Source organism: Nocardia sp. NPDC004718, assembly GCF_053601535.1.
Genome location: NZ_JBSGCA010000018.1, coordinates 1 through 115343, shown reverse-complemented (window position 1 = coordinate 115343; position 115343 = coordinate 1). Strand labels below are relative to the sequence as shown.

The 115343-nt window shown below is 68.6% G+C and carries 90 protein-coding genes and 1 pseudogene (1 of these 91 running past the window's edge); 52 read left to right on the top strand and 39 right to left on the bottom strand.

Translation table 11 applies throughout. The annotated features are described in order from the left end of the window. The 5 genes in view from ACWEH3_RS16290 to ACWEH3_RS16270 are tightly spaced (at most 58 nt apart) and all read left to right on the top strand, a layout consistent with a single transcriptional unit that may run on beyond the window. Positions 1–10607, top strand: partial view of an SDR family NAD(P)-dependent oxidoreductase gene (locus ACWEH3_RS16290; RefSeq protein ID WP_452358339.1) — the end only. The gene continues 11068 nt to the left of window position 1, outside the view; 10607 of the gene's 21675 nt are visible here — the last part of the coding sequence; the start codon falls outside the window, past its left edge; it ends in the stop codon at positions 10605–10607. Further along, positions 10604–22534, top strand: coding sequence for a thioester reductase domain-containing protein (locus tag ACWEH3_RS16285; RefSeq protein WP_450017365.1), 11931 nt, complete (start codon positions 10604–10606; stop codon positions 22532–22534). The genes ACWEH3_RS16290 and ACWEH3_RS16285 overlap by 4 nt, the downstream gene beginning before the upstream one ends. Then, positions 22531–24363 carry a thioesterase domain-containing protein gene (locus ACWEH3_RS16280; RefSeq protein ID WP_450017367.1) on the top strand — a complete coding sequence of 611 codons (1833 nt, stop codon included), beginning with the start codon at positions 22531–22533 and terminating at the stop codon, positions 24361–24363. Before ACWEH3_RS16285 ends, ACWEH3_RS16280 begins: the two co-directional genes overlap by 4 nt. Positions 24364–24378: 15 nt before the next feature. Then, on the top strand, positions 24379–24792 hold the full coding sequence (locus ACWEH3_RS16275; protein WP_450017369.1) for a cupin domain-containing protein: 414 nt from the start codon (positions 24379–24381) through the stop codon (positions 24790–24792). A gap of 58 nt (positions 24793–24850) precedes the next feature. Then, positions 24851–25576 carry a hypothetical protein gene (locus ACWEH3_RS16270; RefSeq protein WP_450017371.1) on the top strand — a complete coding sequence of 242 codons (726 nt, stop codon included), beginning with the start codon at positions 24851–24853 and terminating at the stop codon, positions 25574–25576. On the opposite strand, the gene ACWEH3_RS16265 is transcribed toward ACWEH3_RS16270, so the two are convergent. Next, a complete protein-coding gene (locus ACWEH3_RS16265) occupies positions 25554–26282 on the bottom strand; it encodes a polyprenol monophosphomannose synthase (protein WP_397077952.1) in 729 nt (242 codons plus the stop codon). The two genes, ACWEH3_RS16270 and ACWEH3_RS16265, sit on opposite strands and share 23 nt — an antisense overlap. A gap of 116 nt (positions 26283–26398) precedes the next feature. Between ACWEH3_RS16265 and gmd the strand changes: the two genes are divergently transcribed. Genes gmd through ACWEH3_RS16225 form a run of 8 tightly spaced genes read left to right on the top strand, consistent with a single transcriptional unit; the run spans position 26399 to position 36248 of the window. Further along, positions 26399–27421 carry a GDP-mannose 4,6-dehydratase gene (gmd, locus tag ACWEH3_RS16260; RefSeq protein WP_450017374.1) on the top strand — a complete coding sequence of 341 codons (1023 nt, stop codon included), beginning with the start codon at positions 26399–26401 and terminating at the stop codon, positions 27419–27421. Then, positions 27418–28671, top strand: a complete 1254-nt coding sequence (locus ACWEH3_RS16255; RefSeq protein WP_450017376.1) for a class I SAM-dependent methyltransferase — start codon at positions 27418–27420, stop codon at positions 28669–28671. Before gmd ends, ACWEH3_RS16255 begins: the two co-directional genes overlap by 4 nt. A 1-nt stretch (position 28672) precedes the next feature. Continuing rightward, positions 28673–29620 carry a GDP-mannose 4,6-dehydratase gene (locus ACWEH3_RS16250; protein ID WP_450017378.1) on the top strand — a complete coding sequence of 316 codons (948 nt, stop codon included), beginning with the start codon at positions 28673–28675 and terminating at the stop codon, positions 29618–29620. Between the two features lies 1 nt (position 29621). Continuing rightward, a complete protein-coding gene (locus ACWEH3_RS16245) occupies positions 29622–30806 on the top strand; it encodes a class I SAM-dependent methyltransferase (protein ID WP_450017380.1) in 1185 nt (394 codons plus the stop codon). 4 nt (positions 30807–30810) lie between these two features. After that, positions 30811–31989 (top strand): nucleotide disphospho-sugar-binding domain-containing protein, encoded by a 1179-nt coding sequence (locus tag ACWEH3_RS16240; RefSeq protein WP_450017382.1) that lies wholly within the window; start codon positions 30811–30813, stop codon positions 31987–31989. Positions 31990–32044: 55 nt separating this feature from the next. Next, complete coding sequence (locus tag ACWEH3_RS16235) at positions 32045–33613, top strand: glycosyltransferase family 87 protein (protein WP_450017384.1); 1569 nt, start codon at positions 32045–32047, stop codon at positions 33611–33613. Further along, positions 33610–34887, top strand: a complete 1278-nt coding sequence (locus tag ACWEH3_RS16230) for a flavin-containing monooxygenase (protein WP_450017386.1) — start codon at positions 33610–33612, stop codon at positions 34885–34887. The genes ACWEH3_RS16235 and ACWEH3_RS16230 overlap by 4 nt, the downstream gene beginning before the upstream one ends. A gap of 11 nt (positions 34888–34898) precedes the next feature. Then, positions 34899–36248, top strand: coding sequence for a cytochrome P450 (locus ACWEH3_RS16225; RefSeq protein ID WP_450017388.1), 1350 nt, complete (start codon positions 34899–34901; stop codon positions 36246–36248). Positions 36249–36338: 90 nt separating this feature from the next. On the opposite strand, the gene ACWEH3_RS16220 is transcribed toward ACWEH3_RS16225, so the two are convergent. Continuing rightward, a complete protein-coding gene (locus tag ACWEH3_RS16220; protein WP_450017390.1) occupies positions 36339–37262 on the bottom strand; it encodes an NADP-dependent oxidoreductase in 924 nt (307 codons plus the stop codon). A 67-nt stretch (positions 37263–37329) separates the two neighbouring features. Then, positions 37330–38064, bottom strand: a complete 735-nt coding sequence (locus ACWEH3_RS16215; protein ID WP_450017392.1) for an SDR family NAD(P)-dependent oxidoreductase — start codon at positions 38062–38064, stop codon at positions 37330–37332. A gap of 48 nt (positions 38065–38112) precedes the next feature. On the opposite strand from ACWEH3_RS16215, the gene ACWEH3_RS16210 reads away from it, so the two are divergent. Further along, the gene (locus tag ACWEH3_RS16210) at positions 38113–39009 is read left to right on the top strand and encodes a LysR family transcriptional regulator (RefSeq protein ID WP_450017394.1); all 897 of its coding nucleotides are present in this window, start codon (positions 38113–38115) and stop codon (positions 39007–39009) included. 249 nt (positions 39010–39258) lie between these two features. Here ACWEH3_RS16210 and ACWEH3_RS16205 read toward each other — a convergent pair whose 3' ends face one another. Then, positions 39259–40380: an epoxide hydrolase family protein gene (locus ACWEH3_RS16205; protein ID WP_450017396.1), complete on the bottom strand. Its 1122-nt coding sequence runs from the start codon at positions 40378–40380 to the stop codon at positions 39259–39261. A 104-nt stretch (positions 40381–40484) separates the two neighbouring features. Here ACWEH3_RS16205 and ACWEH3_RS16200 point away from each other — a divergent pair, with 104 nt between their 5' ends. Then, positions 40485–41486: a helix-turn-helix transcriptional regulator gene (locus ACWEH3_RS16200; protein WP_450017398.1), complete on the top strand. Its 1002-nt coding sequence runs from the start codon at positions 40485–40487 to the stop codon at positions 41484–41486. A 13-nt stretch (positions 41487–41499) separates the two neighbouring features. On the opposite strand, the gene ACWEH3_RS16195 is transcribed toward ACWEH3_RS16200, so the two are convergent. After that, positions 41500–42270, bottom strand: coding sequence for an AraC family transcriptional regulator (locus ACWEH3_RS16195; protein ID WP_450017400.1), 771 nt, complete (start codon positions 42268–42270; stop codon positions 41500–41502). A gap of 54 nt (positions 42271–42324) precedes the next feature. Here ACWEH3_RS16195 and ACWEH3_RS16190 point away from each other — a divergent pair, with 54 nt between their 5' ends. Further along, positions 42325–43368, top strand: a complete 1044-nt coding sequence (locus ACWEH3_RS16190; RefSeq protein ID WP_450017402.1) for a zinc-binding dehydrogenase — start codon at positions 42325–42327, stop codon at positions 43366–43368. Between the two features lie 13 nt (positions 43369–43381). Here ACWEH3_RS16190 and ACWEH3_RS16185 read toward each other — a convergent pair whose 3' ends face one another. The 3 genes from ACWEH3_RS16185 to ACWEH3_RS16175 form a co-directional block, all read right to left on the bottom strand. Next, positions 43382–44836, bottom strand: coding sequence for a serine/threonine-protein kinase (locus tag ACWEH3_RS16185; protein WP_450017404.1), 1455 nt, complete (start codon positions 44834–44836; stop codon positions 43382–43384). A gap of 319 nt (positions 44837–45155) precedes the next feature. Next, positions 45156–46382: an MFS transporter gene (locus tag ACWEH3_RS16180; RefSeq protein ID WP_450017406.1), complete on the bottom strand. Its 1227-nt coding sequence runs from the start codon at positions 46380–46382 to the stop codon at positions 45156–45158. Positions 46383–46387: 5 nt separating this feature from the next. After that, entirely contained in the window at positions 46388–47188 is an 801-nt protein-coding gene (locus ACWEH3_RS16175; RefSeq protein WP_450017408.1) for an alpha/beta fold hydrolase, read from the bottom strand. Between the two features lie 67 nt (positions 47189–47255). Between ACWEH3_RS16175 and ACWEH3_RS16170 the strand changes: the two genes are divergently transcribed. Next, positions 47256–47618 (top strand): MerR family transcriptional regulator, encoded by a 363-nt coding sequence (locus ACWEH3_RS16170; RefSeq protein ID WP_450017410.1) that lies wholly within the window; start codon positions 47256–47258, stop codon positions 47616–47618. Between the two features lie 52 nt (positions 47619–47670). Here the strand turns inward: ACWEH3_RS16170 and ACWEH3_RS16165 are convergent, their stop codons facing one another. Then, positions 47671–48054, bottom strand: coding sequence for a VOC family protein (locus ACWEH3_RS16165; RefSeq protein WP_450017412.1), 384 nt, complete (start codon positions 48052–48054; stop codon positions 47671–47673). A gap of 95 nt (positions 48055–48149) precedes the next feature. Then, positions 48150–50522 (bottom strand): beta-ketoacyl synthase N-terminal-like domain-containing protein, encoded by a 2373-nt coding sequence (locus tag ACWEH3_RS16160; RefSeq protein ID WP_450017414.1) that lies wholly within the window; start codon positions 50520–50522, stop codon positions 48150–48152. A gap of 107 nt (positions 50523–50629) precedes the next feature. Between ACWEH3_RS16160 and ACWEH3_RS16155 the strand changes: the two genes are divergently transcribed. The 5 genes from ACWEH3_RS16155 (at position 50630) to ACWEH3_RS16135 (ending at position 54246) form a co-directional block, all read left to right on the top strand. After that, positions 50630–51133 carry a GtrA family protein gene (locus ACWEH3_RS16155; RefSeq protein WP_450017416.1) on the top strand — a complete coding sequence of 168 codons (504 nt, stop codon included), beginning with the start codon at positions 50630–50632 and terminating at the stop codon, positions 51131–51133. Positions 51134–51254: 121 nt separating this feature from the next. After that, positions 51255–52616 carry a M20/M25/M40 family metallo-hydrolase gene (locus tag ACWEH3_RS16150; RefSeq protein ID WP_450017418.1) on the top strand — a complete coding sequence of 454 codons (1362 nt, stop codon included), beginning with the start codon at positions 51255–51257 and terminating at the stop codon, positions 52614–52616. A gap of 22 nt (positions 52617–52638) precedes the next feature. Further along, positions 52639–53172 carry a YbhB/YbcL family Raf kinase inhibitor-like protein gene (locus tag ACWEH3_RS16145; protein WP_450017420.1) on the top strand — a complete coding sequence of 178 codons (534 nt, stop codon included), beginning with the start codon at positions 52639–52641 and terminating at the stop codon, positions 53170–53172. Positions 53173–53188: 16 nt separating this feature from the next. Beyond that, the gene (locus ACWEH3_RS16140) at positions 53189–53725 is read left to right on the top strand and encodes a hypothetical protein (RefSeq protein WP_450017422.1); all 537 of its coding nucleotides are present in this window, start codon (positions 53189–53191) and stop codon (positions 53723–53725) included. Positions 53726–53826: 101 nt separating this feature from the next. After that, complete coding sequence (locus ACWEH3_RS16135) at positions 53827–54246, top strand: hypothetical protein (RefSeq protein ID WP_450017526.1); 420 nt, start codon at positions 53827–53829, stop codon at positions 54244–54246. 48 nt (positions 54247–54294) lie between these two features. On the opposite strand, the gene ACWEH3_RS16130 is transcribed toward ACWEH3_RS16135, so the two are convergent. Next, positions 54295–55632 (bottom strand): hypothetical protein, encoded by a 1338-nt coding sequence (locus ACWEH3_RS16130; protein ID WP_450017424.1) that lies wholly within the window; start codon positions 55630–55632, stop codon positions 54295–54297. Between the two features lie 352 nt (positions 55633–55984). On the opposite strand from ACWEH3_RS16130, the gene ACWEH3_RS16125 reads away from it, so the two are divergent. Both ACWEH3_RS16125 and ACWEH3_RS16120 read left to right on the top strand, forming a co-directional pair. After that, positions 55985–56359 (top strand): DNA-directed RNA polymerase subunit beta, encoded by a 375-nt coding sequence (locus tag ACWEH3_RS16125; protein WP_450017426.1) that lies wholly within the window; start codon positions 55985–55987, stop codon positions 56357–56359. 96 nt (positions 56360–56455) lie between these two features. Further along, a complete protein-coding gene (locus ACWEH3_RS16120) occupies positions 56456–56683 on the top strand; it encodes a hypothetical protein (RefSeq protein WP_355077987.1) in 228 nt (75 codons plus the stop codon). A 251-nt stretch (positions 56684–56934) separates the two neighbouring features. Here ACWEH3_RS16120 and ACWEH3_RS16115 read toward each other — a convergent pair whose 3' ends face one another. Together ACWEH3_RS16115 and ACWEH3_RS16110 are read right to left on the bottom strand one after the other, a co-directional pair. Then, entirely contained in the window at positions 56935–58107 is a 1173-nt protein-coding gene (locus tag ACWEH3_RS16115; protein WP_450017428.1) for an FAD-dependent oxidoreductase, read from the bottom strand. A 107-nt stretch (positions 58108–58214) separates the two neighbouring features. After that, positions 58215–59477, bottom strand: coding sequence for an MFS transporter (locus ACWEH3_RS16110; RefSeq protein WP_450017430.1), 1263 nt, complete (start codon positions 59475–59477; stop codon positions 58215–58217). An 84-nt stretch (positions 59478–59561) separates the two neighbouring features. Here ACWEH3_RS16110 and ACWEH3_RS16105 point away from each other — a divergent pair, with 84 nt between their 5' ends. Both ACWEH3_RS16105 and ACWEH3_RS16100 read left to right on the top strand, forming a co-directional pair. Continuing rightward, complete coding sequence (locus ACWEH3_RS16105) at positions 59562–60014, top strand: winged helix-turn-helix transcriptional regulator (RefSeq protein ID WP_450017432.1); 453 nt, start codon at positions 59562–59564, stop codon at positions 60012–60014. Between the two features lie 72 nt (positions 60015–60086). Continuing rightward, positions 60087–60617, top strand: coding sequence for a class IV adenylate cyclase (locus ACWEH3_RS16100; RefSeq protein WP_450017434.1), 531 nt, complete (start codon positions 60087–60089; stop codon positions 60615–60617). Between the two features lie 126 nt (positions 60618–60743). On the opposite strand, the gene ACWEH3_RS16095 is transcribed toward ACWEH3_RS16100, so the two are convergent. From ACWEH3_RS16095 to ACWEH3_RS16085, 3 genes are all read right to left on the bottom strand, one after another. Further along, the gene (locus ACWEH3_RS16095) at positions 60744–62576 is read right to left on the bottom strand and encodes an AMP-dependent synthetase/ligase (protein ID WP_450017436.1); all 1833 of its coding nucleotides are present in this window, start codon (positions 62574–62576) and stop codon (positions 60744–60746) included. A gap of 189 nt (positions 62577–62765) precedes the next feature. Further along, positions 62766–63506, bottom strand: a complete 741-nt coding sequence (gene ribA, locus ACWEH3_RS16090; RefSeq protein WP_450017438.1) for a GTP cyclohydrolase II RibA — start codon at positions 63504–63506, stop codon at positions 62766–62768. Further along, positions 63503–64984: a PfkB family carbohydrate kinase gene (locus ACWEH3_RS16085; RefSeq protein WP_450017440.1), complete on the bottom strand. Its 1482-nt coding sequence runs from the start codon at positions 64982–64984 to the stop codon at positions 63503–63505. The genes ribA and ACWEH3_RS16085 overlap by 4 nt, the downstream gene beginning before the upstream one ends. A 745-nt stretch (positions 64985–65729) precedes the next feature. Here ACWEH3_RS16085 and ACWEH3_RS16080 point away from each other — a divergent pair. Then, positions 65730–66119 carry a hypothetical protein gene (locus tag ACWEH3_RS16080; RefSeq protein ID WP_379252475.1) on the top strand — a complete coding sequence of 130 codons (390 nt, stop codon included), beginning with the start codon at positions 65730–65732 and terminating at the stop codon, positions 66117–66119. 10 nt (positions 66120–66129) lie between these two features. Here ACWEH3_RS16080 and ACWEH3_RS16075 read toward each other — a convergent pair whose 3' ends face one another. Genes ACWEH3_RS16075 through ACWEH3_RS16065 form a run of 3 tightly spaced genes read right to left on the bottom strand, consistent with a single transcriptional unit; the run spans position 66130 to position 68523 of the window. Continuing rightward, positions 66130–67206, bottom strand: coding sequence for a quinone-dependent dihydroorotate dehydrogenase (locus tag ACWEH3_RS16075; protein WP_356966113.1), 1077 nt, complete (start codon positions 67204–67206; stop codon positions 66130–66132). A 4-nt stretch (positions 67207–67210) separates the two neighbouring features. Beyond that, positions 67211–67510, bottom strand: a complete 300-nt coding sequence (locus tag ACWEH3_RS16070) for a DUF5703 family protein (protein WP_450017443.1) — start codon at positions 67508–67510, stop codon at positions 67211–67213. Beyond that, complete coding sequence (locus ACWEH3_RS16065; RefSeq protein ID WP_450017445.1) at positions 67510–68523, bottom strand: YncE family protein; 1014 nt, start codon at positions 68521–68523, stop codon at positions 67510–67512. The genes ACWEH3_RS16070 and ACWEH3_RS16065 overlap by 1 nt, the downstream gene beginning before the upstream one ends. 153 nt (positions 68524–68676) lie before the next feature. On the opposite strand from ACWEH3_RS16065, the gene ACWEH3_RS16060 reads away from it, so the two are divergent. Genes ACWEH3_RS16060 through ACWEH3_RS16045 form a run of 4 tightly spaced genes read left to right on the top strand, consistent with a single transcriptional unit; the run spans position 68677 to position 72007 of the window. After that, positions 68677–69033 carry a hypothetical protein gene (locus tag ACWEH3_RS16060; RefSeq protein WP_450017447.1) on the top strand — a complete coding sequence of 119 codons (357 nt, stop codon included), beginning with the start codon at positions 68677–68679 and terminating at the stop codon, positions 69031–69033. A gap of 6 nt (positions 69034–69039) precedes the next feature. Then, the gene (locus ACWEH3_RS16055; RefSeq protein ID WP_450017449.1) at positions 69040–69573 is read left to right on the top strand and encodes a hypothetical protein; all 534 of its coding nucleotides are present in this window, start codon (positions 69040–69042) and stop codon (positions 69571–69573) included. An 11-nt stretch (positions 69574–69584) separates the two neighbouring features. After that, on the top strand, positions 69585–71678 hold the full coding sequence (locus ACWEH3_RS16050) for an MMPL family transporter (protein WP_450017528.1): 2094 nt from the start codon (positions 69585–69587) through the stop codon (positions 71676–71678). Between the two features lie 29 nt (positions 71679–71707). Then, positions 71708–72007 carry a recombinase family protein gene (locus ACWEH3_RS16045; RefSeq protein ID WP_450017451.1) on the top strand — a complete coding sequence of 100 codons (300 nt, stop codon included), beginning with the start codon at positions 71708–71710 and terminating at the stop codon, positions 72005–72007. 101 nt (positions 72008–72108) lie between these two features. Here ACWEH3_RS16045 and ACWEH3_RS16040 read toward each other — a convergent pair whose 3' ends face one another. The 4 genes from ACWEH3_RS16040 to ACWEH3_RS16025 all read right to left on the bottom strand — a co-directional run bounded on the left by ACWEH3_RS16040 (position 72109) and on the right by ACWEH3_RS16025 (position 76145). After that, a complete protein-coding gene (locus tag ACWEH3_RS16040) occupies positions 72109–72939 on the bottom strand; it encodes a heme ABC transporter ATP-binding protein (protein WP_450017453.1) in 831 nt (276 codons plus the stop codon). 82 nt (positions 72940–73021) lie between these two features. Further along, a complete protein-coding gene (locus ACWEH3_RS16035) occupies positions 73022–74116 on the bottom strand; it encodes a FecCD family ABC transporter permease (protein ID WP_450017455.1) in 1095 nt (364 codons plus the stop codon). Further along, on the bottom strand, positions 74113–75102 hold the full coding sequence (locus tag ACWEH3_RS16030) for a heme/hemin ABC transporter substrate-binding protein (protein ID WP_450017530.1): 990 nt from the start codon (positions 75100–75102) through the stop codon (positions 74113–74115). The genes ACWEH3_RS16035 and ACWEH3_RS16030 overlap by 4 nt, the downstream gene beginning before the upstream one ends. A gap of 83 nt (positions 75103–75185) precedes the next feature. Beyond that, the gene (locus ACWEH3_RS16025) at positions 75186–76145 is read right to left on the bottom strand and encodes an aldo/keto reductase (RefSeq protein ID WP_450017457.1); all 960 of its coding nucleotides are present in this window, start codon (positions 76143–76145) and stop codon (positions 75186–75188) included. A 279-nt stretch (positions 76146–76424) separates the two neighbouring features. Between ACWEH3_RS16025 and ACWEH3_RS16020 the strand changes: the two genes are divergently transcribed. The 7 genes from ACWEH3_RS16020 to ACWEH3_RS15990 all read left to right on the top strand — a co-directional run bounded on the left by ACWEH3_RS16020 (position 76425) and on the right by ACWEH3_RS15990 (position 82599). Further along, positions 76425–77354 carry an undecaprenyl-diphosphate phosphatase gene (locus ACWEH3_RS16020; protein WP_355078058.1) on the top strand — a complete coding sequence of 310 codons (930 nt, stop codon included), beginning with the start codon at positions 76425–76427 and terminating at the stop codon, positions 77352–77354. A 16-nt stretch (positions 77355–77370) separates the two neighbouring features. Continuing rightward, positions 77371–78129: a histidine phosphatase family protein gene (locus ACWEH3_RS16015; protein WP_450017459.1), complete on the top strand. Its 759-nt coding sequence runs from the start codon at positions 77371–77373 to the stop codon at positions 78127–78129. A gap of 71 nt (positions 78130–78200) precedes the next feature. Next, positions 78201–78785: a DUF3090 domain-containing protein gene (locus ACWEH3_RS16010; RefSeq protein ID WP_450017461.1), complete on the top strand. Its 585-nt coding sequence runs from the start codon at positions 78201–78203 to the stop codon at positions 78783–78785. A gap of 4 nt (positions 78786–78789) precedes the next feature. Further along, positions 78790–79599: an SCO1664 family protein gene (locus ACWEH3_RS16005; protein ID WP_450017463.1), complete on the top strand. Its 810-nt coding sequence runs from the start codon at positions 78790–78792 to the stop codon at positions 79597–79599. 78 nt (positions 79600–79677) lie between these two features. Further along, a complete protein-coding gene (locus ACWEH3_RS16000; RefSeq protein WP_450017465.1) occupies positions 79678–80100 on the top strand; it encodes a hypothetical protein in 423 nt (140 codons plus the stop codon). Between the two features lie 137 nt (positions 80101–80237). Beyond that, entirely contained in the window at positions 80238–81476 is a 1239-nt protein-coding gene (gene mshC, locus ACWEH3_RS15995) for a cysteine--1-D-myo-inosityl 2-amino-2-deoxy-alpha-D-glucopyranoside ligase (protein ID WP_450017467.1), read from the top strand. Positions 81477–81519: 43 nt separating this feature from the next. After that, a complete protein-coding gene (locus ACWEH3_RS15990) occupies positions 81520–82599 on the top strand; it encodes an MBL fold metallo-hydrolase (RefSeq protein ID WP_450017469.1) in 1080 nt (359 codons plus the stop codon). Positions 82600–82669: 70 nt separating this feature from the next. Here ACWEH3_RS15990 and ACWEH3_RS15985 read toward each other — a convergent pair. The 4 genes and pseudogenes from ACWEH3_RS15985 to ACWEH3_RS15970 all read right to left on the bottom strand — a co-directional run. Further along, positions 82670–82850: pseudogene (locus ACWEH3_RS15985) on the bottom strand (AMP-binding protein); the annotation flags it as partial. A gap of 217 nt (positions 82851–83067) precedes the next feature. After that, complete coding sequence (locus ACWEH3_RS15980; protein WP_450017471.1) at positions 83068–83403, bottom strand: hypothetical protein; 336 nt, start codon at positions 83401–83403, stop codon at positions 83068–83070. A 91-nt stretch (positions 83404–83494) separates the two neighbouring features. Further along, positions 83495–84145, bottom strand: a complete 651-nt coding sequence (locus ACWEH3_RS15975) for an enoyl-CoA hydratase-related protein (protein WP_450017473.1) — start codon at positions 84143–84145, stop codon at positions 83495–83497. Between the two features lie 34 nt (positions 84146–84179). Next, entirely contained in the window at positions 84180–84782 is a 603-nt protein-coding gene (locus ACWEH3_RS15970) for a TetR family transcriptional regulator (RefSeq protein WP_450017475.1), read from the bottom strand. 211 nt (positions 84783–84993) lie between these two features. Here ACWEH3_RS15970 and ACWEH3_RS15965 point away from each other — a divergent pair, with 211 nt between their 5' ends. Then, positions 84994–85542: a TetR/AcrR family transcriptional regulator gene (locus tag ACWEH3_RS15965; RefSeq protein WP_450017477.1), complete on the top strand. Its 549-nt coding sequence runs from the start codon at positions 84994–84996 to the stop codon at positions 85540–85542. Between the two features lie 10 nt (positions 85543–85552). Here the strand turns inward: ACWEH3_RS15965 and ACWEH3_RS15960 are convergent, their stop codons facing one another. Next, positions 85553–87409, bottom strand: coding sequence for a Na+/H+ antiporter (locus tag ACWEH3_RS15960; protein ID WP_450017479.1), 1857 nt, complete (start codon positions 87407–87409; stop codon positions 85553–85555). Positions 87410–87537: 128 nt separating this feature from the next. On the opposite strand from ACWEH3_RS15960, the gene ACWEH3_RS15955 reads away from it, so the two are divergent. Together ACWEH3_RS15955 and ACWEH3_RS15950 are read left to right on the top strand one after the other, a co-directional pair. Next, entirely contained in the window at positions 87538–88440 is a 903-nt protein-coding gene (locus ACWEH3_RS15955; RefSeq protein WP_450017481.1) for an alpha/beta fold hydrolase, read from the top strand. A 156-nt stretch (positions 88441–88596) separates the two neighbouring features. Next, positions 88597–89568, top strand: a complete 972-nt coding sequence (locus ACWEH3_RS15950) for an enoyl-CoA hydratase/isomerase family protein (protein WP_450017483.1) — start codon at positions 88597–88599, stop codon at positions 89566–89568. 77 nt (positions 89569–89645) lie between these two features. Here the strand turns inward: ACWEH3_RS15950 and ACWEH3_RS15945 are convergent, their stop codons facing one another. The 4 genes from ACWEH3_RS15945 to yczE all read right to left on the bottom strand — a co-directional run bounded on the left by ACWEH3_RS15945 (position 89646) and on the right by yczE (position 94400). Continuing rightward, the gene (locus tag ACWEH3_RS15945) at positions 89646–90230 is read right to left on the bottom strand and encodes an SMI1/KNR4 family protein (RefSeq protein WP_450017485.1); all 585 of its coding nucleotides are present in this window, start codon (positions 90228–90230) and stop codon (positions 89646–89648) included. Between the two features lie 290 nt (positions 90231–90520). Beyond that, the gene (locus ACWEH3_RS15940; RefSeq protein WP_450017486.1) at positions 90521–92734 is read right to left on the bottom strand and encodes a molybdopterin oxidoreductase family protein; all 2214 of its coding nucleotides are present in this window, start codon (positions 92732–92734) and stop codon (positions 90521–90523) included. Positions 92735–92800: 66 nt separating this feature from the next. Beyond that, positions 92801–93370 (bottom strand): GNAT family N-acetyltransferase, encoded by a 570-nt coding sequence (locus tag ACWEH3_RS15935; protein WP_450017488.1) that lies wholly within the window; start codon positions 93368–93370, stop codon positions 92801–92803. 385 nt (positions 93371–93755) lie between these two features. Beyond that, a complete protein-coding gene (yczE, locus tag ACWEH3_RS15930) occupies positions 93756–94400 on the bottom strand; it encodes a membrane protein YczE (protein ID WP_450017490.1) in 645 nt (214 codons plus the stop codon). A gap of 244 nt (positions 94401–94644) precedes the next feature. On the opposite strand from yczE, the gene ACWEH3_RS15925 reads away from it, so the two are divergent. Both ACWEH3_RS15925 and ACWEH3_RS15920 read left to right on the top strand, forming a co-directional pair. Further along, a complete protein-coding gene (locus ACWEH3_RS15925; protein WP_450017491.1) occupies positions 94645–95610 on the top strand; it encodes a DUF4231 domain-containing protein in 966 nt (321 codons plus the stop codon). Between the two features lie 150 nt (positions 95611–95760). Continuing rightward, positions 95761–100041, top strand: coding sequence for an nSTAND1 domain-containing NTPase (locus ACWEH3_RS15920; protein ID WP_450017492.1), 4281 nt, complete (start codon positions 95761–95763; stop codon positions 100039–100041). 452 nt (positions 100042–100493) lie between these two features. On the opposite strand, the gene ACWEH3_RS15915 is transcribed toward ACWEH3_RS15920, so the two are convergent. Then, positions 100494–100736, bottom strand: a complete 243-nt coding sequence (locus ACWEH3_RS15915; protein ID WP_450017494.1) for a hypothetical protein — start codon at positions 100734–100736, stop codon at positions 100494–100496. A gap of 195 nt (positions 100737–100931) precedes the next feature. Continuing rightward, the gene (locus ACWEH3_RS15910; protein WP_450017496.1) at positions 100932–101966 is read right to left on the bottom strand and encodes a hypothetical protein; all 1035 of its coding nucleotides are present in this window, start codon (positions 101964–101966) and stop codon (positions 100932–100934) included. A gap of 130 nt (positions 101967–102096) precedes the next feature. Here ACWEH3_RS15910 and ACWEH3_RS15905 point away from each other — a divergent pair, with 130 nt between their 5' ends. The 4 genes from ACWEH3_RS15905 (at position 102097) to ACWEH3_RS15890 (ending at position 106530) form a co-directional block, all read left to right on the top strand. Further along, positions 102097–102801: an AAA family ATPase gene (locus ACWEH3_RS15905; RefSeq protein WP_450017498.1), complete on the top strand. Its 705-nt coding sequence runs from the start codon at positions 102097–102099 to the stop codon at positions 102799–102801. Positions 102802–103210: 409 nt separating this feature from the next. Next, positions 103211–103927, top strand: a complete 717-nt coding sequence (locus tag ACWEH3_RS15900; RefSeq protein WP_450017500.1) for a metal-dependent hydrolase — start codon at positions 103211–103213, stop codon at positions 103925–103927. Positions 103928–104247: 320 nt separating this feature from the next. Then, positions 104248–105246, top strand: coding sequence for an SMP-30/gluconolactonase/LRE family protein (locus tag ACWEH3_RS15895; RefSeq protein WP_450017502.1), 999 nt, complete (start codon positions 104248–104250; stop codon positions 105244–105246). Between the two features lie 36 nt (positions 105247–105282). Beyond that, on the top strand, positions 105283–106530 hold the full coding sequence (locus ACWEH3_RS15890) for an esterase/lipase family protein (protein WP_450017504.1): 1248 nt from the start codon (positions 105283–105285) through the stop codon (positions 106528–106530). 42 nt (positions 106531–106572) lie between these two features. On the opposite strand, the gene ACWEH3_RS15885 is transcribed toward ACWEH3_RS15890, so the two are convergent. Next, entirely contained in the window at positions 106573–107670 is a 1098-nt protein-coding gene (locus tag ACWEH3_RS15885) for a hypothetical protein (RefSeq protein WP_450017506.1), read from the bottom strand. Positions 107671–108009: 339 nt separating this feature from the next. Between ACWEH3_RS15885 and ACWEH3_RS15880 the strand changes: the two genes are divergently transcribed. The 3 genes from ACWEH3_RS15880 (at position 108010) to ACWEH3_RS15870 (ending at position 111598) form a co-directional block, all read left to right on the top strand. Further along, a complete protein-coding gene (locus tag ACWEH3_RS15880) occupies positions 108010–109329 on the top strand; it encodes a family 1 glycosylhydrolase (RefSeq protein ID WP_450017508.1) in 1320 nt (439 codons plus the stop codon). A gap of 95 nt (positions 109330–109424) precedes the next feature. After that, positions 109425–110246, top strand: coding sequence for a proteasome subunit beta (gene prcB / locus ACWEH3_RS15875; protein WP_450017510.1), 822 nt, complete (start codon positions 109425–109427; stop codon positions 110244–110246). A 551-nt stretch (positions 110247–110797) separates the two neighbouring features. Continuing rightward, complete coding sequence (locus ACWEH3_RS15870) at positions 110798–111598, top strand: hypothetical protein (RefSeq protein ID WP_450017512.1); 801 nt, start codon at positions 110798–110800, stop codon at positions 111596–111598. Here the strand turns inward: ACWEH3_RS15870 and ACWEH3_RS15865 are convergent. Next, positions 111588–111989: a VOC family protein gene (locus tag ACWEH3_RS15865; protein ID WP_450017514.1), complete on the bottom strand. Its 402-nt coding sequence runs from the start codon at positions 111987–111989 to the stop codon at positions 111588–111590. The genes ACWEH3_RS15870 and ACWEH3_RS15865 overlap by 11 nt on opposite strands. 63 nt (positions 111990–112052) lie before the next feature. On the opposite strand from ACWEH3_RS15865, the gene ACWEH3_RS15860 reads away from it, so the two are divergent. After that, positions 112053–112382: a winged helix-turn-helix transcriptional regulator gene (locus ACWEH3_RS15860; RefSeq protein WP_450017516.1), complete on the top strand. Its 330-nt coding sequence runs from the start codon at positions 112053–112055 to the stop codon at positions 112380–112382. Positions 112383–112404: 22 nt separating this feature from the next. On the opposite strand, the gene ACWEH3_RS15855 is transcribed toward ACWEH3_RS15860, so the two are convergent. Then, positions 112405–113703, bottom strand: a complete 1299-nt coding sequence (locus ACWEH3_RS15855) for an NtaA/DmoA family FMN-dependent monooxygenase (protein ID WP_450017518.1) — start codon at positions 113701–113703, stop codon at positions 112405–112407. A gap of 131 nt (positions 113704–113834) precedes the next feature. Continuing rightward, positions 113835–114014 (bottom strand): hypothetical protein, encoded by a 180-nt coding sequence (locus ACWEH3_RS15850; protein ID WP_450017520.1) that lies wholly within the window; start codon positions 114012–114014, stop codon positions 113835–113837. 238 nt (positions 114015–114252) lie between these two features. Between ACWEH3_RS15850 and ACWEH3_RS15845 the strand changes: the two genes are divergently transcribed. After that, on the top strand, positions 114253–114504 hold the full coding sequence (locus ACWEH3_RS15845; protein WP_450017522.1) for a hypothetical protein: 252 nt from the start codon (positions 114253–114255) through the stop codon (positions 114502–114504). 12 nt (positions 114505–114516) lie between these two features. Here the strand turns inward: ACWEH3_RS15845 and ACWEH3_RS15840 are convergent, their stop codons facing one another. Beyond that, positions 114517–115155 carry a TetR family transcriptional regulator gene (locus ACWEH3_RS15840; RefSeq protein WP_450017524.1) on the bottom strand — a complete coding sequence of 213 codons (639 nt, stop codon included), beginning with the start codon at positions 115153–115155 and terminating at the stop codon, positions 114517–114519. Positions 115156–115343: the final 188 nt, after the last annotated feature.

Genomic DNA, 115343 nt, shown 5'->3' with positions numbered 1-115343 from the left:
TGGCCTACGTTCTCGGGCTGCAAGGCCCGGCGATGACGCTGGACACGGCATGCTCCTCGTCGCTGGTGGCGCTGCAAGCAGCCGAAGACGGGCTGCGAGCGGGCCGTTGCGATCTGGCACTGGTGGGCGGGGTGAACCTCCAGCTGGCTCCGGAGACCACCATCGGTTTCTGCCGTCTGGCCTCGCTGTCGCCCGAAGGGCGCTCGCGAGCGTTCGACGCCGACGCCAACGGCTACGTCCGCGCCGACGGCTGCGGCGTGCTGGTGCTGACCCGGCTGTCGCAGGCCCGGCGCAACGGCGATCGGGTGCTGGCGATCGTGCGCGGCGTCGCGGTGAATCACGATGGACGGTCCAACGGTCTCACCGCACCCAACGGCCCGGCCCAGCAGCGCGTCATCACCGACGCGCTGGAACGGGCGGGCCTGCGGCCGGACACGGTGGACTACGTCGAGACACACGGCACCGGCACCCCGCTCGGTGACCCGATCGAGGCCACCGCGCTGGCCGAGGTGTACGGATCGGGCCGCACGCAGCCTCTGCTCATCGGGTCGGTGAAAACCAATATCGGGCACACCGAGGCGGCGGCAGGTGTCGCGGGCGTCATCAAAGCCGTGCTCATGTTGCAGCACCACCGGATCCCGCCCAGCTTGCACTTCCACACTCCGAACCCGCTGATCGACTGGGCCGGGCTGCCGTTGGAAGTGGTGCGCGAGGCGCGGGACTGGCCGCGCACCCGGCACGAACCGGCGATCGGGGTCAGCTCTTTCGGGATGAGCGGCACCAATGCGCACGTCATCCTGGCGCAGGGTGATCCGGTACCCGCACCGCGACCGGAGTCGCCGACCGCGCAGGTGCTCGTCCTGTCCGCACGCGACGAGACCGCCCTCGCCGACAGCGCCCGGCGTTGGGCAGACCGAATCGACTCGGCGCAGGCGACACTCGGCGATCTGGCCTACACCGCCGCGACCGCGCGGACACACTTCGAAGAACGGCTCGCGGTGGTCGCCGGCACCAGCGCCGCCGCGGCGCGAGACCTGCGTGCGCCGATTCCGATCCGTGGTCGGGTGGAGCGAACCGCGCGCACGAAGGTGGCACTGCTGTTCACCGGGCAGGGATCGCAGTACCCGGGCATGGCACGCGAATTGTTCGACTCCGAACCGGTCTTCCGTGACGCGCTGCGGCACTGTGACGCGGTGCTGGGTCCGATCGCGGACGGTATCGGGCTGATCGAGGCCGTCTACGGCGAGCACGGTCCGGAGCTGTTGCGTCGCACGGTGTTCACCCAACCGGTGTTGTTCGCGGTCGAGTGGGCGCTGTGGGAGCTGTGGCGGGCGTGGGGGATCGCCCCGGCGGCGGTGCTCGGGCACAGCGTCGGGGAATACGTCGCGGCCTGCGCCGCCGGCGCGATGAGCGTGGAGGATGCCCTGCGGCTCGTCGCCGTGCGCGGTCGCCTGATGCAGCGCCTGCCGGACGGAGGCGCGATGGTGGCCGTCGACGCCCCCGCCGAGCAGATCTCGCCGCTTGTCGCACGGTATGCGCCCGCGGTGTCGATCGCGGGATACAACGGACCGGCTCAGGTGGTGGTCGCCGGACCGCGAGCCGCACTCGATCCGCTGCGCGAGCAGTTGTCGGCCGACGGTATACGCTCCGCCGATCTCACCGTCTCGCACGCCTTCCACTCCGCGGCGATGGACCCGATTCTCGACGACCTCGCCGCGGCGGCGTCCCGGGCGAGGATGTCCGATCCCGCGATTCCGCTGATCTCCAACCTCACCGGTGCGGTGCTGCGCCCGGGCGAACTCGACCCGCGGTACTGGGCGCGGCATGCGCGTCAGCCGGTGCGGTTCGCACAGGGCTTGCGGGCGCTGGCCGAGCTGGGGATCGACGAGTTCCTCGAAATCGGGCCGCATCCGACCTTGTCCGCGCTCGGCGGGCGCGTGCTGGGTGACTCGGCGCGGTTCGTCGCGTCGCTGCGTCGCGGCCGTGGCGATCGCGAGACGATGATGACGGCGCTGGGACGCCTGTATGTCGGGGGCGTGACGGTGGACTGGGAGCAGGTGCACCATCCGCACGATCGTCGGCGCGTGCTCGCCCCGACGTATCCTTTCCAGCGGCAACGCTATTGGGTCGAGTCCCGGTCCCGCGCCGCTGTGGCGGCACCGAGCAGCGCCGGCGACGGGTACCCGCCGATCCCCGTGCAGTCCGGCAGCACCCTGCCGGAGTCCGGTACCGCATCGGCGCCCGCCGTGGGCTATTCGTCGCGTCCGGTCGGCGCGGGGCACTCGTTGGTTTCGAGGCATCCACATGCCGAGCTATCGGATCGCGGCGTCACGATCCAGCCGGCTCGCGGCGACCAGACGGTCCCCGGACCGGGCGTCGCTGCCGAGCTGAACCCTCTGACGCACCTCCGGGCCGTGCCTGCGCCGGTCGACGTGAGTGCCGTCCCTGATGCGGGTCTTCGGGCGCGACGAGAGATGGCTGCGGTCCGGCAGGCAGAGCATTCGATATCGAGCAGCACCGCAACGTATTTCGATCTGACGCTCGGGCCGGATTCTCCGCCATATCTGGCCGACCATGTCGTGGATCGGACGGTCGTCGTGCCCGGCGCCTGGTTCGTCGCCACCATCGCCGACATCGCGCGCGGACTCGTCGCCGGTGACGTCGTCGCGATCGATGACCTGGTGATCACCAGGGGACTCGCGCTGACCGGCCCGCAACCGGTACGAATCGGCTTCGACCCGACCGCCGACGGATTCGCGGTGCACGTGCAGACGGAAAGCTCGGGCACACACGCCCGCGCCCATGTCCGCACCGGACCGCACCGGATCCCGGCCGCTGCCTCTCTCGGGGAGATTCTCGGCGCCTGCCCGGAACACCTTGCCGCAGCGGAGTTCTACCGACGACTGACCCGCGCGGGCCTGCCTTACGGACCGGCGTTCCGCCGTGTCGTCGGCCTGCGCCTTGGTCGGCGCGAAGCCTTGGCCACCTTGTCGGATTTCGATACCGATACCAGCCCTGGGGTGGTGCACCCGGTTCTGCTGGACGCGGCGTTCCAAGCCACCTATGCGGCGATGTCGCCGCGTGCCGACGAGCAGACGTGGGTGCCGTTCGCGGTGGACCAAGTACTCGTCTCCGCCGCGGCGGGCACCGTTCGATTCGGCCATGTGCGCGTCCTCGAGCAGACGCCGCAGTTGTGTGTCGCCGATGTTCGACTGCTCGATGAGGAGGGCTCTCCGGTGCTGGTCGCGAACGGATTGCGCGTGATGCCCACGCCGAACTCGGCCGGGCAGTCGTCCGCCCCGGCGTCCCACGATCGGTCGGTCGCGGACACCTACCGTATCGACTGGCGGGAGACCGGCCCGGCGGCGCCGGCCTCCGCGGCCGGGCGCTGGCTCGTCATCGGTGCGCCCGGAGGCTTCGCCGACGATGTCGCGGACGACTTGCGGGCGCGTGGCGGGGAGTGTGTAGTCGCCAGGCCCGGTGACGGGTTCAGGTTCCGCGGGGAAGACGAGTTCGAGATCGACCTCGGCGTGCCCGCGGCCGTGCGGGCGTTGCTCGGGGCGGTGGACGACGGTCGCGCACCGCTGCGCGGGATCGTCTCCGCGGTCGCGCTGTCGGACGAGGACGCGCCCGCACCGGTGGCCGCGGAACGTCTGGTGGTGGGTGCGCTGCATCTCGTGCAGGCCGCGGCGCTGGCCGGAGAACCGGCGGTGTGGCTGCTCACCCGTCACGGTCAGCGAGTGGAGCCTTCCGATCGGGTGGCGCCGCAGCAGTCGGCGCTGTGGGGATTCGCCCGCAGCGCGCAGCTCGAATACCACGAAATGGGCTGCCACGTAGTCGATCTCGATAATGAAGCGAACGTTCGTCGCGTGGTCGACGCGTTCGTGACGCCAGCGCCGCCGCGGCAGCTTGCGTTGCGCCGAGGGCGTCGCCGGGTGCCGCGGCTCGTGCCGTTGACAGTGCCCAGCGCGCCGACGGTCGCCTCCGACGCGGGCGGGACGGTGCTGATCACCGGTGGTCTCGGTGGGGTCGGTGTGCGGCTGGCTCGCTGGTTCGTCGACCGCGGTTGGCCGGACGTGGTGCTCGCCGGAAGGTCCGCGCCCGATGCTCGAGCGGAGTCCGTCATCGCCGAATTGCGGGCGCGTGGCGCCCGGATCGAGGTGCGGTCGCTCGACGTCGCCGACCGCACGGCCGTGGCGGCCACACTGACTTGGATCGACCGTGAGCTGCCGCCGCTGGCGGGCGTTGTGCATCTGGCCGGAGTGCTCGATGACGGCGTGATCGCCGAGCAGACGGCCGCACGGGTCGGGCGGGTGCTCGCGCCGAAGACGTTCGGGGCATGGCACCTGCACGAGCTGACCGAGAGCCGGTCCTTGCGTTTCTTCTTGCTGTTCTCCTCGGCCGCGGCGGTGGTCGGTCTGCCCGGTCAGGCCGGCTACGCCGCCGCCAACGCCTTCCTCGACGGCTTGGCGGAGTCGCGTGGCGCGGCGGGCTCGCCCGCGCTGTCGATCGCGTGGGGCCCGTGGGCGGACACGGGAATGGTCGAGCGGCTCAGCAGTAGCGCGGTGCAACGGCTGGCCCGCCGTGGTTACGGCCTGCTGCGGCCCGACCGGGCTTTCGACACGCTCGCCGAACTGCTCGGTTCCACGGCTCCGGCGGTCACCACTATGCCGTTGACGATGTCGGGTGTGACCGCGGCCGACGTGCCGGACGTGCTGCTGGACTTCGTCGCTCCAATCGAAAACGCTTCTACGACAACCGATTCGGTCGCCGACCTGTCCGGGAGGATGGAGGCGCTGGTGCGGCGCTGTCTCGGATTGGCGCCCGGCGATGATCTCGATCGACCGCTGCACGAACTCGGGCTGGACTCGGTCGCCGCCCTCGAGATTCGTGACGAACTGTCGCGCTCCAGCGGTCACCGCCTGCCCGCCACCCTGGCTTTCGAGTATCCCACCCCGCGCGCGGTGGTCGGCCTGCTGGTGCGGCTGGGCTCCGCGGAAGCGCCGTCCGTGCCGCCGTCGATCGATAGCAATGGCGATTCCTCCGATCGGACGGCGGCACGGACGCCCGCTCCCGGGCTGAACCCGGAAATGGCCGTGGACGTCACCGTGCCCATGTCGAACGGCGTCGCGACCGTGCCGCCGCGGGCAACGGATACTGCTCCGCGCAATCACCGGACCGGCACAAACGACGGGGCGGCGGCTGCCGACCGCTCGGCCGCGCGCGACCGGCGGCCCGTGACCGCGCGCGCATCGGCAGACCCGTTCGCGCCGACCGCGCCCAGCGTCGGTGAGGTGGAGGCCCGACATGCGTCGGCCGAGTCGTTCGCATCGCGCGAGACGCCGACCGCGGCCGCCATCTCGAACACCGATCGTCACATCGGCGCGGAGGGTGACATCGCGATCGTGGGGGTGAGCGGACGGTACCCGGGCGCGGACGGGCTCGACGAGTATTGGCGTGTACTGGTCGAGGGGCGCGACTGCGTCACCGAGATCCCTTCGGAGCGATGGGACCACAGCCGCTATTTCGTTCCCGACCGCCACAACCCCTTCACCTCTTACACCAAGTGGGGCGGGTTCCTCGACGACGTCGACTGCTTCGATCCGCTGTTCTTCGCCATCTCCCCGCGCGAGGCGGAGATCCTGGACCCGCAAGAGCGGCTGTTCCTGCAAACCGCCTGGGCCGCGTTGGAAGACGCCGGACACTCCCGGGCCGACCTCGCTCGCGGCGGCCTGCGCCCGGAGCAGGCCGGTGTGTTCGTCGGTGTCATGTGGGGCACCTATCAGTTGTTCGGGGCCGAGGAGTCCCGGCTCGGGCGCGGCACGCTGCCCGGGTCGACGTTCTGGAGCATCCCGAATCGTGTCTCGCACGCCCTGGACTTCCAAGGGCCGAGCATGGCGGTGGACACGGCGTGCTCGTCCTCGCTCACCGCACTGCACCTGGCCTGCCAGAGCATCCGGACCGGCGAATGCAGGCTGGCGCTGGTCGGCGGCGTCAATCTGTCACTGCACCCGTACAAATTCGTCGCGCTCAGCCAGGGGCAGTTCGCCTCCACCGACGGCCGCTGCCGTTCCTTCGGCGCAGGCGGCGACGGGTATGTGGCCAGTGAGGGTGTGGGGGCGCTGGTGCTGCGGCCGCTGGCCGACGCCGAAGCCGACGGCGACACCATCTACGGCGTCATCAAGGGCACCGCGATCAACCACGGCGGCCGGGTCAACGGGTTCACGGTGCCCAATCCCGACGTGCAGGCGGCGGTGATCCGCTCGGCGCTGCGCAGCGGTGGCGTGGACCCGGCGTCGGTCTCCTACGTCGAAGCGCACGGCACCGGCACCGCGCTGGGCGACCCGATCGAAATCGCCGGTCTGGCAAAGGTGTTCGGCACGTCCGGCGTGACCGAGCTGCCGATCGGCTCGGTGAAGTCCAATGTCGGCCACCTCGAGGCCGCGGCCGGTGTCGCGGCGCTGACGAAGGTGCTCCTACAGTTGCGCCACCGGACCATCGTGCCGTCACTGCACGCCACGCCGCCCAACCCGAACATCGACTTCGCGGCCACACCGTTCCGAATTCCGTCCCGGCCGCTGCCATGGCCCGGCGGAGATCCGGCGCGGCCGCGCCGGGCGACGGTGAGTTCGTTCGGAGCAGGCGGGGCCAACGCGAACGTGGTGATCGAGGAGTACGTGGATCGCAGGCCGCAGACGCGGTTCAGCGGCGGTCAGGTCGTCCCGGTCTCCGCGCGTGACGACGAGCGGCTCACGGAGTACGTCACCGCGCTGGACGGTTTCCTCGCCGGGCAGCAGCCGAACCTCGCCGATCTGGCCTTCACCATGCAGGTGGGTCGGCAGGCGGGCAGCGCGCGCGCCGCGTTCGTCGCGCGCGACATCGGCCAGTTGCGCGCCGCGGTCCGCGCCTGGGTCGACGACGTGCCCGGCGCCAGGTCCTGCCGGGACGCGGCGGAGGATTCCCGGATCGCGCGTTGGCTCGGCGGTGAGGACATCGATTGGGCCACCGTCCGTGATCCGGGACCGCGACGCCGTATTCCCGCGCCCACGTACCCGTTCGCCCGTGAGCGGTACTGGATTCCGGACGTCGCGCCCAGCGTGGAACCGGGTGCCGGGCACAGTGACCGGTCCGCATTGACGCCGGACAACACCTCGCTGCCACAGCCCACGTCGACTTCGGGACCTGTCCCGGTCGCGCAACCTGCGCTGAATGGGCAGGCCCCGCTTCAACCGGGATCACCGCAACCCGTATCAGCACAATGGCTCGCACTCGAGCCGCTGCCGGAGTCCGCGTCGGCCACACCCGCGCCGACCCGCCGGGCAGCAGCGCAACGGTTGCTGATTCCGGTCTGGCGAGAAGCTGCGCTGCCCGGCGGTGACCTGCGTTCCCGCCGCGCCCTGCTCGTATACGACGCGCGAACCCCGCACCACCTGCTGGAGGCGCTGACCGCCGCCACCGGTGATCCGGGCCGCCTGGTGCGGCTCTCCGGACTACCGGGCGACCTGCACCGCGACGACTTCGGCGCGGGCGCTGCGCTCGGCCGGGCGCTCGCAGCACGATACCCGGACACCGACTGCGTCCTCGACGTGTGCGACCTCGTACCCGCGGCGACCGGACGACCCACCGGCGACCTCGGCCGAATGGGGTTCTATCAAGGCGTGCTCGAGGCGCGCTCCGGTTCGCTCGCGCTGCTGCACATCGCCGCCGGACACCCCGGCGCGGACGGCCCGGAGTCGGCGCCGCTGGGCGGCCTGGTCGCCGCGCTCGCCGAGGAGATCCGCGACGTGCGCACACGGAGCGTCCATATCGGTGACGAGCGCGACGCGGTGTGCGCCGATCCCGCGCGATTGCTGGCGATACTGGGCGCGGAGAGCGCGGCCACCGAGGACAGCGCGTCGCGGGTGCGGTATCGCGGTGGAATACGCGAAGCCGTCGAACTCACCGACGCGACGGCACGCGACGGTCTGAGGGTGGATCCCGCCCGCACCTATGTGGTGACCGGCGGCACGCGCGGACTGGGTGCGGCGTTCGCGGCGGCGTTGGTCGAACGCGGAGCGCGCCGCTTGGCCGTCCTCGGCCGGGAACCCCTACCGCCGCAGACGGAATGGGACCGGGTCGCCGCGGGAACCGGTCCCGAGGCGGAGAAGGTTCGGCGGCTGGTGCAGTTGGTTGACCGCGGCGTCGCCGTGCGCACCTACTTCGGCAGCCTCACGGACGAGCCGGGGTTGTCCGGCTTCTTCGATCGGGTGCGCAACGAGCTGGGCCCGATCGGCGGCGTGCTGCACTGCGCGGGAAGCGTATCCGCGGAGAGCCCGGCGTTCGTGCGCAAGACCGGGGACGCCGTCGCGACCGTGCTCGCGCCCAAACTGGCGGGCACCGCGGTCCTCGCCGACGTCCTGGCCGCCGACCGTCCCGACTTCTTCGTCTTGTTCTCCTCGGTGTCGGCCGTGCTGCCCGGCTTGTCGGTGGGGCTGTCGGACTACGCGATGGCCAACGCGCACCTCGACCGCTTCGCCGAGGCCCAGCACGCACTGGGACGACACTGGTTCCGGTCGATCAATTGGCCGTCGTTCCGTGACACCGGGTTCGGCGAGGTGACCAGCGCGGCCTACCGCGCCACCGGCCTGCCCACCCTCAGCGCCGCGGAAGGATTCGAACTACTCGACGCGGCACTGGGTCTACCCGCCCCGGTGGTCTTGCCCTACCACGGTGCGGAACTTCATCTTTCGACACAGACGAATCGACCTACAGCAGAGGCGGCGCCCGCGCCGACCGCGCGGCGCACGGCGGCGAACGGCTCCGCGGCGGCGTACCAGGAATTGCTGCGCATCTTCTCCGACGAACTGAAACTGGCCCCCGCCCGCTTCGAGGGCGACAAACGGTTCGAGGAATACGGCGCGGACTCGGTGCTGATCGCCTCGGCGGTGCGCCGGATCGAGCAGGTCGTCGACGCGCCCTTCGACCCGGCGCTGGTACTGGAGTTCCCGACCCTGGACGACTTGGCGGGTCTGTTGACCGAGCAGTTCCCGGAACGTTTCGCGCCCGAAGCGCCGCCGGATCCACCGGCCGATCCGCAGCGGCCACCGGCTGATCATCCACGCACACCCGACAGCGGGCCACCCCGCCGCAGTGCGGCCACCTGGGCGGCCGACGCCCGCCGTGGCCGGGCAGCCGAGCCCATCGCCGTGGTCGGCATCGGTTGCCGCCTTCCGGGCGGCGACACTCCGGACGCGTTCTGGCGCCTGCTCGCCACGGGCGCCTCCGGCATCCGGGAGGTAGACCCGGCTCGCTGGGATCCCGCCCGGTTCTACCGCCCGGGCGGCGGGCCCGGTCTGACCAACAGCAAATGGGGCGGGTTCGTCGACGGCATCGATCTGTTCGATCCGCAGTATTTCGGCGTCACCGACGAACTCGCCTGGCAGATGGACCCGTTGCAGCGGCTGCTGCTCGAGACGTCGGTGCTGGCCACTACCGACGCCGGATACCGGCGCGAAGAGTTGGCGGGCAAGCGAGTCGGCGTCTACGCCGGCAGCAGGGCGGCGAATTACTTCAACCGCATCCCGGTCGCCGACCGGCACACCATCATCGGCATCGGGCAGAACTTCATCGCCGCGCGTATCTCGGACTTCTTCGACTGGCACGCGGGCAATGTCGTGCTCGACAGCGCGTGCTCGTCGTCGTTGCTGTCGGTGCATCTGGCCTGCCAGGCGTTGCGGGCGGGCGAGGTCGACGCGGCGCTGGCCGGTGGGGTGGAAGTGCTGCTCGACGAGATGCTGTTCGTCACGTTGTCGGCGGCGGGTGTGCTCTCGCCGAACGGGCGGTGCGCCACGTTCTCCGAGGATGCCGACGGTTTCGTGCCGGGCGAGGGCGCGGCGCTGCTGATGCTCAAGCGGCTGGACGACGCGCTCGCCGACGGCGATCGCGTCTACGCGGTGCTGCGCGGCTCGGCGATCGGCAACGACGGGCACACGATGGGCATCACCACACCCAATATGCGGGCGCAGATCGAGGTGGTCACCGCGGCGCTCGAAGTGGCGGGGATGTCCCCGGACGCGCTGTCGTATCTGGAGGCGCACGGCACCGGCACCATGATCGGCGACCCCATCGAACTGAAGGGGTTGGCGACCGTGCTGGGCGACCGGTCGCGCGGCCCGGAGCCGTGCGCGGTCGGCAGCGTGAAAACCAATATCGGGCACCTGCTGTCCGCGGCGGGCATCGCCGGGGCGGTCAAGACGATCCTGGCCGTGCACCATGCGGCGCTGCCGCCGTCGCTGCACTGCGACAACCTCAATCCGCGATTCCAGTTCGCCGGATCGCCGCTGCAGGTCAACCGAGAACTGCGCCCGTGGCGGCCGGCCGACGGCAGGCCCCGCGCGGCGGGCGTCAGCTCGTTCGGCTTCGGCGGCACCAATGCCCACCTCATCGTCGAGCAGGCCCCCGATGGGCACCGTCCGACACGCCACCCCCTGGATCCACCCGCCTTCCGCAAGAGGAGCTTCATGCTGCCGAAAACGGTTCCCAGCACATCGACGGAGCCCGCGCCGCGGATCGTGGTGCCGATCAGCGCGCCCGCACCGTCGTTCCTCCAGGTGGAGCCGCTGCGATGAGCGGGATCGAATTGGACAGCTTCGCCACCACCCTGCGCGCCGAGGACCCGGTGGTGCGCGACCATCGCGTGCACGGTGTGCGGATCCTGCCGGGCGTGGTGTATCTCGACATGATCCTGCGCGCGGCGCTGGCGGCCGGGTACCGGCCCGGCGAGCTGACGATCCGGGAGGCGTTGTTCCAGCGTCCGGTCGCCCTCGCCGACGGCGGCGCGGTGCGCATCGCGTTCCGCGTCGATCGTCCGACCGGCCGGATCGCCATCGACGTGCAGAGCCTGGACGCGAACGGCGTGCCGGTCGGAGCGATCGAGCCCGTCGCGGAATGCGTTGTGGCGCGGTCCGATTCCTCCGGCCAGCCGCCGGCGATCGATGCGGCCGAGTTCCGGGCGGCGTCGCGTGCGCGTGGCATGGCGGAGCTGTACGCCCAGACCGGCGGCCGCGGTATCGATCATCGCGAATTCATGCGTGCCACCGGACATTTCGCCCGCCGCGAGGATGTCGTCACCGCGGCGCTTGGTCTCGGTCCCGAGGCCGCGGCGCATCTGCCCGGCTTCCTGCTGCATCCCACGTTCCTCGACGCCTCCACGATCGTGCCGTTCATCGATCCGCAGCGGCTCGGCGTGGACGACGAGAGCGCGTTCATCCCCATCTTCTTCGGCGACGTCCGAGCCTGGCGCACGACTCCCGAGGAGGTGTTCGTGCGAGCGGCGGTCCGCGGCGGCGGGCACGGCGGGGACCTGCTCGAAGCCGATGTGGCGCTCTACGACCGGGACGGAGCGCCGGTGGCGCGGTATCGACTGACGTCCAAGCGTGTGCGCGGCAGCGCGGATATCCAGCGGTTGCTGACGCGGCCGGAGGCGGTATCGCCGGGGCAAGCCACGCCGCGCCCGACGACTGTGCCGGTGGCCTCGGGTGATCCGCGTGCGGTGATCACCGCCGATCTGGCCGCTCTCGTGGCCGGTGAACTCGGCGCCGACGCCGCGGGGATCGCCACCGATGTCGGTTTCTACGAACTCGGTTTGGATTCCGGTCGTCTGCTGCGGCTGACCGCCGAGTTGGAGGCGAGGGTCGGCGAGCCGCTGTATCCGACGTTGCTGTTCGAGTACCAGACCATCGACGCGCTCGCCGGACATCTCGCCGACATCGTCGGCGCGAACTACCGCCCCGCCACCTCGGCCCCGGACACCGTGCCCGTTGAATCCACCGTGGTCGCCGAGGTGGCGGCCCCGCCGACAGTGGACCAGGACGCGTCGCCGGAATCCGTAGTGGCAGACGACCTCGTCGTTTTCGGGTTCGACTGGGAACCAGACACCACCGCGCATACGCGTCGGGAACCCACCAGCCTGCTCGTCTTCGATACCGCCGAGCACCCTTACCCGCACGGCGCGGCCGTGACTGTCGTCCGGGTCCGTCCCGGTGGCGAGTTCGTCTCCGGTACAGACGCTTTCGTCGTCGACCCGGCGGACGCACGGCACATGGAGCTGCTGGCCGACCAGCTGACGGCCCGGCGGCTGCGCTTCGACGCAGCGGTGTATTTGTGGCCCGAAACGACGACAGACAGTGACCCGCAGGCGCTGATCGAACGGGTGTACCTGCCGCTGCGCGATCTGCTGCGCGCGGTCGCGGGAGTGTCCGAACCGCCGGTGCGGCTGGTGCTGGCTCTCACACCGGCGACAGCCGCGGGTGAATCGAGTTGCGCCCTCCTGGGTGGTGCGGCGCGCACACTGCGGCTCGAGCAGCCGCGACCGGTGCTGCGGGCCATCCAACGCGACCCCGCCCGGCCGATCGACGACATCGTGGCCACCGAGCTGGGCGTCGACGAACGCGACCCCGCCACCGAGATCCGCTACCACGGCGCAGAACGCCAGATCCGCCGGACCCGCCCGCTCACCGATGCCACGCCGAGTTCCGGCGAGGCGGTGCTGCGCCCAGGATCGGTGGTCGTCGTCACCGGGGGATTCGGCGGGATCGCCCGGCACCTGGCCCGCCGCCTCGCCGCCGAGTACAGCGCACGGCTGGTGCTGGTATCGCGCCGTCCGCTCGACGCGTCGGCCGCGGGACTGCTGGCCGAGCTCGGCGAACTCGGCGCGGAAGCCGTACACGTGCGCGCCGACGTGTCGGTCGCGGCCGACGCCGAACGCGTCGCCGCGATCGCCCACGCCACCTTCGGGCCGGTCGACGTGCTCTATCACGGTGCGGGCCAGTTGCGCGACGGACTGCTGTCCGGCAGCAGCCGCGACGACGCGAGAACCGTTCTCGCACCGAAGGTCTACGGCGTCGAGCACTTGACGCGGGCGCTGCCGGAGACCCACCTGACCGTGTTGTTCTCCTCGGTCTCCGCGGTGCTGGGCAACCCCGGGCAAGCCGACTACGCGGCGGCCAACCGCTATCTCGACATCTTCGCCGAACAGCGCGTCCGAGCCGGAAGCAGGACGATCAGCATCGGCTGGCCGCTGTGGGCCGAGGGCGGCATGCGTCCGCCCGCCGAGCAGATCGCCGCGCTGCGGCGCGCCGGTGTGGGACTGCTGCCCACCGCGACCGGACTGGACCTGCTGTTGTCCTGCGCGACGCTCCACCGCGCACATCTGGCCGCGGTATGGGGCCGGAGCGACATCCTGCGAGCACGACTACAACCGGCAACCGCACCGTCCGACGCGCCACCCGCGCCGGTAGATGCGCAGCACACGACCGTGGCGGTCGACGAGCATCGCAAGTCCGTCGAGGAGCCCATCGCGATCGTCGGAATCAGCGGCCGCTACCCCGACGCGGAGGACATCGAGGAGTTCTGGCGCAATCTGCGCGACGGACACGACGCGGTCGGCCCGGTCCCCGCCGAACGCTGGTGGCTCACCGCCGTCCGAGGCACGCCCGGCGCGCCACCGATGACCGGCGGATTCCTGCGTGACGTGGGTGGTTTCGACCCCCAATTCTTCCGCATCCCGCCGGTTCAGGCGCCGCTGCTGGACCCGCAGGAGCGGTTGTTCCTGCAGCAGGCGTACGCGGCGCTCGAGCACGCCGGCTACCACCACACCGACCCGGCCGTGCGAGACCGCCGGGTGGGTGTGTTCGTAGGCGCCACCTGGAGCGACTACCGGCTGCTCGGGGTGGCGGCCAGCCGCGACGGCGATCCGGTCGCGGTGGCCTCGATCCCGTCGTCCATCGCCAACCGCACCTCCTACACCCTCGGTCTGCGCGGACCGAGCCTCACCGTGGACACCGCGTGTTCGGCGTCGCTGACCGCACTGCATCTGGCGCGGCGCAGCCTGCTCGACGGCGAATGCGACGCGGCGCTCGTCGGCGGGGTGAACCTGCTGCTGCACGAGGACAAATTCCTGCTGCTGCACAGCCTGGGCATGATGTCCGAGAGCGGCCGGTGCAGGCCCTTCGCCGCGAGCGCCGACGGCTATGTGCCCGGCGAAGGCGTCGGGGCGCTGTATCTGAAGCCGCTGTCGGCCGCCCGCGCCGACGGCGACACCATCCACGGCTTGATCCTCGGCAGCGCGGTGAATCACGGCGGGCAGACCTCCGGATACAGCGTGCCGCATCCCGGAGCACAAGCCGACGTGATCGGCGAGGCCCTGCGCGCCGCCGGGGTCGACCCCGCCACGATCGACTACCTCGAGGCGCACGGAACCGGGACACCGCTCGGCGATCCGATCGAAATAGCCGGGCTGGCCGCCGCTTTCGGCGAGACCGGCGGCGGCCGCTCCCGCGCACTCGGGTCGACGAAGTCGAACATCGGCCACCTGGAAGCGGCTGCGGGCGTCGCGGGTCTCACCCGGGTGCTGTTGCAGCTGCGCCACGGCCGGATCGCGCCGACATTGCATGCCGCACAGGTCAATCCGGCCATCGCGTTCAACTCGGTGCCGTTCCACTTACCGCGTGAACTGGAGGATTGGCCGCGCCGCACCGTCGACGGCGTCGCGGTGGCGCGGCGCGCGGGTATCAGCGCCTTCGGGGCGGGCGGCGCCAACGCTCACGTGGTGCTCGCGGAGTTCATCGATGACCGAGTGCGTCCGGCCGCCACCGGTGAACCCGAGATCTTCGTGCTGTCCGCGCGCACTCCGGAGCGGCTGCGCCGCTACGCCGAGATCATGGCACGGCACTTCCGCACCCTCGACCCCGCGGATTTCCTCGACGCGGTGCGCACCTTGCAAGTGGGCAGGCCCGCACTGGCCCACCGGCTCGCGGTGGTCGCGTCCTCGCCGCTCGAGGTGGCCGACGCGCTGGACCGGTTCGGCACCGACCAGCTCGGCCCCGTGGTCACCGGCACCGTGGACGCACACACCCGGCCACCGCTGTACGCGCCCGCGGCCGGCGCGGAGGAGCTGGCCAGGCAGTGGGTCGCGGGCGCCGATGTCGACTGGCGTGGACGCGGCGGCCCGCGGCAGCGAATCCCGCTGCCCGGCTACCCTTTCGAGCGCACCGACTACTGGATCATGGCACCTCCGCGTGCGGGATTCGACGCCGCGGTAGAGCGGTTCGACGCATCCGTCCGGCCCGCGGGCACGGTGGAGCCCGGTAAAGCCGAACTCGGCCGCTACGCGGCGATGCTGCTGCTGGCCACCTTCGCCGGAATGGGCCTCACGCCGGGGGAGTGGACCACGCGGTCGCTGGACGCGCGCCTGGGTGTGCGGCCCGAATTCGACCGGCTACGCACCAGCTGCCTGGACATTCTGCGGCGACACGGGCTGGTGCGATGGCACGAGGGCCTGATCGAAGTCGCCGGCCCGCCACCGGGCACCAGCGGGATGCGCGCGGACTTGCTCGCCCGCTTCCCGGAGACCGAACCGTACGTGGCCTTGCTCGATGCCTGCCTGGCCGCCTATCCGCGCGTACTGCGCGGCGAGCTGTCCGCGACCGAGGTGCTGTTCCCCGGCGGGGATCTCGAACTGGTCGGCACGATCTATCGCGGCAACGCCGCCTACGACTTCACCAACGGCTTGCTCGCCGGATTGGTGTCGGCGGTCGCGCAGCGGGATGGCGATACCCGGCCGGTGCGGATCGTGGAAGTCGGTGCAGGCACCGGCGGTTCCACGCACGCGGTGCTCGACGCGCTCACCGAACGCGGAATCGCGTTCGACTATCAGTACACCGACGTGTCGCCCAGTTTCCTCGCGCACGGGCGACGCACCTTCGGTACGCGCTCACACGTGCGGTTCGGGGTGCTGGACATCGAGGCGGATCCGGTCGCGCAAGGGTTCCCCGCGCACCAGGCCGATCTGGTGATCTGTGCCAACGTCCTGCACGCGACGCGATCGATCGACGCGACATTGCGCAACGTCCGGCGGCTGCTCGCGCCGGGCGGTGTGCTCGCCTGCACCGAAGCGACCACCGACCTGGAGGTCCTCGCTCTCACCTTCGGGCTGTTGGAAGGCTGGCACGCCTACCGCGATCCCGAGGTGCGTCTCCCGCACTCACCGTTGCTGTCCGAACCGCAATGGCGCGACGCCATGACCACGGCGGGTTTCTCCGGCGTTCGCGCGTGGGGTCCCGGGCTTTCCGCGGACCCGGAGCCGAGTTTCCGGCTGCTGGCCGCGGTGAGCGCCGACCTCGTGAAACCATCGGCCGAGCTCGTGCCCCTCGCGCAACCCGGCCTCGCGAAGATCGAGGAACCGCCGAAGCGCGCGGACACCGAACCGGCGACCGTGGTCGGCACCGCCGCCGCCTTGGAAGCCGAGCTCATCGCCCTCGTGGCCGCCGGACTCGGCGTGGCGCCCGGCGACGTGCGCGCGGAACTACCGCTGTCGGAGTACGGCGTCGATTCCATTCTCGCGGTCAAGATCATCGATCGGGTCAACGCCCGCTACGACTTGGCGCTGCGACCCACGGTGGTATTCGACCATCCTTCGGTGCGTCTGCTCAGCAGGCACATGGCCGAACAGGGCGCCACCGCGGACGGCGGCGCGGCTGTCGTCACCGGCGTAGCTGCTTCAGCAACTTCAACCGCCACGGCGCCCGCGCGGCCCGGCGAAAGGTCGGCATCGATGGACATCGCCATCATCGGCATGTCCGGGCAATTCCCGGGCGCGGCGAACCTCGACGAGTTCTGGCGCAATCTCGCCACCGGGCGAGACACGGTGACCGAGATTCCCGCCGCCCGCTGGCCGATCGCCGAGCACTTCCGTCCGGGACCGGCGACGCCGGGCAAGACCTACTCCAAGTGGGGCGGTTTCCTCGACGGCGTCGAGCAGTTCGATCCGGCGTTCTTCGACATGGTGCCCGCCGAAGCCGATTACATGGACCCGCAGCAGCGGTTGTTCCTGGAACACAGCCGACTGGCCATCGAGGACGCCGCCATCGATCCGAAGTCGTTGCGGCGCAGCCGATGCGGAGTGTTCGCGGGCTCACCGGGGTCGGACTACGCCACGCTGCTGCGCAACCGCGGAACGGTCGGCTCCCATCACGTGTTCACCGGTAACAGCCCGGCCATCCTGCCTGCCCGCGTGGCCTATCACCTGGATCTCACCGGCCCGTGTCTCGGGCTGGACACCGCCTGTTCCTCGGCGCTGGTCGCGTTGCACCAGGCCTGCCGCAGTCTCGCCGCGGGCGAGTCGGAGCTGGCGCTGGCCGGGGGTGTCGCGGTGTTCGTGACACCCGAATACCACCTGCTCGCCTCATCGATGGGCATGCTCTCACCACGCGGCCGATGCGCGAGTTTCGATGCCGACGCCGATGGTTTCGTGATCGCGGAGGGTGTCGGTGTGGTGGTGCTCAAGCCGTTGGCCGCCGCCGAACGCGATGGCGACCCGATCCACGGGGTGATCCGCGGGATCGGCATCAACCACGACGGCCGCACCAACGGCATCACCGCACCCAGCGTTCGCTCGCAGACCGAACTGGAACTGGCGGTGTATCGCGACGGCGGGATCGATCCGTCCACCATCGGTTACGTCGAAACGCACGGCACCGGAACGCGGTTGGGCGACCCGATCGAACTCGAGGCGCTCACCGCGGCCTTCCGCCGCTACACCGACGCGGTCGGCGCGATCCCGGTGGGATCGGTGAAATCGAACATCGGGCACGCCTCGCACGCCGCGGGCATGGCGAGCCTGTTCAAGGTGCTGCTGGCCATGCGCGCCGGACAGGTGCCGCCGTCGCTGCACGTCGCCTCGGTGAATCCGCTGCTCGGATTGGAGCAGTCGCCGTTCTTCGTCAACACCGAACTGCGCGCCTGGGACGGCGCGCCACGCCGAGCCGCGATCAGTTCCTTCGGTTTCAGCGGCACCAACGCGCACCTGGTGGTCGACGGCGCACCGGTCGTAGCGACCGCACGGCGTGCGGGGCCAGGGGAACCGCAGGTGGTGGTGCTCTCCGCGCGCAGCGCTACGAGCCTGTCGCGGATGGCGCGGACGCTGCGCGGGCATCTCACGGCGCATCCGGACCTGTCGCTCGCCGACGTCGCGCGCACGCTCGCGGTCGGGCGCAGCGAATTCGAGCATCGGCTCGCGGTGGTCGGGGATTCGGTGGATACGGTCGTGGGCCGGCTTGCCGCCTTCGCCGACGGCGACCGGCCTGCCGGGGTCTACACCGGAACGACCGATACCCCCGCCGCGGACCGCGACACTGCCACTGTGCTGGACGACCCGGAGGCGGTGGCACAGCAATGGGTCGAGGGCGGGCACGTCTCACATGCGGGCTGGGCCGACCCGGCCGCGCGCCGTATCCATCTGCCCGGCTACGAGTTCGACCGGGAACGGTGCTGGGCACCGGACATGAGCGCCCCGTCGTCCGAGCACACGGCGCGCCCGTCGCAAAGCTCCGTCGTCGGCGAAGCCCAGGATCTCGCCGCGACGCAGCGCACCGCAGCCCCATCGACCGGCGCGGCGCCACGCGAGCTCAGCACCGCCGCACCGGTGGCATCCGGCACGTCCACGGTCGAGCCAGCACTCGATAGCTCTGCGACATTCTCGCAACCTGTCGAAGACTCACCGGTGCACGCGACCCGGACAGCCGCCGCGCCTCAGGACAACAGCGCGCTCCAGCACGCTGCCGACGCTCGGGCTCGTGGACTCGCGGCGCCTGATCATGCCCTGCCCACACCGCCGGACCCCGCGCAGCGACGGCAGTCCGCCGAGACCTACCTCAAAGGCCTGCTCGCCGAGTACTGCCGACTCGATCCGCAGCGGATCCGCACCCGAATCCCGCTGCAGGACTACGGCATCGACTCGGTGCTGATCAGCAAGATGAACGACCGGCTGGAAACCGATTTCGGACCGATGCCGAGCACGCTGATGTTCGAATACCAGACCGTCCGCGACCTCGCGGGCTACCTCGCCGACGAGCACGGGCCGCGGCTGGCCGCCGTCACCGAGGACACGACGACCGCAACCGCGTCATCCGGCGGCGCACCCGCGTCGGTGGGCTCGGTCGCCTCCGAGCCCACCGCTCCCGCCGAGCATTCCGCCGACGACGCGGACGCCGAGGACATCGCCGTCATCGGCATGGCGGGCAAGTTCCCGATGGCGGGGGACATCGAGGAGTTCTGGGCCAACCTGGTCGCCGGTCGCGACTGCATCGTCGAGGTGCCGCCGCAACGCTGGGATCATCGCGAATACCTGTCCGACGATCCCGACGAACCGGGCACGACTTACGCGCGTTGGGGCGGATTCATCGATGACGTCGACAAGTTCGACGCTCGCTTCTTCGGCATCACCCCCAAAGACGCCGAGGAGATGGACCCGCAGCAACGGCTGTTCCTCGAAACCTCCTGGGCGGCTTTGGAAGACGCGGGCTACTCGCCCGATCGGGTACGCCGCAGCGCCGCCGCACGCGGCCTGCCGGATGCCGGCGTCTTCGCCGGGGTCGGCTACGCCGAGTACCAGGCGTTCGTCGGCGTGCCGATCTCGGGGTATTTCGCGGTGGCGAATCGGGTGTCCTACCACTTCGGCTTCACCGGACCGTCTCTCGCGGTCGACACGGCGTGCTCGGCGTCGCTGACCGCGTTGCATCTGGCCTGCGAGAGCCTGCGCCGCGGCGAAGCGGCCTACGCGCTGGCCGGTGGGGTGAACGTGTCGATCCATCCCGGCAAGTACTTGCTGCTCGGCTACGGCCGCTGGGCATCCACCGACGGCCGCTGCCGGACGTTCGGCGCGGGCGGCGACGGCTACGTGCCGGGCGAGGGTGTCGTCACGTTGGTCCTCAAACCGCTGCGGCACGCACGCGCCGACGGTGACCGCGTTTACGGCGTGATCCGGGGCAGCACCATCAACCACGGCGGGCGCACCAACGGGTTCACCGTCCCCAACCCCGTCGCCCAGGCCGACCTCATCGGCCGAGCCCTGACCGCGGCACGCGTCGACGCGGCCGACATCGGCTACGTGGAAGCCCACGGCACCGGTACCGCGCTGGGCGACCCGATCGAGATCGCGGCCCTCACCAAGGCCTATCGGCGCTCGACAGCGGAGCAGGGCTACTGCGGCATCGGCTCGGCGAAATCCAGTGTCGGACACCTGGAAGCGGCGGCGGGCGCGGCGGGCGTGGTCAAGGCCCTGCTGCAACTGCGCCACGACACCGTCGCGCCGAACCTGCACAGCGATCCGCCGAACCCGGGAATCGACTTCGCGGCGACACCGTTCCACGTCGTCGACCGGCCCACGCCTTGGCCGCGCCCCGGCGACGGCACACCACGCGTCACCGCCGTCAGCTCGTTCGGCGCGGGAGGCTCCAACGCCCACATGATCCTCACCGACGCCGAGCCCGTCGCGGCAACGCCGGAAGATGGGCGGCCGAGGATCGTGGTGTTGTCCGCCCGCGACGCCGACCGGCTGGCGGAGCTGGCCGCCCGCACCGCCGATCGGCTGCGCGATCACCCGCTCGCGCTGCCCGATGTGGCGTGGACGCTGGCCGTGGGCCGGACACCGTTCGAACATCGCCTCGCGGTGGTCGCCACCTCGACGGCCGAACTCGTCGAACTGCTCGACAGCACGGCCGATTCCAGCGCACCCGCACCGGCGGAGGGTCTACTGGTCTTCCGCGGCGTGGGCCGCACCCACCGCGACCTCGACGAGCTGCCCGGCGAATCGGATGCCGACCGCGCCGAAGTGCGCGCCCTGCTGCGGTCGGGCAACCTGCCGCGAGTCGCCGAACTGTGGGCCGGCGGATGGACCGTGGACTGGGAACAGGGCTACGAGCAGCCCTTCGGCCGGATCGTGAGTCTGCCCGGTTATCCGTTCGCCCGGCGCAGGTACTGGATCGTGCCCGAGGACTACCGCAGACGCACACCGCACGTGGTCGCGAAGACGGTGGTCACGCAGGAGATCGAGCCACCGCAGTCGGAGCAGCGCAACGGGCACTCACCGAACGGCACAGCGCTTCACGACGTTGCGGCACCGCCGGAACCGGTCGAGACGCCCACCGCGGAAGTCGCCGCCCCGGCCGTCACCGAGCCCTCCGGTGACGAATTCGACAGCGAGTTGTGCGACCGGCTCGCCGAGCACATCCGGGAGATCTTCGCCGATCTGACCAAGACCGACCCTGCCGATCTCGACCTCGACGCGGAATTCGCCGACTTCGGATTCGACTCGGTGGCCACCGTCCGGATGCTCAACCGGCTGATGAAGCACTACGACGTCAAGATCCCGGCGGAATCGACCGAGCTGCATCCGACGATCGCGTCGCTGTCGCACTATTTGGTGGCCGAAGGCATCATCTCCGGCACGGCACGCGACGATGCCCCACGCCCGACCGTGGCCGCCGCGGCCACAGCGGCCCAGCAGGACATCCCCGTGGTGACGACGGAGGTCCCGATCCCGGTGCGGTCGGTCTTCATCACCGGCGTGACCGGCGTGCTGGGCGGCAAGCTGCTGCACGATCTGCTCACCCGCACCGACGTGCGAGTGACCTGCCTGGTGCGCGGCAAGACCGTGGCCGCGGCCGAGCAGCGGATCAAGCACTTCCTGAGCACCTACGACCCGGAGGCGACCCTCGACGAGGCGTTCGCCGAACGCGTCACCGCGGTGCTCGGCGACGTCTCCAGCGACCGGCTCGGCCTGGACGAGGTCAGCTGGCGGCGGCTGGCCGACGACGTGGACTTGACCATCCACGCCGCAGGCCGCACCACCTTGGTCACCTTCTACGACGCCCTGGCCCCGATCAACGTCGAAGGAACCCGTCGCGCGGTGGAATTCGCGTTGCGCTCGCGCGGCAAGTACCTGGTGTACGTGTCGAGCTTCAGCGCGCTGGGCGATCGGCTCAACTTCAACAACCCGCCGTTCACCGAGCGGGACCTCGAACTGGGCCAGGGCTACGACCATCTGCCCTACCAGCAGACCAAATACGAGTCCGAGAAGCTGATCCGGGCGGCGAGCGAACGCGGACTGCTGTGGGACATCGTTCGTCCCGGCAACATCATGGGCGACAGCCGGACCGGCCGGTACCCGTTCTCCGAGGTCAGCGTCAAAGGCGCGTACTACGACATCCTCAAGACGATGATCGAGACCGGCGAGACGATGCTGACGCCCGTGCACTGGGACATCAGTCCAGTCGACTACGTCAGCGCCGCGATCGTGCACATCGCCACACGCCGCGCCACCTACCGGGAGACCTACCACCTGACCAATCCGGACATCCGCCGCTACTACGACGTGGTCCGCTACGTCCAGCGCGCCGGGTACGAGGTGGCGTTGGTGCCGCTGGAGGAATTCCACCGCAGAGCCACCGACCGGCAGATCTACCGGCTGGGCACCGACGAGGTGTACGACAGCCAGACCCTGGAGATGTTCAAGTACGGCATCGAGCTGTTCGGCACCATCCACTACGAGGAGAGTTCCTACGCCGACTGCGCCTACACCCGCCGGGTGCTCGGCGCGGCGGGCATCGACTGCCCGCCGACCGAGGATCTGGTGCGGGTGTACCTGGCGCACTGCGCCGAGGTGGGCTACATCCCCGCACCCCGCGGGGCCGAGCCGACCGCGGAGGTGCTGCGGTGAGCTGCACGATCGTCTTCCCGGGGCAAGGTGCGCAACGTACCGGGATGGGAGCGGACTTCTGCGCCGAATTCCCGCTCGCGCGAGACACTTTCGCCGAAGCGAGCGCCGCGGTGGGCGAGGACCTGCTGCGGATCTGCGTCGAGCGGGATCCGCGACTGCATCGCACGGAGTACACCCAGCCGTGCGTGCTGACGATGGAGATCGCCGCCTACCGGGTACTGGCGAGCGAATCCGGCTGGCAGCCGGTCGCTTTCGGCGGGCACAGTCTCGGCGAGTACGCCGCGCTGGTCGCGGCGGGTGTCTTCGAACTCGCCGACGGGGTACGGCTGGTGCGCACGCGGGGCGCGTTGATGCAGCGCGCGGTGCCGGAGGGCGCGGGCGCGATGGCCGCGCTGATCCTGCCGGGCATCGCCGACTCGGGGGTGGCCGATCTGGTGGCCGAGGCGGGCGTCGAGGTGGCCAACGACAATTCCACCGATCAGCTGGTCATCAGCGGTGAACGCGACGCTGTCGCGGCCGCGCGTGGCGTGCTCGGCGAGCGCTTCCCGCAGCTGCGGTTCGTCCCGTTACGGGTCAGCGCGCCGTTCCACTCCCGCTGGATGCGCGGCATCGAGGACGAGTTCGCCGGGCATCTGGCCGAATGCGCACCGCGCATGCGGGCCGAGCGCGCGGTCGCGGTGACCTCGAACTACACCGGGGAGTTCCATCGGCCCGAAACCCTCGCCGAGCATCTGGTCCGCCAGATCTCCGCCCCGGTGCGCTGGACGGCGAACATGCGAGCGTTGCTGCGCTCGGGCACACCCCGCTACGAGGTGGGCCCGTCGGCACCGCTGTCGAAGTTCTTCGCGACGCTGGATGCCCCGGTGACCCGGATCGCGACAGTAGCTGATGTACGTGCGCTGCCCTTATCGAAAGCCGCTCCGGTTGAGGCGGTCTCGGCGGTTTCCTCGGCCGCCGCACTGACAGCGGCTCCGCCGGTCGCACCGGGAACGGCTGTGCCGGTCGCACCGCAACCCGCTACTACTGTTCCGGCCGCGATGGCATCTCCGAGGGCTGTTGCGGCGCAACCAATTCGCGAGGCGCAAGCGCTGACCATCCATCGCAAGAGCGCCGCGACGCCGAGCCTGCGGTTGTTCTGCTGGCCCTTCGCCGGCGGCAAGGCGGCGGCCTACACGCCGTGGCGGCGCCAGCTGCCCGACTGGGTCGAGCTGTGCGTTCTGGAACTGCCCGCCCGCCAACGGCATCTGGCGCAGACGCCGATCCGCCGATTCACCGATCTGGTCGAGAACGCGCTGACCGCGGTGCTGCCGCTGACCGACCTTCCGTTCGCGTTCTTCGGCCACAGCCTCGGCGCATTGGCCGCCTACGAGGTCGCCCGCCGCCTGCCCGAAGGGATCGCCCCACGCGCGTTGTTCCTCGGTGGCGCGGTGGCCCCGCATCTTCCCAGGCCGGGTCGATTGTCGGAGCTACCGGACCACAAGTTCGTCGCCGCGGTCGGCCATTACGGCGGCATCCCGCCGGAAGTGCGCGAGACCCCGGAGGTGATGGCGCTGTTCCTGCCCGCGTTGCGCAGCGACTTCGAGATCTTCGACGACTACCGATTCACACCCGCCGCCGCGCCGTCGTGCCCGGCCCACCTGTTCGGCGGTCGCGACGACCGCCAGGTCGCGGCCACCCAGCTGGAGGCCTGGCGCGACGTCCTGCCGGGACTGCGCTCCACCGAGCTGCTGCCCGGCGGCCACTTCTTTCTCGTCGAGCAGCGGTCAGCGCTGCTCGACTCGCTCGCGGACAAGCTCGCCGCTGTCCGCCCCGACGCGGTATCCGCCTGATGAAGGGATGCAGTAATGAAGGTCGAAGTCCTCACCCCGTCGTGCAACCTCGACACCGTCCGCGACGGGCGCGGTGGCATTTTCACCTGGGTCCCGCCGGAACCCCTGCTCGAGTTCAACCTGATCTACATGCACCCCGGCAAGGTGCGCGGCCTGCACTACCACCCGCATTTCGTCGAGTACCTGCTGTTCGTCGAGGGCAACGGCGTGCTGGTGACCAAGGACGACCACGAGGATCCGGACTGCCCGGAGGAGTTCATCCATGTGGGCAAGGGCATCTGCACGCGCACGCCGATCGGGGTGATGCACACCGTGTACTCGATCACCCCGCTGACCTTCGTCGCCATGCTGACCAAGCCGTGGGACGAGTGCGATCCGCCGATCGTGCAGGTGGCGCCGCTGCCGCACACCTTGGAAGGCAAGTCGTGAGCGGCCGAATACCGGTGCGGCCGACCAGCGCGACCGCCCGTGCCGGACAGGACCTCGCATGAGCGGGATGCGGGTGGCGGTGCTCGGCGCCGCGGGATACGTGGGCGCCGCACTGGTCGAGGCGCTCGGCAGGACGCGGCGATGGGAGGTCGTGCCCGTGGTGCGCGACGACCACGAATCCCACTGCACGGCAGGTCGTTACGACGTGCTGATCAACGCCGCCTGCCCCTCGAAGCGGTTCTGGGCCGAGCAGCATCCCGGCGACGATCGCCGGGAGACGGTGGACAAGACGCGCCTGCTGCGCGAGCAGTGGCGCTGGGACCGGTTCGTGCAGATCAGCAGCATCTCCGCACGGACCCAGCTGGACACGGTCTACGGCCGCCATCGCGCGGAAGCCGAGCGAATGTGTTCCGGCCGCGACACTTTCGTCGTCCGGCTCGGCCCGATGTACGGCGGCGACTACCGCAAGGGTGTGCTGGCGGACATGGCCGCCGACCGTCCGGTGTTCGCCAGCGGCCGCTCCCGGCAGAGTTTCGCCCCGGTGGACTGGTGCGCCGACTGGATCGCCGCCCACCTGGAGGACACCGGCCTGCGCGAGGTCGGCGCACGCACCACCGTGACGCTGGCGGAGGTCCGCGACGCGGTGGGCTCGTCCTCGCAGTTCGCCAAAGATTTTGTCGACGACCAGTTCCCGACCACCGCCACCGGCCCGGACTGGCCGGAGGCGGCGGCGGTGATCGACTGGCTGGCCGGGCGGAGGGTCAGCGATGCGCCGGCGAGGTGACGCGATGCCTGCCGGGGCGCAGGTACTTCTCCGCGCACAGCACCAGCAGGAAACGCACGCTGGTCGCGACGTCGCGGGTGCGCATCTTGGACGCGCCCGCGGTGCGGTTGAGGACGTGGATCGGCACCTGTTCGATCCGGAAACCATTGGCGGCGAGGATGTAGAGACTTTCGAAGAAGAAGGAGTAGCCGGTCGAACGAACGCGATCGAAAGCCGCCACCGGAACCGTGTCCAACCGGTAGTATCGGAACGCGCCGGTGGCATCGTAGGGCATCCGCAGCAGTGTCACGGTGAGAAAATGCCCGACCCGGGTGAGGACCTTGCGGAAGGGAGTCCAGTCGGCGAGGCTGTCCTCTTTCAGATATCGCGATCCGACCACGATGTCGAAACCGTCGGAAGCGGCGCGCAATGCCGGAAGATACGACGGCGGATGCGCGAAATCGGAATCCATCGTGATGATGTGCGCATATCCCTGCGCGTATGCCCAGCGGATACCGGCCTGGTGTGCGGAGCCGACGCCTTGCCGTCCCGCCCTGTGCAGCACATGGATACGGGGCGCGTGCTGTCGGGCCAGCTCATCGAGCAGATCTCCGGTACCGTCCGGAGAATTGTCGTCGACGAACAGGACGTCGAAATCGGAGCCCTGTTCCAGGATCTGAGCGAGCAACGGGCCCACGTTGCGACGCTCGTTGTACGTCGGAATCATTACCAGAGTTTTTTCGGAGGCCGCGCTCATGCAATCGAATTCTAATACCGGCGGCGACCGAAAGATAGGTATTGCCCGCCATTTGACGACCGGTTAGTCTCGGGGCTGGAGGTTTGATGAGAAAGGCACTGATAACCGGCATCACCGGCCAGGACGGGTCTTATCTGACAGAATTCCTGTTGCAGCAAGGATATGAGGTGCACGGGATTGTCAGGCGTGCGTCGAATTTCAATACCGACCGCATAGACCACCTGTATTCCGATACCCATTCCCAACGCCGGCTGTTCCTGCACTACGGGGATCTGATGGATTCCAGCAGTCTCAACCGGATCCTGGAGGACGTACGACCGGCGGAGATCTACAATCTGGGCGCGCAGTCGCACGTGCACATCTCGTTCCAGATCCCGGAGTTCACCGCGGAGACCAACGCCATCGGCACGCTGCGCATCCTGGACGCCATCCGCAAGACCGGCATCGCGACCCGGTTCTACCAGGCTTCGTCCTCGGAGCTCTACGGCGGCCTGCACGACGTGGCGCTCAGCGAGCGCACACCGTTCCATCCGCGCTCGCCGTACGCGGTGGCGAAGCTGTACGCGTACTGGATCACGGTCAACCACCGCGAGGCCTACGGGATGTACACGGTCAACGGCACCCTGTTCAACCACGAATCACCCAGGCGTGGCGAGGTTTTCGTCACTCGCAAGGTGACAAGGGGCGCGGTGCGCATCGCGCAGGGCAAACAGGAGAAGTTGTTCATCGGCAACCTGGACGCCCGCCGGGACTGGGGATACGCCAAGGAGTACGTCGAGGCGATGTGGCTCATGCTGCAACAGCCCGAACCCGACGACTACGTGATCGCCACCGGCGAGACGCACAGCGTGCGCGAGCTGTGCGAGACCGCGTTCTCCGCCACCGGTGTCGAATTGATATGGGAAGGAACCGGATTGACCGAGAAGGGGATCGACCGACGGACCTCGCGAGTGCTCGTCGAGGTCGATCCGACCTACTTCCGCCCCGCCGAGGTGCATCATCTCACCGGTGACCCGAGCAAGGCGCGCGAGAAGCTCGGGTGGCAGCCCCGGACGAGTTTCACCGAGCTCGTCGAGTTGATGGTCGCCCACGATATGGAGAACGCGTGACGCAAGCAGTGGCGGTGCAGGGCTGCCGGGTGTGCGGGAACACCCGGCTCGAAACGGTCGTCGACCTCGGCACGATGGCGTTGACGGGAGTGTTCCCGGCCACCGAACCGACCGAGGTGCCGCGCTACCCCTTGGAGTTGGTGCGCTGCGTGTCCGACGGCGGCGAGGAGTGCGGGCTGGTGCAGTTGCGCCACACCGCGGACTTCGGCGAAATGTATTCGCCCGGCTACGGTTACCGCTCCGGGCTGAATCGATCGATGATCGAGCACCTCGCCCACCGGGTGGACAGGATCCGGCAGCGGGTGCCACTGTCACCGGACGACGTGGTGATCGACATCGGCAGCAACGACGCGACGCTGCTGCGCGCCTATCCGGAAGGGTCGGCGACGATTCTGGGCATCGACCCGCTGGGGGAGAAGTTCCGCCGGTTCTATCCGCCGCACGTGCGGTTGGTGACCGGTTACTTCGACCACGAGCTGGCCGAATCGGTGCTCGAGGGGCGGCGAGCCAAGGTGATCACCTCGATCGCCATGTTCTACGACGTCCCGCGCCCGCTGGAGTTCATGCGCGCGGTGTACGACAGCCTCGCCGACGACGGCATCTGGGTGCTCGAACAGAGCTATCTGCCCGCGATGCTGGCCACCACCTCCTACGACACCATCTGTCACGAGCACCTCGAGTACTACACCCTCGACCAGATCGAGTGGATGGCGCGGCGGTGCGGATTCGTGGTGCTCGAGGTGGAACGCAATACCGTCAACGGCGGCAGCTTCGCACTCACACTCGGCAAGCAAGGGGTCGCCTCGCCTGCCGACGCCGCCGCGCTGGATCGGATGCGCCACGAGGAGTCCGCGCTCGGGTTGCACACCTCGCAGCCGTACGCGGAATTCGCCAAACGGGTCGACCAGCACCGCGAACAGGTCCGGGAGTTCTTCGACCGCTCCCGCAAGGCCGGTCTGCGCACGCTCGGGTACGGAGCCTCCACGAAAGGCAACGTGCTGCTGCAGCACTGCGGGATCGGGCCGGAGGATCTGGCGTGCATCGCGGAGGTCAACGACGACAAGTTCGGCAAGTTCACCCCCGGCAGCGCGATCCCGATCGTGTCCGAGGAGCAGGCGCGTGCCATGGCGCCCGACCAGTTCTTCGTGCTGCCTTGGCATTTCCGCACCATGATGCTGGAGCGGGAGAGCGCTTTCCGCGCGGCGGGCGGGCGGTTGGTGTTCCCGCTGCCGGAACTGGACGTGGTGTGAGATGACCATCGTCGTCACGGGCGCGGCCGGGCAGGACGGCACGCTGCTGTCGGACCTGCTCGCCGGGCGCGGCGAGCGCGTGCTGCGCATCGGCCGCGACGGCCCGGTCGACATCACCGACGCCGCCGCGGTCGAGGAATTCGTCGCCGCCGAACGCCCCCAGCAGGTCTACCTGCTGGCGGCGGTGCAGCATTCCTCGCAGGACGACCACGGCGACCCGCGCGAGCTGGCCCGCGCATCCCATCGGGTGAACACGCTGCCGGTGCAGCATTTCGCGGAGGCGATCGATCGCCACCGCACCGGCACCCGCCTGTTCTACGCGGCCTCGTCGCACGTCTTCGGCTCCGAGGGCGACGCGGTGTGCGACGAGAACAGCGGGCTGCGGCCGGACTCCATCTACGGGGTGACCAAAGCGGCCGGCCTGCTGGCCTGCCGCGCCTACCGTGCCCGCGGCGTCTTCGCGGCAGCCGGCATCCTGTTCAACCACGAATCTCCCCTGCGCGCAGAGAAATTCGTCACCCGCAAGATCGTGCGCGCCGTCGCCAGGATCCAGCGCGGTGAGACCGGCGCGGTGGAGGTGGGCAGGCTGGACGCGGGCGCCGACTGGGGATACGCCCCGGACTACGTCGAGGCGATGACGCGGATCCTGGCGCTCGACGAGCCGGACGAGTTCGTCGTCGCCACCGGCGAACACCACACGGTCGCGCAGTTCTGCGCGGCGGCGTTCGGCATGGCCGGACTGGACTGGCACGACCATGTCCGCGAACGCTCCTCGGTGCTCACCCGCGGCGGGCGACCGCGAGTGGGCGAGGCGAGGAAGTTGCGCGCGCGGACCGGGTGGCGCCCTTCGGTGGATTTCCACGGCATGGTGCGGGCCATGCTCGTCGCCGAGGGCGTGCGCCTTGCTGAGCAATCGAGGCCGGTACGCACCGGCGGAACGGATGGATGACGTGACCCTGAACGACGAGAACGTTCTCGCCGCCCACTTGATCTCCGTCGCCGACGGCGTTCCCGAGGAGACCGCCGCCCGGATCGGCGAGATCGGCACCGAGACCGTCGCCGACGCGGTGCTGAAGGAGATCGCCTGGCGCGCGGGCTACGGCGCCCGCCCGGGACAACCGGTGACCGCGGTGTTCGAACTGACCCACGAGGGCAAACAGCTGGACTACCTGGTCACCTTCGGCGCCGAGGACCCCGCGATCGCGCCGGGCACCCTGGAGGATCCGTGGCTGGTGGTGCGCCAGGATCTGGTGGAATTGCTGCGCGCGGTCTACGGGCCGCCCGACGCCGCCCTTGGCACCCGCGCCATCACGATCAAGGACGAGCCGGGACCGGGCAGTTTCGCGCCCGACGACCCGTGGCGACTGGCCCGCGACGCCGCCGCCGTAGCCGCCGACCGCATCGTCACCGCCTGCCGTCCCCACCACTACGACCTCAACGGGCTGTCGCTGCACTTCGGTTCGGACAAGTGGGGCGGGCACTGGTACACCCAGCACTACGAGCGGCACTTCGCGCCGCTGCGCGACAGCCGGGTCCGCATCCTCGAACTGGGTATCGGCGGATACACCGCCCCCGACGTCGGCGGCGCGTCGCTGCGGATGTGGAAGCAGTACTTCCGCCGCGGCCTGGTGTTCGGGCTGGACTACTTCGACAAGTCCGGCATCGCCGAGCCGCGCCTGCAACCCCTGCGCGGCGATCAGGGCGATCCGGCGTTCCTCGACGGGCTCGGCAACTCGCTCGGCCCGTTCGACATCATCATCGACGACGGCAGCCACATCAGCGGCGACGTGATCGCCTCGTTCGGTGCGCTGTTCGCCCACCTGCGGCCCGGCGGACTGTACGTGGTGGAGGACACTCAGACCTCCTACTGGTCGGGCTGGGGCGGAAGCAGCACCGCGACCGACGATCCGGCCACCACCATCGGTTATCTGAAAACCCTGGTGGACGCGCTGCACCACCAGGAATTCGAGAAGGAATCCGGCCGAGCGGCAGGCGCTTTCGACGACTGGATCGGGGCGCTGCACTTCTACCACAACATCGTGGTGATCGAAAAACGCCGCGCTGCCGAGCAATCGGCTCCATCATGGGTGCCTCGGCACACCAATCCGATGGAGTGGATGAAGCCGAAGGAGTGATCGGATGAAGTTTCTAGTCGTGCCGGTGCCCTCGTCGGGCCATCTGCTGGCGATGGTGCCGTTCTGCTGGGCGCTGCGCCAGGCAGGCCACGAAGTGCTGGTCGCCTCGCGCAACGACGTGACGGCGACGGCGCTGCGCTCGGGGCTCAACGCCGTCGAGGTGACCGCGCTGAACGTGCCGATGGACCGATTACGCACCCAGGTGAACCCGGGCATGTTCCCGCTGCCGCTGTTCGCCGACCGCGACCAGTCCAGCGGACAGGGCTTGTGGCAGATCGCCGCGCAGAATTGGCACAACCACGCCCGCCAATACCTCGAGACGTTCGCCGCGGTGGCCACCGACTGGGGCGCGGAGGTGATCCTCACCGACCCGCTGGCCACCATCGGCCGCGCGCTCGGCGCGCAACTGGAGCTGCCGGTGCTGGTGCACCGCTGGGGCATCGACCCCACCGGCGGTCCCTTCACCGACCGCACCGCCGCACTCGCCGAGGAGGCGGGCACTCGGTTGGCCGATCCGGTGGCCGTGCTCAATATCTGCCCGCCGCGGCTGCAAGCGCCCGACGCTCCGCCGAGCATCCGGCTGGGCTACGTCCCGTTCAACGGCACCGGCGTGCTGCCGCCGTGGCACCGCAACCAGCACGGCCGCAAACGGATCGCGGTCTGCATGGGCGGCAGCACGCTCGGCCTGACCGGTCCCCGGCCGCTGCAGTCCGTGCTCGCCGCGCTGGCCGCCGTCGACGACGCCGAGGTCGTCGTCGCGCTCTCGGCACCGGACCGGGCCACGGTCGGCGAACTGCCCGACCATGTCCGTGTCGTGGAAGAGGTTCCGCTGAACCTCTTCCTGTCCAGCTGCGATCTGCTCGTGCATCACGGCGGCTCGACCACCGGCCTCACCGCAGGCTGGTTCGGCCTGCCGCAACTGGTGCTGCCGCAGATGTTCGACCAGTTCGATTACGCCAGGGGCCTGGTGCGCAGCGGGGCCGGGCTGGCCGCCGAGACCGCTGCCGGGCAAGGCGACGTCGAGGCGCTCACCACCGCGATCCGCACGCTGCTGCGCGAGCCGCGTTTCCGCGCCGCCGCCGAACAGATCGGCGCCGACCTGCGCGCCGCGCCCGCACCGGGCGACGTGGTGTCCCAGGTTGTTCCGCTGCTGGCCGAGCACGCCGGAGCAGCGACCAGATAGACCGTCCGCGCGGCCCGAACCGGGCGGCGCGGGAACCGAAAGCCGTAGGTTGCAGATGATATCCAGGACATGGACCAGGTTCCGTGGTTCGCTCGACTACTACGCCGCGATGTACGCGGTGTTCGTGGTCGGCATTCTCGTCCCCGTCGTGATGATCGTGCTCGCGCTCACCGGCCTACCGGGCCCCGTGACCGCCGTGCTCGGCATCGTGTGCGCGGCGGTGCTGTTCGTGCTGTTCGTGCCGAGGGTGCCCGACGAGTGGCGGGAGGTGGTGCGCAGCAAACCGATCGTGGTGCGGGTGCTGTGGAGCCTGGTGATCGTGCTCGTCGTCGCGGTCCTGGCCCGGTTGACACAGTTCATCCTCGACGCCGACAACGTGGACGCCTCGCTGTCGGCCGACGACGACTTCCTGGTCAAGAAGACCCACCTGTCCGGCTACATCAGCGGCGCGCTCATGGCCGAACACGACCCGGCCGGTCTCTACGACCGTCACCGCTACGAGTCGCCCCACGCGGATTCGATCCTGCCCGCGGTGACACCGCAGGATCGCGACGCCTACCTCTACCCGCCGCCGTTCCTGCTGCTGCCGCGATTGCTGCTGCTGTTCAGCCACGACTTCGCCACGCTGCGGGCGCTGTACTACTCGCTGTACGTGGCGATCGTGCTGGTGGCCATGTTCGCCATCGCCCGCTGGGTCGGCGGCAGGCAGGGCGGGGTGCTGGCGGCGCTGACCCCGGTGGTGTGGATCAGCCTGCCGACGCTGGCGACGATGCAGATCGGCAACGTCCACGTGCTGGTGCTGTATGTCGGCGGTGCGGGCGCGATGGCGCTTTTCCATCTGCGGCGCAATATCTTCGGCGGCGCGGCGCTGGCGTTCGCGATCGCCGCCAAGGTGTCCCCGGCGATTCTGCTGGTCTATCTGCTGGTCCAGCGGCGCTGGCGGCCCGCGGCCTGGACGGCCGTGTTCGGCGGCCTGTATTCGCTGGCGACGTTGGCGATCTTCGGTTGGGAGCCGTGGCGGCAGTTCTTGTCCGACGGCACCTGGAAGCGGCTGGCCAGCGGGGAGTTCCACCAGTTCGTGCTGGTCGAACGCGCCAATCAGCTGGTCAACTATTCGCCGTTCGGGCTGCCCTACAAGGCGAACATCATGGGCTGGGACATCGGCGATCCGGTCGGTCCCGCTCGCGTGATCACCAACGTCTACACCTTGCTGCTGCTGATCCTGGTGGCGGTCACCGCGGTGCGCATCCACCGGCGGCTGTCGGCGGGGGCCGAAGGGCCGCGGGTGCGCGCCGAGCAGCTGGCCATCTGGCTGGCGGTGTTGACGCTGGCGTCGTTCCGCGCGCCGTTCGGGCCGTGGGTGTACATCGCGGTGGGCGCGGTGTGGATGCTGGCGGTGTACGCGGGGCTGATGCGCGGCGGCAAACGCACCGTCGCACTGCTGACGGTGGCCTGGCTGATCATCGCGGTCTACAACGAGAACGTCTACTTCACGCTGGTGGCGCAGACGATCATCTACGTGGCCTGCTTCTTCGTGGCCTGGCGGGCGAGCGCGGGCACCGAGCCGGAACCCACGCCGCCGCAGGAGGACTCCCCACAGACGGAACGGGTCGCCGCGGCATGAGCACCTATTGTGTGATCGGCGCGGGCGCGGCAGGTCTGGCGACCGCACGCGAATTCGCCGCGCACGGTTTGGATTTCGAGGTGCTCGAAGCGGCCGACGGTATCGGCGGGATCTGGGACGCCCGCCGCCCGGACTCGCCGGTCAGCCGCAACACTCACGTGATCGCTTCCAAAGGGGTGCAGGCGTTTTCGGGTTTTCCGATGCCCGAGGACTATCCCGACTATCCCGGGCACGAACTCGTGCTGCGCTACCTCAACGCCTACGCCGACGCTTTCGAGCTGTGGCCGCGGATCCGGTTCAACACCGCGGTGCAGCACGCCGAGCCCGGCGGTGACGGCTGGTCGGTGACGCTGGCCGACGGATCCGAGCGGCACTACGCGGGAGTCGTCATCGCCACCGGCCACGACCGCACCCCGCGCCGCATCGACATCCCCGGCTCGGGCACGGTGCCCGTGCTGCATTCGAGCGAGTACCGCGATCCCGAACAGGTGCTCGGCAAGCGGGTGCTGGTGATCGGGGCCGGGCAGTCGGCGGCCGACATCCTGTCCGACTGCGCGGTCAACGCCGCGCTGACCCTGCACAGCAGCAGGCGCGGGTTCTACTGCATGCCCAAGTACATGCTGGGCCGCCCGACCGACAGCATGCTGCAGGGCCGGATGTGGCGGCCGCTGCGCAAGCGGGCCTTCGAGCGGCTGTTCTCCTATCTGCGCGGCCGCTCCCGCTCGTTCGGGCTGCCGGTGCCCGATTTCGCCGAGGGCATCGTCATCCCGATGCTCGGCGACCAGTTGCACCACTACTACACGCACGGCGACATCACACCCAAACCCGACGTCACATCGATCGACGACGACCGGGTGACCTTCGCCGACGGCACCGAGGAGAAGGTCGATCTGGTGGTGCTGGCCACCGGTTTCGTGCCGAACTACCCCGTCGTCGACCGAACTCTGTTGAACTGGGCCGACGGCAGCCTGCGACCGGGTTTGTACCTCAACATCTTTCCGCCGCACACCCGCGACTTGTTCGTGATCGGGATGGTGCGGCCGATCGGCTCGCATTGGGACGTCTACGAGAAGCAGGCGGAGTTGGTCGCCGAATATCTGCGCGCCAAGGCGAACGACCCGGTGCGGGTCGAGCGTTTCGACCGCGCCACCCAGGGCCGCCAGCCCGACCTGTACGCCGGGCTGCGGCTCTATCACGCCGAGCAGTACCCGCTGGTGGTGGAGAAACAGGACTACGTGAACCAGCTGCGCAAGCACGCCAAGCTCTTGAAGTGAAAGGTCGGACCATGAAAGCACCCGGGCCCGGTCTGGTGGAAACCGGACGCATGCTGCCGAAACTGGCGAAGAACCCGCTGACGACGGTGGGCGCGTTGCTGGACGGCTACGGCGACGTCGTGCGGGTCAAGGCGGGCCCGATGCTGGTCTACCTCGTCGCGGATCCGGCGATGACCGAGTACGTCCTCAAGGACAACTACACCAACTATCGCAAGAGCCCGATCTACGACGAGTTCAGCATCCTGCTCGGCGACGGGCAGCTGACCACCAACAACCTGGAGTACTGGCGTAGACAGCGCAAACTCATCTCCCCGGCGTTCTCCCACTCGCACGTCAAGGGTTTCGCCGACGACATCACCGACAGCGCCGCGGCGATGCTCGACAGCTGGGACGCCGCGGCCGGAGAATTTCGCGACATCTACGACGACTACGTCAAGCTGCTGCTCGCGGTGACCGGCCGGATCCTGTTCAGCATCGACCTGTCCACCGACACCACACAGGTGACCGACGCGATGCGCGCGGCGTTCGCGCTCATCATGAAGCGGGTGAACGCGCCGGTGAAGCTACCGCAGTCGTTCCCGACGCCGGAGGCCCGCCGGGTCGCGCGCAAGGTCGGCGAACTCGACGACGTGGTGCGCCATCTCATCGACGAACGCCGCCGCGGCGGCGACACCAGCGACGTGCTCACCGCGCTGGTGCGCGCTCGCGACGAGGGCGGGCAGGGCATGCGGGAGGAGGACTTGCTCAACGAGATCAAGACCTTGCTGGTGGCCGGTCACGAGTCACCGGCCAACGCGCTGTCGTGGGCGTGCTACCTGCTGGCCACCCATCCCGAGATCCAAGAGCGACTGGCCGAGGAGGTGCGCTCCGTGATCGGCGACCGCACGCCCACCTTCGCCGATCTGGGACAGCTCAACTACTGCCGCATGGTGATCGAGGAGACGATGCGGCTGTATCCGCCCGCCTGGATCGTCGAACGCACGCCGATCGCCGATGACGAGATCGGCGGCTACCACGTGCCCGCGGGCGCGCGGGTCACGTTGTGCATGTACTACATCCACCGCGACAAACGTCTGTGGGACGACCCGGAGCAGTTCCGTCCCGAGCGTTTCGCCGACGCCGCAGTGGCCGAACGGCACAAGTTCGCGTTCTTCCCGTTCTCCGGCGGTCCGCGCATCTGCCTGGGCAAGGACATGTCGATGACGGAGATGGTGCTGATCCTGGCCATGACGGTGCAGCGTTTCCGCCTCGAACTCGACGACACCCACCCGGTGGTGCCGCTGGCTTCGGTGAACCTGCGCCCGGAGTTCGGCATCCGCATCCGCCCGGTCCGCCGCGTCCCCGAACCCGTCACGACCTGACCTCGCCCGCCGGCGCAGACGTGGCGATCGACGTCGCCGAGGGTTGCCGAAAGGCGTGCCGGACTCGGCGGCGTGCGATGAGTGAGCAGGTTAGGGCACGAGCACGATTTTGCCGTGGGTGTGTCTGCGTTCGAGTTCGGTGTAGGCCTGGCGGACCTGTGTCAACGGATAGACGTTCGCGATAGGAACTTCGAGGTGTCCGTCGGCGATCAGCTCGGCCAATTCGGCGAGCACCTCGGCGCCCGGCCTGCCGTTGGGCCCGGGTTCGGTCTTGACCCCATACTTCGCGGCTGCTGCGAAATCGATGAGGGTGTCGATCCGTTCGATTGCGACGCCGAGAGCGAGGGCCAGTTCGACGTACCCGCCGCCGTAGGTGTCGATGACGGCATGGACGCCGCCCGGTGCGGCGGCCTTGATCCGGTCCATGACGCCGTCACCGTATGCGACGGGGATCACGCCGTGGCTGTGCAGCCACTCGTGGTTGCCCTCGCTCGCCAGACCGATGACCGTGGCTCCGGCACGGCGCGCGAGCTGAACCGCGAACGAGCCGACTCCTCCGGCGGCTCCGGAGACGACGACGCTCTCGCCCTTCTCCAGCTGTACGGAATGCACTGCCCCCCAGGCAGTCACACCGGCAATGTATAGGCCGCCCGCCACCTCCCATGGGACGTTGCGCGGTTTGGGTGTGAGGTTGTCGACGTCGACGAGGGCCAGCTCGGCCTGGGCGGCCCGCTTCTCGGAGAATCCGATCACCTCGTCGCCGGGCGAGAATCGGTCGGCTCCGGCGCCGATCTCGACGACGACTCCGGCTAGATCGCTGCCCTGTCCGGAGGGAAAGGTCGAGGGAAAGATGTCCGTCATCGCACCGGTGCGTAATGCCGCCTCACCGGGGTTGATGCCTGCCGCTCTCACCTGCACGAGGACCTGCCCTTCCCCGGGCACCGGGCGATCGACCTCCTCGATCCGCAGGACGTCGACTCCGCCGAATTCGTCGTACCTGACTGCCTTTGTCATTGTTTTGCTTCTCCTCCGGCGCGCCAGGCGCAGCCGACTTCGGGAACGGTTCGCACGGGTGTGCCCGTCACCAGGGCACTGTTCCGGCGTCGTTGAGGAATTCGCCGGTCGGTCCGTCGTCGGGCAGGGTCGCGAGATGAATCGCGATGGCCGCCCCCTGTTGCGGTGTACGGTCGCCGCTGAAACCGGTGAAGTCGGTGGCGGTCAAACCGGGACAAGCTGCATTGATCAGGATGTTGGTATCACTCAGCTCCTTGACGTACTGGATGGTGACGGCGTTGAGGAAGGTCTTCGACGCCAAATAGGCAGCAGGCACTGGCCCCATGTCGATGCCGGGTGTGGTTTGCAGCGCGAGCGAGCCGACGCTGCTGGACATGTTGACGATTCGCGGTGAGGCCGAGGCGCGCAGCATGGGCAGCATCGCGTTGGTGACGCGGATGACCCCGATCACGTTGGTTTCCACGATAGCTCGCACGGTCGCGGGATCGACCGTGGTCGGTGTCTGCGGCATATCGCCGGTGACGCCGTTGATCGCGGCATTGTTCACCAGGACGTCGAGCCCTCCGGCATGGTCGGCGATCAATTCGGCCGCCGCGGCCACACTCGCGTCGTCGGTCACGTCGAGCGGCACACCGAACGCATCGGTCCCGGCCGCGCGTAGCTTCTCCACCGCGGTGTCGCGGCGTTGCCGATCCCGCGCGCCCACACCGATTCGCCAGCCGAGGGCGCCCAGGCCCGCCGCGATCTCGTATCCGATTCCTTTGTTCGCGCCGGTCACCAGCGCGATCGTCTGTTCACTCACACCGCCGATCCTGCTGCGGTTCCGGGTGCGGCGTCCAAGACCGGTCGGGTGGGCGTCGATACCGCACGGGTATCGGTCGTGGTGAGCGCCGGATACGATGACGTGGTGGAGACGCGGGAGTTGCGGTACTTCGTTGCCGTCGCCGAAGAGTTGCACTTCGGGCGGGCGGCACAACGGCTCTCCATGGCGCAACCACCACTCTCGCGAGCCATCCAGCAGCTCGAACGGCGGCTCGGAGTCGTCCTGCTGCACCGCACCGCTCGCGCCATCGCCTTGACCGAGGCCGGGGCGGTGCTGCTGCGCGAGGCCCGGACCGCGCTCGACGCGGTCGAAGCCGCCGAGCGCCGCACCCGCCGCGCCGCGGCCGACCAGCCGGGTCTGGTGCTGGTCACCAAGGCCGGCGCGGCCAGGGAACTGTTGTCGAAGCTGCTGGACGCCTACGCTGCCGAACCGGGCGCCGTGGCCGTCGAGGTGATGCTGTGCGGGCCCGGCGAACCGGAAAGCCTGCTGCGCAACGGGCGTGCCGACGTTGCTCTGCTCCACCGGCCCTACGACACGACAGCCGGATTCGACACCGAGGATCTGCATACTGAACAGCAGGTCGTGGTCCTGCCTGCGGGTCATCCCCTCGCCGACCGGGCGCATGTGTCGTTTGCCGAGCTCAACGCCCAGACGGATCTGCCTCTGCCGCGCTGGCCGCGACGGGATGGAAGTTATCCGGACGGCCCCGGCCCGCAGGTGCGCGACCATACCCAACTGCTCCAACTGATCGCGCTCGGACTGGCCTGCGCGGTCGTGCCCGAGTCGCTGCGAACTCAGCTACGCGACGATCATGCCGTGGTGCCGGTGCCGGACGCACCAGTGGTCACGACCGTCATCGCCTGGCCGCCACACAGCAGATCCAAAGCCGTTGCCGACCTCGTCCACACTGCGACACGCCTCTGATCGGCACTGTTCGCCGACTGCACGGCTGCACCGAGCATCACCACTCCACGGGACGCTACCGGCTGACCGGGCGGCGATGGCTCGCAAGGTTCTGCACCGCCGAGATATCAGAACAGCGTGTGCGCATTCGGAGCGGCCGATAGCCGGTCGGCCCGAGCTGCGCCAACTCGGCGGCCCTAAGGTACCGGCGAAGCTGGCGTGGCCCGGTTGAGGGCCCGCGAGCTCGGGGTCTGGCCATCGGGTTCGGGCTTATCGCAGATGTTCGAAGAATATTCGCAGATCGGCTGCCAGTTGAGCCGGCGCCTCCATGGCCGGGAAGTGCAGGCCGTGCTCGAATTCGGTCCAGTGCGCCTCCGGCGGCGCCGGGACTACCTTGCGCACGGTCTCGTCCGCACTGAACACCGCGAAGCCCTGCGGTACCGCGGGCGCTCCCCAATCCGAGGAGTGCGCTTGGTCATAGAGGGTGTGCGCCGCGGTGATGCCCGCTCCGGTGAACCAGTAAAGGCTGACGGTAGTGAGCAATTGGTCGCGATCGATCGGCAAGTCGGTCCATTCCTCGAACTTCTCGGCGATCCACGCCAGCTGCAGTAGCGGCGAATCGACGAGACCGTAACCGATGGTCTGCGGTCGGCTCTGCTGGATCGACAAGTATCCGGAACCCTCCTTGCGGAAGGCGTCCATGCGCTCGAGGATCAGCTTGTCGACCGGGTCGTCGGCATCGAGGCGCTCGGCCATTCCGGGAATGAACGTCGCCACATTGGCGGCGGTCAGCGGATCGGTCACGACGTGGACGCCGATGACATGCTCGCTGTCGCGGGCGCCGACCAGGCCGGATATGCCGGCGCCGACGTCGCCGCCGTGAACCCCGTAGCGCTGGTAGCCCAGCCTGCGCATCAGCTCGATCCACGCGTTCGCGGTGCGGCCCATCGCCCAGCAGGTCGCGCTGGGCGGAGTGGAGAAGGCATAGCCGGGCAGCGACGGCGCGACCACATGGAACGCAGGCCCCTCGGCCGGGTTGACCAAAGGCTCGATGAGGTGGAGGAATTCGGCGACCGAGCTGGGATAGCCGTGGGTGATCAGCAGTGGCGTCGCGTCCGCTCGGCCGGAGCGGACGTGCAGGAAATGAATGCGCTGGCCGTCGATCTCGGTCGTGAACTGCGGATAGGAATTGAGCGCGGCTTCCTGCGCACGCCAGTCGTAGCCCGTGCGCCAATACTCCGCCAGCTCCTTCAGGTAGAGCTGCGGTATGCCGCGGTTCCAGCCGACATCGGGCAACTCGGCCGGCCAGCGGGCCTCGGCGAGCCGATGGTGCAGGTAATCGAGATCGGACTGCGCGATGTGGATGCGAAAGGGCTGGATTGCGTCACTCATTGGGGTTCTCTCTGTCGGCTCGGGCGAGCGTTTCGCGCCGGTGAAACATAAGGTAGTTGCCATTGCGGAAAGGTCGGTTCCTCAATTCGGGAGAAGATGGACAAATGATCGAAACCTCGGCACGACTGCTTCGTCTGCTTTCCCTGCTGCAAGCGCACCGCGACTGGACCGGACCCGAGTTGGCCGCTCGGCTGGAGGTCACCGTGCGCACCGTCCGCAACGACGTCGACCGCCTGCGACGACTCGGCTATCCAGTCGAGGCTCGGCCGGGTGTCGACGGTGGATACCGGCTGGGTGTCGGAGGTGCGCTGCCGCCGCTGCTGCTCGATGACGACGAAGCGGTCGCGATCGCGATCGGGCTGCGCAGCGCCGCAGCCGGTTCCATCGCGGACATCGAGGAGACCTCGTTGCGTGCACTGACGAAACTGCGACAGATTTTGCCGTCGCGGCTGCGCCGTCGCGTCGACGCCTTCGGGTCGCACACCCTCGCGCTTCCCCCGCGCGGCCCGCTCGTCGATCCGGATGTGCTGACCGTGACCGCCGACGCCTGCCGCGACCATGAACGACTGCGGTTCGACTACCAGACGCATTCGGGGGCCGCCGGTCGGCGTTCGGTGGAGCCGTATCGGCTGATCAACGATCGACAACGCTGGTACCTGATGGCCTGGGACCTCGACCGCGCCGATTGGCGGACCTTTCGCGTCGACAGGATGCAGCCTCGCACACCGACCGGCCCCCGCTTCACGCCGCGGCCGCTGCCGCCCGACCGTGAGATCACCGCACGAGTCGCCCGCGGAATCGGCGAGTCGACGTGGCGTTTCCGCGCCAGGGTGATCGTGCACGCGCCTGCGGATCACGTGCGCAGCCGACTCCCGATTCCCGTCGACGTCGAGCCGTTGAGCGAGGACCGGTGCGCGTTCGAACCCGGCTCCGACCATCCGGAAATGCTGGCGCTCTACCTCGGGCTGCTCGGCGCCGACTTCGAGATCGTGGATTCACCCGAACTGGTGCGGGCTCTGCGGACGATCAGCGAGCGCTACCAGCGCGCGCTCGCCCCGTCGTCGGGTCGACGTCGTCGGTCGCCACCGACGGGCGGAGCCTTGTGATGTGGTGCCGAGGTCATGGAGTGGTGCGGTAGCGGCCCGGGGTGGTGCCGACGAGGTCGGTGAAAGCGGCGATGAAGCTGCTGGGGTTCGCCCAGCCGCAGGCGTGGGCGACGCGGGTGGTGTCGTGGCCGTCGGCGAGCAGGACGAGTGCGTGGTAGACGCGCAGCTGGGTGCGCCACTCGTAGAAGGTCATGCCGAGTTCGTTGTGGAACAGTCTGCTGAGGCTGCGGGCGCTGGCTCCGATCGTGCGCCCGAGTTCGGCCAGTGACGTGTTGTCCGCCGGGTTCTCGGAGAGGATCCGCGCGATGGCCTGCAACCGGTCGTCATGGGGTTTCGGCAGCACGAGTGGCTGTTCGTGTGCTTCCTGTAGTTCATCGACGAGGACGCGGCGAAGGCGAGCACGTGCGGCGCGGTCGTGGTCGCGTGGGCTCGTGAGGGTGAGCAGGATTTCGCGGGCGAGGGCGGAGGCCAGGAACACGGCGGGACGGTCCGGCACGAGCCGCGCCTGGGATGGGGGTAGGAAGACGATCCGCATGTCGGTGTCGCCGTGTGCCCGATGGTAGTGCGTGAACTCGGCAGGGGTCCAGGCGATTCGATTGGCCGGAACGATGGATGTGCCCCGTTCGGTGTGCACGGACAGGACGCCGCGAGCCGCGTAGACCAGGTGTCCACGCGGATGGGAGTGCACCGAACTCGTTCCCCCCGACGGCCACAGGTGCACCCCTCCGGACGGCCACAGCTGGGATGTCGGGCCGAGCTGGGGAAGTTGGCGGCCAACGGGCATGAGTTGGCATTCTATCGGTAGACGGCCACAAGGTCGCCTGGCGACAGTGGACGCATGCGTAATGACCTCCATTCAGACAGCACCGCCGCCCTGATGCGGTGTGAGACGACGGGTACGACGATGCGAGCCGCGGTCTGTGTCCGGGCGGGTGGCCCGGAGGTACTGGAGATCCGTGAACTGCCGGTGCCTGCGGTTCGGGAGGGCTGGAGCCTGGTGCGGGTGAAGGGCGTGGGCTTGAACCGCTCGGAGCTGCGAACCCGTCAGGGACATTCCCCGAACGTGCAGTTCCCGCGTGTGCTCGGGATCGAATGTGTGGGAATCGTGGCAGCCTCGACCGATCCCGTGTTGCCGGTCGGCGCGACCGTCGCGGCGGTGATGGGGGAGATGGGCCGGGAGTTCGACGGCGGCTACGCGGAGTACGCGTTGTTGCCGAACTCGCTGCTGATGCCGGTCACCACCACGTTGCCCTGGGAGATCCTGGCCGCGCTGCCCGAGACCTATTTGACCGCGCACGGCTCGCTCGACGCGTTGGGGGTGGTGCCGAACGGCGAGGGGCGGTTGCTGATTCGCGGCGGCACCTCGTCGGTGGGTATGGCGGCCGCGTCGATCGCGTCCGGCCACGGTATCGAGGTCACGGCCACCACCCGGCGGCACGACAAGATCGACGCGTTGGCCGCGGCCGGTGCCGACCACGTGCTCGTCGACGACGGTGGGTCGCTGGCGGCGGGTGTGCACGCGGTCTGGCCGGAGGGGCCGGACTATGTGCTGGATCTCGTCGGAGCGCGCACGGCGGTGGACTCCCTGCGCCTGGTCCGCCGGGGTGGGGCGGTGTGCGTGGCGGGCTCGCTCAGTGGCTGGCTCATCCACGACTTCGAGCCGATAGCGATGATCCCGTCCGGAACCAAGCTCACTGCCTTCCACAGCGACAACATGAAGGGCAGCGCGGGCGCGACCGTGCTGCAGCGGGTCGTCGACGAGGTCGAGGCAGGCGTCTACCGACCCAACGTCGACCGTGTCTTCGGCCTGGACGACATCGTGGCAGCCCACCGGTACATGGAGGACAATCGGGCCACCGGAAAGATCGTGGTGGTGCCCTGAGCGCTCTGCGGGCTCATGGCCGGTTCCTGGGACGCTTGTCAGCGAGCCAGCGCCTGGTCGCGGGGGACAGGGTGCACAGCAGCCCCGTACAGGAGAAAAACAGGAGCGTGCCGACGAAAACCAGGTCGCGGGTACGGCTGTCGCCACCCAGACTGGCTCCGGCTCCGACCAAGCCGACCAGCGTGAGGATCCCGGTACCCAGCGCCACGGCGATGCGGCCCGCTCGCTTGCGCCGGAACAGTGCGATCGAGCCGCCGAGCAGCACCAGTGCCATCGTGGTGGAGATCGCCATGGGGGCGAGAAGTTCGAGGGCAACCTCACGCCGCGTCTGGCGGTGACCGTATTCGATGTGCGGGGTCATCAGCTCCATCACCCCGTTGGCGATGATCAGACAGAAGACCAGCCCGAAGCCGAACGCGACGACGGCGCCGATCCTGGGGACGACGCCGGATGGCCGGACCGGATCGTGGAGGGGCGTGAGCGGTTGCAGCGGCGGGAGCTGCTCGGCGGGCCACCGGGGCTCCGAAGGCTGGTTCAGCAGGGTCGGGGCCGAACGTGGCCACAGGTCGACCGCCGTGGCCGGGTGGCCGGAACGCCTGTCGACGAAAGTCCGCGCGGGCGCTGCGGCGGGAGCGTCGCCGCGCAGGGCCGCCGCCGCGGCCACCGCGAAGTCGCCGCAGCTGGCGAAGCGTTCGTCCCGGTGCTTGGCCAGCGCGCGAGCGATCACCTCGTCGAGTCGCGGTGGCAGGTCGGGACGGAAATCGCTGATGCGCGGCACCGGCTTGGCGATGTGTCCGGCGACGATTTGACCGGGATTGGTCGAGGGGAACGGTGGCTGCCCCGCCAGCATCGTGTAGAGGGTGCAGCCGAGGGAGTATTGATCGGCGCGGTGATCGACCGGCTCACCGGACAGTTGCTCCGGCGAGGCGTAGGCGAGGGTGGCGGTGAACGTTCCGGTGGCGGTCAGTTTGGTGTCCGCGTCGAGTATTCGCGCGATACCGAAATCGGTGAGCAGCGCGCGGGTTTCACGACCGGCTTCCGGCTCGGCGATCAGGATGTTGGCCGGTTTGATGTCGCGATGCAGCACACCTCGGCTGTGGGCGTAGTCCAGCGCCTTCGCCGTATCGCCGACGATCTGCAGGACCTGTTCGGGGCGGGTGTTGCGTGGATCGAGCCGCGCAGCGTCGGTGCCACGGACGTACTGCATGGAAATCCACAGGTGCCCGTCCTCGGTGCCACGATCGTAGACGCCGACGATGCCCGGATGCTCCAGGCGCGCAACCACATTGGCTTCCTGTTCGAACCGCCTGCGCAGCTCCTCGTCCTCGGACACCGCGCGATTGAGCAGCTTGAGCGCCACCAGCCGCGGCAGACGCGGGTGCCGGGCCAGATAGACGGTGCCCATACCGCCCTGTCCGAGCACGCCTTCGATCACGTAGCCGGCGAATGACTCGTGCTGCCTCAACACCGATGGCCCCCTTCTAGACCCCAGCCCACCCGGACCGCAGGCAGCATCACCCTCGCTTCCGAACCGGAGAACCAGCAGCGCTCACGCTGCGATCGACAAGGCGGTGCCGGACGTCGCGGTGGGTGTTTGCACGCGGGAGCAGGCGGCGCAGCTCGCACCGCGGATCAGCCATCCCCGCCGAAGTGTGTCGGCTGTCGCGAACCAGGCCTGCCACGGCGGATCCGAGGAAGGGATCCACCAGCGGGTTGCGGTGGTCGGCACCGGGGGAGGACAGCCACCGGACATGGCTCGATGTCGTCGATCGCACAGATCGTGTTGTTCAGCAGCGGTTTCCGCTGGCTTGTTTGCCGCCCCGGCTGGGCGCGTGATCCGTGAGGGAAGGCTGTCGATGTCCGAAAACAGCTGGTGTAGTGATGATCAGGATAGTTCCGGCGGCCAGCGCGATGCCGGACCACAAGGGCAGAGATGCGGCCCGGGTGTGGCTCAGCAGAGCGGCTCCGAGCGCGGAGCCACCGGTTATGCCGAGTTGGTAGGACACGACGTAGGCGGCGGACGGGACGTCCGGGGCGTCCGGAGCTGCGCGGAGGACAGCGTGTTGCAGGATTACCGGCAAGGCCGCCGCGGCGGCGCCCCACAGCATGACGAGGACGAAGACGACCCAGCCGAGGTGCGCGATGCCGAGCGCCGTCACCGCGCAGGTCAGCGTCGTGGCCACGATGAGAGCGGTGCGACGCGGATGGGTATCGAGTGCGCGTCCGACGAGAGTTACACCGAATAAGCCCGCGATGCCGTATCCGGCCAGAACGATTACCAGCAGCGATCCGCTCAACCCGGCCGGTGCGATCAGTAGGGTCAGGTAGGTGTAGCTCACATAGTGGCCGACGACCAGTGCGGTCGTGACGAGGCAGACTATGACAACTGCTCCGAGACCGAAGGTGTCGCGGCTGCGTATCTCGCGCGGTGGTGGGGGTGTTGCGGGTAACGCGGCTCGTAGCAGGATCGCGGTGGCGCCGGCCGCACCGGCGAGCGTGAGTGAGGCTGCGCGCCAACCCAGTTCGTGTGCCAGGCCGGTGGCGATCGGCGCACCGGCGATCAGGCCCAGTGACGAGCCCGCGAAGACCGTCGCGGTCGCCCGGCCGCGCATTCCGTCCGGTGCGTACTGTGCCGCTACCACGGGGATCTGTGACCACACCAGGCCGTGTGCGATCGCCGCCACGCCGCGTGCCAGTGCCGCGACCGTGAAGTTCGGAGCCAGAGCGAATGTCACCTGCGAGAGGGCCAGCAGCGCAAGGGAGGCGGTGAGGGCGCGACGCCGGTCCAGCCGCCGACAAGCCCACACCGCCGGCAGCGTCGCCGCCCCGGCCGCGATCGCGTAGACCGTGAGCAGGAGCCCAGCCGTGGCGGGGGCCACATGCAATCCCATGGCGAGATCGTTCAATGCGCCGATCGGAAATAGCTCGGCGGTCAGGTACACGAACAGTGCCAGGCCCAGCACCGCCAATCGTCCGTACAGTGCACCGGCCGTGGTCGTTCGCGCTGCGGCCATTCGCGTCATCGCGGCAGGCGGTCCAGGAAGGAGGACACTTCCGCAACCCACGGCCCAGCCTCGGCAGGCGTGAATATATGCCCGGCCGAGGGGTATTCGATCAGTTCGGCACCGGCGATGCCAGAAGCCAACTGGCGAACGGTATCCGGCAACACGACCCGGTCCTCGCCACTCACGACGACGAGGGTGGGCACGTCGACGGCGGCGAGCAGCGGCCGAATGTCGGTGCGGGTCACCAGCTCTACATGATCGGCGCCGCCGAGGGGGTAGCCGGCGCGGATCTGCCCGACCGCTACCGCGTGCTCGTCCTCGGACACATTTGTGAGCGTTCCAGGTGAGTTGGCGTAGAAGAGCAACTCCGCCAAGACGTCGAAGTCGCCGCGCTCGGCCAGATGCCGCCACACACGGGCCAGTGCACGTGCCTGCGCGTCCGGATACACCAGCCCGACGGTCAGTACCAGTGCGCTGACGTGCTCGGGATGCCGGGTGGCTGCGGTCACGGCGACAGCAGAACCCAGCGAGAGCCCGACGATCGGAAATCGTTCTGCACCGGCCTCCAAGGCGGTCGCGACCACGGTGTCGGCGAGTTCATCGATCGACAGCGGCGCGGTCGCCTTCGGTGTTTTGCCGGCGCCGGGATAGTAGGGTCCGACGAATCGCCGATCGGCAATGGTGTCGATGAGTGGTGCGAAGTTCTCGCGGACTCCACCACCGGCGCCGTGGGCGAGAGCGACCACCGGACCGGCACCGCTGTCGACGACGTCTACCTGGTCCAACAACTGCCGACGCTGCGTATCGGAAATCATGCCGCGAACCTAAGCGTTGACGTTGGCGTGAAGGTCAAGACGAAATCCGGACCACGCAGGTCACGGCATGCGGATCGGTGAACTCGCCCGCCGCTCGGGCACGACGACGCGCGCATTGCGCTATTACGAGGAGCAGGGCCTGCTCGCGTCCGAACGGACCGACAACGGCTACCGGGACTACGATGAGGCGTGTCTGATGCGAGTCCGCCAGATCCGGGCACTGCTCGACGCCGGATTCAACTCGCAAACCGTCGCGCAACTGCTGCCCTGTGCCAGCGGCCCGCGCCCACAGCTGGAACTGTGCCCCAACATCGTCGCAGCCATGCAAACAACCCTGCAGCGCATCGAATCCGACCTGGAGACCCTCAGCAGCCACCATGCAGCGGTGTCCTCGTTTCTCGACGATGAATCCTACTCGGATTCCGCCTGAGAAGATTCGCCCCGGCACACGGTCGTGGACGGCGGAGGATCCCCACTCCGAGTCATCCCAACGGCTCGACCCGGCGGCGCAGCAGGCAGAATTCGTTCCCCTCCGGGTCGGCCAGCACGTGCCACGATGCGGTGCCGGACTGGCCGATGTCGACCTTCCGGGCACCGGCGGCCAGTAGCCGCTCCAGTTCGGCGTCCTGATCGCGGTCGGTGGGATTCACGTCGAAGTGCAGAGGGAGTTTCCCGTGCTTCGGCTCGACGCTGCGAATGAACACCACTGTGGGCTGCGGCCCGCCGAAGCCGGTTCCAGGTGGACCGATCTCCAAAGCGTCGCCTTCCCAGCCGAGTTCGACATAGCCGAGTACTGCGCACCAGAAGTCCGACAGCCGTTGCGGGTCGGCGCAGTCGATGACGAGTTCGGTGATCCGGCAAGCCATGGACGCGACACTACGCGCGCAAGAAACGTCGGTTCCATAGGCGGCGGACACTCGATCTCGGTCCTCTCGAGTGCTGTCTCGCCCGCAGTTGCGGCTCAGCCGAGCAATTGCCGGCTCAATGCCAGCAGTTCAGCGGTCGACAGGGCTTCTTCCACCACCGGCGGTGGTGGATCCGCCGCCGACGCAGGTGTGGACGGTGGAGCGCCTTGCGGGTACGCGGGAGTGAGGCGGATGTCGAGTTCCGCGGCAAGCAACTCGACGGTGGGGCAGCCCCAGATGACGGCGGCGGGGACGTCGATACCGAGGCGGGCGCCGAGGCGGGCCGACAGCTCCACGGCGTGCACCGAGCCGATCCCGAGCTGTTCGAAGTTCTGCCGGGCGGCCACACGGTCGGGCGCGATGCCGACGACTTCGGCGAGTTCGGTGGTGACCAGGGCGGCGAGCGCCGCGACGCCGGGTGCGTCGGAACGTCGAGGCTCGCTGGACCCGGCAGACGACGCGAGCGCCGCCGGGTGCCGTACGGTCACGAACGACTCGACAGCTTCGGTCGCGGTCTCCGACGATACGACCGGCGCTGCCTGCGAGTTCGGAATCCAATCGTGCGAGAGGTCGGAGAGGGTGGGCCCGTAGTCCCGCGAAGGCGACGCGGGTTCGGCGAGTGCCTCGCCTGGGGGCTGCGGCTCCGCCCAGTGCCGTTCGCGCTGGAAAGGATAGGTGGGTAGGGAGACCGGTCGGCCGGGCGGGTTCACCGCAGCCCAGTCGGGCTCGACGCCACGCTCGAACAGCGTGCCCGCTGCGTGCAGCAGGTCGCGGTGATCCACCGTGCCGGGACGCAGGGCCGCGGACAACACGACACCCAGCACCGCGTTCTCGTCTCTGTCCGCGTCCGTCGCAGCCCCGTCGAGGTAGGCGTCGAGGAATTCGACGACCTTGTCCACCTCGTCGGCCACTATCGAAATCCGGTGCCGGAAGGAGGTTCTCGTGGCCAGTGTGTGCGCGAGGTCGCCCAAACGGATGTCGGGGTCGCGCACGAGATGCTCACGCAGCCGACGTGCGTGCTCCCGCAAAGCGGCTTCGGTGCGGGCGGACAGCACCACCAGCCGCTCCGAGACGCCGCTGTCGACGACCGGATCGGGTGGGGGCGCTGCTTCGGCGATGACGTGGGCGTTCGAGCCGCCGAAACCGAACGCGCTCACCGCGGCGCGGGCGGGGCCGTCGTGCCGCGGCCACGCCATCGCGGTGTCGGCCACGCGCACTCCCGTCGCGGCGGGATCGAATTCGGCGGGTGCGTGGTCGAAATGGAGGCTGCGCGGTATCCGGCGATGCGACAGGGCCAGCGCGACCTTCACCAGTCCGGCTTTGCCCGCGGCCGCTTCGGTGTGCCCGATGTTGGTTTTGATCGAGCCGACGATCAGCGGTGCGCCGGGGGCTCTGCCGGTGCCGTAAACCTCTGCCAGTGCGGTCAGTTCGGCGTGGTCACCGACGGCGGTGCCGGTGCCGTGCGCCTCGACGTAGTCGATCGTCGAGGCGTCCACACCCGCTCGCGCGCAGGCCCGCCGCAATAGCTGCCGTTGCCCGTCGGCGCTGCTGGCGGGCATGGAGCGGTGCCTGCCGTTGTTGTTGGTGGCGCTACCCAGCAGGGTGCAGTAGACGCGGTCGCCGTCGCGCAACGCTTGTCGCAGCGGCTTGAGCACGACGACCGCACCGCCTTCGCCGCGCACGTAGCCGTCGGCGGAGGCGTCGAAGGTGTGTGACCGGCCGCGTGCGGACAGCACACCCAGCGCGGACAACCCGATCGCGGTCTCCGGTATCAGATTCAGTTGCACGCCACCGGCGACGGCCAGCGCGCTCTCACCCGTCCGCAACGCCTGGCAGGCCAGGTGCACCGCCACCAGCGATCCGGCGCAGGAAGCGTTCACGGTCATGCTGGGACCGTCGAAACCCAGGAAGTACGACACCCGGTTGGCGATCACACCCTCGACATCTCCGGTACTGGTGAACGGGGTGATGGCGGTGACGCCCCTGGCGAGTTTGACGGCGCGATAATCGTTGAATTTGTTGGCGAAATACACGCCGGTGTCCGGCACCCGGTCGGGTCGGATCGCCGCGTCTTCGAAGGCTTCCCAGGCCAATTCGAGTGCCAAGCGCTGCTGCGGATCCATATCGGCCGCCTCACGCGGGGTGATCCCGAAGAACTCGGCGTCGAAACCGGCGACATCCGCCACATACCCGCCCGCGACCGACACCGTCTTGCCCACCGCGGCGCGATCGCGCCCGCGGTGGTCGCCGGACCAGCGACCGGGCGGCGGCTCGTCGGCGATCGCGTCGGTCTCCTCGATCAGCAACCGCCACAACGCCTCCGGAGAATCGGCGTCGCCGGCGAAGCGACAGCTCATGCCGATCACGGCGATCGGCTCCGCGCCGACGCGGTCCGGCCGAGAGCGGGCGTGCCGCTTGGTCTTTTTCACGCTACTCACCTGCCCGCGATCCACCGACCGTGCACTCGCGCAACAGGCGGTGCGGTGAATCTGCCGATCTTGTTGTGGGGTAGGGACATGTGCCGGAGACTTTACCTGTGCTGTTTTCCGAAAGCCCCGTTTTCGCTCGGGTGACGTCCGCGCTGGGGGGCGAGGCACGGCGTCGAGAACTATTCCGTTTCGCTTCTGTCGGTGTCGCGGCGTTCACGCTGGACACCGCGGTGTTCCTGACCTTGAAGAGCACTGTGCTCGAGCCGCATCCGGTGACGGCGAAAGTGGTCGCGGTGCTGGCGGCCATCACGCTGTCATATGTGCTCAACAAGCAGTGGTCCTTCGACGAACGCGGCGGGCGGCGCGGTCATCACGAGGCCGCGCTGTTCTACCTGGTCAGCTTCCTTGCCGTCGCGATCAACACCGCGCCGCTGTGGGTGTCGCGGTACGTGCTGCATCTCGAGGTGCCCGAGGTCTCCCGCTTCACCCAGAACGTGGCCGACTTCGTGGCCGCGCAGCTGATCGGCACCGCGCTGGGGATGGTGTTCCGGTTCTGGGCCTTCGTGCGGGTGGTGTTCCCCGACAAGGTCCGGCCGCCTGATCCGGTGTGAGTTCCGATCACCCTGATGACAACCCTGTCACGGCTGATCGCGCACCGTGCGGGCCGCATCGCCGCGCCGCGACACCCCGTCGGCACGTTCGCCCTGCCGCGCGGGTGGTAGGAAAGGGAGCGTGTCCGCAACTGGCGAAGGATTCGACCCGAACAGAAACTCCCGCGCGGTGTCGGAAGTGGTGGAGCTGGTCAGCACGCTGATCCGCTTCGACACCTCCAACACCGGCGACCTGGCCACCACCAAAGGCGAGCGCGAGTGTGCGCAGTGGGTGGCCGACCAACTGCATCAAGCGGGGTATGTCACCGAGTACGTCGAGTCCGGCGCGGACGGGCGCGGCAACGTCTTCGCGCGACTGGAGGGCGCCGACCCGAGTCGCGGCGCGCTGATGATCCACGGGCATCTGGACGTGGTGCCCGCCGAGGCCGCGGACTGGAGCGTGCACCCGTTCTCCGGTGCGGTGCGCGACGGCTACGTGTGGGGCCGCGGCGCGATCGACATGAAGGACATGGTCGGGATGGCGCTGGCAGTGGCCCGCCAGTTCAAGCTCGAGGGCACGGTGCCGCCGCGCGATCTGGTCTTCGCCTTCCTCGCCGACGAGGAGAACGGCGGCAAGTGGGGGTCGCAGTGGCTGGTGGACAACCGCCCCGATCTGTTCGACGGCGTCACCGAGGCGGTGGGGGAGGTCGGCGGATTCTCGCTCACCGTGCCGCGGCCCGACGGCACCGAACGCAGGCTGTATCTGGTGGAGACCGCCGAGAAGGGCCTGGGGTGGATGCGATTGCGCGCCAAGTCCCGTGCGGGCCACGGCTCGTTCCTGCACGAGGACAACGCGGTCACCATCCTCGCCGAGGCGGTGGCGCGGCTGGGCAAGCACACCTTTCCCCTGGTGCTGTCGGATTCGGTGGCCGCGTTCCTGGCCGCCGTCGCCGAGGAGACGGGTCTGGAGTTCGATCCGTCCGGCCCCGACATCGAGGGCCAGCTGGCGAAGCTGGGCACCATTTCCCGCATCATCGGCGCCACCTTGCGCGACACGGCGAACCCCACCATGCTGCAGGCCGGGTACAAGGCCAACGTGATCCCGCAGACCGCCGAAGCGGTGGTGGACTGCCGTGTGATTCCCGGACGGCAGGCGGCGTTCGAGCGGGAGGTGGACGAGCTGATCGGCCCCGACGTCGAACGCGAGTGGATCACCAAGCTCGACGCCTACGAGACGACCTTCGACGGCGATCTGGTCGACGCGATGAACAACGCCGTACTGGCGCACGATCCACGTGGCCGCACGGTCCCCTACATGCTCTCCGCAGGCACGGACGCGAAGGCGTTCGCGCGCCTGGGTATTCGTTGCTTCGGTTTCGCGCCGTTGCAGCTGCCGCCGGAGCTGGACTTCACCGCCTTGTTCCACGGCGTCGACGAGCGGGTGCCGGTGGAGGCCCTCGAGTTCGGCACCCGCGTGCTGGAACACTTCCTTCTGCACAGCTGATCCGATCCGGAAGAGAGGTTTCATGACCTACAACCCCTACGACGCGCTGCCGAAGGTGCCGTCGTTCACCCTCACCTCCGACGACGTCACCGACGGGCAGCCGTTCAAGAACGAGCAGGTCAGCGGCATCTTCGGTGCGGGAGGCCACGACATCTCCCCGCAGCTGTCCTGGTCGGGTTTCCCCGCGGAGACCGAGAGCTTCGCGGTGACGGTGTACGACCCCGACGCCCCCACCGCCTCCGGCTTCTGGCACTGGGTCGTCGCCGACATCCCCGTGAGCGCGACCTCCCTGCCCGCGGGCGCGGGCAGCGGCGAAGAGGGCGGCGCCATGCCGACCGGCTCGATCACCCTGCGCAACGACGGCGGCTTCCACGGCTTCGTCGGCGCGGCCCCGCCGCCCGGCCACGGCCCGCACCGCTACTTCATCGTCGTACACGCCGTCGACGTCGACAGCCTGGGCATCGACGAGACCGCCAGCCCCGCCTACCTGGGCTTCAACCTGTTCTCCCACACGCTGGCTCGTGCGACCCTGATCGCCACCTACGAGCAGAAGTAGGAACCGCCGCACGATCGTGGCCCTGAGCGAAACGCTCGGGGCCACGGCGCTTTCTGCTGGCAGCGCTCATGCAACAGGAATTCGCGGGCGTGAATTTGCCTGCGCCGTCGAGAATCGCCCTATGGACATCTCCGAAGCGGTCCGAGGCGCGCGCCTGCTCGCTGCCGATATCGAACGGTCCCTCGGCTTCTCGGCAAAGGTCGGCACCGAGTACCCCGAACGGTGGCGCCCCTTCCACGAGCTGGCGGGGCCTCCGATCCCGACAGTGTGGGTGAGCATTTCGGTGCCGGAGGTGGGCACGACCATAGCCCTGGATCCCAGCGACCCGGGCAGTACGACTGCCGAAGGGTTCGCGATGGAGCTCGTGCAGGTTTTGCAGGACGATATCCAGATCCACCTGCGCGAGCCGTGGCCGAGGGATCCCGCCGCGAGCGGCCACGCCTTGGCGGCGACCGAGCGGGGCTGGCAGAGCACGGTGGATCGCGACCATCTGGTTCCGTACGGCGAACTCGGACCGCAATTTGATCCGACCAGTCGGTATTCCCACTGCTGAGTCGTTTCTCGTCCCGCCCTGGCCGTTCGCAGGCGCTACGCTGCCGCTGGACAGCCGCCCAAGTGGGCGCGTGAGGGATCGACGAGGGTAAGAACGTGATCATTCGCACCGAAACGGCCTGGGTGCTCTTCTTCGCCGGGCTCATCTTCCTGTGGGCGCTGGTGCTCGGCGTGTGGAAGTGGCAGGCGATGACCACCTCGCCGGACGGTCTGGCCCACCCCTACGTCGACATCGCCCACCGGGCCGCGTTGCTGTATTCGTTCGCGACCGGATTGATCGCGTGGTTCGTCGAGCTGTCGGGCTGGCCGACCGCGGTGAACGCCACCGCGGCAGGGGCCATCATCCTGCTGTTCGTGGTGACGATCGCGAACTACATCCGGCTCGGACTACAGCGCGAGACCCAAAACCAGATGCGCAACCCGCCGCCGTCGATGCGTTTCGTCCTCGCCGCCTTGATCGTCGGTGAGATCGGCGGATTCGCCGTGCTACTGGTCGGCTTCGCCGTCGAGCAACTGGGGTAGCCAGGCGAATCCCGGGCAAGCCGAGCCTTCCAGCCCGCTGCTGCGCGGTCAGGCCGCGAGCAAAGATCGGGTGCGTTCGGCGAAGTCCGCGACCAAAGGATGTGGACCGAAAGCGACCATGCGCCGCTGGATGTCGCGCACGGCTTCCACGGAGCGAGAGGACTTGACCTTTCGGGCGAGATCCAGTGTCCGCACGCCGGTGGCGTGAGCGGCCTCGAGGTCGCGTCTTTGCAGGTGGGTGACCGCGAGCGCGGCGTGCGAGAGCGCTCCTCGCCGTGCACGGTTCTGCGCACGGGCGTAGGCGATCGATCGGCGGGCGTGCGATGCGGCTTGTTCCGGCTGTCCCAGGTCGCGAAACGCGTTCGCCCATTCGCCGCAGATGTATGCCTGATCGATGAACAGTGCCCATTCGGGTTCACGATCGGGCTCGACACGAGCGAACGCGTTTTCCGCGGCGTTGATCGCACGCGCCGCACCTGCCTTGTCACCGATGGCGGCGAGCGAGCGAGCCTCCAAGGTCCACAAGTCCGCGAGGCAAGCGGGCGCGTCCACCTTCGCCAGGCCTTGGCGACCCGCCTGGGCGAGGCGTCGGCCTTCGTGCGGATGCCCGAGCAAGGTCGCCTGGTCGGCCAGTCCGGCGAGGACGTGCGCGCCGAGCGCGGGATCACGTGACTCTTCGGCCAAGCGCAGCGCCTGGATCAGATACCGCTGCGCCGTGCCGTGCTCACCGTTGTCGAACGCCATCCATCCGAGCAGGTAGGTCTGTTCGGCCGCCGCACCGCACAGCGCCACGCAGACGTCTTCTGTGTGCGCGCGCCGCAGCAGCGGGTACACGTGCTCGTTCATGTAGGCCGCCAGCACCAGCCGCCCCGAGCCACCGCCCTGGAAGATATCCATCTCTTGGAATGTGCCGAACATGTTCTTCACCGCGGTGACGTCCTCGAGCCGTACTCGCCGACGTTCATCCGGTAGCTGATCCAGAGTGTTCAGCAGCCAGTCGCGGGACGGCCCGATCGCCGCGACGGCGGCGAACGGAGCTGTGGCAAGGAGCTTCCTGCGATCCACGTCTGCCCTCCCGAGGTCTGCGACCGCTTCCAGTGTCCGTGTCCACGATGGGTGGTAAACGAGGGCGCGGTCAACGGTCGGCATCTCACCCAGTCCGAGGTCATAGGTCGTCACGCGATATCCGAAGCGCGCCGAGAACAGATCCGCGAGAATCGCCGGAACCGGCGGGCGCGGGCGCTCTCCTTCGTCCACCCAGCGCCGCACGCTGGAGGCGTCGGGACTGATCTGGGGTTCGCCCCATTCGACCGCCAGCGTGCGCACGCGGCGCGCCAATTCGCTGCGACTCCAGCCGGAACGGGCCAGCCACTGGGAAAGGTGCATGTTCGCACTGTTCATCACGCCCGCCATTTCGTCACCGGAAGAAGCCGATCCACCACCTTTCAACACCCGCTGCGACCTTACTCGCCACGCCTCCGAAGTGTGTGCTGAATACGCGCCCGGTCAGGGGGAGCTCAGCGCGAATCTCACCGCGTGCCCACTCCCGCTTCCGAGCGATTTCCGCAATTCGCGGGTTCGGGCGCATCTCCACCGTCGATTGATCTGAGCAGGGGGTTTGATGATGGGCCGGGTACCTTTCGGGAACACACCGCTGTCCCGGTGCGCCTACTACCGGCAGGTGTGCGATCTGCCTGCGGAGGTCGATCCGCCTCAGGTGGGCCGCATAGTGCTACGCATGGGGGTGGCGTGGGCGGTGATCATGCCCGCCACGCTGGGGCAGGACGTGAAGGTATGGATGCAGCGGCGCCACCACGCTATCGGGCCGATCATGTCGCATCCTCGGTCGAAGCGGTGGACGTATCTCACGCAGCCCGACCTTCCCGATGACATCACGCTGTTCGCGGAGATGTTCCGGCTGAACGTCTCGCTGGTGGGCGCCGGCGGAACCGTTGCGTTGCCGAGTCCAGCCGATCAAGGGACCACGTTCCGTTCCTGGGTTGTTCGACCCGCCAGCGCTTTTCGCCCCGCCGGAAGCGTCGTTGTGGCCGCTATCCGTGGATGCGTAGCCGAAAGCATTGCCCGCCGGAAGCGGGGCATCGCGTATGCATGAGGAGCGTGCGGTGTGGAACACGTTGAGGCATTGCGGGATCGGCGGATCCGAACGCTGCGGTCTCCATGTTCGACACGCGCCGACGGAACCGCAACGGTGAACGGCGATCAGCGCGGCGTGTCTCCGCTGCCGTCCGAGCCGGATGTCCATCTGTCGGTGTTCTGGCACGGCGTCCGGATGGACTTCGTCGCCTGCGTGACCGCCGCGTGCTTGTTCGTCCAGGAATGGCGTGCCCGCCACTGGCATGACGCGGTGGAAGTTTCGATGGACGACACCGACGGGTATCCGCGACTGCCGTGCGAGCGGTTGTATCTGGAGCCGTGACCGTCGGCCATGCCCGGGCGCCGGGCACGTGCTGCACCTCGCGCGACGAGGGCAGCACGCTCGGCGACAGCTCCGTGCCGCATCATCGACGAGACACCTGGCAAGGCCGGGCCGTCATGATCACGGCCGCGGCTCTCCTATGGACATTCCGGCGATGCGATATCGACAGCGACCGAGTCGGTGCTCGTCCACGGCGGGCGCCGCGGCTGCGGTAGCCGGTCGGGTATCCGGAAGCGAATCCGGCTGGCCGATCAACGCGCGTCTCGCTGCTGGACGCCCGGCGCAGCGGCCTGTCCCCAGAGGGCGTGCTCGGGTGCGGTGAACGCGGCGACCAAACCCTCGGCCGTGCCGTCGTGGTCTCCGAACAACTCGGCGGTCTCGGTGGCGACCTCGGTGCTGCGAGCGAACATGTTCTGCTCGTATTCGGCGAGGGCGGTCTCGATGTCGTTGCGGTGCGCGGCGAGGGCGTTGCCGAGTTCGGCGCCGTCGAGCAGGGCGAGGTTGGCGCCTTCGCCGTTCGTGGGCATGAGGTGGGCGGCGTCGCCGAGCAGGGTCACCCCTGGTATCCGATCCCACCGGTGCCCGACCGGCAGGGTGTAATGCGGGCGCCAGACCGGCGGGAGGTCGGCGTCGGTGATCAGTGCGGTGAGTTCCGGCGCCCAGCCGTCGAACTCCTGCGCGATGCGTGCGGTGGCCGCGGCGGCATCGGTGAAATCGATGGCGGCGAACCAGTCGTACGGCCTGGCGAGCACCACGTAGGCGTGCAAGGTGTCGCCTTTTTCCCGGTGCGCGTGGATCTCTCGGCCCGGCGAGGGCGCCATCATCGACCCACCGCCGACCGCTTCCGCGGCGGCGGGATGGCGGGTGTCGGCGTCGAACAGGTAGGTCTCGACGAACGACTCGCCGGTGTAGTCGGGTACGGCGGGGGACAGCAGCGGCCGGACCCGTGACCACGCGCCGTCGGCGCCGACCAGCAGGCTCGTGACGACCGTGCTGCCATCGACGAAGGTCACCTCGTGGCGGCCCGCGCCGAGAGCGCGAACACCGCTGAGTTTGTGACCCCATCGGACTGTGCCTGCGGGCAGCGAGTCGAGCAGCAGTTGTCGCAGTTCGCCACGCTGCACCTCGGGGCGTCCACCGGTCCCGTCGTCGGGTATGTCGAGCAGGACGGTCCCGTTCGGATCGAGCACCCGCATCGCCTGGCGGCCCTCCAGGATGAGGCCGCGGAATTCGTCCATCAGGTCGGCCGCCGCGAGTGCGAGTTGGCCGTTGTAGTCGTGGATGTCGAGCATGCCGCCCTGCGTGCGTGCCGTCGGGGTCGGTTCGGCTTCGTACACCGTGGCCGGGATGCCGTGGACGTGCAGGACGCGGGCCAGAGCGAGTCCGCCGAGTCCGGCGCCGATGATCGTTACTGCCTTTGTCATGGTGACGAGAGTGTTGGGCGGGGATTGCACCGTCCTTGCGCCCGGCTTGCACCCGCATGCGTCCATCCCCCGTATGCCGTATACGGCCACGCACAGCGTGAACTGCGTCAGGCATCGTAGCCATGGAACGCCTTGCCTGCGTTCAGATTCTGCGCTGAGATCGTCCGCGGTTTCGCGCCTTCGGCATTCGAGTCGGCGGGGCGGGCGATGCCGCCGAGCTGGCCCAGCCCCCACAGGATCAGTGCCGACAGGGCGTAGAGCGCGCCGACCCAGCAGGAGCCCGGCCATCCCCATGAGCTGTATGCCCAGGTGGTCGTGATGGCGCCGAGGGCGGATCCGAGGGAATAGAAGGCCATGTAGACGCCGATGACGCTGCTGGCGCGGTTCGGATGCGCGGTGGTCAGCAGGTGCTGGCTGCTCACGTGCACGGCTTGGACCGCGAAGTCGAGCAGGACGATACCGGCGATGAGCGGCCAAAGGCTCGATCGGGCTTGGGCGATGAGCAACCAGGACCCGGTGAGCAGAGCAAGTGACCAGCCGGTGATCGTTTGTGCGCGACCGGAATCGGCCCATCGTCCCGCACGGGCGGCCCCGAGCGCTCCGGCCAGCCCGGCCGATCCGAACAGCCCGATCTCGGTGGTGCCCAGCTTCCACGGCTCGGCGCCGAGTGGCAGCGCGAGCCCGCTCCAGAGAGGCCCGAAGGACGCGAACAGAAACAAGGCGATCAGGCCCCGGCTCAGGAACAGCCGATCCGTACGCACGAGCCGCCCCATCGATGCCAGCACCTGTGCGTATCGGACATCGCTCGTCCTGCGGTCCGGGTGGAGTCTCGCTCGGGCGGTGATGGCGAGCACCGCGCAGAGTGTGGCGAGCAGCGCGTAGACCGCTCGCCAGCCGACCGTGTCGCCCAACGCGCCCGCGAGGACACGGACGCCGAGAATGCCGATCACCACGCCCGAGGTGACGACCCCGATATTGCGGCCCCGCTCACCGGGTTCGGAGACGGCAGCGACATAGGCGACCGTCACCTGCACCACGACTGCGAAGAATCCGGCGATCGCCAGCCCCGCCATCACGAGGACGCCGTTCGGCGCTGCGGCTGCGATCGCGGTGCCCACTGCGGTGAGTGCCAGATGCGCGGTGATGAGGCGGCGGCGGTTCACCACGTCCCCGCGTGGCACCAAGACGACCAGACCAGCGAAGTAGCCGATCTGCCCGGCGGCGACCAGTCCGCCCAGCGACTGTGGCGACAGTCCCAGATCCCTTCCCGCTGCTGCCAATACGGGCTGGATCGCGTAGATGGTGGACACTGCCACGGCGCAGATCAGCGCCAGGATCCATCGCTGCGATCGTGTGACTCCGGTCGACACCACACCTCCACAATTGGTAGCAGAATGAAACCATTGAAGCGTAGGCATAATGGTTTCGTATTGCAACCGATAAGGAGGACTGCGATGACGACGCCGCTGGGTTCCGCACGCGAGTGGACCGACCCCACCTGCCCCGTAGCCCGAACGATCGACCTGGTGGGTGATCGGTGGAGCTTGCTGATCGTGCGCGAGGCCATGGACGGCGCGGCCGCGTTCACCGAGTTCCAGCAGCGCCTGGGGATCGCGCGGAACATCCTCGCCGACCGCCTCCGTCGGCTGGTGGATCACGGCATCCTCACCAGCAGCCCGACCCCCGGCGGCAAGCGGCACATCTACGAGCTCACCGAAGCCGGGCAGGACCTCTTCACTACCATCGTCGCGTTGCGGCAGTGGGGAGAACGCCATGCCTTCACCGGCAACGAGCCGCGCTCCACACTCCTGGACCTCGACGGCAGCCCGGTCGCCGAACTGCGCCCGCAAACCCCGGCAGGCAAGACCCTCACAGCGGCTACGACCCGAGTCGACAAGGTCGGCTGAGCAGGAGGTGGCACTACCAGCGGCTCGCGGCGGTAAGTTCGATCGACCGCCCATCCGAAACAGGAGTCAGCAGTGCCCATCGAGCACGAAGCCAAGATCCTCGACATCGACCCCCGCGCCATCGGACAGCACATCATCGACAAGGGTGGCCGGAAACTCGGCGAGCGATTCATGCGCCGCTACGTCTACGACATCGCGCCGGGCGATGACTCGAAGTGGATCAGGCTACGCGACAACGGCAATGGGACCACGCTCGCCGTCAAGCACATCACCAGCGACGCCATCGACGGCACCCACGAAGTCGAGGTGAACGTCGACGACTTCGCCGCCACCAATACCCTGCTCGAGATGCTGGGTTTCACCGCGAAGTCCTATCAGGAGACCAAGCGGATCAGCTTCGTCCTCGACGGCGCGCAGCTCGAAATAGATACCTGGCCGCGGATCCCGCCGTATCTGGAGATCGAAGCCGCGACCAAGGACGAGGTGATCCGGATCGCCGAGCTGCTCGGCTACACCGAAGCCGACCTCACCGGCGAGAACACGATCAAGATCTACGCGCGGCACGGCACCGACCTCAACACTGTCCGCGAACTACGGTTCTGAGTGTCTCGTCGCCCGCGACGGCAGTCGCATGACGGGTGGCCACGATCGTCGCCTCTGGGGCCCGGGACCACGAAAGCGCTGTGAACCCAGGTGGGATACTCTGGGCCACAGCGCTTTTCGCCGGACTTACTTGACGCTGATCACCCGGCCGGAGGGCTCCTTCGCGTACAGCGCCTCGATCTCCGCGCTGTACTTGGCCGCGATGGGTGCGCGTTTGAGCGACATCTTCGGCGTCAGTTCGTCGCCGCCGGGTTCCCAGACCGCGCCCAGGACGGTGAAGCGTTTGATCTGTTCCACGCGCGACAGTTTGGCGTTGCCCGCCTGGACCGCGGCGAGTACTTCGTCGACGATCTGCGGCCGGGCGGCCAGGGCGGCGATGTCCTCGCCGGTGGCGTCGAGTTCCTTGGCGCGCAGGGCGGCGACGTCGGGGTCGAGCACGATCAGGGCGGCGATGTAGGGCTTGGCGTCACCGATGGCCACGACTTGACCGATCAGCGAGGAGGCGGCCTTCACCGAGTTCTCGATGTTGCTGGGAGCGATGTTCTTGCCCCCTTCGTTGATGATCAGTTCCTTCTTGCGGTCCACGATCCGCAGGTAACCGTCGGCGTCGAAGGTGCCGATGTCGCCGGTGTGCAGCCAGCCGTCGGAGTCGATGGCCTCGGCGGTCTTGTCCGGCATGTTGCGGTAGCCGCGAGTGACGATCGCGCCGCGCACCAGCACCTCACCGTCGGCGTCCAGCCGCACCTCCACGCCGTCGCCCGCGCGCCCGACCGAACCGGGGCGGGGCTTGTCCAGTTCGGTGTAGGTGCCCACGCCGGTGGTTTCCGACATGCCCCACACCTCGCTGACGGTGAAGCCGAGGCCGAGGAAGTACTCCAGGGTCTCCGGCGGGATGGGCGCGGCGCCGGAGGAGGCCACTTTCAGCTGATCCAGGCCCAAGGCGTGGCGCAGCTTGGACAGCACCAGCGTCTCGGCGATCCGATGCTGCGCGCTCAGCAGGGGACTGCGTCCTTTGCCCGCCAGATCGGCGCGCGCGGCGGCGATTCCGGTGCTGATCGCCCAGTTGGCCAGCGCTTTCTTGACCGGGCTCGGTTCTTCGGCGAGTTTGCCCTCGACACCGGCCTTGATCTTCTGCCAGACGCGCGGGACACCGAAGAAGCTGGTCGGGCGCGCGTCGGGCAGGGCGGCGGCGACTTCGCGCGGGTCGGGGACAGTGGTGATCTGGATGCCGGTGAGCAGGTTGAGCGCGTGGGCGGAGATCCGGTCGGCGACATGCGCGGCGGGCAGGTAGGACACCACCCGGTCGTCCAGGCCGACCTGCAGCGGGCCGCCGACCAGGACGATGATCTGGGCGAGCACGTTGCGGTGGGTGATCTCCACACCCTTGGACGGTCCGGTGGTGCCGGAGGTGTAGATCAGGGTGGCCAGGTCGTCGGCGCCGACGGCCTGCCAGGCGGCGTCGAAATCGAAGTCGGCGGCGGGCGCGGCCTCCACCTCTTCCAGGGTGACGGTGCCCTCGGCGGGGCCGTCGACCAGGATGATGTGGTCGACCGGCACGCCGGAGGCGGTGATCCGGTCGAGGAATACCTGTTCTGTCACAACGATTTTGTTGCCCGCGTTGGTGAACAGGTGGGTGATCTGTTCGGGGGAGCTGGTGTTGTAGACGGAGAACGGGGTGGCGCCCAGATGCAGGGCGGCGGTGTCGACGAGATTGAACTCGGGGCGGTTGGTGAGCATGATGCCGACGGTGTCGCCGTGGCCGACGCCGAGCCCGGCCAGGCCCGCGGCGATCGAACGCACCCGTTCGGCGTACTCGCGCCAGGTGTACTGCTGGGTGCCGCCCACCTTGCGCAAGGCGATCTGGTCGGGGCGCAGCCGCGCGGTCTCCTGGAATGCGGCGGGAACGGTGTACACCGTTTTGCCCGACTGATGCGCGTATCCGATTTCTGTTGTCGTCATATCCCTGTTCCCGATAGCGCTGGCATGAACCGGGCGCCGGCCTGCGCCGACGCCCGATCCAAGACTCGAAGTCGTGACACAGCGCGATGAAGGCGCTGTCGGTCCTACGAGTCGGCGCGCCACATGTGGCGCGGCTCACTCATGGTAGCCACAGGCGGGAAGCCGGGTGGGGCAAACTTCAACAATCCTTCAGGCACCGATCAGATCGGGCGCGGCGCCGGGCCCTGGACGCGGACGGACGTTCTCGCCGGGTGCGAGCACGACCGCGTCCACGGCCCCCCGAAGTTCGCCGGTGGGATCGCTGTCGTGCTCGTCGAACGCCCACGGCGCGGAGTCGGTCGGGATCCAGTGCTTGCGCCGGGTGCGCTTGGCCTCGAGGTACTCGCGGGCGCGTTCGCTCAGCGCCCGGGTCCGCAACGGCACGGGGGTGACCCGCAACCCTTCCTGCCGCAGGGCCTCGACCTTGGCGGGATTGTTGGTCAACAGTTGCACCGAACGCAGTCCGAGTTCGGCCAGTGCGCGGGCGGTGGCCACGTAGGTGCGCCCGTCGGCGGGGTAGCCGAGGGCTTCGTAGCTGGCGAAGGTATCCGCGCCCGAGCGCTCGCTTTCCCGGTAGCCCAGCGCTTTGGCGATCAGGCCCGCGCCGCGGCCCTCCTGTTCCAGGTAGACCAGCACGCCCGCGCCCGCGGCCTGGATGAGATCCAGCGCCTTGTCCAGTTCCGGCCCGCAGTCGCAGTCCTGCGACCGCAGCGCCTCTCCGTAGAGGCAGCGCGAGTGCACCCGCACCAGGCAGCCGTCGGCGACCGCGCCGAACAACAGCAGGTGCCCCTTCTCGCCCTCCCCGGTCAACTCCACCACCCGAACTCGCAGATCATGCCCGTTGCGACGGAACCGATGCTCGGTGTCGGCAGGATCCACAACTTTGGTCAATGCTCCTCCGTAGCGAGTTTGTAAATTCGCTCGACCTCACTCACCAGTGGCATTGCCCCGGGGACATCCCCGATCGATTGCGTCGCCACCATTGCGGCGGTCGCCCAGACGTAGTCGTTGCGTTCGGCGGGGCGGCGCGTCGAAACGAGACGATATACCAGGGCGGCGGAGAAGGCAGCGTGAGCGCCCACCGAGTCCTCCAGCGCCGTCGGAAAAGGCTGGAATCGGTCGCTGACCTGGTCCGACCACACCTCGCACCGGAAATCCTGGATCGCGCAGACCGCGCCGACGCCGAGCGCGCGCAGCCGTGTGGCGGTCGGCTCGCCACACCGGGTCGCGTCATCGCCCGCCATCGCCAGCGCTCGCAGGTCCTTGTCGCCGCCGACGAGGTAGTCCACCGCCCCCAGATGCTGATACAGGTACTGCGGGCGTTCCAATCGCGGCGCCGGATGCACCACCACCAGCGGCCGCCGCGGCAGTTCGCGCAGCTGCCCCATGATCTGCTCGATGACGCCGGTGGGTTGCTCGAACGTCAGCAGCACCGCGTCCGCGGTGGCGATCGCCGAACGGATCGCGTCGGTGCGCAATTCCTGCGCGCTCAACCGGATTCGCTCGTCCTTGCAGCCGATCGTGCTCGCCGCGCCGGTACGGGCCACGATCACCGCGGTCACGGGCGTCGGGGCGAAAGGCACCACTTTGACGAGTTCGGTCTCGACGCGTTCGCTGCGCAGGTATTCCAGGATGCGATCGCCCGCGTCGTCGTCGCCGACCGCCGAGATCAACCGCACCCGCAGCCCCAGCCGGGCCGCGGCGACGGCACGGGTGAGGCCCTTGCCGCCGGGATGCTCCCGGTAGCTGCCGCGCGCGGTCGCGCCGGAGCCGGGGATACGGTCGACCACGTACATGTGGTCGATGACCGCGTCGCCGATCACCGTGACCACACCGCGGTCGTCCACCGGGACCGTGTCGGGCGCAGCGGTTTCCGCCGAGACACCGAAATCGACGACGTGCGCGCCGTCGAACACCGATGCCGTGGCCAGTTGCGCGGCCAGTTCGGTGAAGGCCCGGCGCTCGGGAGCGCCACGCAGTGAGCGCACCGTGAGTGTGCCGGGAATCGGTTGCGCTCCAAGGGCTTCGTGCAACACCGCCCATCGCTCGGCGAGATATTCGCGCCGCTCACCCAGGTCCGGCGCGTAGAGCCGGGCGGGATCCACTCCGGTAGGCGGGTTTTCGCGCAACAGCCCCAGCGACAGTTCCGCGTCGACGACGAGCCGGTGGGTGGGGTCCAAGCGCAGCGCCATTTCGCGCACCAGCGGCAGCACCGCCTCTTCCCGGTCGACGCCCGCACGGCGGGCGTACTGCCGCACGGCCAGCAGATCCAGCAGGGGTAGTACGTCGATCTCGGTGTTGCGCAACCGATCCGAGCTCAGGCCGGAGCGTTTGCACAAGCGGGTGAGGATATTGCGAACGGCAACCATTCCCGAATCCTGCGGGACCATGGCGATGCCACCCTCCTCTATCGGCGCGACACCGGGCCGTCGCGCGCATGTTGGCCACGCAAATCGGGTTTAGCCAGCGGGCAAATTGTCAATTACCAAATTACAACGGCAATTGCGCGCGGGGAACGGCAAATGCCACACTGTATGTGGCGATCCCCATCGCACCACCAGGCACATCGGGAGGGCTGGTGATGAGAATGATTCTTCAGATACGGCAGCCGCGACGGCGACGGCAACACCGCTCCGGCGGATCCGATACCGAGCTGGTGCCCAAGCGGGTGAGGGACTGAACCAGCCGCCGGACACTCCCCGCGGCAACGCACCGGTCATCACCGCCTCGCGGCGGTACGCCGACCACACGCCGTAGCGCCCCCGGCCTCACGGCCCGAGGGCCCACTCCGTTTCCCGAACCCCGCAGCCGTGGCACCTGCCACCGCGCCGATCCAGCCTCGCACGCCACCATCGGCGCGCGACGCCCACCGACTCGCCCGATACCGCGGTGCCCCCGGCCGCCGCACAGCAGCGAGCCACCCTCTGGACCACCCGGCCCGGCATCGGACCTCTCCGGCCCGGGCACACCCACCGCGCCCGCCGCACCGGCGGAACCCACGATGCGGCGCCTCCACCGCGCCGCACCAGCGGATGCACGACAGGAGGCATTCGTGATCATCGAACTCAGCACCCTGGAGCCGGCCTCACTCCACCTGTTGCACCGGAGACCGCGATGACCATACACACCACCGAATGGACGATGACCAGTGACATAACCCCGGAATCGGCCTACCGGGACACCGACGCGACCGACAGCTGGCGGCTGAGCTGGCTACCGGACCGGCGGCTGACCCGGGGCCAGGCACTGGCCGGGATGTCTTTGGACGAACTGCTCAGCGACCCGCACGTCGTGCACGACCGCATGACCCAGGCCCGCGTCGAGGCCTATGCCGACCAACTGGGCATCTTGCGCGACCACGCGGTGATCCTGCTCGCGAAGCGAATGGCCGCTCGGCTGGGCCAGCAATTGCGGCCGAAGGGAGATCCGGCGCCGCCGGGGCATCGACCACGATCCCGGCGAGTGCGCACCCGCACTGCCGAACCACCGTTCGTGCTCGGCTGACTCACCTGATTCAGGCGTGGGCTTTGTGCTCCGCGCCGACGGCCTCACCGATGCTGCGATAGCCCCCGGCACGCAACCGCTGCGCCAGCCCACGATGGATCCTGCGCATCCAGAACGGGCCGCCGTAGATGAAACCGGTGTAGCCCTGCAACAACGTCGCCCCGGCCAGGATGCGTTCCCACGCCTGGTCGACGGTTTCGATACCTCCGACCGAGATCAGCACCAGCCGATCACCCACCCGCCGGTACAGCCGCCGCAGCACCTCGAGCGAACGGTCGGCGACCGGCGGACCGGACAAGCCACCCGCCCCCATGGCGGCCACCTGCGCCGCGTCGGTGCGCAGACCGTCCCGGCGGATGGTGGTGTTGGTGGCCACGATGCCCGCCAAGCCGAGTTCCACGGCCAGATCGGCGACCGCGTCGATGTCCTCGTCGGACAGATCCGGCGCGATCTTCACCAGCACCGGCACCCGCACACTGTCCAGCACCGCCCGCAGCAGCGGCCGCAGCGATTCCACCGCCTGCAGATCCCGCAGGCCCGGCGTGTTGGGGGAGCTGACGTTGACCACGACGAAATCGGCCAGCGGCCCCAGCAGCGCGGCGCTGGTGGCGTAGTCCGCGGCCGCGGCCTCGGGCGCCACGATCTTCGTCTTGCCGATGTTCGCGCCGATCGGCACCCCACCGCGCCGGGCACGCAGCCGTTCGGCGGCCGCGGCGGCGCCGTGATTGTTGAACCCCATCCGATTGATCAGAGCGCGGTCGGCGGGCAGCCGGAACAGCCGCGGCGCCGGATTTCCCGGCTGCGGCTGCGCGGTCACGGTGCCGATCTCGGCGAAACCGAACCCCAGCGGCGCCCAGGCGTCCACACCGTCGGCGTTCTTGTCGAAACCGGCGGCCAGGCCCAGCGGCGCGGGGAACTCGACCCCGAATGCCTCGGCGCGCAGGATCGGGTCGCGGCTGACGAGGACCTTGCTCATCGCCCAGCGCAGCGGCGCGAGCCAGGCCGCCAGCCGCATGACCGCGAAGACCAGGTGGTGGATGCGTTCCGGCGCGACCAGGAACATCAGTCGGAGTAGCAGGGCGTACATCGGCTCACATTCCGGGTTCGGGCTGGGGTAGTAGTGCGGATTTTCGCCGCCGCAGCAGCACCCGCCTGCTGCCGTCGGTGTAGGCGCGCACCCGCGAGAGTTCCCAGCCGCCGAACTCCGCCTGGATCGCCAGCCGCATGGACGCGGTCACCCGCGTGACATCCGGTGGCAGCCGCAACGGCACGTACTCGTAGTCGTCGCTGGTGGTTTCCCAGCCCGCGGGCAGTGCGCGCCCGCGCCCCCGATGCGCTGCCGGTTCGGTGGATGCCGCGGGATCCTCATCCGCGTGCGGTGTCAGAGCCATCAGTGCCCTCTCTTCCGATCGTCCGCACCGATCCGTTGCAGACCGTCGCCGGTCGCGGACCCCACGAACAGATCACCGGTGCGTTGCTCGACAGCCACCGAGTTCGGTTGCCTGACGGTGGCGTAGCGGCCCACTTCCTTCGGTATACCAGTCGACAGGTCGAATCCGACGACCTCGTTGCGCTGCGTGCACGTCACCCACACGGTGTCCGACCGCTGATCGTAGGCAAGTGCGTAAGGCGAAGATCCTACCGGGAAACGCTGCCGCAACACGAGTGGTCCCGCGGTGTAGACCAGCAGTTCGCCGCCCGCGGTGTCGGTGACCACGAACCGTCCGCGCGTGTCGCCGATCAGCTGCGTGGCCCCGTCACCGGCGCGCAGCGCCAATCCGGGGCGCTGTTCGCCCGGGTCGAGTTCGAAAATGGCGGTCTGATGCCGGTCGAGCACGGTCAGCTTCCCGTCGGCCTCGGCCAGCACGTCGGCGGAGACGAGCCCGGACACCGTGCGGGTCACCGCACCGTCGGGTGCCAGGTCCAGCACCCGGCCGTCGGCGGTTCCGACCAGCAACCCGCCGTCGGGGCGTGCGTGTACCGACCGCACATCGCCGTCGACGGCCACCGCGGACACTGCCCCGGAGGCGAGGTCCACCCGTAGCACCCGCCCCGGTGCGGCCGCCAGCATCTCACCCGGCTTGCCCGGGGTGAGACCGCTGGCGCGATCGGGCAACGTCACCGTGCGCACCACCGGCGCGGCGGCGGCGGGATCGAGCACGGTGAGGACCGAGCCGTCCAGACCGGCCAGCAACCCGCCGCCGGAATCGGCTTGCAACTCGGCCAGCGGACCGGCGGGCAGCACCCGCCCGACCGGCGGCGTCGTCACCGCAGGCGCGACCGCGGGGGTGGCCGGTTCCCTGGTCGGCAGATCAGGGCCGCCCGAGCCGGAGGAGCAGCCGGCCAGCAGCACCAGCACCGCCGCACCCGCGAACACCGAGACGAGCGAGCCGCGAGGGCGCATCCACCGAACTCCTTCTACCGACGAATTTTCCGCAACCTCACCATCTGACCATGATGCGGCAACCAACCGACCGACCGGGGTGGCGGCTCGAGCGGAATGTCGGCGGCGGCGGCTACGGTGGAGACCACACTGTCCGATACAGGGAGATCCGGGTTGAAAGCCGACCATACGTCGGGATTTGTCATCGACGACATCACCGTAGGCCCCCACGCGCACGGCTTCGGCACCACCGCCGAGGGCCACCCCTTCGCGTTCCGCACGGTCCGCGCCACCCTGACACTGGAGATCTACCGCCGCGATCTGGGCGATGCCGTCCCGGGCCCGGAGGACGTGCTCGCCACCGCCGACGCCACGGTCACCGACATCGACCTCGACGACGAGCGCAGTGTCGCCGCCCTGGTGCGGGATATGATCCCCGACACCGCGGCGATCGAGGCCGCCGCGGGACGGGACGTCACGACCGTGCGTGCCCTGCTGGGACGGATCAGCTCCGTCATCGAAGGTATGTAGGAAGTGATGACCCACACACCACTCGCCCGCGTCGCGCTCACCGCCGCCGGTCTGCTGCTGACGGCGGTCGTCGCCGCGTGCGACACCGGAACCGACGAGGCCGCCGTCGATGCCGCCCGGTCCTCGGCGAACGCGTCGCTGTCGTCCTCGATCGCCGTGTCCTCCCGCGCCGCCCACCCGCCGCTGCCCACCGCCGCCGACCTGGACGCCCAGATCAAGCGGGCACTGGACCCGGCGCTGCCCGACAGCGAACGCACCGCCCTCATCGAGGACGGGGAATCCTTCCGCCAGGCCATCCCCGACATGTACAAGGCGCTGCAGGACAACCCGCGCGCCGTCTACGGCGTCACCGATCCGGTGTTCGACAACCACGACGGCACCCTGACCGCCACCATGCGGCTGGACAAGGACGGCACCGGCGCCGCGGTCCGCACCACCGTCGTGCACTTCGTGCTCGTCGACGGCAAGTGGAAGATCTCGCGCACCGACCTGTGCGGCATCCTGCGCTCGGCCGACTACCGCACCCCGGCTTGCGGCTGACCCGCGACGCGATGCGCCGTTCCGGATCACTGCGGTGGGGGCGGTGGGTCCACCGCAACCGCTACCTCGTTCTCGCCCTGTTCGTACTGTTCGTGCTGGTCTCCGGCTGGTACGGCCGCGACCTGGCCGGGCGGCTGACCCAGGAGGGCTGGTTCGACGAGAGCAGCGAATCGGTGGCCGCGGCCGAACTGGCCGACCGCACCTTCGGCCGCGACACCGACAGCGACCTGATCCTGCTCTACACCGCACCCGACGGCGCCACTGTCGACGACCCGGCCGTCCGCGGCCCGGTCACCCAGCACCTGGCCGGATTGCTGGCCGCCTACCCCGACCGCATCCAGAAGATCGACAGCTACTGGGACAGCCCGTTCTCCGCCCAGGCCACCGACGCCACGCACACCCACGCCTTCGCCAGCGTCGGCCTGCGCGGTTCGGGCACCGCGACGGTGCAGAACTACGCCGCGATCAAAGACCATCTCGGCGCCGGACGCGCAGGCGCCGGCCCGGGCGGCACGACCGTGCAACTGGCCGGATTGCAGCCGATCGTCGAAGGCATCAACACCGGCATGCAACGCGACATCAAACGCGCGGAGATGATCGCCGTGCCGTTGGTGGCGATCCTGCTGTATTTCGTGTTCGGCGGCGTGATCGGCGCGCTGCTGCCGGTACTCATCGGCGGCATGACCATCCTGGGCACCCAGGGCGCGCTGCGGGCGCTGACCGACCACCTCGACGTCAACGTCTTCGCCAGCGCCGTGATGACCCTGGTCAGCCTGGGCCTGGCGATCGACTACGGCCTGTTCACCGTCACCCGCTTCCGCGAGGAACTCGCCGCGGGCCACACCGTCGAAGAGGCCACCGCCCGCACCGTCGCCACCGCCGGGCGCACCGTGCTGTTCTCCGCCGCGATCATCGCCCTCAGCCTCGGGGCGCTGTTCATCTTCCCCAACGGGGTGCTGCGCTCGGTGCCGCTGGGCGGTATCAGCTCGGTGCTGCTGGCGGCACTGCTGTCGGTGACCGCGCTGCCCGCGGCGTTGAGCATCGTCGGGCGCCGCATCGACTTCCTGGGGTGGAAACGCTTCTCCCGCAGCAAGACCGAGGCCCAGATCGACGCCGGCTTCTTCTCCCGCCTGGCGCTGTGGGCGATGCGCCGCCCCCTGGCGGTGGCCGTGCCGATCGTGCTGGCCCTGCTGGCGCTGAGCATCCCGATACGTCACATCGAATTCGGCGGCCTGAGCGAACGCTATCTGTCCGACGACAACCCGGCGCGAGTGGCGCAGGAACGCTTCGACGCCCTGTTTCCCAGCTTCCGCACCGAGCCACTGAAACTGGTGGTGCTCGGCGCCGACCCACAGCAGTTGAGCGACATCCGCTACGCCGCCAACCAGATCCCCGGCCTGACCGGACGTTTCGAACCCGCCGCACCCACCAAGGCCGGCATCAACGTGCTCGCCGCCGGGCTGACCGACAAACGCGACGCCGACCGGGTGATCGCCGCACTGCGCGCCATTCCCCAACCGCCCGGCACGCAGGTGATGGTCGCGGGCGTGCCGGCCCTGGAACGCGACAGCATCAACGGCCTGCTCGACGGCCTGCCGGCACTGCTGGCCATCCTGGTCGCCGCAGCACTGGCGCTGATGTACGCGGCGTTCCGCTCGCTGGTGCTCGCGTTGAAAGCGGTGGCCATGAGCGCGCTCAGCCTCGTGTCCACCCTCGGCATGCTCACCTGGATGTTCGTCGAGGGGCACGGCGCGGGGATCTTCCACTTCACGCCAGGACCGCTGATGTTCGCGGTGCTGGCGTTGATCGTGACGGTGGTGTTCGGGCTGTCCACCGACTACGAGGTATTCCTGCTGTCGCGGGTGTCGGAGGCGCGTGCCGCCGGCGCGGACGCACCTGAGGCCATCCGCTACGGCATCGCCCACACCGGCGGCGTGATCACCTCCGCCGCCGCGATCCTCATCGTGGTCACCGGTGCGTTCGGGTTCTCGGATCTGGTGCTGATGAAATACATCGCCTACGGCATGATCGCCGCCCTGATCCTGGACGCCACCGTCATCCGCATGCTGCTGACACCCGCGGTGCTGAAACTGATCTGGCGGTAGGACACCGGCAATCGTTTACGCTTTCGGGCATGTCCGGCACGTCGATCGGCTACGCCCGCTGTTGCACGGGCACAAAGGATCTCACCGCTTCACGCGACCGGTTGTGTGAACTCGGCAGCACCGGGCGACGCGGCCATCGCGTCCACGGATCGACGGGCACCAACCATCAGCGTCCCGAGCCGGACCAGACGCGCGCGGCGGTCCGCACCGGGGACGCTCTCGTGGTGCCGAAACTCGACCGGCTCGCCCGCTCGGTCCCGCCCGCGCGAGCGGTCGGTGACGACCCCGCCGCCCGCGGCCTGCCAGACGCGACGACCAGGTCTCCCTGACGGCAGCTCTGGGCTCGACCCGGCTGTATCCCCGGCACGGCTGACGGTCGCGAACACAGGACCACACGGACGTCGCCGACGGTTAGGCGGTGCCGCTGCGGTCAGCGGCGCACCGGCAGCACCAGTTGCGCCCCGGTGACCGGGTGGTCGAGCACTTCGACCGGGTGCTGGTAGACCCGCGTGAGCAGTTCGGTGGTGAGCACGGCACGGGGTGGACCGTCGGCGGCGATGCGACCTGAGTCCAAGACCGCGACGCGGTCGGCGTAGGCGGCCGCGACACCCAGATCGTGCAAGACGACCACGACCGCCGCGCCGTCGTCGGCGCGCTCGGCGGCCAGACGCAGCACGGCCTCTTGGTGACCGAGGTCCAGCGCGGCGGTCGGCTCGTCCAGCAGCAGGGTGGCGGTGTCCTGCGCCAGCACACGCGCCAACGCCACCCGGGCGCGTTCACCACCGGACAGGGTCGGGAACGATCGCGTGGCCAGATGAGCGACATCGGTGGCGGCCATCGCGGCGGCGATCTGTTTCTCGTCGTGTTCGCGGCGTTCGGTCCGCACCCAGGGCGCGCGGCCCATCGCCACCACTTCCCGCGCGGTGAAGGGGAACCCGACGGTGTGGGTCTGCGGCAACACCGCCCGCCGCCGGGCCATGTCCAACGTCGTCCAGTGTGCCAACGGCTGCCCGTCGAGCTCCACCGTCCCCGCGCTCGGCGCCAACTCCCCGGCCAACGCGGCCAGCAACGTCGACTTACCGGCCCCGTTGGGCCCGACGAGAGCGACGACCTGCCCCGCCACCCCCTCGAAATCCACACCGTCGAGCACCCGCCGCGCCTGCCCGCCCCCGCGCCGCTCCACACTCACCCCCGACGCCCGCACCGTCACATCTCCCCGCCGCGGCCACCCCGGCACCTCGTGCACAACCCGCACCTTCACCCCGCATCTCCCGTCGAGCGGCACACCATCGAGAGGTCTGCTCGGCGTCCGCCGCAGCCAAGCGCCACCCGGCGAGGCCCGCTCATGCCCAGCCTCCGGCCCGGGCGCGGGTGCGGCGCAGCAGGTAGAAGAAGACCGGGCCGCCGATGAGGGAGGTGAGCATGCCCAGCGGCAGGTCGGCGTTGTCGACGAGGGAGCGGGCGGCGACGTCGGCGGCCAGCAGCACCACCGCGCCGACGACGGCGCTGAGCAGAATCAGGATCCGGTGGGCCGGGCCGACCAGCATCCGCACCAGATGCGGCACGATCAGACCGACGAACAGGATGATGCCGGTGAACGCGACACCGGCGGTGGCCAGGATCGCCACCACCACGATCACGTTGCGCCGCAACCGCTCCACGTCGACACCCAGATGGCGGGCCGCCGACTCTCCGAGCGCCAGCAGATCCAGCCGCGGCGCCAGCAGCACCGCCGCCGCCACACCGACCGCGGCCAGCGGCGCGACCACACCCACCGACTCCCAGGTGGCCCCGTTGAGCGACCCCAGTTGCCAGAACACGATCTGATCGCGCGCGGCGGGGGAGGCCACGAACAGCAGCAGCGCGATCAATCCGCCCGCGAACGCGTTGATCGCGACACCGGTCAACACCAGCGTGACGACCTCGGTGCGGCCGCCCGAGCGCGCCAGCAGATACACCAGCAACGTGGTCGCCAGCCCCGCCACGAACGCCGCCGCGGCCACCGACCACGCCGCCACGAACGCCCCGCCCACCACGATGACCGTGCCCGCACCGACCGCGGCCCCCGCCGACACCCCGATCACGCCGGGCTCGGCGAGCGGATTGGCGAACACACCCTGCAACAACGCACCCGCTGTCGCCAGCGCCGCACCGACCAGCATCGCCAGCACCACCCGCGGGAACCGCACCTGCCACAACGTCACCTCACCGGCAGGATGCGCGGGCATCGGCCCGACCTCCAGCCCCATCCGGTGCAATACGCTGCCCGCCACCTCGGCGGGCGTCGTCGGCACCTGACCGATCGCCGCCGACGCCACCGCCAGCGAGACCAGCCCGGCCACCGCCACCGCGAACACCAGCAGCACCCGCGAACGGCCCCGCGACTTCGGCAGCGGCGGCACCGGCGGCCGCGCGGTGTCCGTCTTCGAGACGCTCATGCGTGCCCGGTGCCGTACACCGCCGCGCTCAACGCCGCGATCACCCGGCCGGTGTTCGGCCCGAAACTCAGCAGCACCGCATCCGACATGTCCACCACACGCCGGTCGCGGCCCGCCGGGGACTGCGCGATCCCCGGCACCTTTTCCAGCCCCTCCACACCGCCGACGGACTTCAACCCGTCCGACATCACCAGCAGCACATCCGGCGCCGCGCCGATCATGGCCTCACTGGTGATCGCCGTGAACGGCTCTTTCACCCCGGCCACCGCGCCCGCGTCCCGCGCACGCAGCGCCGCGATCAACGCGTCCGCACCCGACCCGGGCCCGGCGAGCATCGTGATCGCGGTGGAACGCAGATACAGGAACGCGATGGTCAGCTGCGGGTCCTGCGCGGGCACCGCGGCGCTCGCGGCGGCGATCTCGTCGCGGGTGCGCCGCGCCAGCGCCTGCCCCCGCTCCGGCACCCCCAACGCGCCCGCCACCGCCTCGATCTGCGGCACCACCCCGTCCATCGTGCGCTCCGGATCGAAGTACACGACCGTGACCCCCGCCGCACGCAACTGCTCACGCACCGCGGGCGCCGCGCTGGTGGTGTCGGTCAAGAACACCGACGGCCGCATCGCCAGCACCGACTCCACATTCAGCGACCCGTTGCCCCCGGCCACGTTCGGCACATCCCGCACCGCGGGAAACGCCGCCGAGGTGCTGCGGCCCACCAGCTTGGGCCCCAGCCCCAGCGCGTACACGATCTGGGCGAGGGTGCCGTAGCGATCCACGGCGATGATGCGGGAGGCGTCGGTGACGGTCACCGCGGCGCCGTCGAACGAACGCACCGTCACCGGCAGCGTGGGCGTGGGCTCCGGCCCGATGGGCACCGGATCCAGATCGGTCAGCGTCGCCGTCGTCGGCCCGTGCCCGCCGTGCGAGGACCCGGCGTCGGCGCCACACGCGACCACCACCGCCAGCAAGCTCACCGCGAACAACATCGGCAGGGCGCGCCGCCATCCGGTTCGGATCCGACTCCCACCCCTGGCCGCTGCAGTGCTCATGCAGGCAAGGCTAATCTGTGTCACTCCGCGCGTGCACTGACGTCGTCCAGGGCCGCGGCGATCGCCCGCGGCAACTCCAGGGTCTCGGCGGCCAGCACGCCGGTGAGCTGCCCGATGTCGCGGGCGCCGACGATCATGCTCGCCACCCCCGGCCGGTCCCGGATCCAGGCCAGCGCCACCGCCAGCGGCGAGGTGCCCAACCCGTCCGCGGCGGTCACCAGCGCATCCACCACCCGGGTGGCGCGGTCGTCGAGACCACTGCGGATCTCCGCCGCGGTCGCCTCGTCGGCGCCGCGCGAATCAGCGGGAACACCGTCGCGATACTTGCCGGTGAGGATGCCACCCGCCAACGGCGCCGAGGCGATCACCCCGACACCGTGGAACCGCGCGGCGGGCACGACATCGGTCTCCGCCCCCCGCGCCAGCAGCGAATACGGCGTCTGCGCCGCGGTCACCGGCGCCACCGCGGCCAGACTGGCCAACTGCCAGGCCGCGAACCCGCGCACCCCCGCGTAACGCACCCGGCCCGAGCGCACCACCTGCTCCAACGTGGAGGCGACCTCCTCCAACGGCGTCCGCGGATCCCACACCGCGACATTCCAGATGTCGAGATGATCGGTGCCGAACTCCAGCAGCGTGCGGTCCAGCTGCCGCAGCAGCGCCCGCCGCGAGGTGTCCACCGTGACCTGCGCCGCCTCCGGCATCCCCGCCGCGGCGAATCCCCACGACGCGATCCCGGCGCAACCGCTGAGCACCAGCTCGTCGCGGGAGACCAGGTCACCGAGCAATTCGGCCAGGATCCGCTGCGCGGCCCCGCCCGCGTAGGCGGGGGAGGTGTCCACCAGCGTGCCGCCCGCCTCGACGAACGCCACCAGTTGCCCCGCCGCGTCCTCGGCGTCGGTGTGCGCACCCCAGGTATGGGTCGCCAGGCCCATCCGCGACACCCGCAGGCCGCTGCGGCCCACCGTCCGCTGTTCCATCACCGTGTCCGCGCATTCGTCACGGCGCCAAGCCTAGAGTGTGGATACGCGACTCGGCGGCCACCAGTACAGTGTCGCGCCCCGGTGCGGCGAGCACACCCGCGACCCGCGCGGTGGCGGCAGCGCCACAGCCGGGCACGCCGCCGCGGCCTCGACACTGTACTGTCGCTGCGTGATTGGCGCGGTGGTCAGGAAGAATCGACCGATCGCCGCACCAACACCCAGGTTGCAACGCGTATTCGGCGCGGAAGTGGAGGATGGTTCGTGGTAGGCGAGTCGATGACCTGGGTGCAGGCCTTGGTACTGGGTCTGGTGCAGGGACTGACGGAGTTCCTGCCGATCTCCTCCTCGGCGCATCTGCGCATCGTCTCGTCGGTCTTCTTCGGCGACGACGCGGGCGCCTCGTTCACCGCGGTCACCCAGCTGGGCACCGAAGCCGCGGTGCTGGTGTACTTCGCCAAGGACATCTGGCGGATCCTGTTGGCCTGGTTCGCGGGTCTGCGCGAGCAACTGACCACGCGCGGCCGCCAGCAGATCCCGCTGCACGATCAGCCCACGACGAGACTTCCGGTCATCACCGCCGACCACAAGCGCGTCTTCGACGAACAGGCCCAGCGCGAACTCGACTACCGCATCGGCTGGTATGTGATCATCGCCACCATCCCGATCGGTGTGCTGGGATTCTTGCTCAAAGACGAGATCCGCACCGGCGCCCGCAATCTGTGGCTGGTGTCGTTCATGCTGATCTTCTTCGCCCTGGTCATCGCCGCCGGTGAACACTTCGGCCGCAAGGATCGCCCGATCGAGCAACTGACCACCCGTGACGGGCTGGCCATGGGTTTCGCGCAGTGCCTGGCGCTGATCCCCGGTGTCTCACGCTCGGGCGCCACCTCCACCGCGGGCCTGTTCCTGGGCTTGGAGCGCGAAGCGGCCGTACGGTTTTCGTTCCTGCTGGCCATCCCGGCCGTGACCGCATCGGGCCTGTTCAGCCTGCCGGACGCGTTCGAACCCGCTGGTGAGGGCCTCAACGCCAGCGGACCGCAACTGCTGGTGGCCACCGTGCTGGCGTTCGCGGTCGGCTACGCGTCGGTGGCGTGGCTGCTGCGTTTCGTGGCACGGCATTCGCTGTACTGGTTCGTCGGCTACCGCATCGTGCTGGGCGCGATCCTCATGGGTCTGCTGGCGGGCGGGGTGGTCTCGGCGACATGATCGCTAGGCTGACCGCATGACGGTGATCCTGTTGCGGCACGGTGTGTCGACCTCGAACACCGCCCGCACCCTGGCCGGTCGCAGCACCGGCGTCGAGCTCACCGAGCGCGGCGAGGAGCAGGCGAGGGCCGTGGCCGAACGACTGGCCGGGCTGCCCATCGAACGGATCGTGCACTCCCCGCTGCTGCGCTGCCAGCGCACGGTCGCGCCGCTGGCGGAGAAGTTCGGGCTGGAACCGGTATTCGACGACCGGCTGCTCGAGGTGGACTACGGCGAGTGGACCGGGCGGCCCATCGCCGAACTCCTGGAGGAACCGCTGTGGAAGGTCGTGCAACGGCACGCCTCCGGCGCGGTGTTTCCCGGCGGAGAAGGGCTGGCGCACGTACAAGCCCGCGCGGTCGCCGCGATCCGCGAACACGACCGCGCCCTGGCCGAGCAGCACGGCCGCGACGCGCTGTGGGTGGCGTGCACGCACGGCGACGTGATCAAGTCGGTACTCGCCGACGCCCTGGGCATCCACCTCGACGGCTTCCAGCGGATCCTCGTCGAACCGGCCTCGCTCAGCGTCGTGCGCTACACCCCGACCGCACCGTACGTGTGGCGGCTCAACGACACCGGCGCCGACCTGTCGGCCCTCGCCGCCTCCGGCGGTCAACAGCAGGCGGCGGCGTCGTCGACGCCGGGAGGCGAGGTCTCCGGACCAGTCCCCGGTGGCGAGCTCGGCAATAGCGCAAGTGCGGATAATGGGAATGCGGAGCGTCGAGATTCCTTGTAAACAACCGAGCGGTCGTTGTATGGGATCCCCGCGCCGCGGGTAGTCGATCAGGGTCATATCAGGAGGTGCATGTGTCACGCGCAATCCATGTATTCCGCACCCCCGATCGTTTCGTCGCCGGGACCGTCGGTGAGCCGGGCGATCGCTCGTTCTATCTGCAGGCCGTGCAGGAACCGCGCGTGGTCAGCGTGCTGCTGGAAAAGCAGCAGGTCAAGGTGCTCGCCGACCGGATGGGTCTGCTGCTGGACGAGGTCGCGCGCCGCTTCGGCGCCGAAGTGCCCCCGCAAGCCGAGGACGTCGCCGACAACGCACCGCTTGTCACCCCCATCGACGCCGAGTTCCGTGTCGGCACCATGGGCCTGGGCTGGGACGCCGACGCGGGCGCGGTGGTGGTGGAACTGCTGGCGATCACCGAGACCGAGGTCGACGAGTCGGTGGTCCTCGACGACACCGAAGAGGGCCCCGACGCGGTGCGGGTGTTCCTCACCCCGATCCAGGCCCGCGAATTCGCGCTGCGCTCCACCCGGGTGATCGCGGCGGGCCGCCCGCCGTGCCCGCTGTGCGGTGAGCCGCTGTCGGCGCGCGGGCACATGTGCGTGCGCACCAACGGCTACAAACGCGGTGAGATCTTCGGCGCGGCCGAAATGGAGGAGTGATTCGGTGGCCGAGGCCGGGGACGGATTCCACAACGGTGAACTGACCGTGGTCGGGCGGGTGAGCACCGCCAGCAACGTCACCCTGGTCTGCGACGTGAACGACACCGTCACCGGCGAGACACCCCTGCGGGTGGTGTACAAACCGATCCGCGGCGAACGACCGCTGTGGGATTTTCCCGACGGCACCTTGGCCGGGCGCGAGGTGGCCTCGTATCTGATCTCCGAGGCGATCGGCTGGGGCGTGATCCCCGAAACCATCTTGCGCGACGGCCCTTTCGGCTTCGGCATGGTGCAACGCTGGGTCGTGGGCGCGGACAACCACACCGACCGCGGCGACCGCCTCGACCTGATCGACCTGTGCCCGGCGGGCGCGGTGCCCGACGGCTTCCGCGAGGTGCTGCGCGCGGTGGACGACGTCGGCAACGAAGTGTCGCTGATCCACGCCGACGATCCGCGGTTGCAGCGTGTGGCGGTGCTGGACGTCCTGCTCAACAACGCCGACCGTAAGGGCGGGCACGCGCTGGAAGGGGTGGACGGGCAGGTCTACGGCGTCGACCACGGCATCTGCCTGCACACCGACCACAAACTGCGCACGGTGCTGTGGGGCTGGGCCGGGCAGCCCATCGACGACGGGCTGATCGCCGACATCACCGCGTTCGCCGAGCAGCTGCCGGGCGCGTTCGCCGACACCCTCGGCGAGCACATCACCGACGCCGAGATCGACGCGTTGATCGAACGCACCCAGCAGGTGCTCGACGACCCGGTGATGCCGGTGCCGCGCACCTCCCGGCCCATTCCGTGGCCTGCGTTCTGATCGTGACCGCTGCCGTGGGCGGGGTTTCCTGGCACAGTTGAAGCTTCGAGCGCTCGATGCGACGACGAGGAGGACGCGATGCCCCACTCCACTCCCGATCGCGCGGCGCCGGTGGTGCGGGTCGTCGTCGGCGCGCCGACCTATCGCATCGCATTGCACTACGTGCACCTCTACGACAAGAAGCCCTACCCCGACACCGACCTGCACCTCTACGACAACGGCGTCTACTGGCTGAGCTCGGCGGGGGAGAACCACTTCGGCGTCTACGTCATGACCGAGGGTTCGGTGGACTCCGGGCGGTTCACCATGCGGTTCATCTCGTTGCCTTCCGCGGACTGGGGCGATACGGTCGCTTATCACGAACTCGAGTTCGACGTCGCGCGCGGGGAATTCACGCAGCTCGCGCTCGCCGACACCGATCCCGACATCCCCGAACTGGACGGGACGTTCGCGATCGGCCTCAACACCGTCACCGATCCCACCCGCGGCACCGACAGCTGATTCAGCGAAACCGTAATTATTGACATCCCACGATTTGCTGGAAGACGCAGGTCGCGGCAGGCGACCCTACCGGCCGCAGGGGCGCGGCGACCGGGCCGGGGGCCGATGATCTCCACGACACCTTTACCCTCGTAAGCATGCAGTCCTGGTCCGATACCGCCCTCCCCACCGTCCCTGGAGCAGGACCGCCGTTGCGGTTGTACGACACCGCCGACCGTCTGGTGCGCCCGGTCACCCCCGGCTCCACCGCCACCATGTACGTCTGCGGCATCACCCCCTACGACGCCACCCACCTCGGGCACGCCGCGACCTACCTGACCTTCGACCTGGTCAACCGGCTGTGGCGCGACGCGGGCCACGACGTGCACTACGTGCAGAACGTCACCGACGTCGACGACCCGCTGTTCGAACGCGCCGCCCGCGACGGCGTGGACTGGCGCGACCTCGGCGCGGCGGAGACCGACCTGTTCCGTGAGGACATGGCCGCGCTGCGGATCGTGCCGCCCCGCGACTACGTCGGCGCCGTCGAATCCGTCGACGAGGTCGTCGAATTCGTGCAGAAACTGCTGGCTTCCGGCGCCGCCTACGTCGTCGACGACGCCGAGTACCCCGACGTCTACTTCCGCGCCGACGCCACCGACCAGTTCGGTTACGAATCCGGCTACGACCGCGCCACCATGCAGCGGCTGTTCGCCGAACGCGGCGGCGACCCGGACCGTCCCGGTAAACGCGACACCATCGACGCGCTGCTGTGGCGCTCGGCGCGGCCCGGCGAGCCGTCCTGGCCCGCCCCGTTCGGTCCGGGCCGACCCGGCTGGCACATCGAGTGTTCGGCGATCGCGTTGAACCGCATCGGCCCGGAATTCGACATTCAGGGCGGCGGCAGTGACCTGATCTACCCCCACCACGAATACTCCGCCGCGCACGCCGAGTCGCTCATCGCGGGCCGCCGCTTCGCCCGCCACTACGTGCACGCCGGCCTGATCGGGCTGGACGGGGAGAAGATGTCGAAGTCCCGCGGCAACCTCGTGCTGGTGTCCACGCTGCGCCGCGGCGGCGTCGACCCGTCCGCCATCCGCCTGGGCCTGCTGGCCGGCCACTACCGGCAAGACCGGATGTGGACCGACGCCCTGCTCGAGCGGGCGCAGCAGCGTTTGGAGCTGTGGCGCGAAGCCGCCGCGTTGCCCGCCGGCCCGTCGGCCACCGACACCGTCGCCCGCCTGCGCCAGCACCTGGCCGACGATCTGGACACCCCCAAGGCGCTCGACGCGCTCGACAACTGGGCCCGCCAGGCACTGGACTACGGCGGCCAGGACACCGACGCGCCCGCGCTGATCGCCACCGCCGTCGACGCCCTGCTGGGCATACGCCTGTAGCCGGTCTCTTGCCCGCATCCCGCGCACGTGATGGGGTACGGGGGTGTGCAAGCTTCCCGGCCTCGGCCTGTTCGGCCCCGGCGGCAAACTGACCTCCCTCAGCGCGGGCTCCTTGCGGCCCCCGGCCGATCCCGCCGACCCGCGCACGATCGCCGCGCGCGCCCGCTTCTTCGGCGCCGACACCGTCGACCCGCAGACCGGCGCACCGCGCACCGACCGGGTCGTGCTGTCGTGGGTCGGCTGCACCACCTTCGCCCTGGCCATCGGCGGTTCGGTGTTCCTGCTCGACGCGTGGGTGCCCCGGCTGACCAGCACCGGTTACGTCCCCGCCACCCCGCAGGACCTGGTGGACCTGGCGCCCGCGGCGATCTTCATCGGCCACGGCCACTTCGACCACGCCGCCGACGCGGGCCGCATCGCTCGAGCCAGCGGCGCGGTCGTGCACGGCACCGCCGAGCACTGCGCGACCATCGCCGCACAGGTCACCGATCCGGCGTTCCCCACCGCCGTGCACGGTGACGTGGGCACCGCGATCGGCGCCAGGGAGGATTTCGCTGTGGGCGCGGTCGAGGTGACCGTCGTGCGGCACCTGCACTCCGCACGCACCCCACCCGATCCCGTCGGCGGATCGCCGCGCTTCTTTCCCCGCCCCGAACCGGGCATCGTGCTCACCCACCCGCCGACGCTGAGCGGTCTGCTGCAAGGTGTGCCGCGGCTGGGCGACCCCGAAGGAGGGGTGCTGCTGTATCAGTTCCGGGTGCCGGGCTTGTGCCTGGTGTGGCACGACTCGACCGGACCGCTCACCGAACGCGCCCCGCAGGTGTTCGACACCCTCGCCGCGCTCCCGGCCACCGACGTGCAGATCGGCGCGGTGCAGGGCTACAACCAGATCAGCAACGGCCTGCGCGATCCCCGCACCTACATCGAAGCCCTCACCCCCGCGCTGTTCGTGCCGAGCCATCACGACAACTGGCTGCCCGGACTCACCGCGAGCGCGGCGACCTACGACGCAGCGTTGCGCGCGGAACTGGAACGGATCTCCGCGCCACGGCGACCGGAACTGCGCACCCTGCACGATCCGGCCGACTACGTGCACCCGCAGCGGCTCACCTTCCGGCTGTGAGCGTGTCCGCGCCGCCGGCGCGGGGTCCGCTGCCCGTCGGGTTCGTGCACGGTCGCGGCGAGGTCTTCGGCAACGCCAGCGTGTCGCCGCGGCCGACACCCGGCGCGGCCAGGCCCGCCGCGACCGCGCGTACTTCTTCGGCGTACACCCGCCAGGTGAGCGTTTGTTCGCCGCCGATGGACCGGACGGCGACCGCGTCGGGTCGCGGCGCTGCGTTGGAATGCGGCGCAGGACGTGTTCGGTTCGGTCATCGCACAACCCCGTTCGGTACACCCGGCTTTCCCGGACCGCAGGTGTCCGGCTGTGCTCGGCGGGGCGCTTTCGCCCGTTTCCGCATCCGCGACCGGTTCGTCCGCGCACGACCGAACCACTTCCGCGGCAACGGGATCGGTGGATCCGGTCGTGCGGATTCCGCTGCCCGCCCGGCCGGGCGATGGGGTCGCGGACCGACCGCCGCGGCGGGGCGGGTCAGGCCGCGCTGCCGCTGCCGGCTTGGAACACGGCGGTCATGAGGTCGGCGAGAACTGTCAGCAATTCCACGATCGCTCCCTTTCGGTAGAAAACACGAGTCAGCAGCGTGTATGACGCGATCGTCCTTCCCGTGAACGTGGAATGAATAAACAGAAACCGACCGGCACGGGACGGGGTGACTGCCGGTGTTCGACCTCTGATACGCGCTGAGCTGGGATTCATCGCCATCTCTGCGGCTTCGGCCGGCCCCCGGTCCGATGGAAAGATTCCCGCTCCCACCGCGCCGCATTCCGCCGACGACTTCACCGTGAAGCCGAAGAAAAGGCGCGACACAGCAATTCGTCAGGAATTATCACCTCACGGAACAAGGGAGAATTCTTGCGACGCAGCAATTTCCGGTGCACCCAGCATCGTGGTCGGAGCGCTAGGTGGTCAGTGCCGTGACGGCGGCGGCGTACATGGTGTTCTTGATCGCCCCGAGAGTGCCGGGGTCCTTGCCGCCCAGCGGGGCCAGCAGCGCTACGGCGGAGTCGGTGACGGCCCCTTCGGCGGCGGTGGCATCGACGATGTCGTAGGCCGCGGCGTCGACGCCGCCGAAGCGGCGGCCGGTGGTCATCGAGGCGACGGCGCTTTTCGGGGTGAGCTTGGCCTGGATCAGCGCGGCCATCCCGGGGGTGAAGGGAATGTGGATGTCGACTTCGGGGAAGCAGAAGTAGCCGCGGTCGGCGCGCATCACGCGGTAGTCGTGGGCGATGGCGAGCATGGCGCCCGCGCCGAAGGCGTGCCCGGGCAGCGCGGCGGCGGTGGGCACGGGCAGGGTGAGCACCCGCGCGAACAGCGCCTGCACCTGCGCGACGTACCACTCGGCGCGATCGGCGTTGGCGCCGAGCCAGGCCTGGTCCAGTCCGTTGGAGTAGAACTTGCCGCTCGCGGTGGTGACCAGGCCCTGTGCGCCGTCGGCGAGGGCGGTGTCGAGGTGGGCGCCGACCTGGTCGAGAAAGTCGGGGGAGAAACGGTTCTCGTCGCCACCGAGGTCGAGAACGGCGATCTTGTCGTAGTAGTCGAGCGTAGGCATCGGGGGTCCTTCCGGTAGGGGGTGAAAACGGGGGTCACAGGGGTGGGGGACCGACGGCGAGTACGGCCCGCACGGCGCTGCGCAGGTATTCCCGTGCGCGCGGATCGGCCAGCCGGTCGCGGCGCAGCAGCACCGCGGTCGGCAGATCGACCAGGCACAGCGTCATGACGTCGACGGCGTGGCGATCGCCGCGCTGCCACAACTGCCGCGACAGCCGCACCAGCAACTCGACAAGCACCGCGTCGGTGGCGGCCAGCTCGGCGGCGACACCTTCGGGCACCTCGCTGAGCAACTCCTCACGCCGCACGGCCAGCAGCAGCCGCGACGACGCGGGGTGGCGTTCGGCGAACAGCGCGGGCGCCTCCGCGGCCGAGACCACGGCCTCGACGTCGCCTCGGCCGTCCGATGCCGCGTCGACCAGCGCGGTCTGCAGGTCGAGAAAGCGGCGCGCGGCACGCAACCAGGTGCGGGCCAGCAACTCCGCGCGTGATCCGAAGGTGTGGTAGATCGCGCCGTTGGACACGCCGGTGGCGGCGGCGACCGCGCGCGTGGTGACCGCGGCGGGGCCGGAGCGAACGGCCAGCGATTCCGCGGCGTCGAGCACGGTGTCGGGGTCGTGGGTCCGGGGGCGGGGCATGCCGCCACTATAACAGAGCAATTGCTCTGTTATGCGCCGCGTGTCCCGCGCGGCCAGATCACCCACGCGCGCTGACTACTTCAGCAGGTAACAGGTACCGAAGCGTCTTCTCGGCGTACGCATCGGTACTTCCCGAGGTCGGTCCAGCCGACGCTACGATGGGGTACTGTTCGGTCCCTCCCCCTGACCGAACGAAGAGAACGGCGCGCGTATGTCACGAGTGGTCACCAAGGAGCAGTACTTCGACACCGGCTTGGAAGTGCTCGCCGATCTCGGCTTCAAGGGTCTCAACATCGGCGTCCTGTGCCGGCAGCTCGGCGTCACCAGCGGATCGTTCTACCACCACTTCGGCAGTTGGCAAGGATTCGTCGACGCCCTGCTCGAACACTGGGAGAACCGCCAAGTGCGCATCCTGGGCACCATGCCGTTCAACCAGGGCAACCCCGATGACGACATCCGCGCCATGTCCGACCTCGCCGCCGGACTGCACCATTCCGCCGAAGCCGCCATCCGCGCCTGGGCGGCCAACGACGAATCGGTCAACCTCGCACTCAAGCGCGTCGACGAATCCCGCAGGCGCACCGTGCACAAAGCGATCAAGGGAGTCGTCGGCGACGACGACACCGCCGCCGTGGTCACCTCACTGGGCATGGCGATGCTCGTCGGCTACCAGCAGATCGCCGCGGGCGGGGAGAACCTGTCACTGGACCAGCTGCTGGCCGAATACGCGCGCCTGATCTACTCCCACGCCCAGCGCTGACCCACTCCGGCTAACCGAGCAGCTCGTCGACATAGCACCAGCGCCACGCCTCTCCCGGCTCCACGCTGCGCATCACCGGATGCCCGCTGGCGGCGTAGTGCTTGGTCGCGTGATTGCCCGGAGACGAGTCGCAGCAGGCGATGTGCCCGCACGACAAGCACATCCGCAGATGCACCCATGCCTGTCCCTCCGCGAGACATTCGCCGCATTCGTCCGGCCCGCCGTGCGCACGCACCAGCGGTGCGTCCCGCAGATGCGCGCAAGCGTCGTCGGCCCCCGCCGCGGCCAGCGGTTCGACCCGTTCTTCCTCGGTCTCGTCGTAGCGATCGATGATCGACTCCTCGAGATCCAACTGCGCCAGCACGTGCTGCAGGATCTCGTAGTCGACGGTGCCCGAATCCCGGACGCGCAAGACCGTTTCGCGTTCGGCCTGCAACATCGCCAACCGCAGCCGCCGGTACTCCGCGGTGGGTGTCACCAGCTCCGACTCCGCCCGCCCCAACCGCTCCCAGGCGGCGTTGGCCTTCCACAGGACGCGATCACGCAACGTCTGCACCACCCCCGGCGGCGTGTCCGGCGTGACCTCCCGCTCGAGCACGGCCAAACCGGCTGCGGTGGCCTGCTGCAACACGTTGGCCTTCTGCAACGCGTCCTCGGCGCGACTGGGCCCGCGCAACCGCAGCCACCGCACCAGCCACGGCAACGACGTGCCCTGCACCAGCAGCGTTCCCGCCACCACCACCAGCGCCAGCAGGCGCAGCACGGCCAGCAACGGAGTGTCCTGCGGCAGCAGCAGCACCGCCGCCAACGTCACCACCCCACGCATCCCCGCCCACGACACCACCACCAGATGACTCACCGGCACCGCGTCGCCGCCACCGAGACTGCGCGACAACAGCGACGACCCGAACACCCAGACCGGACGCGCCAGCATCGTCGCGGCCAGCACCGCCACCGCCGACCACAGCAGGGTGGTGTGGTCGAGCTCGCTGCGCCAAGCACCCTCCACGATGCCGCGCACCTGCAACCCGATCAGCACGAACACCGCGCTCTCCAGGATGAACTGGATCGTGCGCCAATTGATGCGCTCGGAGATCCGCGACGCGGCGCTCTGCCACACCGGCGCGTTGTGTCCGAGGATCATCCCGCACACGACCACCGCGATCACCCCCGAGGCGTGGATGCCCTCGGCGGGCAGATACGCCGCGAACGGCGCCAGGAACGACAACGTCGTGTCCATCACCGGGTCGGTGATCCGCCGCCGCAGCATCGCCAGCAGATAGGCCACCACCACTCCCACCGCCGCGCCGCCACCGGCCGCCAGCACGAAATCGGCGCCGGCCGCCCACACCGACACCGTGCCCACCATCGCCGCCAGCGCCGTCCGCAACGCCACCAGCGCGGTCGCGTCGTTGAACAGCGACTCGTCCTCCAGGATCGTCACGATCCGCCGCGGCATCCCGATCCGCCGCGCCACCGCCGTGGCGGCCACCGCATCCGGCGGAGCCACCACCGCACCCAGCGCGACAGCGACCGCGAACGGCACCGGCAGCAGCCACCACACCACCACCGCCACCACGAAGGTCGTGAACAACACCAACCCCACCGACAACAACCCGATCGTGCGCGCATTCGCCCGGAAATCCACCAGCGACGTGCGGATCGCGGCCGTATACAGCAAAGGAGGCAGGAAACCGAGCAGAATGATCTCCGGCTCCAAATGGATCTCCGGCAGCAACGGCAGATACGACGCCGCCACCCCGCCCACCGTCAGTACCAGCGGTTCGGAGATCCCGAACCGTCGCGCCAGCGCCGCCAACGCGGCCGCCGACGCGACGAGAACAACCAGGCCGATCGCGACATGCACGGTGGAATTCTCCCAGAGCGCACGATCGGCTATCGGGTCGGCGCGGTAGATGACACGTGCACGGCCGACCGAACTACTGTGCCCGGGCGCACACACGCGCCATGCTTGTCCACGACAAGGAGGTAGACATGGAGGAGTTCGCGTCCTGGCGGGCGAACGGACGACGCCACACTCATCGCGGCCACCAGATCTTCTGGCGCGACGGAGGCGCAGGCACCGACGGGACGCTGGTGTGCATCCACGGATTTCCCACCGCGTCCTGGGACTGGCATCGGATCTGGCCGGCCCTGTGCGAACGATTCGCCAGGGTCATCGCCCCCGACATGATCGGCTTCGGCTGGTCGGCCAAACCCCGCCACTACGACTACCGCATCACCGACCAAGCCGACATCCACGAGAACCTGCTGCGAGAACAGGGCATCAGCCGGTACCACATCCTCGCCCACGACTACGGCGACACCGTCGCCCAGGAGCTTTTGGCCCGCGACGCCGAACGCCGCGCGGCCGGCGACGAATCCCTGGTGATCGAGTCGGTGTGCCTGCTCAACGGCGGCTTGTTCCCCGAAACACACCGCCCCCGCCTGGTGCAGCGGCTGCTGGCGAGCCCGCTCGGCCCGCTGATCGGCGTCCTGGGCACCGAACGCACCTTCCACCACAGCTTGGCCGCGGTATTCGGGCCCGACACCAAACCCACCGACATCGAACTGCACCAGTTCTGGCTGCTGTGGTGCAGCAAGCACGGCAAAAGCAACGGCCACAAACTCATCCGCTACATGGCCGAACGCCGCAAGCAGCGCACGCGCTGGGTGGGCGCACTGCAACGGGCCCAGGTCCCGCTCCGGCTCGTCGACGGCCTGTCCGATCCCGTCTCCGGCGGCCACATGGTGCACCGCTACCGCGAACTGATCACCGACCCCGATGTCGTGGAACTGTCGCGAATCGGCCACTACCCGCAACTGGAGGCACCCGAGCAGACCCTCGCGGCATTCCTGGAATTCCACGACACCCGCGTCCACAAGCCCACGGCCTGACCGATGGTGCGGACCGGCCCCGCCGGTCCGCACCATCACCGTGTATCCGCACCATCACCGTGTAGTCCACGACCGCGCTGGACCGCTTCCGAAACCCGTTCGCGTGGAACCGTTCTCGCGTCCCGACCGCCGACATGCGCACCGAAGGAGCCGCCGATGTCCGCCGCCGACCTGCCCCTGGAAACCATCGAACTCGACCAGTCCGGGCGGGTACTCACCGCGCGTGTCGTCGCGCCCCCGTGGAACTTCGTCACCACCGCGGTCGTCCGCGACCTCGACCTTCTCACCGCCGCGGTCGATATCGACGACACCGTGGGCGCGGTCGTGCTCACCGGAGGACTGCCCGGCCGCTTCCTCACCCATGCCGACCCTGCCGCCCTCGGCGGCATGATCGAGAAACCACGCCCCTTCGTCCCCGCTCGCGCCGCCGCACCGTTCCTGCGCGCCGCCGCTGCCGTCCTGCACGTTCCCGGCGCCACCGACCTGGTCGAACGCCACGGCGGCGGTCTCGGTGCCGGCCTGGTCTGGGGTTACCGCTGGAAACGCACCACCTTGCGGATGAACCGCTCCGGCGTCGCCTACCTCGCCGCCATCAACGGACCCGCACTCGGCGGCGGGCACGAAATCGCGCTGGCCTGCGATCTGCGCTACGCCGCCGACGCCGACCACGTGCGCTTGGGCCAGATCGAGACGCTGGCCAACCTCATCCCCGGCGGCGGCGCGACCCAACGCCTCACCCGGCTGCTCGGCGCCGCCAAAGCCATCGAGGTCACCCTCGAAGGCACGCCGTTCACCGCCCAGGAAGCGCTGCGTCTCGGCCTGGTGAACCGCGTACTGCCGGCCGAGGACCTGCTCGCCGAAACCCAGGCCACCGCGGCCCGGCTGGCCGCCCGCAACCCGGTCGTCGTCGCCGAGCTCAAACGCGCCGTCTACTTCGGCTCCGATAAATCCCTCTCCCGCGGCCTCGACGCCGAACAAGCCGGGTTCGTCTCCGTCGGCACCACCACCGCGGCCGCCCGCACCACCAAAGCCTTCTTCGAAGACCTCCACCGCCTCGCCGACACCCCGTTCCTGGCCGACCCCCAACCCTGGCTGGACGGCACCCGCGTCGACCAGGTGAGCAAATGACCCACCTCGCGGGGGACGTCAGCGTTCGATGCTCATAGTCAGGTGCAGTGAAGTCCGGCGCAGCGGGAGCGAGTCGCTCAGCCGGGGATGTATGACCCGGACCCGTACTGCTCGACGTCGCGGCGGTACCGGTCCTGCCAGTGCAGGAATTCGTGGCCGTCGCTGCGGAACTTGCCCTGCAGATCGCCGGGAAGGCCTCCGGTACAGCCTCTGGCCAGGAATTCCACCATCCCGTACGGCAGGACCGTCAATTCGTCGTCGAATACGCACACCGGCCACTCGGCGCTCGATTCACCCTCGACGCGCCACAGGTAGTAGTAGTCGCCACCGCCATCAACACCCCAGTGGATATACATGTCACCATCACCCAGAATTTCGGCCCTGTACGGCTTGGCAGCAGCCCGGCGAAACGTCCCGGTGATCTCCACCACACTCGTGCTGTACCGGTGGCCGGGCGCCGTCGCCGGTGCCGCGATCAGCAGCTCGTCGTCGAGCGTCCCGGCGCCGTAGACCGCGAGGAAGTCCAGGTAGTCCGGCGGCAGTTGGACCCCCAACGCGGCCTCGGCCTCCGCCACCCCCTGCAGATCCAGCGCCGCCCACTCCGCGCTGGCCGGCGACGGCGAGAGAATCCGCCGCAAACGTTCGAGCGCATCGCTTGTCATCGGTTCTCCCTGATCCGTCGGGCCCGTCGGAACCGGACTCGCCGGATTCATGTCCGGGTCGACCGTGTCTCGTGACCCGCCCTGGCTTCACGGTTCACAGCCCGTTGCGAGACATCGGTGTTCAGTGCCGGCGGGTGGAGGCGCGCCCATCATGCCAACATTCGCGCGTGTCGGCCTGAAGCTGTTCCCAGTCACGGCTATAGCCCCGCAACGCGCCTTGCATGCGGTAACCGGGGGGAGACCTGAACCACCGACCTCGCGATGGCCGCCCACCCCGCGGTCCACACTCGTCAAGCGGTCGGCGCGGCTTCGCGCTCGCTGAGGTCCACACGCTCCCCGGAGTCGACCGACGCCCGCGTCACCGTCACCCACGTGTTGTTCACCGCCGCCGTCCCCGAGAACGTGTCGGTCACCGCCGGATCGTGCAGCAGGTTCACATTCGCGCCCGGCAGCGACGCCGCCACCGTCCACCCGACACCCGGCTCCTGATGTCCCCACCCGTGCGGGATCGCCACCGTCCCGGCCCGGATGTCGTCGCTGACCTCCAACGGCACCACGATCGCCCCGGTGCGCGAACGCACCGTCACCGGCTCACCGTCGCGCAACCCGCGCGCCGCCGCATCCTGCGGATGCATCAGCGCCGTGCAACGATCGCGCCCCTTCACCATCGACGGCACATTGTGCAGCCACGAATTGTTGCTGCGCAGATGACGGCGACCGATCAACTTCAAGTCGTAGCCGTCGGCAGGCGCGGTCACCGCCTGACCCCGCTGCGCGTCCGCGAGAACTTCACGCGCGGCCGCCACGAAATCCTCCGGCGCCACATGCACCTTCCGATCCTTCGTCCCGAGCAGCGACCGCAGCCTCGGCCGCAACGGACCCAGATCGATACCGCCCGCCGCCGAACGCGCCTTGCCCACCGTCAAACCCTTGCGACCCCGCCGCAACACCCCGTACGGCCCCGCCGCCACCCCGAGCGTGGCGATCCGCACGGGGCTGACCCGATCGAACACCGCGTTGAGCACCCGCGCGGTGAGCCGCCGCGCAGGCAACGGCACCATTTCGGTGACCAACCGCGCCATGATCTGCCAATCCTCCAGCCCATCGGCGGGCGGCTCGAACACGCGCGCGTCGAAACGCAGATTGTTGCGCACACTGAACACCGGGAACAGGATGTTGACGTCATCGCGCTCCAACGGCGAGATCGGCGGCAGGATGATGTCCGCGTGCCGCGTCGTCTCCGTGACGTACATGTCCACGGCCACATAGAAATCCAGCCCGTCCAGCGCCGCCCCCAACCGTCCGCGCTGCGGCGTGGACAACACCGGATTGCCCGCATACGTGATCATCGCGCGGATCCGGCCCGCCCCCTCGGCCGACATCTCCTGCGCCAGCGCAGCCACCGGCAACTCCGATCGGAACGACTTGTAGGTCCCGGAACTGTCGGTCCACGCCCCATACCCCATCGGCAGATACTTCGCATACCGCGGCGCATCGATCGGCGGCGTCGCGAACATCTGCCCACCCGCCCGATCCAAGTTGCCCGTCACCGCGTTGATCGTGTTCACCAGCCAATGCGTCAACGTGCCGGTCACCTGCTGGCACACCCCGATCCGCGCGTACAGCACCGCGGAGGGCGCCGCCGCGTGCTCTCGAGCCAGCCCGCGAATCGTCTCCGCGTCCACTCCCGCGTACTGCGCCATCTGCTCCGGCGACGCCTCGGCCACCAGCGCACACAACTGCTCCCAGCCGGTGCTCGACGCGCGAATCGCCTTCACGTCACACAGATCTTCGGCGACCAGCACATGCAACATCGCCAGCAGCAGATACACATCACCGCCGGCAGCCACCGCGACGTGCTGATCGGCCAGCCGCGCCGTCTCGGTCCGCCGAGGGTCGATCACCACGACCTTCCCGCCGCGCCGCCGCACGTCCCGGATCCGCTGCTTCGCATTCGGCATGGTCGTCACCGACCCGTTCGACACCGCCGGATTCGCCCCCAGGATCACCAGGCGGTCGGTCCGATCGATATCGGTCACCGGCATCAGCACATTCGAGCCGAACATCCGCCACGCGACGAACTCCTGCGGGAACTGATCGATCGACGACGCCGAGAAGAAGTTCCGCGTCAGCAGCACAGCCCGCAGCAACACCGCGTACAGCACCGACGAGCTGTGCGCGGCCGGATTCCCCAGATACATGCCGATCGCGCTGTTGCCGTGCTCGCGACGCACCTTGCGCAACCGCCGACCGATCTCGTCGAATGCCTCGTCCCAGCCGATCGGCTCGAACGACGAACCCACCCGCCGCACCGGCGTCCGCAACCGATCCGGGTCGTGGTGCAACCCACCCATCGCCGTCGCCTTCGGGCAGATGTACCCCTTCGACAGCACGTCCTGCGGATTGCCCTCGATCCGCGTCACCCGGTCACCGGAGACCGTGACGAGAATTCCGCAGTGCGCCTCGCACAACGTGCACTGACGGGCAATGGTGGTCGCACTCATGAATTTTCACCTTCTGCCGGATCGCTTCCCACAGACTATCTGGGACAGCTCCCTCCGTACAGGGATCTATGCCGGGCGGATGCGGGCATGCAGATGCATGTCGTGCCAACCGTCCGCGTGCAACCCAGCACTGCGCCGGACACCCTCCGGCGCGAATCCCGCCTTCACCGCCGCACGGCAGGACGCGGTATTACGCACCGAGTGCGACACCTCCAGCCGATGGAAACCCACCTCGAACGCCCACCGGGTCACCGTCTCGACCGCGGCCGGCGTCACGCCGCGGCCCCGCCATCCCGGAGTCGTCCAGTACGCGATCCCCGCCACGCCATCCGCGGGTGCCACATGCCGCAACCCGACCCTGCCCGCCACCACGTCGCCGACGACGACCGCCCACTGCGGGCCGTCACCATTACGCCACCCCGCCTGCCAACGTGCGATCAACTCCCGCGCCTCGGCCTCGGAAACGACATCGCGAACATGCCAGCGCTGGATATCCGGATCCTGGTAGACGGCCTGGATCACCGCCGCGTCGGCGTTCGTCCAGGGGCGCACCACCACTGTCTCACCTCGCAAGGTGGGCTGCGTTCCCGCGGCGAACACTTCGGCGGCGACCACATCGGGCAGCAGAGCGGACACATCCGGGATTGTCACCCGGACATACCGCTCGCCGCCAGCGATTTCCCCCGTAGAGTATCCCGATCACGGGCCGTGCCAACCTACCTGGATGGACAGCGGCTCGATCCCGTGCGCGCCGCCGAATCGGGGGATCGTCATACGAACTCCAGCATTGTTCCGACCCACGGCAACCCCGTGTGGTGAGACGACGCCGACGACTGCCGAATGTCTCGGACCGTGCGGTAGCTATGCCGTGCTCCGCACGTCGCGGTCGCTCGACACCCGCACACCGGAGTCGAGCAGAATCGAGGCGAGTAGGTGGCGGGAGCGCGCCAGATCCGAACTGGACCGCTGAACCCGCGGTGAAGCGAAGCCCATGGGGGAGTAGGGGAGTCGGGCCGCCCGGCTACACGGTCGGGACCTCCACCGCTCGACCGCCGACGGCAGGCGCCGGATTCGGCGGCGAGAACCCCGGCAGGAATCGGTTCACCGCGGGAATCATCAGGTGAATCAGCGGCCCGATCCCGAAGGCGTAGACCAGTGTTCCGATACCGACGCTGCCGCCCAACGCGAATCCCGTCACCAACACCGTCACCTCGATCGCCGTGCGCACCACCCACACCGATCGACCGGTCCGCCGAACCAGTCCAGTCATCAGTCCATCCCGCGGACCCGGGCCCATCCCCGCCCCGATGTACAACACACTCGCCACCGCGTTCAGCACAACCGCGGCCGCCATGGCGCAGACCCGCACCGCCAGCGCATCCCACGACGGCAGCCACGCAAGCCCCGCATCGACCGACACCGCGATCACCACGACATTGCTCACCGTGCCCAGCCCCGGCAACTGCCGCAGCGGAATCCACGCCAACAGCACCGCGACACCCGTAACCGCCGTGACAGCACCGAAACTGATCGGCACGTGCCGCGCCACACCTTGATGGAACACATCCCACGGATCCAGCCCGAGCCCAGCCCGCACCATCACCGCCATCGAGAACCCGTACAACCACAATCCGGCATACAACGCGACCAACCGACGAACCAGCACCGCCCCAGCGTGCCCGCAACTGGCCACCACAACCAGAGCCAATCACCGATCACTGGACTGCGCAGCGAAATCCATGAGGTGAGGCGGACGATCACGCCATGACGACGCAACCACACACGCCGCTAGGCCAGGGGAGTGCTATCTAGGAAAAATCCAAGACCTACCGAACCTCAGCCGCGCCATTCCCTGACGTCGCTGTCCGAGGAGGTGACAATGCGAGGAAGCCGAGCCGAGGAGAAACGTGGTGACCTACGAAGACGATGTAGTCGCCTCACTGTGGGCGAGGAGAGCCCGTTGGGCACACGCCGCCGATGCCGGGAAAAGGCGTGCGGACCGCGCTCGCGCCACTGTACTGATCCTCGGCGGCGTCGGGGCAATCGCGGCGGCGATGACCGCGACCATTCTGCGGACATCCGGCCTGCCGCAACTCGTAGTGACCACCATCGGCGCCGTCTGCCTCGCCGTGGCGACCTTCCTCACCGCTCATTTCCTCACACCCGCCGAATTCCGCCGCTGGTCGCGTGCCCGCGCAGTGGCAGAGAACATCAAGCAGGTGATCTACCGGTTCCGGGCACGAGCACGCCCCTTCCTCGGCGACAGTGCCTTGCTCAGCCTGCACCGGGCGATCGCCGAGATCGAGGAGAAGGCCGACGATCTTCTGCCCTACGTGACCGAGAACGACACCAGCTCCACACCAACAGGCAGCAGCCCACGCTCGGATACCGAGGCACCACCTCTACTGGCCCCCGAAGACTACGTGCGCCTCCGGGTACAGCACCAGATCACGAACTATTACGAGCACAGGGCGCACCAATACGCCGAACGAGCGCGGCGCCTACGGACATGGACCCTCGTACTCGGTCTGGCCGCCACCGTCCTCGCAACCGTCGCCGCGGTGCTCGCCGGCACCGCGACCGTCTCGACTCCCACCTCCCTGGCCTCCACGCTCACACCGTGGGTAGCGGTGCTGACAACGCTCAGCGCGGGCGTCGCCGGTCATCTGACCGGTCGCCGGTACGAGTTCCTGGTGATGAGTTATGCGGCGACGGCACGCCGCCTCCAACAGCTGCTGCAGGAGTGGAGGGCAGAGGGAGCACCGACCGACGAACAGCGGTGGACGGCCTTCGTCGACGACTGCGAAAGCGTAATCGCCGCCGAGAACCAGACGTGGGTCGCGAAGTGGACCGAAGAACCACCCGACCGCAGATGACGCGCCAATCCGATACACCGCAGCAAGCCCTCTTCAGCACCGCGCAACCGGCCGATCCGGCCACCGGCAGCTCCACACAGAACGAGTAGTCCACTACTCGCGCCACCTGTCGCCGTCCGCGACAGCATCCTCCGTATGTACCGGGTATTCGTGAGCCATTCCAGCCGCGATAAGGCATCCGCGGTGGCCGTCACCCGGTGGCTGACCGAGAACGAACCGAGCCTGAGCGGGGAAATATTCCTCGATGTCGACTCCCGGACCGGTATCGCGCCAGGGACCCGCTGGAAATCCGAACTCGTCCGTGCGGTCGATCGCTGCGAAGCGGTGATCTGCTTGATCTCCCCTGATTGGGAACGTTCACCCGAGTGCCTGGCCGAATTCCGTCACGCGGAATCGCTCAACAAACGGATCTTCTGCGCTCGCATCGATCCCGCGGCGCGCGGAGAGAAAACCCGCGAGTGGCAATTCTGTGACCTCTTCCCCGACGGGCACAGCCCGGTCACCACCATCGCATCCGAAGACGGCGGCACACCGACCGTTCTCGCGAGCGACGGCCTGCACAGAATGCTCCGCGGCCTCCGCGAAGCCGGAATCGGTGCCGAACATTTCCCCTGGCCACCACCGGGCGACCCCGGCCGCGCACCGTACCGCGGCTGGCAATCCATGGAGGATGTCGACGCGGCCATCTTCTTCGGCCGCGACCCACAAATCCTGCGCGGCCTCGACGTCCTTCGCGGCATGCGCTCGACGGGTGTCGAAGGCCTGTTCGTCGTACTCGGCCCCTCCGGTGTCGGGAAGTCGTCATTCCTGCGCGCCGGGCTCCTTCCCAGGCTGCACCGTGACCGCGACAACTTCCTGCTGTGCGACATCGTCCGCCCCGAACGCGCCGCGATCACCGGAGATCAAGGCCTCGCCCACGCCATCCTGCAACTCAGATCCCGCGCCGGCCTGACCGGTCCCGCGCTCGGTGACATCAAAGCAGCCTGCCTGGCAGGCGACACCGGCCAGCTGTCGAACTGGCTCCGCGAGGCCCAGCATGATCCGCTCAACCCAGCCGCGGCCCCGACACTGATCCTGCCGATCGATCAAGCCGAGGAATTATTCACCATCGAGGCCGGGCCAGAGGCAGCCACATGCCTCGGGTTACTCGGCGATCTGCTGCAATCCAACGCGATCGCCGATGTGCCCACGATCGCGGTGGCGACTATTCGAGCCGACCGATATGAGGCCCTACAGACAGCGCCGGAATTGCTCGGCGTGCACACCAGGGAATTCAGTGACTTGAAACCGATGCCGGTGAGCGAATTCAAAGAGGTGATCACCGGACCGGCCGCTCGCGCGACCACCGCAGGCCTGCGTCTGAGTCTCGCCCCCGCACTCGTCGCCCAGCTGGTGATCGACGCCACCGGCGGCGCAGACAGCCTGCCGCTCCTCGCGCTGACGCTCTCACGCCTCTACCTCGATTACGGCAGCACCGGAGAACTCACCCTCGCCAACTATCAATCGATGGGCGGCATGCAGCATATCGTCCACACCGAAATCGATACGTTACTCGCCGCGGATCCCGACCTTCGGTCACAGCAACTCGACGTGCTCCACGCGGCGTTCATCCCCTGGCTCGCCACCGTCGATCCGAACACCGACCAGCCCTCGCGCCGAGTCGCACGCTGGAGCGAACTGCCGCCCGCCAGCCACGACCTGATCAATGCCATGGTCGCCCGGCGACTACTCGTCAAGAACGAACGTGGCGGCGAGACGGTGATCGAGGTCGGGCTGGAAAGCCTCTTCCGGCAATGGAGCCCACTGGCGCGGTGGCTGCAGGAACAGGCCAAGGACCTGAAGGACGCCGACAACCTCGATCGCGCAGCCGCGGACTGGGAGCGCAACGCGCGCAGCCCGGAGTGGCTGATCGAAGGTGCTCGACTCGCCACAGCGACGCAGTTGGCGAACTCCCCGATGTTCACCGACCGGGTTCGGCACACAGCGGAGTTCCTCGACGCGTCCAAGGAGCGCGAGGACGCCGAAGCGGAGGCCGAGCGGCAACGCCGAGAGGCCGAACTGCGCAACGCGCAGCAACGTCGAGACGAGGCTCAAGCACATGCGGCCGTGCTGCACAAACGCACCAAAGTCCTGCGTGCGGTACTCGCCCTGACACTCGCGGTGGCCCTGGTCGCGGTCACCGGCTTCGTACTGGCGATCGCCGCCCGCAACGACGCCAACGCGAAACGCCGGGAAGCCGACGATCGCAGCCGTGAGGCACTCGCCGAACGACTCACCTCACAAGCACAGGCGATGCTCGCAGGAGGCCAACCCGGCAGCGAACTACAGGCAATAGCCAAACTGCTCGCCGCGCAGCGCATCTCGGCGAATCCGAACATCGGCGCACTGGTCACCGCATTGAGCAAAAAGCCCCAACTGCAGAAGATCATCGACCCACCCAGTGGCGGTCTCGGACTCCCCATGCTCAGCACTGACGGTCAGCGAATCGCAGCGCCCACCCCTTCGGGAACTCGACTACTCGACACCGACACCGGGCAGCCGATAGGAAAGCCGTTCGCAGATCCCAAGACCACCCGCGCGGTAAAACCGAGTTCGGACGGCCGATTTGTCGCGATAATCAGCGCGGACAAGACGATCCGAGTATGGGACTCAGCCCTCCCACAGCCCATCGGTCAGCCGATGACCGGCACTATGAATGACGCCGATGTCGTGGCGGTCAGTTCCGACGGGCACCGGGTCGCCGCGGCGGACACAGACCGCGCAGGCACCGCGGACACTTTGCGGTTGTGGGACGCGGAGACCGGGCAGCTACTCGGAAGTCCGCTGACAGGACACGTCGGCCGAATATACGCTGTGGCGTTCAGCCCAGACGGGCGGCACCTGGCTTCAGCCGGCGGGGACAATACCGTTCGCCTATGGGACGCACGTACCGGGTCGGCACTGGGTGAACCGTTGCGGGGCGGCGGCGACCCCCACATGGGCGACAATGACGCGACCTTGAGCGTGGCATTCAGCCCAGACGGCCATACCGTCGCCGCAGGCGGCTCCACCGTGGGCGTCGGCACATTGATCAGCGCCGGTTCACCTCTACGGCTGTGGAACGCCGACACCGGCGAGACAATCGGCACACCGGTCTTCGGAAACTACGGAGCGATACAGTCTGTGGCATTCAGCCCGGACGGCGGCCGTATCGCCACCGGAAGCAGCGACAAGACCGTACGACTATGGGACGCACGCACCGGTCAGCCGATCGGCCATCCGCTCCAGTTCCAAGGACCAGTGTCGGATGTCGCCTTCACCCGGCAAGGGAATCGGATCGTTTCGGTATCCAGCGACACCGTCCAGGTGTCGAACGCCGATACCGATGCGGCACTCACCACGAGAACGGGTGGCAGCAGGGCGGCCAGCACACCGGCCGAGGGAGGCTACGGGCTGGACACTACAGCCGATCGCCCGCGCGTCCGAGAGTTTCACAACGACACCTTCCGAACCTTCGACGCCGATACCGGCGAACCGGTCGGCCCCACCATTGTCACGGAGGCACTTCGCGGAATCCGAGAGTTCGACCTGAGCCCCGACCACCGCTGGCTCGCAGTCGCGACCGGAAAAGAAGTCCATATCGTGGACACCTCCAACGGACAGCCGCACGGCGAGCCGATCAGAGGGCACGACGACTACGTGAACTACGTGAAATTCGACCCCAGCGGCCAGACAATCGCAACCGCGAGCAACGACAAGACAGTCCGACTCTGGGACTGGCGAAACGGCCGGCAGATCGGCAAGCCGATGACCGGTCACCAATACGGCGTCCGATCCGTTGCCTTCAGCGACGACGGTCACCACCTGTATTCCCGCAGCACGGACTCGATTCGGATCTGGGACACCGCGACCGGACGAGCGATCGGCAAGCCCATCGGCAGCCCCAACGCTTTCGGTTTCGCCGACATGACGATCAGCCCCGATGGCCGGCGCATCGCCGGGTTGAGCGGGAAAACAATCCAGCAATGGGACGCCGAGAGCGGCGAGGCGGTCGGCCCGCCGATGGAAGGCTCCGACCGGCAGGTAGACATCGCCTACAGTCCCGATGGCCGCCATCTGGTCTCGATCTGCGCCGACAGCACACTGCGGTTTTGGGATACCACCACAGGAAGCCAGGTCGGCGAGGCCGTCGACACGACGGCAGCAGGCAAAGCCTCCCACGTCAAGTTCAGCCACGACGGCCGACGCATCTTCATTGCCGCCATGCAAGTCTCCCTCGACGGCAATCCGCCATTCGTCGGCGGCGGCATCTGGCAGCTGCCGGCGCCCGCCGCATGGATGGACGCGCTATGCGACAAGCTGGCCTCGAATCCGAGCCATCAGCAGTGGAAAGACTGGATCTCGCCCGACGTGCCCTACCGAGAGCTGTGCCCCGGCAAACCCGGTTCGTGACGTCATCGTGCCCATCAAGTGGGTTGCCGTCGCTGAACGACGCCGTCACATAGCTTTGTGCCCGAGCCGCGCTTCGTCACAGTGACAAAACTATGGGCAGGGAAGAGCGGGGAAGAAGGGTGCGGAAGATAAATCCACAACGATAACCTGACACATGCATAACTATGCATATATAGACACATGATTCGACCACGCAGAACACACCTATCCAGACCCACACAGGCCCGACAACCCCAGAGCCTCACCGGTTCGACCCGATGCCGCACAGCGGATCGAACAGCGCGACATACGGGCCCTCAAGCACTCCCTCCGACCAGGCCGAAACTTCGCCGATAATCAACATTATGTCAACTAGAGGACTGGTAACCGCTCCTCCGGTTCGAATAAGCCTCATCTCCCCGGCATCCAGGTGAGCCGTATCGGCGAGGCTGAGCATCGCGTGGTTGCGCCAGTTAGTCGTCATGCCGCAGATGTGTGATCGCGCCGGGCGCGGTTGCGAACGACACGAAACCGGCGGCCTCCACCGGCAGCATCATCCACGTGGTGAGGACGAATGTCAGCGCGTAGCCGTGCGTTACGACGATGTGGTCGTGGTTGCGCACACACGCACCGAGTCGAGTGGCGACTTCACGCCGTGTCTCCGCGCCACGGATCGGACCGCGATGGTCGAGCCGATCGTGGTCGGGCGCGGGCACCTGCCGCTCCATCAACCACGCGTTCGGCCGACCACCCGCCTCCGAAGTCGATCTCGCGCAGTCGCCGAATCCTGCATGCCACTCCCCCTGGCTCGCCAACGGACTCGAACGGCCCGGACACGCGAACCCTACCCGCGCCGGTTCGCGGCTCGGCGCCGGGTCCAACCCCGAATATGGCCCGGCGTCGAGGAGGATTCAAGCCAGCAAGTCCGCGAGTTCCGCGTGCAGATCCAGCAACGTGGAAATCTGACCGGCCGGACGGCGGCCCATACCGCACTCGGTGGCGATGCCGAACTCGCGGACCACCGAGCGGGCAGCTTCGATTCGTGCCAGCGCGCCGGCACGGCCGTCGGTGGCGTGCACCAGCCCGAGGTACAAGTCCGTTCCGGAGGGCAAAACAAGATCGGCCAGAGGCTTGAAATAGTCGGCATCGGTACGCGAGCGCGGAACCGGCAGGTGAATCCAGTCGACCCGCCGCTCCAGCCCGGCCAGGATACGGCCGGCGACCGCAGCCAGCTTGCCGGTATCGGCGGGTTCGGCGAAGTGCTGGTGACCGAAATCGCCATAGCACAGGTGATAACCAAGACTTACCGACTCGGGCACAGCATCGCCCAGCCGAACGAGCCGCCGCCCCACTTCCTCGAGCTGCGTCGGGTAGTCGGCGCCGAACCACGACGGGAAGATGCCCTCGAAGATCGCGAACTCGACCGCGGCATCCCACTGCACCGCAAGGTCTTCGGCCGGGATCGTATCGAGGATGACGGCGAGTTCGTCGAGCAGCCGCGCCTCGTACCTGCGCTCCAACTCGCCCTGCGGACCCGCGACGAACGCACCGATCACCGCGATAGGTGTTGGCAAGCTCACCTGGAACCGAATGCCCGCGGGGATCGTCCCGTCCTCGCGCAGCCGGTGGAAGACTCGCCAGGATTCCAGCGCCGCCTCCGCGTAACCCAAGGGACCGAAGTCGATCGACGCCGCGTCCACGCCGGGCTTGGGCCGCACCCGCTCGCTCGGCCCGTACTCGGGGCTCGGCGGCGGAATGGTTTCCAGGTCCGGATGTGCCTGCATCTTGGGCAACTGCCACACTACCCAGTTGTCCCGAACTCCGGTCTCCCCATCCGGAATGCGCTTCAAGTGCTTGCCGATTCGCCGCGCCGCCTCGGAGAAGACTGTTTCCGCATCCGCCAACGGCACACTGCCGCACAGATGAACTCCGCGCCCCTCACCCATTACAACCTCCTCCGCAGGGCCTACCACTGGTTGAGCCGATCTGATCGAAACCAGACATTTGCCACGCATCCGTCCAGACATCCGGATCGAGATATAGCTATCGATCATCTAGCGCTATGCGGTGCAGCGTATGCGCGGAGAGCGAAGTGAGATCCCCCATGTCTGGGAAACCATCAGCGATAGGTTCACTGGCCGAACACGCCCCCTTCAGGCTTGCCGGTCATGGCGCGGCGCAACGAGAATCAGACCTTCGCCGACTTGTTCTCCTCGATCGCCCCGGAGGTTCGTCACCATCTGCGAACTACTCGTTCTCGTCAACGGACTGCCCGGCTCCGGGAAGTCCACCTTGGCTCCGGCGCTGGCGCTCGAGCTCGGTGCGCACTTGATCACGCGGGACGCCATCAAAGAGGCGCTGGGCTCAGGGCTCGATCACACCGCGGTACTACCGAATATCGGGGCGATCGCGACCGAGGCCGCGTGGGCGCTCGCCGCCGCGCTGCCCGGTGTCGCGCTGATCGACTCGTGGTGGTTCAAACCCCGAGATGCGCGATACGCCGCCAACGGCATCGCGAAATCGGGCGCGACGCGAGCGGTGGAGGTCTGGTGCTCGGTTCCGCCCGAACTCGCCCGCGACCGATACCGCGGCCGTACGCGTGCCGCCCTGTACCACGACGACGCGCACCTCGCGCACGACTGGGACCACTGGGCGCGCCTGGCCGAACCGCTCGCGCTCACGCCGGTCGTCGCCGTCGACACCACCGGCCCGGTCGACGGATCGGACCTCGCGCGCCGGATCATGGCCGCAGCGACTGTTGCCATCGGCGACGTCCTCTAGCACTGGATTCACATCACGCCTGGTCTATGACGAAACAGTCCGCCCCCGGCGTCCGTGCTGCTCTGTGTGGGTCCGGCCGGATCGGAACCTCGGCGATAGGTGGAAATTATGCATATATGCGCAAAGGAACGTATCGCAATTTTTCTTCACGCGCTGATGCACGCGCACCATCGATCGCTAAGCGCCGCTGACGATATCGCGGGTACGCACGAACGGTTCCTACGCACGCATCCCGCGGTGCGCCGGATCGCCTACCTACAGAACGTTTTACGTAGCGCCACGACTCTTTCCAGCACTCCCCTACCCCATTTCCGCGCAATCCCGAACGCCGGACACGCTTCCGGCGCGACTTCCGACCTCACACAGCGGCATTCGCGAACCGATAGCAAGCTGAACTAACGTTCGAATCGTGCTTGGACATTCACATGCGACCAGTGGCGCATTGGCCTGGTCGGCGGCAGCGGCGACGCTACCGGTCACCATCTTGACGTTTCCCGCTCTCCAGGATGCGACGGGACATCTCGGTACCGTCGATCTGCTGCTGGGCGTCTTTCTCACGGCCGGGGCCGCGCTGCTCCCAGACGCGGACCATCCCGACGGGACCATTTCGCACACTCTGGGTCCGATCACGCACACCGCATGCAAGCTCATCTCCTGGGTCTCCGGCGGCCATCGCGGCGCCACCCACTCGTTGGCCTTCGTCGCGGCCGCCGCCTACGGCACGTGGGCCGGCGAGCACTGGCTCGGGCGCTGGTTCACCCTGAGCCTGGTCTTCTTCCTCCTCGCCCTGGCTGTGCGCGCACTGCATCTGTGCCCGTCCGGCAACAACTTCAAGGCGTGGGGACCGATCGTCGTGCTCGCCTCCGCGGGCACCTTCGCCATGGAACATTGGATCGCCGACAAGCCGGTCTGGCTGCCGTTCGCGGTCGGACTCGGCGCACTGGCCCACCTGCTCGGCGACTGCCTCACCGAGCGCGGCTGCCGCCTGTTCTGGCCCTTCGGCCTGCGAGTCAGTCTTCCCGTCATCGAACGCACCGGGAACAAGGTCGAAACCTTCATCATCGCGCCGCTTTTCACGGCCGGTACCCTGGCGATTCTCTGGTACACCATCACCCACCAGCCCTGACATCTCGACGCCGCAGCCCAGGCCGCCGCGCTCCCTGCGGCGCGATTGCCGCGACAGGCAGCCTGGGCAGCAGCGTGAGAGGCCGCCTGTTCCGCTCCGCTCCCCTTTCCATGCTGCTTTGGTCTGTCGTGGTTGAGTGTGGCTGCTGGTCGGGGCTATTGAGACGATATTCGTAGATGCGCATATCTACGTATCGGCATGTTGTTTACTCGCAATCCATAAGCGTCCATTCTTGGTACCTTCGCCTCCGCCCATAAGCGGTCCCCTACCGTGCACCGTTTCTCCCGAGACCTCCGCACTCCCCCGGCTACCCTGATGCCATGCTCGCCTCGACCATGCAGCCGCAACGCTGGACACCACCGCGCTCCCCCGCACGAGCGCGTCAAACTCGCAGTGCTCCACCTCTTCCCGACATCCGGCGCCTCGAGCTGCCGGATGCCGGCCCGGAAGATGTCGTCCTCTCCCCCGACGGCAGGATCATCGCGGGCGTCGACGGCGGTGCGGTCCTCAGCATCGATCCGGCGACCGGCGACGTCCGCGAACTCGCGAACACCGGAGGCCGCCCGCTCGGTCTGCACGCCGACGCCGACGGGCGCGTGCTGATCTGCGATTTCGAACGTGGACTGCTGGAGCTGGACGTCGAGGGCGGGCTGAAGGTCCTGGTCGATGAAATCGACGGCGAGCGGCTACGGTTCGCCAGCAATGTGGTGCGCGATGCCGACGGCACGATCTATTTCTCGGCGTCGTCGCGCCGGTACTCGCTCGACGAGTACATGGGTGACATCCTGGAGCACTCCGGCACGGGTCGGCTGTTCCGCCGGGATCCCGCGGGCAACGTGGAGACGCTCGTCGACGATCTGCAATTCGCCAACGGCGTCATCCTGGCACCCGATCGCTCCAGCGTGGTCGTCGCGGAGACCGGCGGCTACCGTCTGACGCGCTATTGGCTGACCGGTCCGAAGGCGGGAACGCAGGAACGGTTGATCGAGAATTTGCCCGGATTCCCGGACAACCTCGGCCTCGGCAGCGACGGCCTGATCTGGATCACGCTTCCTTCGCCGCGTAATCCGTTGCTGGACCGCCTGCTTCCGCTGCCTGGCATTCTGCGGCGCATCGTGTGGACGCTGCCGAAGTGGGTGCAGCCGAAGCCGGCGCGGACGGTGTGGGTGCTGGCGGTCGATTTCGACGGCAACGTCGTGCACGACCTTCAGGTCGAGGGCACCGACTATTCGATGGTGACCGGCGTGGTCGAGCAGGACGGCGTGCTGTATCTGGGCAGTCTCACCGAGGCGGCGGTGGCCGTGTCGCGAGTGCCGTAGGGTTCACTTTTCAGTGCACACTTGTACACTGAGGTCGTGACGGATGGTGTGCCCCAGCGGCAAGCGGAGGTCAGGGCGCTGGCCCGGCTGGCCGGTGACGAACTCGGCGGTGCGATAGACGGGATCGCGGCCGTGCACCGGGCGATCGCGCACCGTGTGTTCGCGGCGGTGCGGTGGGGCGTGGGGCCTGCGGCGGCTCCGGTCGAGCTGCTGCATGATGCGATCGCGGAGAGCGTCTACCGCGTGGTCGGTGGATCCGCGGTGGCGGCGGGCATGGTCGCGGAACGGACAGCGGATCTGCCCGGCGTCGCACCGTCACGCACGGTGTACGGCTCGGGATTGCTGGCCGCGCTGCAGGGTTTGATCGGTGATGAGCTCGAGCGGACGCGGCCGATTCTGGCCGGTCCGATGACGTTCCGGATCGACGGCGCTCCCGTGCCCGCGGAGCTCGTCGGTGCGCGCGTTCAACGGCCCGCCGCGCACGTCGTGGTGTTCTTGCACGGCTTGGTGGAAACCGAGCACGCGTGGGGTTTGGGTGGCGGGCCGACCTATGCCGAGCGTCTGGAGTCCGATACGGGATGCACGTCGTTGCAGGTCCGGTACAACACCGGTCTGCACATCTCGGAGAACGCGGCGCAGTTCAGCGAGCTGATGCAGGGCTTGGTCGACGGGTGGCCGGTGCCTATCGAGCGGTTGTCGCTGGTAGGTCATTCGATGGGTGGGTTGGTCGCCCGGGGTGCCTGCTTCGTGGCGAGTGAAGCCGGGGCGCCGTGGGTGCGGCGGGTGCGGCACGTGGTGTGCCTGGGTTCACCGCACATGGGCGCGCCGCTGGAGCAGTTGGTGCATTACGCGTCGGCGGCGCTGGTGCGGTTTCCGGAAACCCGTCCGTTCGGGCGGCTGTTGCGTCGCCGCAGCGCGGGTATCCGGGACCTTCGGGACGGCTCCCTGGTGGACGAGGATTGGCGTGATCTGGACGCCGATGCGCTGCGTCGCCGGGTGGTTCGGGAGGTTCCGCTGCTGCGGGACGCGGAGCATTATTTCGTTACCGCCACGGTCACGCGGAGTTCGCGGCATCCGCTGGGGCGTGTGGTGGGTGACGGGCTGGTTCTCACGCCGAGTGGCTCGGGCCGGGCTCGGACCCGGCGCATCGGGTTCGATGTCGACAAAGGCATGCATGTCGCGTCGGCGCATCACTTCACGTTGCTCAATCACGCGGCGGTCTACCGCGCGTTGCGTACTTGGTTGGCCTCGGAATCGGCTGAGTCCGATGGAGTTTCTCGCTGAACTCCCGGCGGGGCAGGGCGTGGCCGTGCCCCGCCTCGGCGTTCAGAGAAGGTCTTCGGGGTCGGCGTCGGCTTCGAGGCGCACGTCTTCGGCGAAGCGGGTTTCGGTTTCGGCGTCGTCGTGCTCGGTGTGGGCGGCGTAGAGCAGCAGGCAGCCGCGGATACCGTCGAGGAGGTCTTCCAAGAGGTCGAGAGCGGGGCGGGCGGGGTCGAGTCGGCTGATGCGGAAGCTGGTGAGCATTGCTTCGCGGGTGTCGGCGTCGACGCCGAATCGGTGGGCTTGGGCTTCGATGTCGGCGACGCGGGCGACGAGGCTCCAGGGGGCCGGGACGCGGCCTTCGTGGACGGCCATCGCTTCGGCGATCAGGTCGAGGACGACTTCGGTCGGGGTGTCGCCTGCGGCGAGTCGTTCGAGTACGAGGGTGGGTGTCTCGACTTGGAGTGCTTCGATGTCGTCGGCTTCGGCGACGACATCGGTGGTGGCTACGTTCGCGGCCTCGCCTGCGACTTCGGCGGCGGCGTAGAGCCAGTGTGCCGCGGCGACGGAGGCGGAGGCGGGGTCGAGTTCGGTGAACAGTTCGATGCTGCCGAGTGGGTCGTTGCGCAGGAGTGCGTCGGCGGCGTGGACCTGGGCCGGGGATACGTCGGGGCGGGACAGTTCGACGGCTTGGCGGGCGCGGCCGGAGAGGTCGCCGCGTTCGGCGGATTCGATAGCTTCCTGTTCGGTGCGTACCTCGGCGGCGACGGTTTCGAGCAGGGCGGCGTGGTCGATGTCGTGCAGGGTGCGGCCGATGCGGTGGGCGGATTCGACGACGCCGCTGTAGGAGACGAGCAGTCCTTCGTCGGTGGGCAGGTTGGGATTGCGCAGTCCGGCTTCGACTTCTTTGAAGTTGCGGCGTTCTTCGGCGCGGCGCCATGCTTCGCTGTTGGGGACGTCGGGGTCGCCCGCGGCGCTGGCGGGGTGGGTGTAGGTGCGCCATTGGAATCGCGAGAGGGTGGTGAGGTTCGACGCCAGATCGGTTGCCTGGTCCGTGGTCACCTGCGGGGGCAGGGTGGCCACCGTCTGGGCGAGGTCGCCTCGTCCGGTCGCCCAGGTGGCGACGAGGGCGGCGCGGTCGGCGTCGAATGCGTATCTGGTCACCTGGGCAAGTCTGGTCGATCGGCGGCGGATGCGCTCGGTCAATTGATTCGCTTGTGTGATGTTGTGCGGCGTTTCCTGGGGACGCGCTGGGAGGATGGGGCTTTGACTGTCGGTCATGGTGATCCGGGCGGCGGGCCTTCGGCAGCGGATGAGGCGAGAACTATTGCGGCTGGGTCGAATAGCGCGACGTCGGCGAGTCCGGCGGAGGATGGTTCGCCGTGGGCGTGGAGTCGGCGCGGCGGTCGCGGTTGGGGTGAGCCCGGATTGTGACGGTTGTGGGATCTGCGACACGCGAGTTCTTCCCCCGGTCGTCAGCAATCTCGCAGTTACGCTACGGCGATGCGTACACGCACTCACCGGCGCGGGTTCGCCGCGTTGTCGGCCGCTGCGGCGATGCTGATGGCTTCGGGGGTTTCCGCTGCTCAGCCGGGCCGGGAGCTGCCCGCGTTCGGTAGGAATTTCTTGTGGGGTGTGGCGTCGTCGGGGTTTCAGTCCGAGGGTCATGCGCCGGACAGCAACTGGTCGCGTTTCATCGCGTCGGGTAGGACGGCGGATCCGTATCTGGATTCGGTGGACTTCGCTCGCCGCTATCTCACCGATATCGATCTGGCGGCGCGGCTGGGTGTGCGGGTGTACCGGGTGGGTATCGAGTGGGCGCGGTTGCAGCCGGCGCCGCATGCCTGGGATGAGGCGGCGTTCGGGTTCTACGACGATGTGATCGCCCGGATCGTCGCGGCGGGTATGCGGCCGATGCTGACGTTGGATCACTGGGTGTATCCGGGGTGGGCGGTGGATCGGGGCGGGTGGCGCGATCCGGGCATGGTGGAGGATTGGCTGGCGAACATGCGCAAGGTGGTGCAGCGGTATGCCTCGCGTGATCCGCTGTGGGTGACGTTCAACGAGCCTGTGGCGTATGTCGGCACCGAGTTGCGCACGGGCGGGATCGGTGTGGATGAGGCGCCGGTGATGCTGGATCGGATCGCGCAGGCGCACAACGAGATCTACGACATCATCCACGGTTATCGGTCGGGTGCTCAGGTGACCAGCAATCTGGGGTATGTGGCGGGTGCGGAGACGGAGGTGAATCAGCCGATCGTGGATCGGATTTCGGCGAAGCTGGACTTCATCGGTCTGGACTATTACTTCGCTCCGTTGCCGCAGACCGGGGAGGCGGCGCAGGGCGGTGCGGAGGGGGGTCCGCCGATGTGGGAGCTGCCGGTGCACCCGGAGGGTATCTACTACGCGTTGCGGCATTACGCGCGCCAGTTTCCGGGGCGGCCGCTGTATGTGGTGGAGAACGGGCTTCCGACGGAGAACGGGCAGGTGCGCCCGGATGGGTATACCCGCGCCGATCACCTGCGGGACACGGTGTATTGGTTGCAGCGGGCGAAGGCCGATGGGATGAATGTGATCGGCTACAACTATTGGAGTCTGACGGACAACTATGAGTGGGGTTCCTACGCGCCGCGGTTCGGGCTCTATACGGTCGATGTGCTGACCGATCCGACGTTGGCGCGCCGCCCGACCGATGGGGTCGAGGCGTATGCCCGGCTGATCCGCGGAGGTGGTGTGGCGCCGGATTATCGGCCGACGCGGGCTCCGGTTCCCTGTGTCCACATCGATGCGGCGGAGACCTGTGTCGGGGAGGATCCGGCTTAGAGCGGTTGTCGCCGGGTGGTGGTGGGGTTCCGGTAACGTCGGGCGGAAGTGCACGCGTTCGCGGGTGGGGCACGCTCCGCCCGGAGAGGTGATTCATGACGACCGATAGTCACCTGCCGCTCGGCTTGCGGTATCCGGCGGTGTCCTTCTCGGAGTATCTGCGCCGGTATGCGCCGCAGTTGTTGCCGGATCCGGATTTCGGCGGTGGCGTGAGTGGTGTCGCGCAGCACGGGACGACGATCGTCGCGATCGGTTATCGCGGTGGTGTGCTGGTGGCGGGTGATCGGCGGGGCACGATGGCGCATCTGGTGGCGACGCGCGATATGCAGAAGGTGTTCATCACCGACACGTATTCGGCGGCGGGTTTCGCGGGCACGGTCGGGATGGCGGTGGAGATGATCCGGTTGTTCGCGGTGGAGCTCGAGCATTACGAGAAGATCGAGGGAGCGTCGCTGACGTTCGACGGCAAGGCCACGAAGTTGTCGGCGATGGTGCGGGCGAATCTGCCTGCTGCGCTGCAGGATATGGCGGTGATCCCGGTGCTGGTCGGCTACGACCCGGACGCTGTGGAGCCGGAGCGGGCGGGGCGGATCGTGTCGTATGACGCGGTGGGTGGCCGGCAGGAGGAGCGTTTCGGTTACACGGCGGTCGGTTCGGGGTCGGTGTTCGCGAAGTCGTCGTTGAAGAAGACCTATCACCGTGCGATCGATGCGGAGGCGGCGTTGCGTCTGGCGGTGCAGGCGCTGTTCGACGCGGCCGATGATGATACCGCGACGGGTGGCCCGGATCTGTTGCGCGATATCTATCCGACCGCGGTGCTGGTCGATGCCGACGGCGCGGTGGAGGTGCCGGAGGAGCGTCTGGCGCAGATCGCCCGGGCGGTGGCGGATGCGCGTGCGGCCGCGGAGGGGCACTAGCGGCGGGGATGTCCGCTTCGGGCGGTGCTGCCCGGAATGCGTTCGGGCGGCGGGGATTCGCGAATTGTCGGCCGCGCCGGGCTCGTGCCGCGCGTATTTTGTGACCGAAGTCCCAATGCTGTGTTGTTAAGCGTGTCACAGCAATCGCGGTAGGGCAGATACGGCATCGGTGCGGCAAATCCGCGAATGTCGAGTTCAACGCCGTGCGCGAAATGTTACTCGCCGGTTGGGTCACTCTCGGCCGGTATGCGCCGGGAGCTGCGGCGATGCGTGGGAGATCGATCACGCTTGCCTGCTGTCGCGCAGGTGCTTACGGTGATTTTCGTCGATGGCCGATGACGCCCGATCGAATTACATCTCATTGATGTGCCGCGATATTCGGCTTTCCAAGGCAATTCCGCTGTTATTGCTCTGGGCGGCAGCATTATTCATGCGGCACCGGCGAAAATGGAGCAATGGTACAACCAACCCCCTGGCAGGCAAGCGAAGCGCGAGACGATCGGAGCCGTGGCTCCGGAGGCGGCGGACGCGGTGCGAGGCCACCACGGGGTGTGGACTGGGGTTTCTTGTTCGCCGCAGCCGCGAGCGCGGTCGGCTTCGCCCTGTTGTTCCAGCCGTGGCTTTCGGCGTCGGGTTCGGGAGGCGAGGCCCGCTCCGACGCGTTCGGCCGGGTCACCGGGGCCACGAACGGGTTCGACGAGTGGTCGGTGTCGAAATTCCGTGACGTGAACATCAGCGGCGCCTGGGGTCTGCTGGCCGCGGCCGCGATGCTCGTCACCGTGTTCGCTGCGCTGGCGCAGCTGCGGATGCGCACCCGCGCGCTCGCTCTTCTGGTGATCGGCTCCAGCGTGACCGCGGCGGTCGTGGTGCTGATCGCCTTGATGTATCTGGATGCCAGGGGGCCGGAATTGCGGATCCTGATTGATCCGGGTGAGGGTCTCGGCGCGGGATTGGTGCACCGTTTTCTCGGCGAGTTCGGAGGCGCTTCCGGTCCGGGTGAGCGGCGCATGGCCAGCGCCGGACTGACTTCGATGGCGTTGGCCGCCGGGGTGCTCAGCTGCGCCGCCGCGGTGGCCGCGCTCGCGCAGGGCACTCGCCGTTACGCCCTCAGCCCGATGCGCGCCCTGTCGTGGTTGGTGACGCCGCTGCCCGCCGAGCCGGAGCAATCCGCCGCCGTCGCCGAGGCGCCGCGTCCGGCGGCGCAGCCCACGCCGGAGGCCGCCGAGCGGCTGTTGTGGGACGAACTCGTCTTCGATGACGACTTGGTCGCCAACGTCACGTGGGTGCGGAACACCAACCCACCGCGGCCCGAAACCGCCGGGCACCGGTCGACGCCGGTCCTCACCCGCTAGTGGCCGATGGGCGGTCCGGTCCCAGGACGCGCGCTCGTGTCTCGGGTGACCACTGCACATATTCCAGTTCCGCTCCGTCGGCGTGCCGGACGTAGACGAATGTCCCGGTAGCGCTGGTGAGCGGTCCGGCGATCAGGTCGGCGCCGTAGTCGGTCACGGTCCGCAGCAGGGCGTCGAGATCATCGACGATGACCGGGCCGACGGTGGTCCGGTAGCGCTCAACATCGTCCGGGTGGCCCGCGATGAGCAGGAAGTCGCCGACGGCGGCGAGTTCGGCGCGCTCGAAGCCGAAACGGAGGTCGGCCTTCGCTCCGGCCAGCCGTTCGTAGGTCGCCAGGGCGGCGTCGAGGTCTGTGACGAAAACTCTGGCATATGTTTTCAGGATGCGCACCGGTCCGACGCTAGGCGTGGATCGGCACTACCGGCAGTACGCACTTGAAGGTGAGTGGTGAGGGTGTCCGAGACCGAGGAGCAGCAGGCCAGGGCCGTCGCCCGGCGTGTTTTCGCGGCGCTGTCGACGAAGTGGGCGTTGCTGGTGCTCGAGGAGATCGGGGACGGCGAACGCCGTTTCGGCGAGTTGCATCGGTCGATCGAGGGCGTGAGCTACAAGATGCTGACCGAGACACTGCGTTCGCTGGAACGGGAGGGTTTGGTCGCGCGGCGCGATCACCACACGGCCAGTCCTCGGGTGGAGTATTCCCTCACTCCTGCGGGAGACGAGTTGCTGCGGCTGGTGCACGGTATGTGCGCGTGGTCGCGCGCCCATCTCGCCGAGTTGATGTGACAGCGGCTGCGTGCCGCACGGGTCAGTCCGGTAGCGGGGGTAGTTCGAGGTTTTCACGGAAGGTCGCGCCGACGTAGTCGGAACCGGTGATGCCGCGGCGGCGTAGTTCGGGCAGCAGTCCGTTGACGACGAAGTCGCGGGTGCGTTCGTCGGCGAGTCCGCCGAGGGAGATCACATCGAGAACGCCTGCGTCGTAGCGTTCTTCGATCGCGTCGGCGAGTTGTTCGGGGGTGCCGGCGACGGCCCAGTGACCGGTGTCTTTGGCGGCGATGATCAGCTCTCGCAGTGTCTTTCCCGACCGTGCGAAGTTGCTGAAGATCTCCACGCGGCCGCGTCGGCGGTGCACGGATGCCACGTCGGGGAGCACGTTGTCCGGGAGGGGCTTGTCCAGCGGCAGGCCGGACAGGTCGACGCCGCCGCCGAACATGTCGGCGAGGGCGGCGCGTCCCGCTTCGAAGTCGGTCGCCTCGGCCTGTTCCCGCGCGAGACGCTTCGCTTCGGCTTCGGTGGCGCCGTAGGTGGCGTGGAACGAGCTCATGATCAGCGGCAGGCCTTCGGCGCGGCCCAGTTCGCTCGCGCGTGCGCGAATGCGTTTGGTGTAGGTGACCGCGTCTTCGAGGGTCGGCAGTGAGGTGAACACGACCTCGGCGAATCGCGCACCCAGTTCGATGCCGCCTGCCGATTGCCCGGCCTGGAATTGCACGGGTCTGCGCTGCGGTAGGGGCGGGATGTTCAGCGGTCCACGGACGGTGAAGTACCGCCCAGCGTGATCGATGGGCCGCACGCGGGTGGCGTCCAGGATCGCGCCGCCGTGCCCGTCGGGGGTCAGCGCGCCGGACTGCCAGCTGTCGAACAGGGCGTTGACCACCTCGAGGGATTCGGTGGCGCGGGCATACCGGTCTTCGGGGCTCGGCAGATCCTGGTCGCCGTAGTTCTCCTCCCCCACCGAGGAAGTCACCGCGTTCCATGCCGCGCGGCCGTTGCTGATGTGGTCGAGGGTGCCGAAGAGCCGGGCGAGGTTGTAGGGGTGGTGGAAGGTGGTGGTCACCGTGGCGATGAGGCCGACGTGCGAGGTGACGGCGCTCAGCGCGGACAGGAAGATCAACGGTTCCTGGGCGCCGATGGCGCCTTGTGCGCCGAAACTGAGCAGGTCGGCGGCGAAGAGGGCGTCGAATTTGTGTTGTTCGGCGATTTTCGCGATCTCGATCGATGACGCGATCGTCGTGGCGGACGGATCGATGGCCGCCGCGTACACGCTGACCGCACCGCTGACTCCGGTGACGGTCTTCAGGGGCCGTCGTCGCCCACCAACTTTGCCCATTGCGGCGACGCTACCGGTGCGCACCGCTGTCGTAACGGGTTGCGATCAGCGAGATGTTTTCTGCCCGAGCGAAATTTGCGGGGCGGTGCCACAGAGGTGATGCGGCATGGCTTCGTACGCCGGGGCCGATCCTAGGCCTGTTCTCGCCCGTCGCCGTGGTCGTCGGCGGTGGTCCGGTCCGCGCGCGGCACCCGTACCACTCCGGTGTCGAGATCGATGTCGAATCGCCGTGTATGGGTCTGCCCGTCGCTGTCCTCGCTGCCCTCATGGTTCAGCTTCTTGCCAGGAAACAGCTCCCCGATGACGCCCATACGATCACCATACGCGCGCGGTATCCGACCGAGTCCGGTACGGCGCATCCCCGCCGGCGGCGTTCGGTCGACGAGTGCGGACGTGATCGCCAGGCGATAGCGGTCGAACGGTTCCGTTTCGGCGTCCGAGAGACTGAGGCTCGGTTAGCATCATGTTCTGCTCCGATCGGCCGAGGACCGCGGCACGGGGAGCGCTGGGCGACCGATACAGGAATCGAACGACAGATCGGCCTACCGAATGGAATACGACGCCGACCTCGCCCAGGCTCAGGTCTTCGTGGAGTTGCTGACCCGGCAAGCCCGGACGTTGGCGCGGGACATCGCATCCACTTACCGCCACGATCCCGCCGCGCGGCACGAACTGTACCGCGAATTGTGCGTGGTGCGCCGCTATATCGACCGGCTGCACCGGCGATTCCCCGAAACCGTGGGGCCGCACGTGCGTCGGCAGCTGGCCGCCGCCCCGGGTGCACGGCCGGTGCTGGGTTGAGGCGTGCCGGTCTCAGTGCCCCGGCGCGGCGGCCGTGCGGTCGGGGACGGGCACGGTGAGCATGGCGACGATCATGTCCACGATCTCCGCGGCGTCGCCGGGGTGGGCGGTGCGCACCCCTGCTTCCAAGGTGCGTTCGTAGTCGGCGATCAACGCGAACATGACGGTGGCCATGGTTTCCAGGCGTTGCCTGCGCAGCCGCCGCGGCAGGTCGGTCAGCGCGGCGTCGAGGCGGGTGGCGATGATGCGGACCGCCGCGCGGTCCGCGTCGGCGAGGCGGTGCGCGTCCGCCACGACGGGATGCGTGCGTACCACTTCCAGGAACCGGCCCAGATGGGTCACCCGGTCGTGGCCGAGCAGTTCGAGGATCGGGGTTGCGAGCATGGCGACGAGGGTGCGCACGTCGTTGGTGCGGCCGTCGGCCTCGTGGGCGGCCAGCAGCTGCATGCGCCGCTGTTCGAGCCAGTTCATCCGGCGCTCGACGATGGCCTCGATCAGTCCGGTGCGTGAATCGAAGTAGTAGTGCACGGCGGAGTTGTTGCGCTGGCCCGCGGCGGCGGCGATGTCGCGCAGCGGCACGTCGAGGCCGCGTTCGGCGATGAGGCGTTCTCCGGCGTCGAGCAAGGCGGTGCGCGATTCGTCGCTCGGCATGTACGCACTCTACTAAACACGAGTATTGACGATGTTAAACACAGATGATTAATTAAACGGCGTGGATAATGTGGCGGTGGTCACCGGTGCCGCTTCCGGGTTCGGCGCCGCGCTGTGCCGCCTGTCGGCCGCGCGGGGCGTCGCGGTGGTGGCCGCCGACATCGACGCCGCCGGGCTGGTCGGGCCAG

Bases quoted from the DNA above. Each gene is read 5' to 3' on its own strand.
- ACWEH3_RS16285 (WP_450017365.1), top strand. From the start codon at position 10,604: ATGAGCGGGATCGAATTGGACAGCTTCGCCACCACCCTGCGCGCCGAG.
- ACWEH3_RS16275 (WP_450017369.1), top strand. From the start codon at position 24,379: ATGAAGGTCGAAGTCCTCACCCCGTCGTGCAACCTCGACACCGTCCGC.
- ACWEH3_RS16270 (WP_450017371.1), top strand. From the start codon at position 24,851: ATGAGCGGGATGCGGGTGGCGGTGCTCGGCGCCGCGGGATACGTGGGC.
- ACWEH3_RS16265 (WP_397077952.1), bottom strand. From the start codon at position 26,282: ATGATTCCGACGTACAACGAGCGTCGCAACGTGGGCCCGTTGCTCGCT.
- gmd (WP_450017374.1), top strand. From the start codon at position 26,399: ATGAGAAAGGCACTGATAACCGGCATCACCGGCCAGGACGGGTCTTAT.
- ACWEH3_RS16250 (WP_450017378.1), top strand. From the start codon at position 28,673: ATGACCATCGTCGTCACGGGCGCGGCCGGGCAGGACGGCACGCTGCTG.
- ACWEH3_RS16240 (WP_450017382.1), top strand. From the start codon at position 30,811: ATGAAGTTTCTAGTCGTGCCGGTGCCCTCGTCGGGCCATCTGCTGGCG.
- ACWEH3_RS16235 (WP_450017384.1), top strand. From the start codon at position 32,045: ATGATATCCAGGACATGGACCAGGTTCCGTGGTTCGCTCGACTACTAC.
- ACWEH3_RS16230 (WP_450017386.1), top strand. From the start codon at position 33,610: ATGAGCACCTATTGTGTGATCGGCGCGGGCGCGGCAGGTCTGGCGACC.
- ACWEH3_RS16225 (WP_450017388.1), top strand. From the start codon at position 34,899: ATGAAAGCACCCGGGCCCGGTCTGGTGGAAACCGGACGCATGCTGCCG.
- ACWEH3_RS16220 (WP_450017390.1), bottom strand. From the start codon at position 37,262: ATGACAAAGGCAGTCAGGTACGACGAATTCGGCGGAGTCGACGTCCTG.
- ACWEH3_RS16205 (WP_450017396.1), bottom strand. From the start codon at position 40,380: ATGAGTGACGCAATCCAGCCCTTTCGCATCCACATCGCGCAGTCCGAT.
- ACWEH3_RS16200 (WP_450017398.1), top strand. From the start codon at position 40,485: ATGATCGAAACCTCGGCACGACTGCTTCGTCTGCTTTCCCTGCTGCAA.
- ACWEH3_RS16195 (WP_450017400.1), bottom strand. From the start codon at position 42,270: ATGCCCGTTGGCCGCCAACTTCCCCAGCTCGGCCCGACATCCCAGCTG.
- ACWEH3_RS16190 (WP_450017402.1), top strand. From the start codon at position 42,325: ATGCGTAATGACCTCCATTCAGACAGCACCGCCGCCCTGATGCGGTGT.
- ACWEH3_RS16180 (WP_450017406.1), bottom strand. From the start codon at position 46,382: ATGGCCGCAGCGCGAACGACCACGGCCGGTGCACTGTACGGACGATTG.
- ACWEH3_RS16175 (WP_450017408.1), bottom strand. From the start codon at position 47,188: ATGATTTCCGATACGCAGCGTCGGCAGTTGTTGGACCAGGTAGACGTC.
- ACWEH3_RS16170 (WP_450017410.1), top strand. From the start codon at position 47,256: ATGCGGATCGGTGAACTCGCCCGCCGCTCGGGCACGACGACGCGCGCA.
- ACWEH3_RS16165 (WP_450017412.1), bottom strand. From the start codon at position 48,054: ATGGCTTGCCGGATCACCGAACTCGTCATCGACTGCGCCGACCCGCAA.
- ACWEH3_RS16145 (WP_450017420.1), top strand. From the start codon at position 52,639: ATGACCTACAACCCCTACGACGCGCTGCCGAAGGTGCCGTCGTTCACC.
- ACWEH3_RS16130 (WP_450017424.1), bottom strand. From the start codon at position 55,632: ATGCACCTTTCCCAGTGGCTGGCCCGTTCCGGCTGGAGTCGCAGCGAA.
- ACWEH3_RS16125 (WP_450017426.1), top strand. From the start codon at position 55,985: ATGGGGGTGGCGTGGGCGGTGATCATGCCCGCCACGCTGGGGCAGGAC.
- ACWEH3_RS16115 (WP_450017428.1), bottom strand. From the start codon at position 58,107: ATGACAAAGGCAGTAACGATCATCGGCGCCGGACTCGGCGGACTCGCT.
- ACWEH3_RS16105 (WP_450017432.1), top strand. From the start codon at position 59,562: ATGACGACGCCGCTGGGTTCCGCACGCGAGTGGACCGACCCCACCTGC.
- ACWEH3_RS16095 (WP_450017436.1), bottom strand. From the start codon at position 62,576: ATGACGACAACAGAAATCGGATACGCGCATCAGTCGGGCAAAACGGTG.
- ACWEH3_RS16085 (WP_450017440.1), bottom strand. From the start codon at position 64,984: ATGGTTGCCGTTCGCAATATCCTCACCCGCTTGTGCAAACGCTCCGGC.
- ACWEH3_RS16080 (WP_379252475.1), top strand. From the start codon at position 65,730: ATGACCATACACACCACCGAATGGACGATGACCAGTGACATAACCCCG.
- ACWEH3_RS16075 (WP_356966113.1), bottom strand. From the start codon at position 67,206: ATGTACGCCCTGCTACTCCGACTGATGTTCCTGGTCGCGCCGGAACGC.
- ACWEH3_RS16070 (WP_450017443.1), bottom strand. From the start codon at position 67,510: ATGGCTCTGACACCGCACGCGGATGAGGATCCCGCGGCATCCACCGAA.
- ACWEH3_RS16065 (WP_450017445.1), bottom strand. From the start codon at position 68,523: ATGCGCCCTCGCGGCTCGCTCGTCTCGGTGTTCGCGGGTGCGGCGGTG.
- ACWEH3_RS16055 (WP_450017449.1), top strand. From the start codon at position 69,040: ATGACCCACACACCACTCGCCCGCGTCGCGCTCACCGCCGCCGGTCTG.
- ACWEH3_RS16050 (WP_450017528.1), top strand. From the start codon at position 69,585: ATGCGCCGTTCCGGATCACTGCGGTGGGGGCGGTGGGTCCACCGCAAC.
- ACWEH3_RS16045 (WP_450017451.1), top strand. From the start codon at position 71,708: ATGTCCGGCACGTCGATCGGCTACGCCCGCTGTTGCACGGGCACAAAG.
- ACWEH3_RS16035 (WP_450017455.1), bottom strand. From the start codon at position 74,116: ATGAGCGTCTCGAAGACGGACACCGCGCGGCCGCCGGTGCCGCCGCTG.
- ACWEH3_RS16030 (WP_450017530.1), bottom strand. From the start codon at position 75,102: ATGTTGTTCGCGGTGAGCTTGCTGGCGGTGGTGGTCGCGTGTGGCGCC.
- ACWEH3_RS16025 (WP_450017457.1), bottom strand. From the start codon at position 76,145: ATGGAACAGCGGACGGTGGGCCGCAGCGGCCTGCGGGTGTCGCGGATG.
- ACWEH3_RS16020 (WP_355078058.1), top strand. From the start codon at position 76,425: ATGACCTGGGTGCAGGCCTTGGTACTGGGTCTGGTGCAGGGACTGACG.
- ACWEH3_RS16015 (WP_450017459.1), top strand. From the start codon at position 77,371: ATGACGGTGATCCTGTTGCGGCACGGTGTGTCGACCTCGAACACCGCC.
- ACWEH3_RS16000 (WP_450017465.1), top strand. From the start codon at position 79,678: ATGCCCCACTCCACTCCCGATCGCGCGGCGCCGGTGGTGCGGGTCGTC.
- mshC (WP_450017467.1), top strand. From the start codon at position 80,238: ATGCAGTCCTGGTCCGATACCGCCCTCCCCACCGTCCCTGGAGCAGGA.
- ACWEH3_RS15975 (WP_450017473.1), bottom strand. From the start codon at position 84,145: ATGCCTACGCTCGACTACTACGACAAGATCGCCGTTCTCGACCTCGGT.
- ACWEH3_RS15970 (WP_450017475.1), bottom strand. From the start codon at position 84,782: ATGCCCCGCCCCCGGACCCACGACCCCGACACCGTGCTCGACGCCGCG.
- ACWEH3_RS15965 (WP_450017477.1), top strand. From the start codon at position 84,994: ATGTCACGAGTGGTCACCAAGGAGCAGTACTTCGACACCGGCTTGGAA.
- ACWEH3_RS15955 (WP_450017481.1), top strand. From the start codon at position 87,538: ATGGAGGAGTTCGCGTCCTGGCGGGCGAACGGACGACGCCACACTCAT.
- ACWEH3_RS15950 (WP_450017483.1), top strand. From the start codon at position 88,597: ATGTCCGCCGCCGACCTGCCCCTGGAAACCATCGAACTCGACCAGTCC.
- ACWEH3_RS15945 (WP_450017485.1), bottom strand. From the start codon at position 90,230: ATGACAAGCGATGCGCTCGAACGTTTGCGGCGGATTCTCTCGCCGTCG.
- ACWEH3_RS15940 (WP_450017486.1), bottom strand. From the start codon at position 92,734: ATGAGTGCGACCACCATTGCCCGTCAGTGCACGTTGTGCGAGGCGCAC.
- ACWEH3_RS15910 (WP_450017496.1), bottom strand. From the start codon at position 101,966: ATGGGTGAGGGGCGCGGAGTTCATCTGTGCGGCAGTGTGCCGTTGGCG.
- ACWEH3_RS15905 (WP_450017498.1), top strand. From the start codon at position 102,097: ATGCGCGGAGAGCGAAGTGAGATCCCCCATGTCTGGGAAACCATCAGC.
- ACWEH3_RS15895 (WP_450017502.1), top strand. From the start codon at position 104,248: ATGCTCGCCTCGACCATGCAGCCGCAACGCTGGACACCACCGCGCTCC.
- ACWEH3_RS15880 (WP_450017508.1), top strand. From the start codon at position 108,010: ATGCGTACACGCACTCACCGGCGCGGGTTCGCCGCGTTGTCGGCCGCT.
- prcB (WP_450017510.1), top strand. From the start codon at position 109,425: ATGACGACCGATAGTCACCTGCCGCTCGGCTTGCGGTATCCGGCGGTG.
- ACWEH3_RS15855 (WP_450017518.1), bottom strand. From the start codon at position 113,703: ATGGGCAAAGTTGGTGGGCGACGACGGCCCCTGAAGACCGTCACCGGA.
- ACWEH3_RS15850 (WP_450017520.1), bottom strand. From the start codon at position 114,014: ATGGGCGTCATCGGGGAGCTGTTTCCTGGCAAGAAGCTGAACCATGAG.
- ACWEH3_RS15845 (WP_450017522.1), top strand. From the start codon at position 114,253: ATGGAATACGACGCCGACCTCGCCCAGGCTCAGGTCTTCGTGGAGTTG.
- ACWEH3_RS15840 (WP_450017524.1), bottom strand. From the start codon at position 115,155: ATGCCGAGCGACGAATCGCGCACCGCCTTGCTCGACGCCGGAGAACGC.